Raw genomic sequence first — 108740 nt, 5'->3', positions numbered from 1 at the left:
TACAACTCTTTGCCGCAAATCCAAAGAATGAGTCGGCATTCCTTTCTCTCCTTCCTCTTGAATACCTGTACCCTATTTTAAATTAAAAGGCTGTAGCAGGTTGGAGCTTGAAAGCAGGACGAGCTTCCCAAACTTGTTCAGAATGATTGTTCAGAATGACTGTGTCTCCACATGGGTTGGAGTCAGTGTTGCCGAGAAAAGCCATATCCTTGCTAGATTGAAGTCATGGGATCCCTGACTCTACCCGGTAGAACTGAACTTTATGACCGTCCCTCTGATTCACAGCCGTGACGTTCTAGAGAGCCGTCTCAAGGAGATTCCTGCTGAACCCGGCGTATATTTAATGCGAGATGCCACGGATCAGATCCTCTATGTAGGCAAGTCCAAGAAATTGCGCTCTCGAGTGCGATCTTATTTCCGCTTCACCGGCGACCTGTCCCCTCGCATTCAGCGCATGGTAGCTCAGGTTTGCGAGATCGAGTTTATCGTAACCGACAATGAAAGTGAAGCCCTAGCCCTAGAAGACAATCTGATTAAGACCCATCAGCCCCCTTATAATGTTCTCCTTAAGGACGATAAAAAGTATCCCTATTTGTGTATTACCTGGTCGGAGCCTTATCCCCAGCTTTACATCACCCGCCATCGTCGCCTTGATCGGAATCAAGACAAATACTATGGCCCCTACACCGATGTTGGTCTATTGCGCCACACCCTTGGACTGGTCAAACGGATTTTTCCCTTGCGCCAACGGCCCAAACCTCTGTACAAAGATCGCACCTGTTTGAACTACGACATTGGGCGCTGCCCCGGAGTATGCCAAGGCTTGATCAGCCCAGAAGAGTATCGCAAGACGCTGGCTCAAGTGGCCATGATCTTCCAAGGCCAGACAGATGAGCTGATCCAAGAGCTGCAGGAGAAGATGATCCAGGCCGCCGAACAGGAAAATTATGAGGCAGCCGCACGATATCGGGATCAAATTCGCGGTTTGGAACAATTGGGAGAATCCCAGAAGGTCTCTTTGCCTAACTCTACCGTCAGCCGTGATGCTCTGGCCTTGGCCATGAATGATTCACGAGCCTGCATTCAATTGTTTCAGGTGCGGGCAGGCAAGTTGGTGGGGCGGCTGGGGTTTGTGGCCGAAAACCGCGGTGACGACCCAGGCCTTATCTTGCAGCGGGCTTTACAAGAGCATTATCAATACTGCGATCCGGTGGAAATTCCCTCTGAGATTTTGACCCAGTATGAATTGCCCGATCACGATTTTCTGGAGTCTTGGCTGAGCCAGAAAAAAGGCCGCAAGGTCAGCCTCATTGCTCCCCAACGGCAGAGCAAAGCTGAGTTGATCGAGTTGGTCGAGCGGAATGCCCAACTGGAGCTAACCCGCGCCCAGCGCCTGGCGGATCGGGATGCCGCGGCCTTGGAGCGCTTGGCAGAGGTCTTGGATTTGCCGGATGTGCCCCGTCGCCTAGAAGCCTACGATATTTCCCACATTCAGGGATCCGATGCTGTGGCCAGTCAGGTGGTGTTTATCGATGGCCTGCCTGCCAAACAGCACTACCGCCGCTACAAGATTCGCAACCCTGAGGTGCGCCCCGGTCACTCCGATGATTTTGCCAGCCATGCAGAAGTGGCCCGGCGTCGCTTCAGCAAAATGACCCCTGAGGATCAGCCGGATTTGGTGCTCATCGACGGGGGCAAGGGGCAGTTGTCGGCAGTCATGGCCGTCTTGGCAGATTTAGGGCTGGATCACCTGCCGGTGATTGCCTTGGCCAAACGAGAAGAAGAGATCTTTCTGCCGGGGGATCCCGTGCCCTTGCGGTTGCCGGCCCAAGATCCGGCTCGCTTGTTGTTGCAACGCCTGCGAGATGAAGCCCACCGATTTGCTCTCGCCTTTCATCGCCAGCAACGGAAAGCGCGTCAACATGCCTCTACGCTGGACGAGATCCCCGGCTTGGGCAAGTATCGGCAAAAGCTGCTGATGGAAGAATTTCGGTCGATTGCCCGCATTCAGGTGGCCTCAGAAGACCAGTTGGCTCAAGTGCCCGGCATTGGCCCGAAGATTGCCCGGCAGATTTACCGCTACTTTCACCCAGAAACTCAGGCGGAATCCCCGGAGACAGCGCAGGTGGAGTAGTTGAGAATCCGCGCAGGGATCCCTGCCCTACCGGCAGCCCACGGGGTAACATCCACAGAAACCTAAGCGCCCTTCCTCGCCCGTGATTTTACGGGGTTAGGGGGGAACTTGTAGTGCGGGAAACATCGCTTAAGGCAGAAATGATACATAATCCCAAGGACAGGTGTTCTCAGTGCCCTGGTACTGCTTGCCAATAGGGGATCCTGATGCTGGCCGGACTCGATGTGCTCCTGGAGAATGCTCCCATCGGGATCTTTCGTGCGGATCTGCAGGGACGGTACCGGTTTGCCAATGCCAAGCTTGCCGAGATATACGGCTATACTTCCTCTGCCCATTTGATGCGCCATCTGTCGGATTTTGGCCATCATCTCTATGCTGACGCTGCCGGTCGTCGCCAGTTTTTCCAGGATTTGCTTGCAGGCAAAGTCGGCGACGGGAGAGTGGCGCAAGAGTTTTTGATCCACAGTCGCAAGGGCTTGGACTTGTGGGTGCGAGAACAAATTCAAGTCGTCCGCAATCCGGCAGGGGATCCCCTCTGTTTTGAGGGGTATGTGGAAGACATCACGGCACAGAAGCGGGGTGAACAAGCGCTTGCAGAGAGCCAGCTCCGCTACGAAAGGCTGGTTTGCGCTATTCCACAAGCCTTGATGATTTTTAGCCGAGAAGGCAAATGCCTGGAGCTGATTTCTTCCCCGGAGAATGCTTGTGTTGCCTCACTCCCAGCAGAGCACCTTCAGGGAAAAGCAGTGCAAGAGCTGTTCGGCTCTGAGGTTAGCGACCAACTCCGGAGGCTGATTGACCGTTGCTTGAGCAGCGGATCCCGGCAAACCTTGGAATATCCCCTAACCAACTCAGCGGGAGAGCTCCGTTACCAGGAAGTTTGCATAGTTCCCTACGGAGCAAATTGCGTGCTTGGCTGCATTCAAGATATTACCGAGCGTAAGCGTCTAGAGCCGGCCTTGTTGGAGATTCAACAGCGATTCTGGGGTATTGTAGAGTCCTGCAATTTGGGCATTTCTCTGCTGCCTCTTGAGCCAGAAGCTAGTCCGCATGGCATGAACTCAGCCCTCAAGGATATAACAGGATATTCTGCAGAGGAACTGAAAGCTTTGCCTCTGGAGGCTTGTATCCCAGACTTGGCCGATGTTGAAACTCTAAAAAAACTTTGGCAGGAGTTGGTTGATGGCCGGCGCAGTCATTATGAATGGGAACATCCCTACACCCGTAAGAATGGCCAAATCATCTGGGTAAAGTCTCAGGTTTATGTTGTGAGAGATGAAGAACAAAAGCCTCTGTTTGCCGTTTACTTCCTGGATGATATTAGCGAGCGCCGATCCATCAAATCTGCTCTTGAGGAAATTCAAAACCAATTGCAGGGGATCTTCAACTTCTGTAGCCAAGGGATTGCTCTGATGAGCTTGGATCCTGATCCCCGGTATCTCAGCCTCAACCCGGCAATGGCAGAGATTACAGGGTACAGCGAGGAAGATTGGTCGGCTCTGAAAGCGGAAGATTACACCCCCTATCCCGAAGACCGAGAACGGGGCGAGATACTCTGGAATGAACTGCTTTCCGGGTACACCAACAACTATGAATATGAAAAGGTGATTTGCCGTAAAGATGGCAGAGAGATCTGGGTTCGCTTACAACTCTTCGCGGTGCGAAACGCTCAAAACGAGCCTCTGTTTGCCATCCAATTTCTAGAAGATATTTCCGAGCGAAAAAGGGCCGAAACTCACCTGCGAGAAAGTTTGGCCGATCTGGCCCGCAGCGAAGCACGTTACCGCGCTCTTTACGAAGCGATCCCAGATATGCTTTTGCAAGTGGATCGGCAAGGGCTAATCCTGTCCTATAAGCCCCCCAGAGGATTTGCATCGGCCTATCCCGATGACCGCTATCCTAACCAGTACATTCAGGATCTGTTTCCAGAGCATTGGAAAATCTACTTTGCTCCCTTGTTGGAGAAAGCCTTTCAAACGGGAGAAATTCAGGTTATTGAATATCCGCTTCCCAAAACTTCTCAAGACACTGCGGAAGCATTGCCGGAATATCGTGAGGCACGTCTGTTGCCCTTTGGGCCGGATGAGGCCATTGTTTTGGTGCGCGATATCACCCTGCGCAAGCGCCTGGAGCTGGCCCAGCAAACACGAGAAGCTGAATTAACAGCCCTGGTGCAACAGCGAACCCAGCAACTGGAACGCAGTCTACAGTTTGAATCGATTCTGCGCCGCCTTACCCATCAGATACGGGCAACTCTGGATGAAAGGCAGATCTTGCAGACAGTTGTGAACGAGCTGGGAAAATTTTTGGGCGTTCTTTTTTGCAATGTTGGCCTTTACGATAGCCGCCGAACCTACTCCCTGATCAGCTATGAATACACGACGCTTTCGACCTCTGGGATCGGCGCTCGGGTTCAGATGAAAGATTTTCCCCTCTTCTACGAACAGCTATGGCGAGGCTGGTGCTTTCAACTGTGCGCTCGGGATCGTCAACGGGATCCCGACACTTTGCCCCCTTATTTGACCAAGCTGGCCTGCCCCATTGCCGACGATCAGGGCATTCTTGGGGATCTGTGGCTGGCCCGGCCCCCTGAGGAGAGTTTTAGCGATTGGGAAATTGATTTGGCTCAGCAAATGGCGGCCCAGTGTGCGATTGCCCTGCGACAGGCCAGGCTCTACCTCAGCAGCCAGGCTCAGGTGACGGAATTGAAAAAACTCAGCCAAATTAGGGATAACTTCCTGGCCGCCGTCTCCCATGAGCTGCGCACTCCCCTTACCAGCATTAGCCTCTCGGTTCACCTGCTGAAACTGAGCCATCAAGTTTCTCCTCTCACCCCCAAGCAAATCCAGTATCTTGAGGTTCTGGAGCAGGCGTGCGAGCGAGAGATCTCCCTAATTAACGATCTTCTGGATCTACAAAATTTGTCGGGCAATACGCTCAAGCTGCCCTCTGAGCAGGTTAACCTGCCTCTCCTTTTGGCACCTCTTATCAATCGGTTCCAAGACCGGATGCGCAAGCGGCAGCAAACCCTAGAAGTTCACTGGGATCCCCACCTGCCCTATCTGCACACCCATCCCCGCCTGTTGGAACGCTTGGTCTGTGAGCTTTTGACCAATGCCCACAAATTCACGCCCGCCGGCGAACACATTGTCCTAGAGGCTGTTGCTTTAGGTTCCGACCGCTGGGAGCTGCGCTTGACCAACACGGGCACCACCATTCCCCTCGAAGAACAAGAACGCATTTTCGAGCAGTTTTATCGCATCCCCCACTCGGATCCCTGGCAGCAGGGGGGAACAGGCTTGGGATTGGCTCTGGCCCAAGCCATTGCCAACCACTTGGGCGGCTCTTTGCAGGTGGAAAGCACTGCCCACCAAACCACGTTTATTCTTCGCTTGCCCGCAGCAGAATCTTGTTGACGATTCGGTTTGGGCCACTTATGGTGAGATTTACCATATGGGGGGCAGGGTGAAGGTAGCGCTGTTGCAACTGAACTACATCGTCGGCGATCTAAGCGGAAATGCCGAGCGCATCCGTTCGGCAGTCGAGGCAGTGGCGGCGGCGGGAGCAGAGTTGGCCATCACCTCGGAGCTGGCGTTGCTGGGATATCCACCCCGCGATTTGTTGCTCTATCCGGCCCTGGTCGAGAGGGCAAGCCAGGTTTTGCAGCACTTGGCCAGCCGGTTACAGGCCAGCATTCCGGTAGTCGTGGGATCCGTGCAGCCCAATCCTCTGCCTGAGGGTCGGCCCCTTTACAATGCTGCTGCCTGGCTGGAGGGAGGCCAGATCCGCCACTGGTTTCAGAAGTCGCTCTTGCCCACCTACGATGTCTTCGACGAAGATCGCTATTTTGAGCCGGGATCCCAGCCCCAACCCATCGAGTACCGTGGCCGCCGCCTGGGCTTTACCATTTGTGAAGACATTTGGAACGACCGCGATTTTTGGCAGCACCGCCGCTACCACTGGGATCCGGTGGAACAGATGGCCCGCTGCGGTGCCGACCTGCTGATTAACCTCTCGGCTTCCCCCTTCAGCCTAGGCAAACAGAAGTTGCGGGTGGAGATGCTGGGATCCCTGGCCCGCAAGCACGCCCTGCCCATTCTCTACGTCAATCAGGTGGGGGGCAACGACGATCTCATCTTCGATGGGGCCAGTTGTGCCGTGGATCGCCGGGGTCGGGTTGTGGCCCAAGCGGCTGCCTTTCAGCCGGATCAGCTCATCCTGGATGTGGACGAGTTGACGCAGTCTCCCAACCCAGACCAGAGCCCACCGACCGCGGGATCCCGCTGGCCGACCGAGCCGGAAGCTGAGCTGTACGAGGCGTTGGTTTTGGGCACCCGCGATTACGTCAGCAAATGTGGCTTTCGCGAGGTGCTATTGGGCCTGTCGGGAGGGATCGATTCTGCCGTCACTGCTGTGATTGCTGCCGATGCTTTGGGGCCGGAGCGGGTGCTGGGGGTGCTCATGCCCTCTCCCTATTCCAGCCCTGGCAGCCTGACCGACGCCTACCAACTGGCGCAAAACCTGGGGATCCCGACCCTGAAGCTGCCGATTCAGCCCATCATGGAGAGCTACCACCACCTTTTGGCAGAGCCCTTTGCCGGCCTCCCCCCCGACATCACGGAAGAAAACCTGCAATCTCGCATTCGCGGCACCCTCCTCATGGCCCTTTCCAACAAGTTCGGGCGGCTGCTGCTGACCACAGGCAACAAATCAGAGCTAGCAGTGGGCTACTGCACCATTTACGGGGATATGTCCGGCGGCCTGGCGGTGATTTCCGATGTGCCCAAGACCTGGGTGTACCGCTTGGCTCGCTGGATCAACCGACAGCAGGAGCGGATCCCACTTGCTACGCTGACCAAGCCCCCCTCAGCGGAATTGCGACCCGGCCAACAAGATAGCGACAGCCTGCCCCCCTACGATTTGCTGGACAAGATCTTGCAGCGGCACATCGAGCAGCATCAATCCGGCCCGGAGTTGGTGGCTCAAGGGTTCGATCCCGACATCGTGCAGCAGGTGCTGCGGCTGGTTCAAAAAGCCGAGTTCAAGCGACACCAAGCTCCCCCTGGGCTACGCATTACCGATCGCGCCTTCGGCACCGGCTGGCGGATGCCAATCGCCAAGCGGCAGGAAGGGATCAGTTGAAACCCTCATCTCAATTCAAACCAGGACACCGCACCCACACCTGAAACATTAGAATGCACGGGGCCAGAAGGCTTTTCAAGGACTCCGTCCCGCTGGCGCGACCAGTAGCCCAAGCGTCTCACCCTAACCTGGAATAACTGTAGTTGCCATTTAGGAACTGCTGCAGCCAGCACAGGTATATTTCCTGCTCAGTCAAAGACAACAAAGGGCCTGCAGACCGGCAGACCCCAGGAAAAATCTAAAGAATAAAGAGTGGCAAGCTGATCCCTCTCAGATCAGGCCCAGCCAGGAAGCAACGCCTTGGCCCGTCACCGCTTCGATGACAATGGCCAACACAAAGCCAATCATGGCAGCCCGACCGTTGAGGCGCTCGGCATACTCGTTAAAGCCAAACTTGGGCTCAGACAAATTGGGGTTAGACATGAGAACCTCCAGGGTAAATGGGAACGACAGGGAGTGGGATCCGTAAAGAACGAAAACGAGAACGGCACTTGACCTTCAGTATAGTTTGCATTTCTTCATGATCGCAAGCAAGGTGGTCACCCGCTGCCGATGGCGGCGATGATCTGCCGCGCCAGGGGAATGGCCGCCTCATAGGCTTTGCCCTGATGCAGGTGCAGCACCAGCGTCCAGTTGGGATCCGGCAGGGGCCAAAAGGCCAGCAACCAGGCTTGAAAATCTTCTGCCCAGAGAATTGGTCGTCCTCGTCGTTGAGGATTGAGGATGGTGCCAGACTTGGCTGCCACCGGGATCCCTTCTGGGGCAATGCCGCGACAGGTGCCCGCTGTTGCCGCCAGGCTCATGCCGGCATGGAGAGCCTCCCAAATCCAAGCCGGTAAAGAGAAAGCGGGCAGAGAGACCTCGCCAGAAAGGGGTACACCTCGGCGGGCAATCACGCCCCCATAAACCAACAGCTCCCAGGGATCCACCGGCCCAGCCAGACCGGTCGCCAAGAGCGGAGCCGGAGCCGTATTCTGCGCACTCTCTAGGCCGAAGCGCCGCAGCCACTCCACCAGGGTATTGGCCCCTAGCTCCCAGCCCAACTGGTAGAAGTACACATTGCAGGACTGGGCCAGGGCTTGGCGCAAGTTCAAGGTTCCATGTCCGCGGGGATCCCAGCAGGGTAGGCGGCCCAACCCCAATTGCGGCGGCGGATCCCACCAACCCGGGCAGTGGATCAAGCGCTCGCCGGAGCTGATCCCGGTCTGCAGAGCAGCAGCGGCAACGGCACACTTGACGGTTGAGCCAGGGCTGGCCCTGATTCTGGAAGCCTGCTCCGGCTGCCAAACCCTTGTTAAACGACCGGTGTTCAGGTTGAGGACGGCGGCAAAATCGCGCGGATGGGGCAGCCCTGCAGATTTCCCCTGCAAGCCCCAGGTCAAAGCAGAACCCAACAGCCAGGCTCCACAGGTGCGACGGTTCATCTGCTGTTGGCCCCGAAAACCCAGCCAGACAAAAGCGGATCCCTGTTACAAAAATTCGGAAATCGCAGCCTTCTCACGGACTAGGGTAATCTGAGTTCAGGTCAATGGAGATAACCCTCATGGCAATTCAGCGTGGTGCCAAAGTCCGTGTGCTGCGGAAAGAATCCTACTGGTACCGGGATGTGGGAACGGTTGCGGCGGTGGATACCAGCGGCATTCTCTACCCGGTGATCGTCCGCTTTGACAAGATCAACTACTACAACATCAACACCAACAACTTCCGCGAAGATGAACTGGAAGTGTTGGAAGCTCCCAAAGCCAAGGCCAAAGCTGCGGCTAGCTAAGCCAAAGTTCTGATGCCGGGGACTGTGTTCTTGAGCAAGTCGTTCTGTGCCTGAACTGCCGGAAGTTGAAACAGTTCGGCAAGATTTGCAACGCCTCACCTTGGGGCCGCGGATACTTGCGGTGGAGGTGCTCCTGGCCCGCACCATTGCCTACCCTGCAGGGGAGATGTTTGGGCGGAGCTTGATTGGCACCCGTTTTACCCAGTGGCAGCGGCGAGGAAAGTATCTCCTGGGATCCCTGGATTCGAGAGCTGTTCTGGGCGTGCATCTGCGCATGACCGGGCAGTTGCTCTGGGTGCAGGGATCCACCCCTTTATCAGCTCACACTCGTGTTCGTTTGGCCTTCGAGGAAGGGTGGGACTTGCGCTTTGTGGATCAGCGCACCTTTGGCCAGATGTGGCTGGTGCCCGCCGGTGTTGAGCTGGAGGCGGTGATCCCCACCCTGCAGACTTTGGGGCCGGAGCCCTTTTCGCCAGCTTTTTCTGAGGCCTATTTCCAGGCTGCCCTGCAGAAGAGCCGCCGTCTTATTAAAACCGCGCTGCTGGATCAATCGCTGGTAGCCGGGGTGGGCAACATTTACGCCGACGAAGCCCTGTTTCTGAGCGGCATTCACCCTTTGACGCCAGCAGTTCAGCTTTCGGATGTGGCCAAGGCACGCCTGCGAGAAGCTTTGATCGAGGTGTTACGGGCCGGGCTGGAGCAGCGGGGCACCACCTTGCGGGATTACCGGGATCTGCGTGGGCTCAACGGCAACTATCAAGGGCAAGCGTGGGTGTACGGTCGGGAAGGGGATCCCTGTCGCCTCTGTGGCACCCCAATTCAGCGGATGAAGCTGGCAGGTCGGTCGGCTCACTTTTGCCCCCACTGCCAGCCACTCAAAACCCCCCTCTCCCTTGGGGAGAGGAGTTGGGGGTGAGGGGGAGCGCTTGGGCTCCGGAGCAGCTACCATCGCCAGTGCAGGGGATCCGGTGAAAAGAATGGCATGGCTCCGGTTCACAAAGCTCTGGGGTGGGGCGAGTTTGCTCGGCTGGGTGGTCTTCCCAGGGGCTGCGGCCTTTGCCCAACTGGAGTTGGATGCCCAACTGGGCCGATCCCAAATTGTTTCTCCCAGCAAAGATTGCCCCGCCTGCGACCTGACGGGGGCAGAACTGCCGGGAGCTGACCTCAGGGGGGCCAACCTGAAAGAAGCGATCCTCAGACAGGCCAATCTCCAAGCTGCCGACCTCTCCCAAGCGATCCTCAATCTGGCCGATTTGAGAGGGGCCAATCTGAGTGGCTCAGCTCAGGCAGGGGCTTTCTTGTGGGAAGCCGATCTGGCGCAGGCCAACCTGCAGCAGACAGATCTGACGGGTGCCAATCTGCAGGTGGCCAACTTAAGCGGGGCCGACTTGCGTCGAGCCATCCTCACCGGCGCCGACCTCACAGGGGCCAAGTTACACAATGCCGATCTGCGGGGGGCCGACCTGCGAGGCGCTTTTCTGGAGGGGGCGGATCTGACCGGCGCCCTGTACAATGCCCAAACCCGGCTGGATCCCACCTTTGACCCCCAGGCCCGCGGCATGGTCTTGGTGAAGCCATAACCCCCCTCTCCCCAAGGGAGAGGGGCTGGGGGTGAGGGCGCTTTATTTGGGATCCCCCCTTGGGCAGATTAAAACCAGCACCCCCTCGGCTGGGATCCCCTGCCATGACTTCCCCTGTCCGCGTTCTCATTGCCGACGATCATCCCCTCTTCCGGCTGGGGCTGAAGTTTGCCCTGCAAGCCCAAGGATTTGAGGTGGTGGCCGAAGCCGAGACGGGATCCCAGGCCGTCCACCATTGTCGCAGTTGCCCCATCGACGTAGCCATTTTGGATGTGCGCATGCCGGATGGGGATGGGATCGCCGCCTGCCAGCAAATCACCGAGCTGGGCCTGCCGGTGGTGGTGGTGATGATGACCACCTTTCAGGAGCCGGGTCTGATTGAGGCAGCCCGCCGCGCCGGGGCCAAAGGCTACCTTTCCAAAGAGACCGACCCGGCGGAATTGGCCCGCGTCATCCGTCAGATTTTGTCCAACCCCGAACGAGACTGGCTGCCTGCCCGACAGGAGCTGCCCAAGCTCACCCCCCGCGAGCTGTGTGTGCTGCAACTGATGAAAGAGGGCTTGGCCAACAAACAGATTGCCCGCCGTCTGGGCCTCAGCATCGAAACTGTCAAAGAATACGCCAGCACCGCCTACCGCAAGCTGGATGCTAGCGACCGTGTCACCGCCCTGCTCAAGGCGCAGCAACTGGGGATCTTGTGAATTGGAGAAAGGGCTTGGGGATTCCCCCCAGAGGTGGGGATTTGCGGCGGCCATGATCACCGCCATACTGTTGCTAGCTTGGCATCTTGACAAGGGATCCCTGGGGTGCCGCCTTCCCCTTCACGTTGTCCGAGATACGGTATGTCTGCTCCTTCCACGCTGCTGCTCAAGCTCACCCTGCGCTTGCTCGCCTCTTTGAAAGCACGGGTGGATCAGCGCAAGATTCGAGAGCGGGGCTTTGTCCTGCCGGTTGCCATTTTGATCGTGCTGGTCTTGAGCTTGGTGACGGTGGGGCTGCTGACCCGCTCCACTCAGCGCACCATCCAAACCCAGGTGGAACGGGCGGAGCTGACCATCAGCCGGCAACTGAATGCTGCCATCGACCGGGCCAGGGCCAAGATCGACAACCTGATTCGGGATCGCCGCCTGCCCGCAAGCAACCCCACCGATGCCCAATTTACCTCTGCCCTGACCAACGATGGCGCATTGGTGCCTGCAGAGCCCTCGGATCCCTATACCCTTCCCGATGAGCGGCGCTTTTTGCTGAACTACAACGCCCTTGTTCCGGATCCCCAGAATCCGAGCCGGAGAATTGAAGTGCAGCGGCAAGCCCCAGTCTGGTGGTTCTTGGTGGATACCGACAACAACGGGATCGACGACTCCGTTACCGCCTACACCATTCTGTACAACCGCCGAGCGCCGGTTACGGGGCAAAGGAACCTCCAGGACTTTGAGGAAAACATTTCCGATACTGAGCGGGCGCGGCGACTGGTGATCCGCGGTGGGCCACTGCAGGGTTCGGCCTTGGCGGGGTGTACCGATTCTCCGGCTGAACAGACGGTCAACCCCAACGTGGGGGACTGGTTCCAGGTGGGCTCATCTTTGCAAAAGCCCTTTCAGGTCTATGCAGTTACTCTTCCCATTGAGGGGGCCGACTCCACCACCCGCGCCGTTTCGGCTCTGCAGTTTCAGCAAGATCGGCGGCGGGATCTGCTGAACAAGTGGGGAATTTTCAACCGCGGCGACGTGGAGTTTTTCTTTACTCCTGGCTACAACTGGAACGGTGCTATCTACGCAGGCGGTAGCCTTTTCTTCCGGAACACTGCCAACAACTTGTTCCGGGCTTTCACCATCAGCTCGGAGCAGTCTTGCTTCTACACGCCGCCGGAAAACTCGGAAATTACAGCCTATGGAGAGCTGGTGGCAGGGGCCATTGGCTTCGCCGGACAGGAGGCGAGCGATACATTGATCTTTGATGCCCACCCTGGGGCGGCGAATGTACCGCCAAGTGTGCCGCTTCCCCGCCTGAATAACCTCAATTTCGATTCGGTTCAAAACGACGCAGCTCCTGAGATGGTAGCTCTGGATCCGCTGGAGCTACAGCTTTTTGGCCGCATTCGCACCCGCGGAGCCTACGCCCAAGATGCAGCAGGATGGGCAGCTTCTCCTCTCAGAAAGAGGGAGAACCCTGACGCCGGCCGGATTAAAGCTGGCGGCTTTCGGTCCGACCAGACCTGCCCCCCCTACGTGGACGATGTGTATCGGGCCGACAACCGCTTTGGCCCCAAGGCCAGCTATGACCGTCCACCGGTCGAACCTAACCAGGAAAGGGGCTGCGATGTGGACACCTTTGCTCAGAGGTTTGGTGTCAGTGCCGGTAGCCCGATTCCTGCTGATGCCAGGAACAACCAGAATGAGTCTTTGACCGAGGACAACCCACCCCCAGGCGCCCTTTCCGAGGTGGGCTTGGATGGCTATTGGGAGCGGCGGGCCCGTGTGGAGGGCTTGCGGGTAATTGTTGGGCAGCGGCTGGAGCTAACCCGCACCGATTCTTTGCCTTTGCCTTTGGTGCCGCCCGGGGATCCCGAGGACCCCACCAAGTTACAGGCCATTTTCATCAGCAACGAGGCGCGGCAACGCCTGACGCTGCGGGATAACCCGGCGGCGGTGCAGGCCACTGCCGTTTACCACTACAGCCACCGAGATGGGCGCTTCCCCATTGCTTGCCTGGCCACGGTAGCCCACCCCGGCTCTCCCTGGAGCTTGCAGCGGGCTTCTACTTTCCCCACCGGCGACCAGCGCACTCAACTGGGCATCAACTTCTTTACTGGAGAGGGCACCAACGTTTGGGAGTATGACCCCGAGCCGATGCGGGAGCAACTGCGGCCTGGCACTCCTTTGTGGACGGCCCTCACCAACCTGGCCAATTTTGCCGGCGATCCCGATGGGGCCTATCCGCCGCGTCAAGAGGCGGGCCGCATTCACCCGGATCCGTTTATTACGGCTTTTGGCAACTTCTCCGAGCTGCGGCGGGTTATTGATATCGTCAACCGAGGCACCTCTGTTGACCAATTGAGCCTGGCCGACCAAACCACCCTGCAAACGGCAGGCTGCATGTTGGGCATGCTGGCCGACAACATCCTGCGCATTGAGGCGGCTGCCACTGCCAGCAATCCCATAGCCGAAATCCTCCGGGATGACATCCAAGCCAGCCGAGCTGGGAACCGAGAGGCAGCCAACCGGTTTTATCTGCCGCTGCGCTACATTTTCCCTCTGCAGACCTTCCACCACAGCGTGCCCCCCAACCCCAACGATCCCCTTGAAGATGAGCGGAGGCAGGCCTACCCCTTCCTACAGGGGCCAGTAACCTATCAAGCCGTGGTGGATCTGGAATCCATGAGGCTGAGGCCCCGGGCCACCATTGACCAGTGGACTTTGCCCCGTGCCACTGCCAACTGCCCCAATAACACTGCTGGCCCCAACAGCAACCAGTTTGAGCTGATTCGGGTTGGTAATGGTAACCAGTGTCATCGCGTGCCCTTTAAAGATTCCGTCTTCTACGATGGCCGCGAGGCGATGGCGGTGCGGGCCCTCAACATCGACCTGGCCCTGCTGACCAACAACGTCAACGGACAGGCCAGGGGGTTGATTAACGGAGACACTTGGCTGCCTGCCGGCATTGGCGAGAACCGAGAAGGGGGGATTTTCTACGCCTTCCGGGAAGATGCCGTGCGGGAAGATGCCATTGCCCGCCCACCCTTGGGCACCTTTAGCACTTACCTGACCAACTGGCGCAACGGAAATGCCCGCGGTGACTTGGGCAGCGCCGGTATTATGAACGCCGGTCAGCCAGGTCGCGGCACGGCCAACGGCCAAACGGTCTGGGATCCCCCTGTTTCCAATCCGGGTGGACTCAGCCCCAAACCGGTGGACTACTATGCCGATCCGGATCGGCGGCCCTACGGCTTCCGGCTGCGCAACGGGGCGGTGCTGGCCCGCGGCGGGTTCAACCCTGATGACGCGATTTTTGGCCTCTCCTTCGTTTCCGACAACCCCGTCTATATCCAGGGGGACTTTAACCTGCACCGGACGAGGAACGGGCAGCGGCTGGAGGAGTTCACAACTCTCCTCAATTTCGGAGCAGACGGCCTCTACAGCAACTTCTACGGGCGGCTGCGGGCCAATGAAGATCGGCGCTTTGCCCGGGCGGCGCAGGATCTCTGGCGGCCTAGCGACGTGTTGGGCGACTCGGTGAACATCCTCTCTGCCGATTTCTGCGATGGCAGCATCGACGACGGCTTTGTGCAGGATGCTACGCTCAACGGCGGTGGCACTAGTTTTGTAGCCGATCGTAACTACCAGGGTAGCCCAGCGCGGGCCTCTGCTCCTCGCCGCAACGAACACTACGGCTGCAGCGGGCCAAACCTAGGAGCCAACACCTCCTTCCTCAACCAAGCGCTGGTGATCCGAGGCAACAACTGGCCGGCTCCGGATCCCAACAAACCTGGTGCTGGTGTCCTCCGCTTCGACAACACCAACGGGGCGCAGAATTTGGGCAACCACGTGCGGCGGCCAGGCTGGCCGGAGGTCTTCGCCCGCGACACCATCTTTGCCCGCCGCGACAGTGCCGACCCGAGCTCAAATAACGCTGACAGGACAGCAGGGCTTGGCGTGCCAGAAGTGCGGCTCTTGCGCGCACCCGATGCGGGCTATGCCAACTTTGGCACCCGCATTTCGGCTTTGGGCAACCCGGTGCTGGACACCTCCCGCTGGCTGCTGATAGCTTCCCTACAGCCTTGCCGACCGCCTGAAATGGAAGGAGGCGGTGGCCTGTTGGCCGAGTACTACAACGGCTGGATAACCAGCCCGCAGAACCAGTACAACCGCGACACAGGGTTTGGGGACACCGGCGTTGAAGTCTCTGAGCTTCTGAGGGCTCCAGATGCTAACCTGCCCTACCTGCGGGCGGTGCGCTGGCCGGATCCAACCTATCCTGTTCAGCATTGGAGGCTTGGCGTTCCAAATGAATCCTTCATGAGAGAAGAAGACCAGGGAGGACCAAAGTGCGATCCCTCAGGTGATTGGAACACTCCATACGACGAGCGAGCCTCACGGTGGTGGGCCTGCATTCGGGACGCTTTGGAAACAGATAAAGATGGCCAGGTTTCCGGCTGGCAGCCAGATAGTTTTGCCCGCTGGGTCAGCGGTACCAATCTGCCGGTTTGGGGTGGGTTCTACTACCTGTTTGCCAACCAGAATTATCCGAGCACCAACTCCCCCTTCCTCTGGCCCTTTGGCTGGGACGGCTGGCCTTTGTGGAATACTCAACCCACTCTTCCTCCGAATACTCAACACACTCTTCCTCTTCCCAAGGCTGACTTTTTGTGGATGCCAAGATGCAGTGAGCCGGATATGGATCCGCCTCAACTTCCCGCTGATGCTCCAGACATAGACAGGGGCAACATAGGCTTCTGGCGCTCCTGCTGGCGGCGCAGAGAGGGGTCATGGGGAAGTGGCAACAACTGGGGCAACGACTTTTTCGTGGTGCGCTGGGTAGGGGAGCTGTATCCCCGTTGGCCGGGTGTTGCCACCTACAACCTCAACACCGACGATGGGGGCCGACTCATCATCCGCAGAAACCCCAACTACACTCCTAACCCAGATGAGGAAGAGCCAGCTTTTAGAGGCTTCTATCTCAATGCGGGCACTCGTCTAGAAGAGCTGTCGGAGGATGAGGCTGTCGGTGTCGAAGCCTGGTGGGATGGCGGCAATAACCACGTGAGTTTCCGGCTGGAGCTGCAGTGCGTTACCGACTACACTCGGCCTTCTCCCTACCTGGTGGAGATCCAAACCTACGAGAACATGGGCAATGCCTCCGTCCGCTTTACAACCCAGGGAGACGGGCAGCCGCTGGAAAACTACGACCTTCGCTACCTGAAGCCGCTGAAGCCGGTCAACCAACCTTGCCAGCCGGATCAGACTAAACCTCTGGCACCCAACCAGCAGTACTGCGCAGAACCCCTCAATTGCGATCCCATCTGGACAGACTGGACTCCTGCATGTAAAACCAACATCTGTCAGCAAACCACTATTAAACAAACCAGAACTGCCACCTTGCCTGCCGGTTGCCCTGGCACTCCGCCGTCGGAAACTCGGACGATCACCTGCTACCCTCAGTACAACTACGGGAAATGGTCGGACTGGATGCCTCAGTGTACCCAGCAGCAGCAGTGCAACAAAACCACCATTACCCAAACCCGCAGCCGCACAGTAACGCCGCTCTGTACCAGCCAAAGCCCCTTTGTCGAAACTGAACGCCAAACCATCACCTGCCAGCCTCCAGGTGCTAGCTGCGGTGCTTGGTCTGAATGGACTCCTAAGTGTACGGTGGCCAACGGCGGAACCAAAGTCACCCAAACTCGCAGCCGCACCTGCACAGTGGCAGCTTGCGGAACCAGCTACACCGAGACGCAATCCCAAACGGTTACTTGCCCGCAGACCTGCAACTACAACTGGGGCCCTTGGTCACCGGCCAGTTGCGATGAGGTCATCAACCAGATCGCCTGCGGCACAACCAAAACCTTTACCCAAACCCAGACGGGCACCCTCATCGACAGCACCAGCAGCCCCACCTGCTCGCCCAATGCAACGAAGACCCAAAGTTTGACCTGTCGAGGGCGTCCCTGCGGGCCCAGCACCTTTGCCCCAGAAACGCCCTCCAAGAGCCCCTTGGGCGAGTGGATGGCGGCCAAGCCCAACACGGTGGAGCTGCGCCCCATTCAGGCAGTCGAGGCCGATCCGGAGCCGGAGACCATCAGCGTGAATACGGTGGCTGCGGCTCCTGCCGAGGGCGTAACCATTGCTCTGCAGCCGCAGCTTTCCCCGGTGCTGGAGGTGAAAGCCGGGGTGCCCAAGCCACCCAAGTGGCCCAACCCTGCCGAGGCTCTGCAGGCGGCCTTCAATTGGATGTTTGGCGAACCGGCCTATGCTGCCCGCGAGGGCTTGGTGAGAGGTGGCGTTCTCTCCGAGATCGTTTCTCAACCCAACCGCGAGCCCGGCATCCGCCCGGCTATCAAGGGAGAGGCTCTAGAAGACCCGTTTACAAAGGGAACCGAGGGAACCGACCTCTGGGCCCGAGCGCTGAGGCGCAAATTACTTAGGGAAGATCTGACGGTGGGCTGCCCCTCGGAGGAGGAAGGCCCAGATTCCAAAGGCGGCTTCTGGGTGCCCGGAGTGTTTCGCCCCAACTTCAACACCACCTTCAAGTACACCGCCTACACCGGTGACAGCCGCCCCAGCACGTTGCGCATCAAAGACTGGAACGGAGACGGCCAACTGAACTTCTGGGACAAAAACGACAACCGCGTTCGCGACTCCAACGAGCCTTGGGATGTTGTACTGGATCGGGATCCGCTGTTTGCGGAGAAGGATCCTGCCAATCCCAATAAACTGCTGGTTCAGCCCCAGATGGCGTTGAACCCCTATGCTTGGGTAAACGAAGGTGACACTCAGAACTACTCCCCAAGCTCCAACTATCTTGGCGGTTACTACATTGACACCAAGGGGAGCGAAGATATCCGCAATGGCTTGTGCTTCTACGTCAGGGTGGGCTCCGACTCGGGCACCAAGAGGGTTCAAATCCAGATTGATCGCAACGGTTCCACAATGACCGACAGCGATTTCCCCAGCGATACCGCCGCTTTTGCTTGGGTGGATGTGGAGCCGTTCACCCTGGACCTGAACAAGGCTCCCACTGGCTTTGCCGGCGAAAACCCGGTGCTGGGGGTGATCCTAGATGAGGTGACCCGTCGGCCCATTCCCATTCCCCGCTTCCAGGAGCTGGCCTCAACCGATGTGAACCAGCGCCGCCGCAACGACGATGGCAGCCAAAACCGGCAGCTGCAGCCGGCCAGGGAAACGCGGGTGAATGCCACTGCCATCAGCGGCACCCTGCCCTCGCGGCTAGACCAAACTGCCGGCGGCATGCACAACTTCCTGCGTCTCAACGAGCTGTGGAGAAATACCAACCTCTTCTTCAGCGGCTCGATGATCCAGCTCAACTACAGCACCTATGCCACCGGCCCCTTCCTGCAGCAGAGCTTTGAGCCGCCCAACTTGGTTACGGGCTCGGCCCTCACGCGCGGCTTCGACTACTACTTCCCGCCCAATCGCCGCTTCGGCTACGATGTGGGCCTGCAAATTGCCCGTCGTCCCAGCGCGGTGTCGGCTCGCTTCCAATTCCCCTCCAATGCCCGCACTGAGTTCTTGCGGGAGTTGGATCCTCAGGATCCGTATGTGCGGCGGCTGCGCTGCGGGCTGCAAGCTCAGCCAGATGTGCCCCTGCAGGCGGCTGCTCGGATTGGAGGCTGCAACGAATTCAACTGATATTGACTTCCCATGCCAGGGGTAGATTCAAGGTAGGCAGATCTGGGCGAGCGCTGGAGGGGATATGAAAAAGTGGCGGCTTTTGCGGCAGCAATTGGAAGCAGAAGGCTTCACGCTCATTGAGGTCTTGGCCTCGGTGGTCATTGTGGCTTTGGCTATGGCCGCTCTTGCTCCTGCTCTCACCCTGATCGCCTACCGGCGGGCCATGACGGAGCGGATAGAAGTGGCCAATCAACTGGCCCGGGCTGAGGTGGATCGCATTCGCACTCTGGTTGACCTGGAACTGGCCGCCAACCCAGCTGCTTTCCAGAACCCGGCTCAGTTGGCTCGTCTGCCCAGGATTGGAGCAAGCCCCTTGGCCAATACCCCGCCTCCTGCTGATATGGACAACCCCGGCCCCAACTACTCCATTCGCCTGGCCGAAGTGCGGTTGCCGGGGCGAAACCCCGAAACCTATGTCATCCAAACCTTTCGGGATAGGGGCGGGGAATGCATTGACCGACGCAACAACACCGTCATCTCAGGGGTTCCCTGCTCCTTCTTTTTGGGGGTGAGGGTGTACCACCGCTTTTCCTTCAACCCAACCACTCGGCAAGCTCTTCCTGGCCTGCGCACTGAGACGGTCTCCGCCAATCAGAACTTGGCCAATGCCGATGTGTGGCTCTTTCCCATGGCCAGCTCGATTGTGGAAGTCAACCTGGCCGCCAATTTGGGGGATGTTTGCCGGGCCATTTTGGCCGACGTTCAAGCTAGGGGTGGGATCCCGACCAACAACTGCAATGCCTTCCCGCTGCCCAGCCCAAGCCCTACCTCGCTTTGAAGCGACGGGTAAGCTCCTCCTGCAGGCTCACAAAAAGGTGGTGTTTTCCTATGTTCAAGGTTTTTCGCCACAGGGTTTACAAGAGTGCGGGGTTTACCCTCACCGAGCTTTTGGTCTCGCTGGTGGTAGCCTCGATCTTTCTGTTGGCCACGGGCATGATCGTCATTGAAACCATGCGGGTGGATCGGGAAGAGACAGGGCGCACCCAGGTGCAGGCAGAGCTGACCCAGGCCATGCAGTATATCCAGCAGGATCTGGCAGAGGCGCTTTACATCTACAACGATGCGGAACAGCCCAACGGAGACGGAACGCCAGATCTCATCCAAAGGCTTTACACCCCCGGCTGGATTCGCCGCCCCAATGGTGCCGTTCCGGTTGTCGCTTTTTGGAAGCTGAATCCGATCCCACGCGATTGCTATCAAGGCCCTCCGACCTTGCAACAAATTCGAGAAGGCCGAGTAACTTTGAAGGAGAGACCTACGGGTATTTCCGAAGCTGACTGGGATAACATCCGCAGCCGCCGCAACATCTATACCTTGGTTGTGTACTACTTGCAACGTAACTACAACAACGCCGGTAACCCAGACGGCAGCACCCCCTGGGAGGGCAATGCGCGCATTGCTAGGTTTGAGTTGCAACCTTTCAATGATACATGCATTGAGCGCAGCCCATTCTTCAGGGTTGATCCCGATCCATATCGGCAAGGCTTCCTTGACTGGCCCGCTGAGAAGGATCTTCAAGATCTCGAGCGGAGGGGGACACCCCAGGAACCCATTGCCGCGGCAGGCAATCGAGGCCCTCGTCTTGTAACTCTGGTCTCCAACATCTTCAGCAGCCGACAGGGAAGTCCGCAGGTTGCGCCGAATTGCCCACAGGGCTATGCCTTTGGAGGGGGTAGGCCCAATGGAGTCACTTTCTCAGGCCTAGAGGTCAATCAAAACGACGTGGGCTTCCATGTTTGCGTCCGGCGCAGCGCCGCCGCCAGCCTTCCCCAAGATGTGATTGTTACCATCACGGCAACTGCCATGGAGCGATCCAATCCCGGCCTGTTCCGGCGCTACATCCAAGATGCCACCAGCGTTGATGCGGAGCAGGTGTCGCGGTATCTGACGACAATGCAAACTCAGGTGTTGGCCCGTGGTGTGTTTAATCGTCAAGCCTAGTCAAGCCTATGTGACTTGCCCCGAAGGAGGATTCCTACCTATGTTGGCCTCGACGAGCAGATTCAGACGGATTGCACCTGCCCAGATGAAGGGCTTTACCCTGGTAGAACTCTTAGCGGTCACCGTCATCATCGGCATCTTGGCCGCGCTAGCCGTTCCCTCTGGGATCAATATCTGGGCGCGGATCCAGCTTGATGATGCGCAAAACAAGGTGGAGCGGGCTTTGCGCACCGCCCGCACCAATGCCAGGGCTTCTCTCTTGGGCCGAGCTTGGGTGGTGAGGGTGGACAATTCGGAGCCGAATGTACCGACTCTGGTTATTCAAGATGAGCAGGGCCTTTGCGATGAACCCACCCCCTGTCAGCGGGTGCGCCTGAATAATTTTGTAACCGTCAACAGTATCTTCCCTGATGAAGTGACATCCACTTTAATTGCCATACCAGAGCGGTCAACTTTAATTGCCATACCAGAGCGGTCAGTGGAGGTTATGCGGTCAGTGGAGGTTGAGGTTATAGAGAAAGCCCCCACCTTCGCCAACGGGAGGCCAGTTTTTGAATCCGATGGCCGCGCCCGTCAACTGGATCGCTTTGTGGTCAGCAGCCCTGATGAAGTGACATCCACTTTAATTGCCATACCAGAGCGGTCAACTTTAATTGCCATACCAGAGCGGTCAGTGGAGGTTATGCAGTCAGTGGAGGTTGAGGTTATAGAGAACGCCCCCACCTTCGCCAACGGGGGGGCAGTTTTTGAATCCGATGGCCGCGCCCGTCAACTGGGTCGCTTTGTAGTTAGCAGCACCTACTCCCAGGGCGAAAACCGCTGCGTGGTGGTGAGCACCTTGATAGGCACCATCCGCAAGGACAACGACCCGGCTTGTGCAAGTAGAACAGATGCAGAAGACTAGCCAGGCTTGCAACCTTCTTGAAAGAGGGTAGGATGGTCAGGCCGATGTTTTTGGGTGGAGCATGGCTTCTCCTTCCCTGATCCCTCAGGAAAAAACTTTCCCTTGGCAAACTCGTCAGCCTGCTTTGCTGGTGCTGGCGGATGGCACTTCCTTTGCCGGTTGGTCTTTTGGGGCGCCGGGCACGGCGGTGGGCGAGGTGGTGTTTAACACGGGCATGACCGGCTACCAGGAGGTGATCACCGATCCTAGCTACCGGGGGCAGATGGTTACCTTCACCTGTCCGGAGCTGGGAAACACCGGAGTCAATGAGCTGGACGAAGAATCGGCTCGGCCCCAAGTCGCGGGGGTGATTGCCCGCAATGTATCGCGCTTGGCCAGCTCCTGGCGGGCTACTTCCACCCTTCCCCACTATCTGCAACAGCATGGGATCCCGGCCATTGCTGGGGTAGATACGCGGGCTTTGGCACGGCGGCTGCGCTCCCAGGGGGTGATGAACGGGGCCCTTTCCACGGAGACTTTGGATCCCCAGGTTTTGTTGGAGCGGGTGCGCCAGGCCCCTTCCATGCAGGGGTTGAGCTTGGTGGCGGAAGTTACTACTCCTCAACCCTACGAGTGGCTGGAACCTACCCCCGCCGACTGGGACTATGGGCGCAGCCAAGGGATCCCAGTGCCGGAGCCGCCCCTGCGGGTGGTGGCCTTGGATTTCGGCGTTAAGCGCAACATTCTGCGCCGCCTTACCCGCTATGGCTGTCGCGTCATGGTGTTGCCGGCCAATGCCAGCCCGGAGCAGATTTTGAGTTACAACCCCGATGGGATCTTCCTCTCCAATGGGCCAGGGGATCCCGCCGCTGAGACGACTGCCATCCGCACCACGCAAGCGCTGCTGCAAACCGGGAAGCCCCTATTTGGGATTTGCCTGGGCCATCAGATTCTCAGTTTGGCCCTAGGGGGATCCACCTACAAGCTCAAGTTTGGCCACCGCGGCCTCAACCATCCCTGTGGGCTGGACAAGCAAGTGGAGATCACCAGCCAAAACCACGGGTTTGCGGTGGATGCCGACTCGATCCCTGCCGATGAGGTCACGATCAGCTACCTCAACTTGAATGACCACACCGTAGCCGGGATCCGCCACCGTCACCTGCCCCTGTTTTCTGTGCAGTATCACCCGGAAGCCAGCCCCGGCCCCCACGACGCCGATCACCTCTTCCGGGAGTTTGTGGAGCTAATGCTGCAGCACCGCCGTTTAGCGGGATAGGTGGGCTAGACGCAGAGCAAGGGCCTCGCGCGCTTCTTCCCGGTCGTCAAAGTGAATCTTCTCAGTGCCTAGGATCTGGTAGTCTTCGTGGCCTTTACCGGCAATGACCACCGTATCCCCTGGCTGGGCTGCGAGGATGGCCAGGCGAATGGCCTGCCGCCGATCCACCTCCACCGCCCTGGGAGATCCAGGGATCCCGGCCAAAATATCCCGTAGGATCTGCTGGGGATCTTCGGTGCGGGGGTTGTCGGAGGTAACGATCACCTGATCGGCCCAGGTGGCGGCAATGCGGCCCATCTGCGGTCGTTTGCCCCGATCCCGATCCCCGCCACAGCCAAAGACACAGATAAGCTGACCTTGCACCTGGGAGCGCAGGGCCTTGAGCAGGTTTTCCAGCCCGTCGGGGGTGTGGGCATAGTCCACAATCACCGCGATATCCTGCCCCGGCAGGGTCACCCGCTCCACCCGCCCCGGCACCCCTGGAAAATGGGGCAGAGCCGACTGGATGGTCTCGACAGGGATCCCCAAGTGCAGGGCTACCCCCACCGCCGCCAGCAGGTTGGCCAGGTTGAAGGATCCCACCAGGGGGGCCTCCACGGCAAAGGCGCCAGAGGGGGTGTGGAGCGTCGCCTGTAAGCCGCTGGGGTGCAATTGAACGTTGCTGGGCCAGAGGCCGGGGATCCCCTGCAGGGGCTGCAGAGAATAGGCCCAGGGATCCAAAGAGGGTTGGATGGCCTGCAAAAGCCGCCGTCCCCCGGCATCGTCGGCGTTGATCACCGCCCGCCCTTGGAGATATTCCTGTCGGAAGAGGGTGGCTTTGGCCTGCCAGTAGTTCTCCATGCTGCCGTGGAAATCCAGGTGATCCTGGGTAAGGTTGGTCCAGACGGCAGCGGCAAAGGAACATCCCCACACCCGATCTTGAGCGAGAGCATGGGAGCTCACCTCCATCACCGCCACCTCCGCCCCGGCTCTCTGGGCTTCCCTGAGGCTGCGCTGCAGTTCAGGCGGAAAAAGGGTGGTGTGGGGAGCAACTTCGCTGTGGCCCGGCCAGCGGTTGTACAGAGTGCCCAGCAAAGCGGTGGAGCGACCGGCAGCCTGCACCAAATGTTCAATGAGATGGGTGGTGGTGGTTTTGCCGTTGGTGCCCGTTACCCCCACCAAGGTCAGTTGACGGGCGGGAAAACCATAGAAAGCCGCCGCCACCTGGGCCACGGCCTTGGGGAGAGCCTCGCGCGGCATAAGCAGGATAGGCTGCTGCGACAGCAACTCCTGAGAAGACAAGCTCTCCCACGCCTCCTGGGAGATCAGGGCGGCCACTGCCCCTGCCGCCAGGGCCTGGGCCACGAAGCAACCCCCATCCACGCGGGATCCCGGCATCCCCAAGAAGAGATCCCCCGGCTGTACCTGGCGAGAGTCGGCACAGAGGCCCCAGACCTGCACCCCCTCCAGGGATCCCTGGGCCAATTGAGGCTGGATCCCAGCTTGGTGGAGCAATTTGGACAAAGTGATCCCAGCAGTTTCCATCGTTGCCACTCCCCACAGCTTTGCCGGTTAGGGTAGCGGCCAGGGATTGCCGCCGTCAAATTAGGCCAGGGCTTCCTCCAGCTTTTGCTTGGCCCACAGAGAAGCGTAGAGGCCCTTCTCGTCCGCCAGCAATTCGGCATGGGATCCCTTCTGCACAAGGCGGCCCTGGTCCATCACCCAAATCTGATCGGCCTCCACCGCAGCCGTAAGGCGATGGGTGATGAAGATCACCGTTTTCTGGGCCGTGACCCGACGCAGATGGCGAAGAATGGCCTGAGCCGTCTGATTGTCCACGCTGGAGAGAGAGTCATCCAGGATCAAGATGGGAGCATCCACCAGTAAAGCCCGAGCCAAGGCCACCCGCTGTCGCTGGCCACCGGAGAGGGTAATGCCCCGCTCTCCCACCAGAGTGTCGTAGCCCTTGGGAAAGTTGAGGATCTCGGCGTGGATGTGGGCGGCTTTGGCAGCCCATTCCACCTCCCAATCTTCGGCATCCGGCTTGCCGTAGCGAATGTTATCCCGGACCGTGGCGCTGAACAGGAAGCTCTCCTGGGGCACATAGGCAATGGCCCGGCGCAGGGATCCCAGTTGAATCTGGGTGATATCCTGCCCATCCAAAAACAGTTGCCCCGGCTGGATCTCCAGCAGCCGAAGAAGGGCATTGGCCAGAGTGGACTTGCCCGCCCCAATCGGCCCCACCACCGCCACCATCTGGCCCGGTTCTATGCAAAAGTGCAAATCCTCTAGAGCCGGAGCTGCCGCAGGGCCGGCGAAGGCAAACGCGAGACCTCTGGCCTCGAGGCGACCCTGCACCCTCTCCAGAGACAACGGCAAAGCGCCTGGGGCGTCTCGGATGGTGGGTTCTACCCCCAACAGAGCATCGATCCGCTCCAAGCTGACCTGCCCCCGCTGGTAGGCCGTGATGGTGAAGCCCAGCAGGGCGGTGGGAAATACCAACCGTTCCACGTAGAGGGTGAGGGCCGAAAAATCCCCGATGGTCAGCGTCCCTGCCGCAATCTGCGGCCCCCCCACCGCCAGCAGTAGCAACAAACTGAGGCTGACCAGCGCCACCAAAGAAGGGAAAAGCAAGTTGCGAGTGAGGGCCAAGCGCAAATTGGCCTGCAGCAGCCGCTGGTTCTGGCGGCGAAACTCCCGCTGCTCGTGCTGTTCCTGGCTGTACACCTTGATCAGGGCAATGCCGTTCAGGTCCTCTTGAATGAGATCGCTCAGATCCGCCAACTCCTGCTGCACCTGGAGCTGCTCCTGCTGCAGGCGGTTGCTGCTCAACTTCACCAGCACCAACATCACCGGAAACACCGACAGCGCCAAGGTGCTCAGACGGGGCTCGATGCCAAACATGGCGGGCAAGGTGGTGGCATAGGCAAAGATCGTGTTGGCCAAATTGAGTAGGGCGAACCCCAACAGGCGGCGGATGTTTTCCACATCGCTGGTGATGCAGGTGAGAATGTCCCCGATGGTCTGCTGGGCAAAGTAGGAAGGCTGCAGGGTGAGCAAATGCTCGAAGATGGCTTGCTTGAGGTGAAACTCCACCTGCCGTCCCACCCCAAACATCCACACCCGCGAGGCAATGCGAATGCCCATCATCAGGCTGGAGACGACCAGCACCGTTAGGGCGTAAAGGGCAATGCGCCGGGCCGACAAAGTGGCCAGGTTCTGGCTCAGGTCATCGATGACCAGCTTGACGTACCAGGGCAGGAACACCCCCAGGCCATTGACCAGGAGCAGGGATCCAATGCCCAACCCCACCTGTCGTCGATAGGGGCGCAGATAATGGGCCAACTGTCGGAGATGGGATCCCGATCCGGTCACTCACTTGCTCCCTGCATCCTCTTCCACTCTAGCGTTCAGCCGGATCCCCCCGGTAGGGATCAGGCCAGAACCTGAGCCGGGGCTTGCTGGGCCAGTTGCGCCGTTTCCCGCCGTGCCCAGGCATCTGCCTGCAAAATGTCCTCCAGGCTGGGATCGGCAATGACTTGATGCCGCTCACAAACCCGCTCCAAGAGACGGGGAATATCCAAAAAACGGATGCGCTCCTGCAAGAACAGGGCTACCGCCACTTCATTGGCTGCATTCAACACTGCCGGCAGCGTCCCCCCCCTCCGCCCGGCGGCATAGGCCAACTCCATGCAAGGATACTTGCGGTGATCCGGAGCCTTAAAGGTGAGGGATCCCAGCTTGACCAAATCGAGGGGATCCCAGGGGGTGGCCAGGCGTTCCGGCCAACTGAGGCCGTAGAGGATGGGCAGGTGCATGTCCGGCCAGCCCAACTGGGCCAGAACCGAGGTATCGGCCAGCTCGATCAGGGAGTGGACAATGCTCTGCGGGTGGATGAGGATGTCGATGTGGTCGTAGTCCAGGCCGAAGAGCCAGTGGGCCTCGATCACCTCCAGGCCCTTGTTCATTAGGGTAGCCGAGTCGATGGTGATTTTGCGCCCCATCACCCAATTGGGATGCTTGAGGGCATCGGCCAGGGTGACCTGATCCAATTTTTCGGCAGGCCAATCCCGAAAGGCGCCACCCGAGGCAGTCAACAGGATTCTTCGCAGGGATCCCGCCGGCACCCCCTGCAAACATTGGAAAATGGCCGAATGCTCAGAATCGACGGGGATCAGGTTCACCCCATACTCGCGCACCAGGGGCAGCACCACCGGCCCCCCTGCCACCAGGGTTTCTTTGTTGGCCAGGGCAATGTCTTTGCCGGCACGGATGGCCGCCAGGGTTGGCAATAAACCGGCGCAGCCGACGATCCCCGTCACCACCCGCTGGGCCGCCGGGTGAGCCGCCACCTGACACAGCCCCTCCGTTCCGGCCACCAACTCCGGCAGCGGTCGGATCCCCGTCAGCAGCGACCGCAGCTCCGGCAGCAGCTCCTCCCGGCCAATGGCAACCATCTGGGGCCGAAACCGCCGCACCTGCTCGGCCAAGAGGGCAACGTTGCTGTAGCTGGTCAGGCCAACAACCTGAAAACGCTCCGGATACTGGGCCACCAAGTCCAGAGTTTGGGTGCCAATCGAGCCGGTGGAGCCGAGCAAGGTGATGGCTTGCATAAAGGATCCCTTTACCCCTGAAAGAGCGTGAAGTCCTCCCAACGCAGACTTCCCCTCGCGCAACTTGCCCAAGGACTCCGTCCCGCTATTGCGAACGGCCCCACCTCGCGTTCGGGGATCCCTGCCTCACGCCCCTTCATCTTATTCTTATCTGGTTCTGATCTGGAATCTGTGGGCTCCCTCCGATCCCCGACAGCGGGATCCCTGAGCGGCTGTGGGGTCCGCGATGCCCCCCTTCCCCAGATTTTGGTTTCAAACCTTTCCCGACTGAGAACGCAGCCACTGGCTGAGCAGCGCCTCGATCAGCTCCGAAAGATCTTGATCCGATTCCAACAGGATGCGCTTCACGGCTCGGTGAGTCTCTTTGGGGATGTAGGCCGTCAATTTGACGTACTCAGAGCTGTTGGGCTTGGCGCCTGCTTCCGGTTGCTCGAGGGTCGGCTTGGGTTCTGGAATCTTGTAGGCTTGGGCGCTCAGCTTTTTCGGGGCGGGTCGGGCCGGGATCCCCTCTGGCTGCCGGTCGAGAAGGCGCTCAAACTTGCTCATGACGAGATTTCCTCCCCCACAGCAACGTAGTCTGACCAAGCTTGTTTGGCTCTCGGCTCTGGGATCTCGTGAACACAGACCCCCTCCAGAGCAGCCCGTTGAAAAGCCACCGTGCGGCGAATGGAATGGTGGCAGAGAGGAATCCCGACTTGCTTGAGAAAGTTGCGGGCCTCCGCTCCATCTCGGTTGGGCCAGGGGGGAACCAGCGTCAGCAAGACCTTGTAGTGCTTTGCCCCCAACCGGTCTAGGGCCTTGGCGGTCAGCATCAAGGCATCTAGAGCCAAGGCATCCGGGGAACAGGGCAAAAGCAGCAGATCACACCGCTGCGCCAGAGCGTGTAACTGTTCCGGGGTGGGACGGGCAGGGGTGTCAATCACCGTGTGCTGAAAGCCTGTGGGCGTGGGAGTGGTGGGATCCCCGGCCAATACCTTGATAGGAAAGGATGATCCCCGTTCTGCCCAGCGAGAGGCCGAGCGATTGGGATCGGCGTCGATCAACAGGGCCATCCCCGACCCACCCAAAGGGGCTGCCCCTTGTTTTTGCTGAAGGTAGAGGGCCAGGTGTACCGCCGTGGTGGTTTTGCCCACGCCCCCTTTGAACCCCAAGACCGCGATATTCATCTGCCACACACCCTCCCACCCTGGTTTTACTGCCCAGGTGCACGGGCGGCAAGAGGCAAAAGTGGGCATTGGGGTCTTGGGGCAACTCGGGAGAGCCGGCCGCGGGGAGAAGTTCTCCCGGTTGCGCAATCCTTAGGCTTCGCCGGTAGGATATCCTTGGCTGGCATAACCGGCTGGCTTTGGAGAATCTGACCATGCCTCATCTCTCGCGATCCCATTCCCCCCTTGGCTTGGCTCGCTCCTGGTCTGTTCTGCTGGGGTTGAGTCTGGCCTTGAGTGTGAGCGCCTGTGGCGGTGGCGGTTCCAGTCGCCTGCTTCCCCCAGTCTCGGCCCCTCCCACAGGACGAATTGAGGGATCCCATTTCGACGATCTCAACGGCAATGGGCTGCGGGATCCGGGGGAGCCGGGGCTGCCGGGCATTACCACGTTTTTGGACTTAAACGGCAATGGCCGCCTCGACTCGGGGGAGCCCAGCACCGTCAGCGATGCCAGCGGTAACTTTCGCTTCTCCAACTTGCCCCCTGGCACCTACCGCGTCACCGCCCTTTTGCCCCCAGGGCGAGTGTTCACCACGCCGCGCTCAGGCTTGGGGCTGGAGCGGATTGTGGGCGGCAGACCTGCTCCCGAAGGGGCCTTTCCCTGGATGGTGGCCTTGCTGAACGCGGCTGAGCCAGATCCTTTTCAAGCGCAGTTTTGCGGCGGATCCCTGATCGCGCCGGAGTGGGTAGTTACCGCTGCCCATTGTTTTTTCGACGAACAAGGCAAGCAGGTAGTGAGTGCCCAAAATCTGGATCTGCTGTTGGGTACCAACCGCCTACAAATCGGCGCCGGTCAACGCATTCGCGCCGCGCAAATTGTCCTCAACCCCGGCTACAACCCCCAGGTGGGGAAACTCGGGGGGAACGACATTGCCCTGGTGCGCCTTTCTCGGCCAGTAGCTTTGGCCACCCTGCCGCTGGTGCAGCCCAACCAAACCAACCTGACGGCCCCCGGCACTGCCGCCACCATCCTCGGCTGGGGAGCTACCTTCCCCCGCGCCCTGGATCAAGAACCCAGCGGCTTTCCCCGAGATTTGCAGCAGGCCACCGTTCCCATCGTCTCCAATGCGGTGTGCAACGCGCCCCAATCCTACAATGGCACCATTTTGGATACTATGCTCTGCGCCGGCTTTCCCCAGGGAGGAGTCGATACGTGTCAGGCTGATAGCGGTGGGCCTTTGATTGTGTCCAGTGGCACGGGTTTTGCCCTGGCCGGAATCACCAGTTTTGGCATCGGCTGCGCCCAGCCCAATTTCTATGGGGTGTATACGCGGGTGTCTAGCTTCGCCGGTTTTGTGCAATCGGTAATCGGCAGTGCCCCCAGCCCAACTCCAGCACCACCCTCCCCTCCACCCCCCACCGGGACAACTGCTTCATTCGTTGTCAATTTGAGGGAAGGTGAGGTGGTTGCGGGGCTCAACTTTGGCAGCCGGGCGCAGTGAACACGAACTGTGGCAGCAAGCAGTGGTGTGGCGATCGTTTAGCTAGGCCGCCGTTCGCGCTAGCGGGACGGAGTCCTTGAAGCCCCGCCCTCTGTCCGTAGGACGAGGGTCGGAATGAAAGGCGGACATCCCCTGTTCTATAATCAACCTGGCTGTGCAAAACGGCATTGCCGGAATCTGGTACAGCTACGCGGTGGGGCATCCCGTGTCTGCTCGTGGAGGGTTCTTGCACTAGCTCCCCAATGAAGCGAGAAGCCCGCTCCGTACCGCCAGCAGTCGGAGTCGGGAGTATGTCACGATAGGGATCCCTGTTGTAACCAAACCCATTTGATTGACGGAGGAGATGTCTTTCCTATGACCCAAGTGACGATTGGCGAAAACGAAGGGATCGAATCGGCGCTGCGCCGCTTCAAGCGCCAGGTTTCTAAGGCGGGCATTTTGCGGGATTTGCGCAACCATCGGCACTTTGAAACCAACCTAGAAAAGCGCAAGCGCAAAGCGGTGGCCGTCCGGCGCAACCGCCGCAAGTCCATGGCCTAGGCTACTGCCGACACTCGGAAATCTGAACCCCTCTGAACAGGGCTTGTGGCCTTGCCTGAGGTTCTGACGTTAGTTTCTCGGAATCTGGGTTGGGCCAGCCTGCAGGGATCCGCTCAGCACGTCGATTTCCAGCATCAGTTCTTCGCCAACATAGCTCTCGGGCAAAGGAGCAAAGGGGGCTGAGCGCTGGATGGCACTGAGCACGGCTGCATCCAACAGGGGATCTTCTGAGGGGGTTTGCAGGCGCAGTTCCCGCAGGGATCCCTGTCGATCCAGACGCACCTGCACCACTGTTACGTAGGATCCGGATGCCCGCCGTACCATCCAGTGTTGGCGAACCCTTTCTTGGAATTGAGCCAAGTAGTCTCCCCAATCCGGATCGGCGACGGCATTGAGGCTGGGTGGGCCTGCCCGCGAGGACTCTATCCCACTGGTGCGACCAAGGCTGGAGCTGTGGGATCCGGTAGGAAAAGTCGGGGGCAAGGTGGGAGAAGGCTCTTCCAACGGGGCTGCGATCGGCTCTGGAGAGGGCAAAGTTGGATGCGGATCCGCTGGAGCCGACAGGTAGGGTTGTGGCAAAACCTCAGGAGAACTTGCTGCTCTTTCGGGTTGAGGCTTGAGGGATTGAGCAGGAGAGATCTGAGCCGATTTGGTCTCCACTGCTGCTGCCGAGGAGGTAGCCAGTAGGCTTTGCAGATGCCGACGATAGTCCTGCAGTTGCTGGCGCTGTGGAGAGGACAGAGGCCAGTGATCCAGCCATTCTTCCGTCAGATGTAGCGCCTCCGCCCAATTGTGATCGGCAACTGCCTGCTCCAGAGCTGCTAAACCCGCTGATAGATTTTCTAACCTGGCCTCTGGCTGCTGCTGAGGAGAGGCAGAGTCGCGGTTGGGTTGGGGCATCTCAAGCTCCCTTGGGGATGGGGGGAGGATCCCAGGGACAGGACTCCCTGCGGCTGAGGCAACCAAAGGCTGTGCCGCCGCAGAAGTGGCCTCTTCACTTGGGCTGGGCACTTGCGACTGCCGCACCGATACATCGTCCCAGGGTTCAGAGACACCGGACTCACGGGCGGAGACGGGCGCAATCCACTGCGGCTCTGGGGGCGGCTCGTCTGCCACCTCCACCCACTGAAAGGGGAGGATCTCCTCCTCTTCCCGGATCCTAGGCTGCCAACCCACCCAGCTCATCGCGATGAAATGCAACCCTGCCGAGAGCACATTGGCCAGCCCCAGACGCCAAGGTAAGGAGCGGCGTTCCTGCTCTCGTTTTTGTTGAGAACGGCTGAGGCGAGGATCTGGATCCGTCAGTTGGTTTGGCCGGCTCTCAGCAGCCGGTTCTGGTTCGAGAGAGCTGAGCTCTGCGGCAGGTTGGGCCGGGATCCCTGTGTTACGGAGATCTCGGTTGGGGTTCAATTCGTTTTGCACCTTTCCACCTCTCCCCACAGCCACATGCCAACAGAAGCCCACTGACACTTTTCTACTTCCCTCAATCAATAGCCCATCTCTGGATAGAGGGGGAGTTGTCGATGTCCAAACGCGACCGCTGTGGCAGGGCAAAGCTGTGTTGGCTTATACGGACTTCTGCCATTTCAACGCCTATCTTTTTCACGGGGGGCGGTGCTTTGAGCCACCTAGGCTCACGAAAAGCCAGCTCATGATTCTCCGAACTAGAGCTTGTGGAGCGGGTTTATGCTTGTTACCCAGCAACCTGTCCTGAGGCGGTTTTGGTACCCCGTGATCCCGATGTCGGCCCTGGAAACCGGCCCACAAGCTTTCACGCTGCTGAAGACTCCTCTGGTGCTTTGGCTCAATGAGTCAGGGCAGCCTTGCGCCGTCTTGGATCGTTGCTGCCATCGCTCGGCCCAACTTTCCAAAGGGGTTGTTTGCAATGGCCACATCCGCTGCCCCTATCACGGCTGGGAGTTTGACGGCTCCGGCACCTGTGTGAAGGTGCCCCAACTTACAGACAACTTCATCCCCCCTACCTACAAGGTGGAGGGGTTTCGCTGCCAAGAGCGCTATGGCTATGTTTGGGTGGCATTGGCGGATCCCTTGACCGATATTCCCGAGATCCCAGAGGTGGCGGATTCCCGGTTTCGCCAAATTCATCAGTTCTATGAGGTCTGGAAATGCGCCGGCCTGCGCCTGATGGAAAACTCCTTTGACAATGCCCATCTCCACTTCGTCCATCACCAGAGCTTTGGGGTGATCTCCGAGCCTGTACCCCCAGATCTGGACAGCCTTGAAGAACTGGAATATGACCTTCGGGCCACCTCTGTTTTGCCGGTGTTCAACAGTGACTTGCAGAAGCAAAACTTGCGGATGTCAGAGGATCGCACAGTGCGTATCCTGGAGGGCACCTGGTTTATGCCTTTTGGTCGCAAGCTCAAAATCACCTACCCCAACGGCCTCATCCACATCATTTTCACAGCGGCTACCCCCATCGACGACCAAACCTCGCAGGTGGTGCAATTCTGTTTGCGCAACGATTCAGAAGCAGAGGTGAGTGGTAAACTACCCGACTCCGACCGCTAAAGCGGTACGGAGCGGGCTTTCAGTAGCCCTGAGCCTGCTCTGCTCTACCAGAGAACAAAACAGGCCCGAACCTCTAGGCTGGTTTACGACAGCCCCCAAGAGCGCAATCACATTCGCACCATTCAAATCCGCATCCCCTTCCCATCCACAGTGCCCACACTTGAACGACTTGCCACTGCGGTAGGACTTGCCCTGCTCAGGGTGGATGTGTAAGCACCGGTGACAGGTCTGCGACGTGTAAGCAGGCGGCACAGGAATCAGAGAAACCCCTGCAACCCTCGCCTTGTATTCCAGAAACTGGCGTAGTTGGTAGAACGCCCAACTGTTGGCCCTGCGCCGCTCGGCTTTGCTGCGCGGCTGTTGATTGACTCTTTTCCGGATCCCTGTCAGGTCTTCCAGGGCGATAGCGCTGTTGGTAGCTTTTGCCCTAGAGACAATAGCTTTGGAGATGCGATGATTGACCCACGCCTGAAAACGTCTCTCCTTGCCAGACAGCCGTTGCAGCAGTTCTCTGCATCTGCGCCGCGAACTGCGTGTGCCCTTACTGGCTTTGCGTTGGAGTGCCGCCCTCAATCGAGAGTAGTGGTCTCGGACTCTGTTCAACTGCTGTCCATTCCAGTTGTCCCCCTCTGACGTATGGGCAATATCCGTCCTCCCCAAGTCCACCCCCAGCACTCTGCCCGTGCGTTGCGGCGGGGATGGCTCCGCTTCCACACAGATTTGAATGGAGTAGGAGCCGTCTTTACGCTTGACCAGGGTGGCAGATTTGGGGTTGGAACCAGCCAGCCGTTCTCTCTGGTAGCGGCCAATCGCCAGCTCAAAGCGCTCCCGACCCTCCACCGTGGTCAGCGACACCGACCAGTCTTTCTCGCGGAACGAAAAGATACGAGCGTCGTAGGTAGCGAAGCCCCCTTTGAACGCTTTGACGGGGCGGTTTTTCTGTTGGGCAACTTTACGGGCGCCGGCCAGCCGCCTGCAGACCTGCTGAGCCAAGTTACTGGACAAGCCGAACCGGGCACGGATTTCGCGGTAGCACAGAGACTGGAGCTTAACGGCGTTGGCGACTTTCTCGGGTGTGTTTTGGTTGACCCAGTTCAAGGCTTGGCCAAAAGCCTCCAAAGTCGCGTCCAATTTGGCGGCTTGCGACGGGGACGCCTTGAGCTTGCAGGATACGGTCAGGACTTGGGTCATAGTTCTATTGTAACCTCGCATTCCTCTCGGCACTGACCCTACGGGTACAGTGCGGGGCTCCTGCGATTTCTAGCTGAGAGTATCATCGCCTTCGATCGGCAGGTGACCCTTGAGGATCAACGGGTTCTGGAAAGCACCGACTATGACGTTCCCCTCGATATCAAGGCGGAGCAGCACATGTTTACCGATAAACCCAGCATCGTCATGCGTCGCAAGCTGGCTGCCCTCTTGAAAGCTCACGGAGAGGTGGAAGCGCGGCGGAGCAGGGATCCTGAACTCACGCCAATGGTCGGGCAGACCCAAAAGAGGGGCCGAAGCAGCCCCCCTTCTTGGGTTTGAGTGTCTCGATTGGATTTCTCGTTAGACCAGAAAGAAGCGCTTTCCCCGTAACTTGAACTACTTGATCTTGACGGTAGCGCCGGCTTCTTCCAGCTTCTTCTTGATGTCGTTGGCTTCCTCTTTGGCAACCCCTTCTTTGACGGGTTTGGGAGCCGCCTCGACCAGATCTTTGGCATCCTTCAGACCCAAGCCGGTCAACTCGCGCACCACCTTGAGGATGGCGATCTTCTTGTCGGCTGGCACAGCCTCGAGGATGACATCAAAGGCAGTTTGCTCTTCCACCGGCTCAGGGGCTGCCGCCGGAGCTGCCGCCGCCGCTGCCACAGGAGCTGCCATGACCATACCGCCGGCTGGGGCTGCTGCACTGACGCCAAAGGTTTCCTCGATGGCTTTCACCAGCTCGGAAGCTTCCAGCAAGCTCAAGGCTTTCAACTCTTCCAAAATCTTTGCAACGCGCTCTGAAGACATGATGGTTTCTCCTTGGGGGTAACAGAATCGATACACAGGTTTGGGCTGATGAACTGAAGCCCTTTATGCGGCCTCCTTGTCGGCAATGGCCCGGATGGCCCGCCCCAGAGAGGCTGGGATCTCGTGGATACCGCGCGCCACTTGCGTGGGCACAGCATTGAGCCCGACCGCCAGGCCGGTGGCCACCGACTTGAGGCTGCCCGCCACTTGGGCCATGAGCACTTCCTTGGGCGGTAGCTCGGCGATGGCCTTGGCCTGCTCCAAGGTCAGGGATAGCCCTTCAATGCCAGCACCGCGGAACTCGGTTTTCTTGGTTTGCTTGGCAAAATCTTGATACGCCTTCAGGGCGGCTGAAATATCGCCCCGAATCAAGATAAAGGCCGTCGGCCCCGCCAAAAAGGGAATGATCCCTGCCCAAGCTTTTTGGTCGGCGATGGCTCGCCGCATCAGGGTATTCTTAACAACCATGCAAACCGAATCCGACTTGCGCAGCTCTGCCCGCAGTTGGTCCATCTCCGCAACGGTCAGCCCCTTGTAGTCGATCACCAGCACCATTTGGCTGGCCTGCAGCAGGGATCGGACTTCATTGACGATCTCTGCTTTCTTGGCTACAGGTTGCTTGCCCATGCGCTCACCTCCTTTGTTGTCAATGGTCACCCAGGGTTGAACGGGTGGTGAATCTGGGTTCTGCCAAACAGAATGCGTCCCAGCCGTAGCCGAGACGCATGGAGATAGGCGCACCATCAAAAGCGATCCAAGAAGGGATCCCTTTGAACTTCGCTCAAACCTCGGCAGGACATTAAGCCCGCGGGCACCTGCTGTCTTCGGCTTGCTATTCGACTGGGGAAAGATGTTCTGCCGGGATCCTCCTCCAAATTACACTCACTCAAACCCTTTTCAACCCATCGCAGCGCCGAAGCCAGGCTTAGGTCGCCAACTTCAGCTCCCGCAGGGCATTGATATCAACCTCAATCGAGGGCCCCATTGTAGCAGAAACGTGTAGGGTTCGCCAATACTTGCCCTTGGCTCCAGAGGGACGGTTGCGATCGATGGACTCCTGCACTGCCTTTAGGTTCTCCAGCAGAGCTTCGACGGGGAACTTGCACTTGCCGAAGATCAAATGCACAATGCCGGTGCGATCCGCCCGGTACTCCAGCTTGCCGGCTTTAAACTCTTTGATCGCCTGGGCCAGATCCATGGTCACCGTTCCCCCCTTGGGAGAAGGCATGAGGCCGCGCGGCCCCAACAGCCGCCCCAGCTTGGCCACTTGGGGCATCACATCGGGGGTGGCGATCAGAAGGTCAAAATCCATCATGCCCTTGCTGATTTCCTCGATCAGGTCTTCATATCCAACCCGATCCGCCCCTGCATTTTGGGCCTCCACCACTTTCTCGCCGCGGGCAATCACCGCCACCCGGATCTCTTGGCCGGTGCCCCTGGGCAAGACCACGGTGGTGCGCAGTTGTTGGTCGGCGTACTTGGGATCGATCCCCAGGCGGATGTGAACCTCTGCCGCCTCCTCAAATTTGGCGGTGGCCGTCTCCTTCATCAGGGCCAAAGCCGCTTCGGGAGCATAGGCAATGGGCTTCACCTTCTCCCGCAAAGCCTGCATACGTTTGGAAAGCTTTCGAGCCATCGTTTCTCCTCGGGGTACTGACGAGAACTTCTCTCCCCCACAGTGGTTTGCTAGAACAACTTTTTCAAGACCGTGAACACCTCAGACCGGGCAAGGGATCCCTCCATCAATCCACCACCGTCACCCCCATGCTGCGAGCAGTTCCGGCAATAATTTTCATGGCCGCCTCCACATCGTGGGCATTCAAGTCCGGCAGCTTCTGCTCGGCGATCTGGCGCAGTTGAGCTCGGGTCAGGGATCCCACCTTGGTTTTGTGGGGCTCGCTGGAGCCAGACTCAATGCCCAGAGCCTTCTTGATCAACACCGAAGCTGGCGGCGTCTTGAGGACGAAGGTAAAGCTGCGATCCTCGAAGATGGAGATTTCAACAGGCACCACCATCCCGGCCTGATCCGCCGTCTTGGCGTTGTACTCCTTACAAAAGGCCATGATGTTGACCCCGTGTTGACCCAAGGCTGGGCCAATGGGGGGAGCGGGGGTGGCCTTGCCCGCCTGAATGGCCAACTTGACCACGGCCACCAACTTCTTAGCCATGAAACGCAGTTACACCTCTTTTCGCACTTGACCAAACTCTAATTCTACCGGGGTATCGCGCCCGAAAATCGAGATCAACGCCTTGAGCTTGCCCCGTTCTGGGCTGACCTCCACCACCTCGCCGTAGAAACCCTGGAAGGGGCCGGATAGCACCTCGATGCGATCCCCAGGGGCCATGTCGATTTTGAGGGGCACTTCCTCCACCTCGACGCTGCTGAAGATGCGCTGGACTTCGCTTTGGCTGAGGGGACGCGGTGTAACATGCCCCCGACCGCGACCGTAGGCCCGTTTTTCTTCGGTGCCAACAAAGTTGATCACATTGGGGGTTGTTTTCACCACCATCCAAGTGTCGTCGTTCATGTCCATGCGCACCAGGACATAGCCGGGAAAAATCTTCTCCTCTTGCTCCTGGCGCTTGCCGGTTCGATCCAGCTTGAAGCCCGTTCGCTTCGGGATCACCACCTCGACAATTTGATCCGCCACATCCAAAGCAGCCGCCCGTTGCATCAGGGTGCTCTTCACTTTGTTCTCGCAGCCGGAAGCCACCTGCACGGCGTACCAGCGCAGGTTACGACGCTCTTGACCTTCCCCCTCGTCCGGTTCCGGGATCGCGTCTGCAGGCTCAAAGTGCTCCACACGGCCCCCACGAGGTTTTCGCTGCTGCTCTGGCCTCATCACCTCACATCCTCCCTGTAGCCATCCTTGAACATGACTCTCTTGCCCCTCAGGACAGAACATCACAAGAACAGCTGAGTGGCTACCCAAGCAAACACTTGATCGACCAGGTAGATGAAGGAAGCAAAAGCCAACACAATCAGTAAGACCCCTACCGACTCGCCGATCAATTGCTGGCGGCTCGGCCAAACAATCTTGCTTAATTCTGTGCGGGTCTCTTGAATAAAACCCGGGATCCCTTTGAGTTCGGTGGAACTGTCTTTGGAGTGACCCCGGCTGGCGGGATCCAAACGCTGTTCCGTATCGGCTTTGCTGGAGGGGGTGCTCTTAACCACGGCGGTGTTCTCCTAATGGATCCCGAAAACGGTGTACCGCATTTCAGCAGGCACGGGATCGGCTTTGCGATCCTAACAGATTTACCGGGAATGGGATCCAACCTTAGGGAGTGGGGGTGGGCTCAGGTGCCAAGGAACCGGGAGAAAGCGGGAGGGAGCGGCGGCGGGATTGGTTAAATTGCTCCACAGCAGCATCAACGCTGGCCTTGCCGTCCCAGCGGGAAGCAGCATTCTGGCGGGAGAGGAAGTCGGCAGCCCGGAAGAGATCGTTGACGTTGATGCTGGTGCCATCCAACAGAGGGGGATTGCTGTCGCGGCGAATGGCCTCGTTGACACTTCCGCTTTGGGCCAGGGCCACCCCAGAACCGCTCAGAACCGAGCTCAAGGCCATCCCCACCAGGAGCAGTGCTGGGGGCGAGGGGATCCCACGCCAGCAGACGGGCGATGGATTCAGGAGACGGTTGAGAAGCTTGCCGAGCATGATTTATTTCTCCGCTTCGTTTACACGAGGGTGCTGCTCCGCCAGCCCCTCTACCAACAACTGCTGCTCTTCAGCGGTCAAGGGGCGCTTGGCCAACAGGTCTGGCCGCCTTTGCCAGGTTCGAACCAACTGCTGCTGCAGACGCCAACGGGCAATGGCTTGATGGTCGCCTGAGAGGAGCACCGGCGGCACCTTGTGCCCCTGAAACTCTGCCGGGCGGGTGTATTGAGGATAGTCCAACAGCCCCGCCTGGAAGCTTTCGCTCTTTAACGAGTCTACCTTGCCTACGGTGCCCGGCAAGAGCCTCACCACGCCGTTGATCAGGGCCAGCGCCGGAATTTCCCCCCCCGTCAGGACAAAATCCCCCAGCGACACTTCACGGGTAGCCAAGTGTTCCCGGATGCGCTCGTCAAAGCCCTCGTACTGGCCACACAGCAGGATCAGTTGCGCTTTCTGGGCCAGCTCCTGCAGCAGCGCCTGGTTCAGCGGTTGCCCCTGGGGCGTCAGCAGAATGATCTCGCAGGGATCCAACCGGGGCAGGGAGGCAACGGCAGCAAAGAAGGGCTCCGGCTTAAGCACCATGCCCACCCCACCCCCGTAGGGCTCATCATCGACACGGCGGTGCTTATCGGTGGCGAAGTCGCGTGGATTGGTGCAGTGGACTTCGGCGATCCCCTGCTGTAGGGCTTTGCCCACCAGCCCAATGCGCAGCGGCGTTTCAAAAAATTCGGGGAAAAGGGTAAGGATATCGAACCGCACAGGACTCAGGACGAGGTGCGCAACCGCTCCAAATCCAGGCGCAAGGACTCAATCTGATAGATCAGCTCCATCAACTCAGCCATCTCTTCTCTGGAGATAGCCGGCTTGTTGGGGGAGGAAGCCGGTGTCGGGGGAGCATTCTCGACAGGCGCTTCAGAGTCAGGACTTGCCGAGGGGGCGTTGGCGGCTGGATCCCTGAGACTCTCAACGTAACGAACTGCCTCCTGCTCGATCAACTCTCCCTTTTGCTCCAGCTCCGCCGCCAGTTGTCCCAAGTCCATCGAAAGGCGGTTGAGGTTTTCGGTGCGCTTTTCCGGGTCTTGCAGGATCTCCACCAGAGCGGTGGCCGTGCCGTAAAAAATGTGGCGAGCCCGCGTGAACCAATCTGAAGAGTGAGAACTCATGGCAGCAGAAAGAGGTGGGTTGTGGATTATTCTAGGCGATCCACCCACCGGGATGAGCCCAAGGATACAAGCAGAATACCCGGCGTTCGAGGACAGACTGGAGTCTAGTTCTCCAAAGTCTTGAGGGCAATCTCAACCTGAAGACAGGGTTTAATCGACGGCGCGGATCTCGCCACTGTTTAGGCGCTCCACAATCGATTCCAGCAGTTCGTGCTCTTCTGGGGAAATTTCTTGATCGGCCATGACGGCACTGAGAATCTGCTGTTGCTCGGCGCGAGTCAAGACTTTGTCCGCCAAAGCCCGGTTGATTAGAGCTCTCAGCTCAGAGGGTTGAGAGGGTTCCACCGTTTTTCTCCTAGCGCTGGAGGGCAAGGGGTCCCATAATGGGGTTCTGGATCCAAGAAGCAATGGACAGCGGCCCACCACCCAGTATACCAGTATAACGGTACGGCTGTGGAAACCCAGGTATCCTCAAAAGACCAGAGATCCCAACCTGTGGGGGTGATTGGCGGCGGGCAGTTGGCGCAGATGTTGGCCTTGGCAGCTCGCCAGATGGGGATCCCGCTGGTGGTGCAGGCTGCTGCTCCCACCGATCCGGCGGTGGCAGTGGCCGATGGGGTGGTTTGGGGATCCACAGCCGACAGCCAGGCCACGGCCCAGTTGTTGGAGCGCTGCCCGGTGGTTACTTTTGAAAACGAGTTTATCCCTCTGCCGGAGCTGAAAAAACTGGATCCGGAGGGATCCCGCTTTCGTCCCAGCCTCAGCACGCTAGAGCCGCTGCTGGACAAGTTGCACCAACGGCAGTTCCTGGCGCGGTTGGGGTTGCCGGTGCCGACTTTTTTTCCGCTGGAGGCGGTGTTGGATTCGGCAGACCTGGCTGGACTGGGCTTTCCGGTGGTGCTCAAGCGACGGCGGCAGGGCTACGATGGGCAGGGCACCCGCATCTTGCACGAGCGAGCGGCTTTGCAGCAGGCCCTTAGCCAATCTGAGGGGATCCCGCTATTGCTGGAGGAATGGATCCCGTTCGAGCGGGAGCTGGCGGTGATGGTAGCGCGGGGGCTGAAGGGAGAGATCCGGGTTTATCCGGTGGTGGAAACTGTGCAGATTGAGCAAATCTGCCGCCATGTCCTGGTGCCTGCCCGCATCCCCCCAACCACCGAGGCCGAGATCCGGCGCTTAGCAGCCGATCTGATGGAAAAACTGGGTGCAGTTGGCGTGTTTGGCATCGAGCTGTTTTGGGTGCCGCCCCCCCATCCCAAGGCCGGGATCTGGATCAACGAAATCTCGCCGCGGGTCCACAATTCCGGCCACTACACCCTGGAAGCCTGCCACACCTCACAATTCGAGCAACACCTGCGGGCCATCCTCGGCCTGCCTTTGGGGGATCCCTCCCTCAAGTGTGGGGGGGCAGTGATGGTCAATCTCTTGGGCTATGAGCATGCCACCGGCGATTACCCAGAAAAGCGGCAGCGCCTGGCCCAGCTCCCCAATGCCACGGTGCATTGGTACCACAAAACCCCTGCCCGCCCAGGGCGGAAACTGGGCCATGTAACCGTCTGTCTGCCGACTGCTCCCTCTCCTTTCGAAGCAGCAGCCCTTGTCCGCACCCTCGAATCCCTCTGGTACCCCCAGCCATGAGCCAAGCGCAGGATCCCTCATTTTCTCCAGCCACACAAGCCCTGATCCAGGCCATGCAACGGCGGGATGTGCCCGCGGTAGCCCAGCAGGTCAACCGCCTCTCCCCCCAAGAGCGCCCCGCCGTGTTGACCCCTGCCCTTCGATACCTCGCCGGGGTGGATCCCGCCAGCGCCCAGTGGTTTGTTCGCCACCTCATGGCCCCTGCGGTCAAAGCGCAACTGCGAGAAGGGATCCTCAAAGCCGCCCAAGACTACCTACAGGAAGCCGGCTTCACCGAAGGGATCGACTACGAACTCAAGCCTGTTCGCGAAAGCGGTGCGGAGCACCATCCCCAATCGGGGGGCAACATCTTGAGCATCAGCCGCAGAGCCTTGCCCTACGCGGCTCCCGATGACGATCCCTTGGGGCAGTTGTTGTTGGCGGAATTCTGCGAATTGCGAGACTAGGCCACCATGAGCGGTACGAGTTATCGGCTGCAGCTGTTGGACATCACCGCCCTGCCCCAACTGCTGGAGCTGGATCGGCGGTGCTATGGGGGATACTGGGGAGAACAGGGATATCGAGCGGAGCTGGAACGACCCACAAGCACGGTGATTGGGGTAGTGGCGGAACCCGCTGCCGTTGGCGCTTCGTGTGGCTCGGGCCAAACGGAGTTCCCCCTTCCCTCTCCAGGCCCCACCTCGCCGACGCAGGTGACAAAAGAGCTGGTGGGCTTCGGCATTCTCTGGCGTATTGAAGAAGAAGCACATATCATCTCTCTGGCGGTGGATCCCGAGCACCGGCAACAGGGCTTGGGCCGGCGGATTCTGGAAGAACTGCTGAACCAAGCGAGAGCAGCAGGCTGCCGCTGGGCCACTCTGGAGGTAAAGGCTTCCAATCAAGCGGCAATCCGCCTGTACGAATCGGCAGGGTTTCAACGGCTGGGACGTCGCAAGGGGTATTACAACGGAGAAGATGCGCTGGTGTATTGGAAGAAACCGATTTAGAAGGCTATCAATTGTAAATTGAAGAACTGCAAACGTATTTCGGGATACACCTTAGGTCAGACAGTGAGCAAGCCAATAGGCTAAGCATATCAAGGCTACAGGGGATCCAACCCATTGACCGAGTGTCGATTGCCCGTTTGATTCTTTATGTAGGTCATCAAAATGCTCTCATTCTGTGGATGCAAACTGCCCGCTACAGTTCCTCCCAGCAACACTGACTCTAGCCAATGCAGCCGCATCCATCGCACAACAGAGATCCTGACTTAATCTACAAAGCTCCTGCTCGGTGGGGAAAAGCTATAATCTGCGGTATCAACAACTTGAATTCGATCCTTGCCGTTCGATGGCCCATCGGAGCTTTGACTGATGGCTGGAGCCCTTGGGTTAATAGAATGTGAAGTTTTATTTCGAGATCCGACATTTCTGCCTCAATATATATTTCTCATATCATATTCCCCCTTTGGCCAACTTGCCTGAAAAAACACTTCAGGTTAACCTACACTTGTTATCTGTCCATCCTGAGCATTTTCAAGCTGTGAGGATCATTATGGACACCTCTGGAAACACCATTGGAGATGAGGCCATCTCTTTTGTCGTCAGTCTTTGGTCTAGGCTTATCGATTTTATGCCCAATCTCCTTGCGGCGATTGTCATCTTAATTCTGGGTTGGATAGTGGCCATGGCAGTAGCCTTCGGCGTTAGAGGACTGCTCAAAAGGACGCAACTGGACAATCGCTTGGCTGCTTGGGTTTTGGGCCAAAAGCCCGGCGAGAAGCTGCCCCAAACGGAGCGCTGGGTGGCCGCTGCCGTCTACTGGGTGATTCTTGCTTTTGTGTTGGTGGCGGTACTGAATGCCCTGCAGCTTCAAGCTGTCTCCGATCCGCTCAACAGGTTTTTGGGGGAAATCTTCGTTTATCTGCCACGGGTGGGTGGGGCGCTGGTGCTGCTGGCTGTGGGCTGGGTGGTGGCCACTGTTGCTCGGCTGGCGGTCATCCAGGGGCTGCGGCGTTTCAACCTCGATGAGCAGTTGGCCCGGCCTCTGCAACAGGAAAGCACTGCCGGTGAGGCAGGTGCAGAAGGAACCCCAACCGGCCAAGAGGGAGGTACAGAGGTCACCCCTTTCCTGCTGAATGAAACTTTGGGCAATGCCCTTTACTGGCTGATTCTGCTGTTCTTTTTGCCGATCATCCTGGATACCCTGAACCTGCAGGGGCCGCTGCAGCCGGTGCAAAACCTGCTGGATCAGTTGCTGTCGATGGTGCCGCGGATTTTGGGGGCGCTGATCATCGGTGTGGTGGGCTGGTTTTTGGCCCGCATCGTGCGTGGGATCGTCTCCAATTTGTTGGTGGCAGCAGGGGCAAATCGGTTGGGGGCACGCTTTGGCGTTCCCCAGTTGGCCCAGATCGTCGGGACGGTGGTGTATGTCTTGGTGTTGATCCCGGCGGTGATTGCGGCGCTGAATGCCTTGGAAATTCGGGCCATCTCCGATCCGGCGGTGGCGATGCTGGAGCAGGTGTTGCGGGCCATTCCCATGATCGCGGGATCCGCTTTGATCCTGGCCGTCTTTTACTTGCTGGGGCAATTTTTGGCCAGCTTGGTAACCCAGTTGCTGCAGGCGGTGGGTTTTGACCGTCTGGTCGCGGGGCTGGGCTTGCCCCTGGCCGCTGCTCCTGAGCCTGAAGGGGATCCCGCTGCCAAACGTCGCACTCCCTCCGAGATCGCCGGCTTGGTGGTCTGGGTAGGCGTGGTCTTGTTTGGGGCGGTGCCGGCAGTGGAGTTGCTGCAGTTTGCCGCCCTAACCGACATTGTGCAGGGGCTGTTGCTGATTTCCGGTCGGGTGCTCATCGGCGCCCTGGTGTTTGGGATCGGTCTTTATTTGGCCAATTTGGCCCACTCTATGATCAAGAGCTTGGGTAGCCCTTCCTCAGGGGTACTGGCCCAGGCGGCGCGGGTGGCTATCTTGGTTTTTGTTGGCGCCATGGCCCTGCAGCAGATGGGCGTGGCCACCGACATTGTGGTGTTGGCTTTTGGTCTGGTTCTGGGGGCGATTGCCGTGGCGGTGGCGTTGGCTTTTGGGTTGGGAGGTCGCGATGTAGCTGCCGAGCAGATCCGGCAATGGCTCAAGAGAGAGTGAGAGCAGGTTTTGTAGATATCGCCAAGGGGGACTTTGGTAGAATCACTCGGCTGTGCTACCACCTAGACGATCTGCAATCTAGGCTGAGCAAAGCGCCGAGGCCCAAGCGTAGGCGAATGCGGCAAGCGGCGTTTCGTCTGCGGGAGAGAATCAGGAACTTGGTGGACGAGTGCCATCGCAAGGTAGCGGCGTTCCTAACGGATAACTACCGATTGATATTCCTCCCCACTTTCGAGTCAGCCAAGATGGTTGCCAAGGCGGGGAGGAAGTTTGGTAGCAAGACAGCAAGGGCGATACTCACCTGGGCGCACTATCGGTTCAAGCAGTTCCTGAAGTTTCAAGCCAAAAAGAAAAACGTGGTCGTCGTGGAAGTATCGGAAGCGTACACCAGCAAAACCTGTACCAAGTGCGGGCACATCCACACCAAGTTGGGTGGCGCAAAGGTGTTTAGATGCCCCAAGTGCAACCATAGGCTACCACGAGATTGGCAAGGCGCTCTGGGTGTTATGCTCAGGGCTTTGCGGGATACCGCCTTTCTGTTCGGAAATGGACAGAATGCTATCGCTTCACCGTTGAGCAGTAATGCTCAGCAGTGTTCAGCGTAAATGTATCAGCCTTTCTCTGTAGACGTTCGATTGCACCTAAAAAATTGCCCCGCCCATCACCGGGCGGGGTTATTGCTGCATCCTCAGGCCAGCTTAAACTGCCTCTGGAACTTTGGCCTCTTCCGCCGCCACTTCCTGCACCACGATCTTGCCCCGGAACACCACGTAGTTGTAGATGTTGTAGGACAAGATAACCGGGATCAGAAAGCCAATAAAGGTGAGCATAAACACCAGGGAGCTGGGGGAGGCTGCTGCTTCGTAGATGGTGACGCTGGGGGGAATAATGTTGGGGAAAACCATGAACCCCAAGCCGATAAAAGAAAGCGCAAAGATCAAAAAAGTGTAAACCAAAACGCTATTTTCTTCCCGCCGGCGCAGGCTGCGCAGCAACAACGCCACCAACAAAAGTCCCAGAACTGGGATGGCAGCAAAGATGTAGAAAAGAGGGGGCGAGAAAAGCTGAGCACGCGCCTGCTCGGACATGATAGGAGTGCTGATGGTGATAAACACTGCCCCCAGTAAAGTTGTCCAGGTGGCGATGGTTGCCGTCTTGTAGTAGGTTTCCTGAAGCTCGCCGGTGGTCTTAACGATTAGGTAGGCTGAGCCGATTAACACATAGCCCTGGATCAAAGTAAGAGCCACCAACAGCGTGCGCCAGGTCAGCCAATCCCAGGGGCTGCCGGCAAAGTGGCCGGCTTCGTCCACGCGGATCCCTTCGAAGACGCTGCCCAAGGCAAATCCCTGGCCCAAGGCTGCCAAAAAGCTGCCCACTCCAAAGGCCAGGTTCCACACCAACTTGTTGTCGGCGTTTTCCCGAAACTCGAAGGAAACGGCCCGCAAGATCAGGCCCACCACCATGATCACCAAGGGTATGTAGAGGGCATTGAGAATGGTGGCGTAGGCGAGAGGAAAAGATCCAAATAGGGATCCCCCCATCAACACCAGCCACGTCTCGTTGGCATCCCAAACATTGCCCAAGCTGGTCATGAGGATGCTGCGCCGGGTCTCGCTGGAGGCCGTCAGGGAGAGGATACCAACTCCCAGATCAAACCCGTCCAGCAGAACGTAGAGAAATAGGAATAGGCCCAGGATAAAAAACCAAACCTGGGGCAGAAACCGCTGTAAAGGCTCAAAAGATTCCATCGCTGTTCCCTCTGCTTTGAGTATTTCTGACCAGTGCGAGACAGTTCCCGATGGCGATCCCCAGTCCCTCTCCCTCTAGGGAAGGGAAGTTGGGAGTTGACGTAGCGAAGGGTTTCACTGCTGTGGGGAATGGGCCTGCTACGTTGCCCTGTTGCTACTTGGAGTCACCAGTTAGATGGCTACCAAACTGCTGCTACCGAGCTTCTGCAGGACGGCGATCTGGCTCGTGGCGGGCAGGCTCGACCACGATCACCGGCTGCGTTGCCGGGACAGGGGCGGGCAACTCCAGGTTTGGCCCTTCGCGGATGATGCGGCTGCCAAAGTAAAGGGCGGCCACGAAAAACACGGTGTACAAGATGGTCAAGCCGATCAAGGAGAACAACACTTCTCCTGCCGGCAGCGGTGAAACCGATTCCACCGTGCGCAGTTGTCCATACACAATCCAGGGCTGCCGACCCACACAGCGGACGATCCAACCGGTTTCAACGGCGATGTATCCCAGGGGTGCTGCGAAGATCCAAGCTCTCATCAGCCACTTTTGCTGAGAAAGGGCCTCCACTGAGAGCTTGCCCCTCAGCCATTGCACAAGGGTAACTCCGACAAGCCCGGCTAGGAGGAGGCCAATGGCCACCATTGTCCTAAAGGAGTAGTAGATGAGGCCAACCATGTGGGGACGATTTTGGGGATCCCAGCTTTTGAGCCCTTGAATGGGTCGATCCAGCCTGGGCTTAAACTCCAGCAGATAGCCCAGCGCGCCGGGGATCTTCACCTCCCACTCGTTGCGCTCTTCACGGTCGTTGGGCACAGCCAACAGGCTCCAGTCCGCCCGCTCACCGGCAGGGATCGTCTCCCACTGGGCCTCCATGGCCGCCAGCTTGGCCGGCTGATAGCGATAGACTTGCTCCGCGCTCAGATGGCCGACGAACACCTGCAAAGGGGCGACCACCAGGGTCATTGCCAAGACCACTTTGAGGGAGCGGGAGAAGAACTCGCTGTGCCGCCGCTTGAGAATGTACCAGGCACTGATGCCACCGATAACAAACAAAGAGGTTTCCAAGGTGGCAAAAAACATGTGCAGAAAGCTGTTGACCATGAAGGGGTTGACAATAGCTTGCAGGTAGTCCCGCACCACAAATTTCCCATCGACGAACACGCCACCTGCCGGCGTCTGCAGCCAAGAGTTGGCCGTCAGGATCCAAAAGGTGGATAAGTTGGCGCCAAAGGCCACCAGGATCGTCGAGATCCAGTGAATCACCGGCGGGACACGCTCCCAGCCGAACAGCATGATCCCCAGAAAGCTGGCCTCCAGCATAAAGGCCATCGTGCCCTCAAAGCCCAGGATGGTTCCAAAGAAGTCCCCCACTGCTTCGGAAAAAGGTGCCCAGTTCATGCCAAACTGAAAGGCCATCGGCAAGCCCGAGGCCACGCCAATACCAAAGTTCAACACATAGAGTTTTGACCAGAAACGGGCGTGGCGGTAGTAATCTAAGTTGCGGGTTTTCAGCCAAAGCCCCTCAATCACAACAAGATAAATGGCCATTCCTGTTGTTAAGACCGGCCACAACATGTGAAAAATGGCCGTGAGGGCAAACTGTAGACGAGAAAGGGCAACGGTATCTAGAAACATGATTTGTACCAAGCTTAGATGAATTGGCCAATACAGCTTTTTCCGACAACATCCTCTGCAGTTGATGCAGCTACACCTCTTGCATGAAAAACATCTTGCTCCCTAGCAGACATCAGATGAGGCCGGGAAAGCCGCGCTTTGTGGTTCCTTCTAACATCGAATCTTGGCTAAGACAATCGACAAGCCGTCCGACTCTAAAGGTTAATTTTAGGATTCTGTGAGATATAGACCTTTTTTTGTAATTTGGACTACAAAGCAAAAAGCCCTCTGTGAACCTAGCGGCCAAAAACTGGCAGGCCATTGACATAGGGTTCTGGTTTTCTTCGTCTTTAAACAACAAAACTGTTGTCCCAATAGATCGAGGAGCAATTCCCAGCAAGGGAGGACTTCCGGTTTACAGAGCCGGCAGACGGCTGCTGATCGTCCCCGGAGCCTGCCAGAATTGGGATCCCAGTTTGCAGGGTGGGGTGGAAGATGTCGTTTATTCCGCTGGTGCGCTTTCTGGCCCAATCTGGCTTGATGCAAGAGTTGGCCGCCCGGTTGAGATCACGGCGACAGGCAGATCTGCAGGGGGCAGGGCGGATCCCGAAGGGGTTGATCGCCTCGGCTTTGGCCCAGCAGGAGGGAAGATCCCTGCTGGTGGTCACTGCCACGCTGGAAGAAGCGGGCCGGTGGACAGCGCAATTGGAGGGCATGGGCTGGGAGAGTGTGCAGCTCTACCCTACTTCAGAGGCTTCCCCTTACGAACCTTTTGACCTGGAACCGGAGCTGGTGTGGGGTCAGTTTCAGGTGCTGGCCGATTGCCTCCAGGGGAAGAAGGGCATGGCCATTGTGGCGACAGAGCGGGCCCTCCAACCCCACCTCCCTCCCCCAGAGGTGTTGCGGGCCTTTTGTCTCCAGCTGGAACCCGGCTTGGAGATGTTTCCCCAGCAACTGGGGCAGCAGTTGACCCGTCTGGGCTACCAGCGGGTGAGTCTGGTGGAAAGCGAGGGGCAGTGGAGCCAAAGGGGCGACATTCTCGACGTTTTCCCGGTGGCCTGCGAATGGCCGGTGCGCCTAGAGTGGTTTGGCAACGAGCTGGAGCGGCTGCGGGAGTTTGACCCAGTCAGCCAGCGCTCCCAAGATGGGATCCCCCACGTCTGGCTGACCCCCACTGGCTACGGACCCATCCTCTGGCCGGCTCTGCAGGAAAAAGCCGATCAGCTCTCCCAGGGCCTACGGCAGCAGTTGGAGCAGTCGCCCACCCCCCCGGAGGGCTTGCGCCGTTTTCTTGGCCTACTCTACGATCCGCCAGCCAACCTGCTGAGCTATCTGGATCCCGAGGCTTTGATCCTGATCGACGAGCCGGAGCAGTGCCAAGCCCACAGCCAGCAGTGGCTCTACCACGCCCAAGAACAGTGGAAACAGGCCCAGGTTGCGGAGCCGGCTCTGCAGCCCTTTCACCGCCCCTTCGATCTCCATGCTCCCGACTGGGATCCCTTCCCCTGCCTGTTGGCCCGCACCTTTGCCCCTGCTGGCGAAGCCGAAGCTGCCCTTGACCTAAAAAGCCGGCCTGTGCCTACTGCTCCCCACCAGTTTGGATCCCTGGCCAAAACCCTGCGCGAGTACCGCAAGCAGCAGTTGCAGGTGTGGATCCTCTCTGCCCAGCCCTCCCGCACCGTGGCCCTGCTGCAGGAACACGACTGCCCGGCCCAGTACGTGCCCAATCCCAAAGACTTCCCGGCCATCGAGCGCCAGCTACAGTCCTACACCCCAGTGGCCCTCAAGTATTCCGGCCTGGCCGAGCTGGAGGGGGTTCTCCTGCCCACCTTGGGGTGGGTGGTGCTCACCGACCGCGAGTTTTTCGGCCAACACAGCCTGGCCACCCCGACCTATGTGCGCAAGCGCCGCCAAGCCAGCTCCCGCCAGGTGGATCCCAACCTGCTCAAGCCAGGGGATTTTGTTGTTCACAAGGCCCATGGCATTGGCCAGTTTCTGCGCTTAGAAAGTCTCACCATTGGGGGCGAAACCCGCGAGTACCTGGTTATTCAATACAGCGATGGCCTGTTGCGGGTGGCTGCCGACCAGGTCAACTCCCTTTCCCGCTACCGCGCCAGCGGGGATGGACCACCTGCCCTGCACAAGATGTCCGGCAGCACCTGGGAAAAGACCAAACAGAAGGTGAAAAAGAGCCTGCGAAAAGTGGCCTTTGACCTGCTGCAGCTCTATGCCAAACGCGCCGAACAGGAGGGCTATGCCTTCCCGCCCGATTCTCCTTGGCAACAGGAGCTGGAAGATTCTTTCCCCTATCCCCTGACGCCGGATCAACTCCGAGCTGTCCAGGAGATCAAGCGGGATATGGAATCTCCACGCCCTATGGATCGGCTGCTGTGTGGGGACGTGGGCTTTGGCAAAACAGAGGTGGCAATCCGTGCCATTTTCAAAGCCGTAACCGCCGGCAAGCAAGTAGCTCTTTTGGCGCCGACCACCATTCTTACCCAGCAGCACTACCACACCCTCAAAGAGCGCTTTGCTCCCTATCCTATTCAAGTGGGCTTGCTCAACCGCTTCCGCACCTCGGAGGAGAAAAAAGAAATCCTATCCCGTCTCAAGAGTGGCGAACTGGATGTTGTGGTGGGCACCCACCAGCTTTTGGGCAAGGATGTGCAATTTCGGGATTTAGGCCTTTTGGTTATTGACGAAGAGCAGCGCTTTGGCGTCAACCAAAAAGAGAAAATCAAACTTCTCAAAACCCAGGTGGATGTACTCACCCTCACCGCCACTCCTATTCCCCGCACTCTGTATATGGCCTTGTCGGGTTTGCGGGAAATGAGCTTGATCCAAACTCCGCCTCCTTCCCGCCGGCCTATCAAAACTCACCTTTCTCCCTACAACCCCGAAGTCATCCGCACGGCTATCCGCCAAGAGTTGGATCGCGGCGGTCAAGTCTTCTATGTCGTCAACCGCATTGAAGGCATCGAAGAAACCAGTGCCAAATTGCGGGAGTGGGTGCCCGGTGCTCGCATTGCCATTGCCCACGGGCAAATGCCGGAAGGAGAGCTGGAATCCACCATGCTGGCCTTTAACAATGGCGAGACCGATATTTTGGTCTGTACCACCATCATCGAATCGGGTTTGGATATTCCCCGCGTCAACACCATTTTGATTGAAAATGCTCAGGAGTTTGGATTGGCTCAGCTATACCAGCTGCGGGGGCGGGTGGGCCGGGCTGGGATCCAAGCCCATGCTTGGCTGTTTTACCGAGAAGACGGGATCCTCACCGAGGAGGCCCGCAAACGCCTACAGGCCATTCAGGAATTTACCCAACTGGGATCCGGCTATCAGTTGGCAATGCGGGATATGGAAATTCGTGGCATTGGCAACCTGCTGGGAACGGAACAATCCGGGCAAGTCAATGCGGTGGGCTTCGATCTTTACCTGGAAATGCTGCAAGAAGCCATTCGAGAAATTCGCGGCCAGGAGATCCCACAGGTGGAGGACACACAAATTGACCTCAATGTAACCGCCATGATCCCGCAAAGCTATATCCCCGACGAAGATCAAAAGATGCAGGCTTATCGACACCTGGCTGCTGCCGGCTCTCGGGTCGAGCTGTTGCAAATTGCCCAAGAATGGCAAGACCGCTTTGGTCCCCTGCCCAAGCCCACTCAGGAGCTGCTGCGGGTAATGGAGCTGAAGGTGCTGGCCCGAGCCCTGGGCTTTTCCCGCATCAAACCGGCCAAAGAGCATGTGCTTTTGGAAACCCCCATGGAGGAGCCCGCTTGGAATCGCCTGAAAGAGGCTCTGCCCACTCACCTGCAGCCTCGCTTTGTTTACCAACCGGGCAAGGTGACGGTGCGGGGTCTGGGGATGGTGCCGGCGGCGCAGCAACTGGAGAGCCTTTTGCAGTGGCTGGACAAGATGAGCCTGGCCCTGAGCCGGATGGAGGCTGGGATCCCAATGACCCCCTAGATCTTGCCGGATCCCTCTCGAGGCGGGCCCATGCTCTGGTGTGAGAGAGTGGAATGGCCGGCCCTCCTCTCTTCAGCGCTCCTTTTTGCATCGGCTTCGCGTTTGCATCGTGTTCGCGTCATGTAAAGTTCTAGAAGCCCACCACCTGCAGAAGACCTACCGGCAGGGGAGCAAGGAGGTGCGGGCGGTGGTGGATGTATCCCTGACGATGGCGGCAGGGGAGATCCTGGCTTTTTTGGGGCCCAACGGGGCCGGCAAGACCACCACCATCAAGCTCATTGCCGGGCTGATCCAACCGGACGCGGGCACAGTGCGCATTCTTGGACGGGATCCCCATACCGATCCGGGGGCCCTGGCCCAGGTGGGGGCAGTGCTGGAAGGCAATCGCAACCTCTACTGGCGGCTGACCCCCCTCCAGAACTTGGAGTACTTTGGCGTGCTGCGGGGGCTACCCCCCAGAACCGCCCGGCAACGGGGGCTAGAGCTCCTGGAGACCTTTGGCCTGTGGGAAAAGCGGGATGTTGCCGTGCAAACCCTTTCGCGGGGTATGCAGCAGAAGGTGGCCATTGCCGTTGCCCTCCTGCACCAGCCGGCCCTGTTGCTGCTGGATGAGCCCACCCTAGGGCTGGACGTGGAAGCCGCCCAAGCGGTGAAATCCCTCATCCGCCAAATTGCCGCTTCGGGTCGAGCCATCTTGCTCACCACCCATCAACTGGATATTGCGGAAGCGCTCTCGGATCAGGTAGCCGTTATTCGACAAGGGGTGATCATCGCCCAAGCCCCCACGGGAGAGTTGATCCGGCACTTTGCCGGCGCCGTCAGCACTTATCGGATCGAGCTGGAACAGGGGCTGGATCCCTGGAGGTTTGAACAACTGGCCCGCCAAGGGGTGGAGATTCTCGGATCCCATCGGGTGCGGTTCAGCGGCCCGCCAGAGATGCTCTATCAGGTGCTGGAGATCTTGAAGCCTTTGCCCTTGCTCAGCCTCAAACGAGAGGAAGCCGATCTCACCCATATTTTCCTCGAGTTGTTGAAAAGGGGAGAGGGGCAAGGATGATGCCGGTGATACACCTGTTTTGGGCTGAACTGAAGCGGGCCTGGATCCAGTACATTCGCTATCCGGCGGAGGCCCTGGGCGGGATCCTGATCACCACGTTCTTCTTCTATGCCCTCTTTGCCGGCGCCCAATATGTGGCAGGGCCTGCCTCCCAATTTGGCGAACGGTTGGATGCGGTGGTGATTGGCTATGTGCTCTGGACGCTGGTCATTTTTGTGGTGAACGACATCGCCCTCAACCTGCAGGTGGAAGCCCAGACAGGCACCTTGGAGCAGGTGTTGCTCTCGCCATTTTCGGCAGCCACTCTCTTCTTGGCACGGGCTTGTGCCAGCTTGGTGTTGCGCTTTTCCATTGTCGTCGTCATTCTGGGCGTCATCTTATTGCTGACGGGCAGCCGGTTGCGGTTTCCCCCTGCTCTGGTGTTGCCTTTGGTGAGCGTGGTGCTGGGGGCCTACGGCTTCTCGTTTTTGCTGGGATCCGCTGCTCTAATTTGGAAGCGAATTCAGCAGCTTTTGATCATCAGCCAATTCGGCCTGCTTTTCCTGTTGGCTGCTCCCACGGAAGAATGGCCGGGATCCCTGAGGTGGCTAGGGCAAAGTCTGCCCATGACGGCGGGGGCTGGGCTGCTGCGAGACGTGATGGTGCGGGAGGCGGGCTTGGATCCCGTGCGGCTGATCATGGCTCTGACCAGCGGCGTTTTCTACTTCGGCCTGGGCTTGCTGACCTTTCGCCGGGCGGTTCGGGCAGCCAAGCGCCGAGGGATCCTGGGATCCCAGTAGAGGTCTGCAGGAGGGCATCTAGAGCGAACGTTGGTTGGGGGAGCGGTGCAGCAGGTGAGGGAAGTGGTATTCTACCGCTCCAGTGACCGGGTTGTTTTCGGGGAAAGCCATGCTCCGCCGGCTCAGCTCTTGCAGCGCCTTTTCAATTTCGTCAAAGTCGGCAGGTAAGTCGATAGCTATCTCCGCAAGGGTGAGGATCCCTTGCCGCTGTTGGGCTAGCCGCAGGATCTCCCGCATCAGAGCTTGACCTTTGAGGGGCTGAGGAGGTGCTGAGGTGTTTTTTGAGGAAGCTGGGGATGGGGAGGGTCGGGATCCCTGCAGGACGGCCAGCTTGAAGTTGTAGTTCTCCACCATGCCTGGGATCAAAAACAGGTCAATTAACTGGCCAAAGCCCAGCAGGCCAAAGGTGAACAGCCAGAGGATGCCTGTTCCAGTCTTGCCCAGGTAGAAGCGATGGACGCCACAGATCCCGAAGATGCCCAACGCCCAGAGGATATAGGCAGTACCGACAGACTTGGGTTCAGCGGGGGGCAGCAGGTAGCGAGAACTCATGGGGATTTGACGAGATAACTCCGAGCGGGTACTTCCAGTTTGTCATCTTCTGGTCTGGACGGGCAGAAGAGAACCGGCGTGATCTCTGCAAGCAAGCTGGGATCCCTTCTACGCTCTTGTCTGAGGGAGGGCAGCCTCAACGGGAAAACAACCGGAATAATGAGATCCAAGTCCCCCAGGCTCAAAGAACTCCGTCTCCCGCTCACGCAAGCAGTGGACATGCCTATAGAAGGCAAGGGAAAGTCGATGTTTGAGCCAATTTTAATCGGGTTGAGCGCTGTGCTCTGGGGCCTCCTCTGGGGCTACGCTACACTGCTGGTTGTGCTGGTGAACTTTAAGGAGCAAGGATCGGTTTACGCCTACCCTATGCAGGCGGTGCTGGATCGCTTTGTCGAATCCTTGGGGCTGGGCTGGCTTAAGGATCTGCATGCCCTGCAACTGAGGCCGCTGCGCCGGATCAGCTATGCTCTGTTTGGTGCCGTCACCCTAGGGGTGGCTTTCATGCTCTGGGTGTTGGGGTGAGGCGATGACCAGATCGACAGGCGCATTCCCGCAGCAACTGCAAATGCGTTAACCCAACCCGAGTTCTCGACAGGCTCATAATGACCGCTGCCCAACTGGTTGCTATTCTCTCCACTGCCATTGCCACCGCTACACCGGTGGTCTTCGCCTGTGTGGGGGAAACCATTACCGAGCGGGCAGGGGTGATCAACCTCTCCGCAGAGGGGACGATCATGCTGGCGGCCATGGTTGGGTTCGCCGTGGCCAAGCTGACGGGAAGTCTGGCGTTGGGCTTTTTGGCTGCCGCCGCGGTGGGAGCGCTGTTTGCTGGGATCGTGGCCTTTGGCTCGCTGACCCTGAAGGGATCCCAAATTGCCATTGGTTTCGTCTTGACCCTATTGGGGGCGGATTTGTCTTCCTTTTTGGGCAATCCGTTCGTGCGGATCCCAGGGCCAACGGTGCCCAGTCTGCCCATCCCCTTCCTGAGAGAGGTGCCGCTGCTGGGGCCACTCCTGTTCCAAGGGGATCTGTTGCTGTACGCCAGCTACGCGCTCATCGGGGGAACTTGGTTCTTTTTGTATCGCACTCAGCCTGGCCTGATGTTGCGGGCTATGGGAGAACAGCCGGCGGCGGCTTTTGCCCGCGGCACCAATGTCATTTTCTGGCGCTATGTTTACACCCTTGTGGGGGGATCCCTATTGGGCTTGGCGGGGGCTGCCTTTTCTCTGGATTTCAAGGCCGGCTGGAGCCACCGACATACAGCAGGGTATGGCTGGATTGCCTTGGCCATCGTCATCTTCGGTGGCTGGAACCCCTTGCGGGTAGCTCTGGGGGCCTACCTGTTCGGCATTTTGCAGTCCTTCGCTGGGGTTGCCCAGACTACCATCCGCGCCGTGCCCACCCAAGTTTTTACGGTGGCTCCCTTCGTGTTGATGATTTTGGCGCTGATGCTCACCTCTGGGGAATGGCGGGAGTACGGCTTGCGCGGGATCCCACCTCGGCTGCGGCGCTGGATCCAGCAGGCGGTGAAGGCCACTCCGCCGGCAGCTCTGGGGCAGCCGTTTGAACCGGGCTAGAGGTTGCTTCCGGCACTGCGGCTTGGGGGTCGCTGATCAGCCGGATCGGAGAGGGGAATGTAAACTACCCGACTCCGACCGCTAAAGCGGTACGGAGCGGGCTTTCAGTAGCCCTGAGCCTGTTCTGCTCTACCAGAGAACAAAACAGGCCCGAACCTCTAGGCTGGTTTACGACAGCCCCCAAAAGCGCAATCACATTCGCACCATTCAAATCCGCATCCCCTTCCCATCCACAGTGTCCACACTTAAACTGCTTCCCAGTGCGATAGGATTGCGCAGGGTCGGGATGAATGTGCAAGCACCGGTGACAGGTCTGCGACGTGTAGGCAGGCGGAACAAGAATCAGAGAAACCCCTGCAACCCTCGCCTTGTATTCCAGAAATTGACGTAGTTGGTAGAACGCCCAACTGTTGGCCCTGCGCCGCTCGGCTTTGCTGCGGGGTTGTTGATTGACTCTTTCACGGATCCCTGTCAGGTCTTCCAGGGCGATAGCGCTGTTGGTAGCTTTTGCCCTAGAGACAATAGCTTTAGAGATGCGATGATTGACCCACGTTTTTGCTCCGCAACGCTGACGCGACTGAAAGCGTCTCTCCTTGCCAGACAGCCGTTGCAACAGTTCTCTGCATCTGCGCCGCGAACTGCGTGTGCCCTTACTGGCTTTGCGTTGGAGCGCCGCTCTCAGCTTGGAGTGGTGGTCTCGGATTCGGTTCAACTGCTGTCCATTCCAGTTATCACCCTCTGACGTATGGGCAATATCTGTCCTTCCCAAGTCCACCCCCAGCACTCTACCCGTGCGTTGCGGTGAGGATGGCTCCGTTTCCACACAGATTTGAATGGAGTAGGAGCCGTCTTTACGCTTGACCAGAGTGGCCGATTTGGGATTGGAGCCCGCCAGCCGTTCTCTCTGGTAGCGGCCAATCGCCAGCCCAAAGCGCTCCCGACCCTCCACCGTGGTCAGCGACACCGTCCAGTCTTTCTCGCGGAACGAAAAGATACGAGCGTCGTAGGTAGCGAAGCCACCCTTGAACGCTTTGACGGGGCGGTTTTTCTGTTGTGCCACCTTGCGAGCAGACGCTACCCGTCTGCATATCTGTTGAGCCAAGTTACTGGACAAGCCGAACCGGGCACGGATTTCGCGGTAGCACAGAGACTGGAGCTTAACGGCGTTGGCGACTTTCTCGGGTGTGTTTTGGTTGACCCAGTTCAAGGCTTGGCCAAAAGCCTCCAAAGTCGCGTCCAATTTGGCGGCCTGCGACTGGGACGCCTTGAGCTTGCAGGATACGGTCAGGACTTGGGTCATAGTTCTATTGTAACCTCGCATTCCTCTCGGCACTGACCCTACGGGTACAGTGCGGGGCTCCTGCGATTTCTAGCTGAAAGCGCTAGAAAATAGCCTGCAGTTTTTTAAGGCAAGCCTGGATCTGCGCCATCTCCGAGGGATCCAGCTTTTGGAAGCGCTCTTTCAAGTAGGCGACGTGGGCCGGGAAAATTTCCTCAAACAGTTTTTCCCCCGCTTCTGTCAGCACGACCTTAAAGCAGCGTCGGTTTTCCGGGGGCACTTCCCGGCGCACCAGCCCTTTTTGTTCCAGGCGATCCACAATGCCGGTCAGTGTCCCTTTGGTCACCAGCGTTTTTTGGGCCAAGACATTCATGGTCATCCCAGGGGTATTGCCAAGGGTAACCAACACATCGAATTGGGGGGCCGTCAGCCCCATTTGCCGAATGTGAACCCCGGCGTAATTTTCAAAAGCTTGGTAGGCCCGCGCCAGATCCCGCAACAGCCCCAAAAAAGGCTCACGGGCCGCCAATACCGTCCCCCTCAGCGGAACAGAGTCCTCAGGCTTGAGAACCTCGTCGCTTTGGAGAAGGGGGGATGGAGAGGAGTCAGCGGGAGTGGGCATGGTTGAAGATCGCAGTTCGCGTTGGTGGAACAAACTCAAACCCAAAGGACAGTCTCGGCTCCATGATAGCCCACTGTAGTACAGTTCTAACGCAAAATGAACTACGTCTATCTGCTTTGCTGAGCTAGCCCCTTCGCCGTTATGTGGTTCTCATAAAAAAAGGGGATCCACTGGATGGATCCCCCGTGACGGACAGAGCTTGTGGGGCAAACACCCGCCCAAGGCAGGTGACCACAGCAGACACTAGGGCTTCAGCTCGCTGGGGATGCGCTCCCCGAAGAGCATGCCTCTAACCCCCAAAACCCTGAACTTTGCTGAATTTACTGAGCTTTAGGCGGTTTGGCAAAAGTCATTGAGAGGGATATAGTAGACCAAGTTTCCCCCTGATCCTTGAGTCCACCGCAACGGTTGCCGGGAAGTGAAGGGGGAAAGCGCTCGGGGGGTATTCCTCAGGGCTTTGCGGGATACCGCCTTCCTGCTCAGAGATAGGCAGGATGCGATCGCTTCTTTCCTGAACCATGTTCAGGAGAGTTCAGCGTGAATGTATCAGCACGAAGTAGAGAATCCGATAAATGTCCGTGTTCAGGATCCCGGTGGTCGGCACCAACTCTTGGGCGTTCAAGCCCGCAGCGCGAGCAATGACTCCACTGCCGACGTCATCTCCGGTAGCCCAAGCCACGGCAAAGGGATAGCGCTTGCCATTCTTGTCAGGAGCAGAAATAAACGGCTTTGTGCCCGTGCCGTCAACTCCGTCAATGGGGGCACCACTGCCTTCGGGGTCAGTAGGGGGCAGCGGCTCCTCGGCGGATTCGATATCCACCAACTGCATCCCGCCGGCGTTGCTGTCGCTGGTGGGAATCATGAAGGTCTTGGGATTCTTCTCGATAAAGTTGAGAATCACCCCGATGGCATCGTCGGCCCGCTTCATAGCCTCCAGGCAGCCAGAGGCATTGAGGTTGTTGCACATGTTATCAGTGCCCTCTTCTTCGATGACGGCGAAGAAGCCCTTAGGATTGCGGGAGATCCGCGCCAGGGCAAATTCGGTCATCTCGGCAATGGTGGGGGCGCTGGCGATGTAGTTGGGCAAGTTTTCTTTCCGCAACTCTTCTTCAGGCTTGTCGTAGAAGGTGTCCTCGACGTTGAACACCCCCAAAACCTTGGAGACATCTGCCGGCAGCTTGAGCAGCTCGTCGCGGGTGTAGACAACGGCGTACCCCTTTTTCTTGGCCTCCTCAATCAGGTTGCGGCCATCCTTGCGCTTCCCTTGGCCAAAGCGCCCCTGGACGCCCTCCGGCAGCAGCCATTCCTCGCCAGCGCCGAGGATGATGTCTACCCCCGACTCCACCACCTGCAGGGCAATCTCCTCATAGTCGCTGCGCTTGGCAGCTTTGGCAACGAAGGCAGCCGTCCCCGGCTCAATGATGGATCCCGTTTGCACCAGAGCCGTACCCAAGCCTGCCGCCACAGCCTCTTCCATGATCGTGTTCAGGGTGCCGTTGGCAGAGGAGTACTCTTTGCCGTCCGGATCCAACCCAAAGCTCTTGGCGTGGGCACGAGTTCCTGTGGCATGGGTCACCGCTCCGGCGTTGGAAGTTCCCCCAAGCTGGTCGAAAAGGTGCCCGCGATAGGTGGTAATCACGGGAAGACGATCCCAGTTCAGAAAGCCATCGGGGCCGTAGTGGAGAATGCGTGTGATGTCCCAGTGAGAAGCCGAAGTGCCATCCGGGTGGAAGAAGATGGCCCCGTTTCCGGTCGGCTGAGGCGCTGCTTGAGCCAGGCTAGAGGAGAAGACGGAAGAAGACAAAACGCATACAGTCGCAGCCAACGCTGCCCTCAGAGAATAGCTACGCGTAGCTAGCACGCTCTTGCTCGTTCAAAGCTGAACGTTAAGAAAAGTAACACAGCTTCGGACGAGTTTGCAAGAGCAGAGCAACTTACCAGTGTGCGACGTGCCCAAAGTGAGTACGCCGCCTCCCATCCCGCTATTCTGGCAGGCCAGCTTACGGGGTCCATAACTGTTGTTAACTATCTCTTAACTATCTCTTAACTGTCAAGGTTTCTCGCAGGGCTTTTGGGGTACCTGCTCCAGGGCATAGCCGTCCTTCTGGTCAGGCGGCTCTTCTGGGGGTTTTGGCCAGTGGCTGCCATGCTCGTCTGAGCCGTTTGAATTGCTGTTGCCAGCGCTGCAATTCGCCCGCCTCCAACGGGATCCCACCGAAGCGCACCTCCAGGTAGCGCTCCAAGAACTGGATGGCCACCTGGGCTTGTGGTAAGTCGGAGTGGCGCAAGTGTTCCAGGCAGGCCTCAGGGCCTAGGTGGGCTGGGATCCCCACCGCCGTCGCCAGATCCCGCAGTTGCAGATAAAGCCTTGAGATAAGCTGGCGGCGCTGCTGCGACTTGGGTAGAGCCGCCGGGATCCAGCGCATCCCAGCAAAGGCCAGACTCGGTAGCAAGAGGCCAACCATCCAGGTGGGCCAGGGGGGCGGAGGCTGCCACAGGGATCCCAGCAAAACCCCATTGCCGGCAGTGGCCAACAGAATCCACCCCCCATCCTGCCAGCGCAAAGCCCGATAGCGGCGGCGGCGACCCCAATAGGCCATGGATCCGGTGATCAAAACCACCCCCAACACCGGCAGGCCATTCTGCTGCAACGTTTGCCCCAAGGCAACCAGGCTGCGACGGAAGCCAGCACCGACATCCTCTCGATCCGGAGAGGCGGCTACAGCGCTGGCCATCTCCTGAATCTGCCGCCAGATCTGCTGCTGGGTGGATAGGTCGTACTGGATGACGTACTTGAACCAGCGAAAGCGCAAGCTGTCGTAGAAATCTTGAAGGGGATCCCACCAGCTCTGCCGCTGGCTGACATTGGCCTCTGCCGGCGTAGCGTCAAAGATGACCCAGCCGTAGGGGCCAAAGGGGATCTCCGTCCAGGAATGGGCGTCGGCATTGCGTACTGCCAGATAATTTTCCTGCGCCACCCAGCGCCCGCCCAAAAAGCCATTCACCATCCGGGCCGGGATGCCAATGCTGCGGGCCAGTATCGTCAGGGCTGTGGCGAAATATTCGCAGTGGCCCCGCCGATGGGTGAACAGAAACGCTTCCAAAGGCGGTTCAGGGCCGGGATCCGGCAGATCGGTGGTATAGGCGTAGTTCTCCAGCAGGTAGTTCTGCAAAGCCGTCACCTTGCCAAAGACATCGGGGATCCCAGCGGTAACGTCTTCAGCCAAGGCGGGAATGCGCGGATCCAGGTCTGCTGGCAACTGCAGATAGGCTGCCTGTTGGACTGGGTCGAGAGCACTGAACAGCTCCGCGTGGCCTAGCCGGCGCAAGCGCGGGCTTAACTCCCTTGAGATCCGGCTCCGGGCGCGGTAAAGATGGGGCACCTGCCGAGGCAGAGAATGGCCAACATCTCCGGTCTCGCTCAGGATGAGGCGGCGATTTTGCCGTTGCCAAGCTTGTTGCACCGTCGCTGCTCCGCCCCGCTCCAGCCATTCCATCTCCACCAGCGGGGCCACCCCAAAAACGGTGTTGGTGGCCAGCGGCTCCAGATAGATGAGCTGCTCCAAGGGGAGAAGCAGCAGGTCGGGAGCAGTGGGGATCAAGCTGGAGGCAGAGAGATCAAATACCCCTGCTGCGTTGGGGAAAATGGGGATGAAGCGGTCTAGCGTTCGCGACCAGGCCCGTCCATCGTAGCGATCGAAGCTGATCCCGCGCCAGTAGAGGGACTCCACACGGGGCGGCACCCCTGCCGGAAACTCCACCCGCATGACAACGGTGTTGTCGGTTTTGAGGGTGCCGAATTCTCCCAGGCTGACTTCCTCGGCAAAGCCGGTGGTCATCACCGGCGAGCGGGCCTGGCGACCCAGAATTCCTAAACTGACCCGCGGGAACAAGAAAAACAAAGCCACGGACAGGATCACCGCCAGCAAAGCCAGGGATCCGAGAAAGCCCAAAAAGTTGAGGTTGATGCCACGGGTTTGGCTGGCTGCCTGCGGGTGCTGCTCTGCTTGCAGGCGCAGGTGGTAAAGGGTGAGGTTGATTAGCCCTACCCCCACGTACAGCAAAAACAGCAGCCCAAAGCTGATGTCTTCGTTGAACAGGGTGGCAATGGCCATCAGCAGCAGAGACAGCACCGCCAACTGGATGTGATCGGCTGCCCGTTCCCGCTGAAACAGCTTGGCCCCCGTTAGGTAAAGCACCAAGCCAATGGCCCCATCGGAAAAGGGAAGGATCCCAAAGATAACCAAAGCCAGCAGGCTAAGCAACACCGCCACCGTCAGGGGCATCCACAGGGGGGCATAGCGGGCAAAAGCAATCCTTGGCGGCTCCCAAAACCAACTGCAGGCCCCTGCGGCCAAGCAAACGGCAATGACCGGTGGCGACAGAGCCTGATCCCCCAGACAAAGGGCCGTGAAGGCGATCCCCACCAACAGGTAAACAAACACCTTTTGAACGGATGGCAGTGTCCAGGTCATGGCCCTTGGGGGTCGATCTTTTCCAGCATAGCCAAGTCTTTTTTGCTACCGATTTGTCGTCCCCTGGTCGGCTGGGATCCCCTTCTGGACAAAGCGAAGGGCATTAGAATCGTTAGCTAAGAATCGTTAAGATTTTGTTACTCGCCGGTCTCGACGGGATACCTGTGACACGCTGCGCGAAAAGGTGGTGAGATGTCCAGCCAAAACGAAATTCACGTGGTGGGGGCGCGGCAGCACAACCTCAAGAATGTCGAGCTGCGGATCCCGCGGGATCGCCTGGTGGTGTTCACCGGCGTCTCCGGATCGGGCAAGTCCTCCTTGGCTTTCGACACCATCTTTGCCGAGGGACAGCGGCGCTATGTGGAATCCCTCAGTGCCTATGCGCGACAGTTTTTGGGGCAACTGGACAAGCCGGATGTGGATCGCATCGAAGGGCTGAGTCCAGCCATCTCCATCGATCAAAAGTCCACCAGCCACAACCCCCGCTCGACGGTTGGCACCGTTACCGAAATCTACGACTACCTGCGGCTTCTGTATGGGCGAGCTGGGATCCCGCACTGCCCCCATTGCAACCGGGTGATCGCCCCCCAGACGGTGGATCAGATTGTGGATCAGATCATGGCCCTGCCGGATCGGACGCGGTTTCAGTTGCTCTCGCCGGTGGTGAAGGGGAAAAAGGGCACCCATGCCAACCTGTTGCAAAGCTTGCGCCAGCAAGGGTTTGTGCGCGTGCGCATCGACGGCCAGGTGCGGGATCTAAGCGAGGAGATCGAGTTAGCCAAAAACAAAACCCACACCCTTGAGGTTGTGGTGGATCGGCTGGTCAAGAGCCCCGACATAGCGGAGCGACTGGCCGATTCTCTGGCAACCTGCCTGCGCCAGTCGGGAGGAATTGCGGTGGTGGAGCTGCTGCCGCGGGAAGAGGAGCGAGAACATCTGCTGCAAAAGGTGGCCGAGTCGGCGGGGCAATACCTGAACGGCAAGCCAACGGAGCTGATTTTTTCTGAGCAATTTGCCTGCCCGGAGCACGGTTCGGTGATGGGCGAGCTGTCGCCGCGCCTGTTTTCCTTCAACTCGCCGATTGGGGCCTGTCCTGTCTGCCACGGGCTGGGTTTTGAGCCCATCTTCGACCCCGAGCGGGTGGTGCCCGATCCGAAGCTCCCCTTGTACGCGGCCATCGCCCCTTGGGCAGAGCGGGAGAACCCCTACTATCTGGCTTTGTTGGCAGGAGCCGCCAAGGCTTTTGGCTTCGACCTCAGCAGCCGCTGGTGTGATCTCACCCCCCAGCAACAGCAGATCATCCTCTACGGCGCCGACCAGGAGGTCTACATCGCCGAGGTAGAATCTCAGTACCGAGGCCGGGGGTACTATCGCCGCTATGAGGGGGTGATTCCCCAATTGCAGCGGCACTACCAGGAAACCACTTCCGAAATCTATCGGCAAAAGCTGGAAGCCTACCTCACCTACCGTCCCTGTTCCGCCTGTGGGGGATCCCGTCTCAAGCCGGAAGCTCTGGCCGTGCGCATCGGCGGCTACCGCATTACCGATCTCACCGAGATCTCCATCCGCGACTGCCTGCACCGCCTGGAGCAGCTAAACCTTACCCCCCGCCAAGCGCAGATCGGCGAGTTGGTGCTGCGGGAGATCAAAACCCGGCTGCAGTTTTTGGTGGATGTGGGCCTGGACTACCTAACGCTGGCCCGCCCGGCCATGACCCTCTCCGGGGGCGAGGCGCAGCGGATCCGGCTGGCCAGCCAGATGGGCTCCGGCTTGACGGGGGTGCTCTACGTGTTGGACGAACCCTCGATTGGCCTCCACCAGCGGGACAACGAGCGCCTGTTGCAAACCCTGTTTCGCCTGCGAGATCTGGGCAACACCCTGATCGTGGTGGAACACGACGAAGAAACCATCCGTGCCGCCGACCACATCGTCGATATCGGCCCTGGGGCCGGCATCCACGGGGGGGAAGTGGTGGCCCAGGGATCCCTGGCGGACATCATGGCCTGCGAGCGCTCCATCACCGGAGCTTATCTTTCGGGGCGGCTGCGGATCCCTACCCCTGCGCAGCGGCGGGCTGGGAAAGCGGTTGCCCTCAAGCTCACCAATGCCCACAAAAACAACCTCAAGCACATCGATGTGGAGATCCCTCTGGGCAAGTTGGTCTGTGTTACAGGCGTCTCCGGCTCCGGCAAATCCACCTTGGTCAACGAATTGCTCTACCCTGCCCTGCAGCACCATCTTGGACACAAGGTGCCCCAACCCACGGAGATGGGAGCACTTGAGGGCATCGAACACATTGACAAGGTGATCGTCATCGACCAATCTCCCATTGGCCGTACCCCCCGCTCCAACCCTGCCACCTACACGGGTTTGTTTGATCCCATCCGCCAAACCTTTGCCCAAACCTTGGATGCCAAGGCCAGAGGCTACCCATCCGGCCACTTTTCCTTCAATGTCAAGGGGGGGCGCTGTGAAGCCTGCAAAGGGCAGGGGGTGAACGTGATTGAAATGAACTTCCTGCCCGATGTGTACGTCACCTGCGAAGTCTGCGGGGGCAGCCGTTACAGCCGCGAAACCCTGCAGGTCAGGTACAAGGGCAAGAACATCGCCGAAGTCCTGGATATGACGGTGGGGGAGGCGCTGGAGTTTTTCGCTGCCCTGCCTCCTGCCGCCAAGATCCTGCAGACCTTGGCCGATGTGGGCCTCGATTACATCAAGCTGGGCCAGCCAGCTCCTACCCTCTCCGGTGGGGAAGCGCAACGGGTCAAGCTGGCCGCAGAACTGGCCCGCCGCTCCACCGGCAAAACCCTCTATCTGCTGGATGAGCCTTCCACCGGCTTGTCTTTTTACGATGTCCACAAGCTCTTGAACGTCCTGCAACGGCTGGTGGATACGGGCAACACCGTGCTGGTGATCGAGCATAACCTGGACATTCTCCGCTGTGCTGATTGGATTATTGACTTGGGGCCAGAGGGCGGCGACCGCGGCGGCCAGATCATCGCCGTTGGCACTCCAGAACAGGTGGCTGAGCACCCCGGATCCCATACAGGGCGATATTTGAAGCAGGTTTTGCAACAACATCCCCCAGGTCGCTGAGCAACTCAGCCTGCTCCAGGGAGAAAGTTGACCGAAAGCGGCTGTCGGGATCCCCTTTCGCTTTTTGCTCTGCTCACCTCAGCCATGGCGGTGGAGGACTGATGCGGCGAGGACTCTATCCCACCCAGCCGCTCCGCACCGTGAACGCAAGGGTAAACTACCCGACACCCGCGCTATGCGCAGGGTGCGGGCTTTATCCCAATCCCTAGCGGCCCAGAGGACAGCTAAGTTTCGGAATTTCAGGCGAGTTTACAGTCGCCCCAAGGAGAGAGATTACTTGAGCAGCGTTATGGTCAGCATCCCCTTCCCACCCGCAGTGTCCACACTTGAACGACTTGCCATTGCGGTAGGACTTACCCCGCTCAGGGTGGATGTGCAGGCATTTGTGGCAGGTCTGACTGGTATAGGCAGGCGGCACCAGCACCACAGACACCCCAGCAATGGCAGCCTTGTAGGCTACAAACATCCTGAGCTGGTAGAACGCCCAGTTGTTAGTCCTGCGCCGCTCAGCCTTACTTCGAGACTTCTGATTCAGGCAATCTCTGATGCCTGTCAAGTCCTCAAAAGCCAGTGCCGCACCAATAGCCTGGGCATCCCTGACCAAGGTTTTGCTGATGTTGTGGTTCAGCCATGTCTGGTAGCGCCGTTCTCTCCCAGAGAGCCTTCTCAACAGCCTCCTAGAGCTGCGAGTGCGTTTGGATTGAACCTTGGCGCATACACGGCTGAACCGGTCACGGACGGCCTGGATGTGCTCTCCACTCCAAGAGCGTCCGTTGCTAGCGGTGGCGATATCCCGCCTGCCCAAGTCAACTCCGATTACCTTTGGAGTTTTGCCGGTTGGGGGAGTATCCAGCTCAACAGCAATGTTGATGTAGTAGTCCCCTTGCTTGGTCTTGGACAGGGTTGCGCTTGTCGGCTCCTGCCCCCGCAGAAGCGCTATCTGGTAACCACCGATCTTGAGCTTGAGCCAAACCCGTCCGCTCATCAGGGTCACGCCCACGGCTTGGTCGGACTCTCGGTACTTAAAAGTACGAGCGTCCAAAGTCAGACTGGTGGGGCGGAACTTGTGGACTTGCTTCACCGCCTTGGCATTGCTAATCACCCGACGGAGCGCCTGACAGACGTGGTTGGCTTTCAGCCCCGTTGCTGCCCTTACCGGCCGATAGACCAAGTGGTGCAGCTTGGCGGTGTTCCAGCAGTTCTTTTGTTTGGCGGTGTCGAGAATCTGGTTGCAAGCATTCGCAAAGCCCTGCAAAGTGCGGTCAATCTCTTGACGCAACTCTTGTGGGACTATCAGCTTGCAACGTACAGAGATAGTCTGGCTCATGGGCTTATTGTAGTTTATCCAGACTTTTGGCCGGCAAACCTATATAGAGGAGGGCTTTCCTCCCGACACCAAGCCTGCGGCTATGGTGCGGGCCTCCAGCCCGAAAATTTGGTGAACGGTTAGCCTGAGTCTCACGTCGCTATGGCATGATGGGTCGGAAGGAAAAGGTTCGCACTCTCCCCATGGTAGGGCAGACCCTGGGTGGCCGCTATCAGATCTTGGAAGCACTGGGATCCAGCGGACAAACCTACTTGGCACAGGATAGCCATCATCCTGAGCGGCTTCGGGTGGTGCTCAAACGCTGGCAGGCCGGCCAAAATGCTCCGCACCGCGAACACAGTGAGGACTCCGCCTCGCTACGGCATCTCTTTCAGCAAGAAGTGGCGCTGCGGGAGCACCTGGGATCCCACGAGGGTATCCCCCGCCTGTTGGCCTGCTTTGAGCAAGAGGGGGAGTTTTATTGGGTGGAAGAATGGGTTGAAGGGCCCACCCTGGAACAGACTCTATTGCTGGGCGACACAACCGAGAAGGGCCAGCCAACGACTCCTTCCCACCAAAGTGCCATGCACCGCTATTGCGAACGCGACTGGACGGAGGCTGAGGTACGGGCCTTGTTGCAAGATGTGCTACAAACCTTGGCCTTCCTAAACCGGGAAGGGGTGAGCTGCTGCAACCTGCAGCCCTCTCGCTTGATCTACCGTCAGGCGGATGGCCGATGGGTGTTGTTGAAGTGGGGGGGTGAGGAACAGGGTCTGGCTTTTTCCGGCTCTGGCTTCGGGAACCCCTATGGCCCCAGGCATTGCAGCGACCTCTATGCTCTTGGGCTGATTGCCCTGCAGGCCCTCTGCGGGATCCCGCCCCAGAAGCTGTTTCGCGACCCGTTGACGGGGGAGTTGCGCTGGCACGATCTGGCCTCTACTAGCGCTCCTTTTGCTGCTTTTCTGGATCGTTTGGTGAGCTGCAACCCACAACAGTGCTTTCCTTCAGCAACAGCAGCTCTGGCCGCTTTGCAGGCTTTGCCCCCCGCCGAGAGCCCCCCTGCCGCCGAACTCCTGTCCCAGCCCAGCCCTGTCGCCGCCGAGCCCTTACAGGAGCCAACCACCCCACCGCGTTCTCCGGTATCGCTGCGGGCGCGTCCCCGGATCCCACCGGTTTGGGCAGGAGGCAGCTTGGCGGCTTTGCTGGCGTTGACGGTGGCAGGGGTATGGCAGATGAGGGCGAACCTTGGCCTGCGGGGGGAGCCCAAGGATTCTGTCCCCCTCACGAGAACGGGATCCTCTGGCCCGGCAAAGCGCAACGGCCTGGGACTCCGTCCTACTCGCGAGAACGGTTCTCATGCCTCCGTCCCCACCGCTGTCACGGTCGCGGAAGCGTCGCGTAGCGATAACGACCCGGCAGACTGGGCCAAGTCTTTGCAGCTCAAGGCTACGCTGGAAGGCCCTGTCGCCGTCACTGCTCTGGCCATCAGCCCGGATGGAAATCTCCTTGCTGCCGGGGGAGACGACGGCGTGATCCGGCTTTGGGATCCCCAGGCTGGCCAACTGCTCCAGAGCTGGGCAGGCCACGAGGGATCCGTTGAGGCACTGGCCATCAGCCCAGATGGTACCTTTTTGGTGAGTGGGGGGGCAGACAAGACGGTACGGGTCTGGGATCTGGCGACCCTGGGGGATCCGGCTCTCTCGCCTGGGGATGTGCTGGCGCGGCTGCAGTTGCAAGGGCACACCGGGTTGATCAACAGTGTCGCCATTAGCCCCGATGGTCGTTGGATTGCCAGTGGCAGCGCCGACCGCACCATCCGCCTTTGGCAGGCCGACAACGGCCAGTTGATCCGCACCCTGGCGCCTCCCACTGCTGCCGCCCAGGAGACCCCTCAGAGGGCTGGCATTACAGCAGTGGCCTTTGGCCCAAGACCCACCCGTATGGATACTTCCCGCCAGTCTGAAGGGATCCCCCCTTGGATCTTGGTGGCCGCCAATGGAGATCCCACCGTTCACCTTTGGGATCCTGGCAGCGGGGCCTTGCTGGAAACCCTAAAGGCCGACTACCCCATCGAGCAGGTGCTTCTGAGTCCAGATGGCCGCTATTTGCTCGCTGGCAGTACCGGTGGCATCTTGGTCTGGAACTTGGGCACGGGATCCTTGGAGCGCACCTTGCCCCAGACTTTGTCCGGCTTGGCCGCCCTTGCCCTCAGCCCTGATGGCCGCTTGCTCGCCAGCGGCACCGATTACCGCGCTCACCAGATTAAGCTCTGGGATCTGCGCAGCGGAGAACAGTTGCGCACCCTGGGCGGCCAGACTTGGATGGTGAGCGTCTTGCTGTTTGGCCCCGGTCGCGGAAGCGTCGCGCAGCGATATGGGCAGACCCTTCTCAGTGGTGGCGCCGATGGCTCAATTCGCATTTGGGGGCCAGCCGACCCAGCTCAGCCCTAGTGGGATCCAAGCAGATACTAGTGGGATCCAAGCAGATAAAATACTCGACGAAGAAGGGATCCCGGCAGAGCATGACTCTAGTCAATAATAAGCTCAACTATACTGAAAATAATGTATAATATGTTCAGTACGGATTACTACCAGTTGATCTTTCTGTTTACTTTCGAGTCTGCCAACATGGTAGCCAAAGCAAAGCAGAAAATTGGTAGTAAGACGACACGGAAACTGCGCTTTGGGTATTCTACTCAAAGCTTTGCGGGATACCGCCATTCTGGTTGGAAACAAACAGAATGCTATCGCTGCATAGTTGAACAGTGATGTTCAGCAGTGTTCAGCGTAAATGTATCAGCATGGGCAAAGTTGTCATCATTGGGGCGGGGCTGGCCGGCTTGGCTTGCGCCAAAGTGCTGAGCCAGGCGGGGTGGAGGGATGTCCTGGTTCTGGAAAAAAGCGACGGCCCTGGGGGGCGGGTGCGTACCGACAAGGTGGATGGCTTTCGCCTGGATCGCGGTTTTCAGGTGCTGTTCACCGCCTATCCCAAAGTGCGACAGCATTTGGATCTAGGCAAGCTCGATCCCCGTCCCTACCGGCCCGGCGCTATTTTGGCTCAACCCGGTCGCTGCTGGCTGTTGGGGGATCCCCTACGGGATCTGTCCAGCCTTCTCCCCTCTTTGCTCAACCCCTTGGCCAGCTTTGGGGACAAGCTCAAGGTGCTGCAATTGCGATCCGAGCTGGCGCGCCGCAGCCCGGAGCAGGTTTTTCAAGAAGGGCTAGGGGGATCCGATTGCTCGCTGCGGGAGTTTCTGGAGCAGTACGGCTTTTCCCAACAGATCTGCCAGCACTTTTTCTACCCCTTTTTCCGCGGGATCCTTCTAGATCCGGATCTGGGCAGTAGCGCCCGCCTCTTTGCCTTTTATTTCAAGATGATGGCCGAGGGATCCATTGTCACCCCGGCCTTGGGCATGGGAGAACTGGCCCGACAACTGGCCGGTCACCTGTCCCCCGAACAGATTCGCTACCAAACCCCGGTGGAGCGCATCCTGGCAGAAGACGGGAAAGTGCGCGGGATCCGCACCGCCAAGGGTGAAGAGATCCCTGCCGAGTGGGTAGTTTGTGCTACTGATGCCCCTCAGGCACGGGCCTGGCAGGCGGAGCTGTGCCCTCAAGCCCCCACCCCCATTCCCACCCAGGGGCGAGCGGTGACCTGTCTCTACTTCTGCGCCCCCTTTTCCCTCAGCCGCGGCGCCTACTTGTACCTCAACGCCACCGGCCAGGGCTGGATCAACCATTGGGTCCAACTTACCCGCATCAGCCCGGCGCTGGCTCCTCCTGGCCAACACCTGTACTCTGTGGTGGTGCTAGGGGATCCCCCCTTGAGGGACGAGGAACTGGCCCAAGCCTGCCAGGCCGAGCTGCAAACTTACTTCCCCGTCGCGGCAGCGTCGCGTAGCGATAAAGCCCCCTTGGAGCAACTGCGCCTGCTGCGGGTGTACCGGATCCCTTTTGCCCAGTTTGTACAACCCCCCGGCTTTCAGCAGCATTTGGTTCCCACCCATAGCGGCCTGCCAGGCCTTCTCTGGGCTGGAGAGTACACTCACCAGAGCAGCATCGAGGGATCCCTGCGCAGCGGCGAACAGGCAGCGGCGTGGATCCTCCAAAAATCCGCCTAGATCTGTACAAAGCAATACAGACTTTCTTAAGCCTGCTCCCAGAACCAAAGCCGGGATCCCGTGGTATGAAGGGGGTGAACTTGGTCGCCCACGAGGATCCCTCTGTTATGCAGAATGTTACCCTCAACCCCTTCTCCCTTTTGCAGCGCTCGCTGGAACTGGTAGGCCCTATCTATGGGCCGCTGCTGATCCTGGCTTCTCCTGGCTTTGTCATTCCCATCGTTGCGGAGCTGATCCCGCTTGCCGGGGGGATCCTCAACTTGGCCTATGGCCTGATTGGTGCGCCCATCCTGGCCGGGGCAGCCTTCTGGTTGGTGGATCAGCACTTGAAGCAGCGAACTCCCCCGCTGGGCAACAGCCTGGATCGGGCTGTCTCTAGGGCAGTGCCTCTGGTATTCGGCAGCATTCTGCTGGTGTTGATTGTCTCGCTGGGGATGCTGTTGTTTGTGCTTCCCGGAATCTACTGGGGGGTGAGGCTAGCTTTTACCCTCTACGCGATTGTCCTGGAAGACAAAGGTGCCACGGAAGGGTTGGGCTACAGTTGGAACCTCGTCAGGGGCCGTTGGTGGGGGGTGTTTTGGGCATTTCTGGCCGTGGGTTTGATCTTCGGCATCGCGATCCTGATTTCGTTTTCTGTTGGGGGGATCCTGGGAGATACCCTAGGTGCGGCTGTGGTTGGGAATGCTGCCGCCACGGCAGTTGCGCCTATCCTCAATATCTATACAGTGCTCCTGTTCCGATCCCTGCAGCAGCTGCAAGCGCAAGCAGCGTAGTTTGGCTTGCCCTCACCCCCAATCCTTCCCCCCTGGCGAGAGGGAAGTTGCAGTTGGCCTAGGGAGAAGGGCGCTCCAGGATCCCTCCCCCCAGCAGGAGATCCCCGTGGTACCAGACGGCGGCTTGGCCAGGAGTGACCCCAAACTGCGGCTCGGCAAACTGCAGCTTTACCCGCTCTGGCGATTCCGGGATCACCATGGCGGGCACTGGGGGGGTACGGTAGCGCACCTGAACCTCAACAGCCAAGGATCCCGTCGGCGCCGGGATAGAGACCCAGTTGACTTGGCTTACCCACGCTTCAGCCTGGGTAGCCTCCTCCCGTTCCCCCACGACAACGCGGTTCATGGCCGCATCGATGCGCACCACGTAAAGCGGACGGGAAGAGGCAATCCCCAACCCCTTGCGCTGGCCCACCGTGTAGTGGTGGATGCCCTCATGGGATCCCAGCACTCGCCCCTGGGTATCGACGATTTCCCCTGGCCTTTGCCCAAGGTACTGATCCAAAAAGCTCCGCATCGAGCCATAGGTTTCAATCAAGCAGAGATCCTGGCTTTCGGGCTTGTCGGCTGTAACCAGCCCGTAGCGGGCAGCCAACTGACGGGTTTGGGCCTTGGTGTACTCGCCCAAGGGGAAGAGGCTATGGGCTAGGTGCTCTTGGCTGAGGTCGTAGAGAAAATAGGACTGATCCTTCTGCCGATCTACCGCCCGCAGGAGTTGGTAACGTCCTAGCTCGGCGTTAAAGCGCACCCGTGCGTAGTGGCCGGTGGCCATCTGCGAGATGCCCAGCTTTTCGCGGGCATAGGCCAGCAACGGGCCGAATTTCACCAGCTTGTTGCATTGGGAGCAGGGCAGGGGAGTAATGCCCTCCGCGTAGCCGGCTACCAGGTAATCGACAATGTTGGCCTGGAACAGCTCGCGGCTATCCACCACATGGTGCGGGATCCCCAGCTGCTCACAAACAGCTGCCGCATCCACCAAGCCTTCGGTACAGCACTGCCCCTTCCCCCTCATGAGCCAGAGGGTGACCCCCTCCACGGCGTAGCCCTGTTCCTGCAAAAGGGCCGCCACCGTAGAGCTATCCACACCCCCAGAAAGGGCCGCCACAATGCGGGGCCGCGACGGGGATGCAACAGGTGAAACCGATGAGTGGGGGCTGATAACCATTGAGACAAGGGATCCTAGGAAAAGAAAGGCTCAGCCGGAAACAGAGGAGGCCTCTCTCTGGGGATTGGGGAACCCGGAACAAGCTGAGCCGGGATCTTTACTTTAGCCTTCCTCAGAATTGGCTGGCCCGGATCCCTTCTCAGGGGTGGTTTCTGAGATGCCCCTTTGCCGCAAGCGCCGCAGCGAATCCAGAGCCGCCGCCGCAACGCTATCGTGGGGATCCCTGGCCAGGTAGTTGAGAGCAGAAACGCTCTTGGGGGAAGGCAAATTGCCCAGCGCTTGGGCCAGCCGCTGCCGCACCAGCCAGTCTTCCGATTGGGCAAACCGCAGGATGTGATCCAGGGCCCGCGGATCCCCCAGTTCTCCCAAAGCTGCGATGGCCGCCTGTTGTAGCAGCTCTTCTGGCCCCTCCAACGCCCGCAGCAGCACGTCGTAAGCCCGCGGATCCTTCAAGTTCCCCAAGGCCACCGCGGCACTGAAGCGCACCAGCCATTCTACATCCTCGTAGAAAGCACGCACTAAAGCTTCAAAAGCCCGCGGATCTTCCAAGTAGCCCAGGGCACCTGCCGCGTCGGCGCGAATGCCATAATCCGGGTCTTGGGTGAGGATTTCCAGCAATTTGGGCAGACAGGCGTCCGTTTGCTTGATCCCCAGGGCAAAGACGGCAAAAGAGCGCACCTGCAGGTTCTCATCGTCGATGACCTGCAAAATCAGCGGCACCGCCTGCTCTGCCGGCACATCCCGCAACTGGGCCAAGGCCACCATCCGGTCTGCAGAACGCGGGCTGCGCAAGCGTTGAGCGATCTCCTGTAAACGGGCGGGGTTGGCGGGATCCAAAGCAGAGACAGTCATGGCGTTAACAAATATTTACAATCTTTCTTCAGTATGGCAAACGAGGCTGCGCTTGGACAGAGGCCGTCTTTGTCTGGCCCGGTCGGGATCTCTGGGGACATGGTGCCACTGTTTCGATCGACAAATCCTAGCACTGTTGTCGAGAAAAGCAGGTTGACTTGGCCCCATCACGAAGATTTTGGATATTTTGGTGGAGAGGATACGAGGCTGATACATTTACGCTGAACACTGCTGAACATCACTGTTCAACTATGCAGCGATAGCATTCTGTTTGTTTCCAAACAGAATGGCGGTATCCCGCAAAGCTTTGAGTAGAATACCCAAAGCGCAGTTTCCGTGTCGTCTTACTACCAATTTTCTGCTTTGCTTTGGCTACCATGTTGGCAGACTCGAAAGTAAACAGAAAGATCAACTGGTAGTAATCCGTACTGAACATATTATACATTATTTTCAGTATAGTTGAGCTTATTATTGACTAGAGTCATGCTCTCCCGGTGGTCTCTATGCTGAAATCGCTGCCTGCTTGCCCATTGTCCTGCTTTCTTGTAGCCGGCCTGCTGTTGGCAGGGGGCGTTGCGTTTTTGGCCCCCCGTTGGTTCCCGGCTCTGGCCAACGAACAGGCTGTTCCTGAGGCCGAACTGGCGCTTCGGCCCCTCTTGCCTCCGGGATCCCGGATCCTCAGCTCGCGGCGATTGAGCGACACAGAAGCGGAAATTTGGGTGGAGTCTCGGGGGGGAACCAGCCCTGTGATCATGCGGCTGAATGCTGCAGGGACTTGGGAACAGGATATGAGCGCCACCTTGGCCCGCGGAGCCAGCCAGATGCAAGCTCTCGCCCGGCAACAAACGGTGAACTTGCCTGCCGGCTTTGGCCAGACCGCCCCCGATCAACCCCCGCCGCCGGTGCCCTCCCTTCTGCAGGCTACCCAAGCTGCCTCTAGCCTGATCCCGCCAGTGGATCGAGAGCAGGAAACCCAGCGGGCCTTGAGTGGGGCTGGCCGTGTGGATCCCTTTGTGCCTCAAAACGTGCGTGCTCCTGAACCGCAGATTGTCCTGCCGCCCCTGCCTCCACCTCCGGTTTTGCCCCCTCCTGGCAGCGGCAATGGCGCCCCTGTAGCCGTGGCTACCCCGATCCCAACGCCTACCCCTGACCCAGCTGCCTTTGCCCGCAGTGTACAGGTTTCCGGGATGATACAGATTGGCGGCGAGTCCTTTGCTCTGGTTTCTGGCCCAGGTGTCATTCCCGCTGTGGTGCAGGCCGGGCAAAACTACCAAACCGCCAAGGTGGCCGGAGTATCGGTGCCAGAGCGACGGGTTGTGCTCTCGGAAGGGGGAGAAACGGTCGTGAAGCAAATGGAAGACACCAGCGTGATTGTGGGTGCGCCCTAGCTTCAGCAGCAGCAAGACACCGACGGTAGAACGGGCTTATTCCAAGTAGCAGCCAACTAGCAGTAAAACAGTTGGCTGGCTTGATTCCCAACTCCCCCTTCCAGAGGGGCCGGGGGCAAGGGTCAGAGGCTACTTGAACGGGCTCGGAACAACCCTAGTTGGAAGATAGGAGTTGCCAGATCTCCAGATCCCGAGATCTTGGCGGCAAGGCCGAGAAGACTTCAAAAGCGGGGTTCGCTGCTGAGGCGGGAGGGCTGCTGTTTTAGGTAGCGCAAAAACTCCCGCAGCTCGGCGTCGCTTAGTTGGTGGCGAGATTTCTTCTGAAAGCGACGTTCCAAAAACTCTTGTCCTTCCTTGCGGCCCCAGCCAATGCGCTGCATCTCCACATCCGTTTGGGCAATGATGTCCGATAGGTCATCCCCATAGGCCGCCGGCTCACTTAGACCGGGCAGCTCTGGGGAACTTGGCTTTGCAGGGATCCCTATCGACTCGGGGGCTGGAGAAGCAGGGGAAGACTGAGCGTGTCCGTTGGCCAACTCAGGAGTTGGCAGATAAGGCACCCTGGCGGCAGCAGAATCCATGCCCAAACTCAAAGAGGAAGTGGGGCGACCAAATCCTGCGTGGTGGAGGGCGCGCTTCAAGGCAGCATCTTCCGCCTCTTCGACGGTGTTCGAGCCAGCCATGCCACTGCCCAAAACCGTGTTGTTCACCACCACCTGGGCTCTGACGATGTAGATCCCTTCTTCCACCCGCAACAGATCGGTGAGCAAGCTGCCCATGGGGTACCGCTCTCGAAAGTCTTGGATCATGTTGGCGTCAGAACCTGTTGCTGCTGAAGCTCTGACTACAAGCTAGCCCGAAAGTTAACTTGGCATCCAGATCTCAATCCAATCCCACCCTCAATATCGACATTGAATTGATATAAAGCGAGAGATCTCAACAAGAGGGAGCTGTCCGAGCAGATAACATCCCGGCTGGTGAGGGTATGCTATGGCCAAGGAATCCAGTTATATTAAGCAAGCGTCAACCCACGTGGCTGGCTTGGAAAACCTGAATTATCAGCAGCTCAGCCTTGACTCTTAGCTCTATTGTCGGCGCCAAGACAGATGGGGGACTATGGCCAGCGATACCATCGGGGTCAGCTCAGCGAGTTTGGGACGGGCAGCCATTCGAGAGCGCAACTACGGCACTGCTTTGCAGTTGCTCCGGCGAGCTTATCGTGCGGATCCCAGCCCAGAGAATGCCCGTTGGCTGGCCACCGCCTACGAGGAGGCGGGTTACCTGCAATTGGCCGCTCTGTACCGAGAATTGGCCCAAGAGCGCAGGGAGACTCCCAAAGCGATTCAATTTCAGGCCCCCAAACCTCCCAGCACCCTTGAGGAGCTGAAGCAGCCATCTCCTGAACCGCCGGATCGCAAGACCATTCCCTTGCCGCAGCCGATCCCACGCCCAACCCCACCCGCATCTCCTCCGGATCAGCCAATTTGGGTTTACAAGCCCACCCCCATCGATCCCAAAAGCATCAGCCGCCAAGCGCCCCTTCGACCTCAAGCTGCAGAGCCTGCCCCTTCCCCTCAACCATCGGCGGAGAGGGACGACTATCTGCCGGTTCAGCACGCCCCGGATTTGAAAAACCCGCAGCAGGGATCCCCCTTTGTGCGGCGACTGAACCAACTGCATCGCCAGTTTAAGGATCAGCCCACAGCGGAACTGGCGCTACAACTGGCGGAAGCCTACGACGAGCAAAAGAACTTTAAAGAGGCCCAGCGCTACTACCGAGAGGTTTTGGATCTGGATGACTCTTGGCTGCTGCGACCGATGGTGCAAGAGCGCCTAGAAGAGCTGCGGCAACTGCAGGAGCCAACAGCCGAACAGAATCCTTGGGTAGATCTCTCAGCCCAAAACTTGCTCAAGCTAGGACAAAAGTTGGAACAGGAAGGGGAAGTGGCTCGTGCCGAGCAAGTTTACCGGCAGATCCTGAAAATGGATGCCACCCTGGATGTCCATGCTAAGGCTCGCAAGGGTCTAAACCGGCTCTATCCCGACGGAAAGCGGTGATTTGCAGGCCACTCCATTCCCCTCACTCGGCGCAATGGGGAAGCAGCTCACCCTTCCCGAGGATCGAGGGCGTCCCGCAAACCATCCCCCAGCAGGTTAAAGGATAGAGAGGTCAGCACCACCATCAAAGTGGGGGCCAGCACCAGCCAGGGCTGTAGGATGATCACCGAAGCGTTGGTGGCCAGCGAGAGCATGTTGCCCCAAGAGGCATCCGGCTGTTGGATCCCCAACCCGATGAGGCTCAGCACCGACTCTGCCGCAATGTAGCCGGGCACCGCCAAGGTTGCCGAGATCACCACATAAGTGGCTGTCTGGGGCAAAATATGCCGCACCAGCAGATACAGGGATCCAGCCCCGGCTACCCGCGCTGCCTGCACAAAGTCCCGCTCTCGCAAGGACAGCACCTGCCCACGAATCACCCTGGCTAGGCCCGCCCAACCGACAAAAGAGAGGATCACCACAATCACCAAGAAGCGCTCGGCATTGCTGAAAGGCACCCCGGTCAGCGGATTCACCTGCAACACCGCTGCCAGCGACACCAGCAGATACAGCGTCGGAATCGACATCAACACCTCTGCCAAGCGCATCAGGAGCGTATCCACCCAGCCCCCAAAGTAGCCGGATATGGCCCCCACCAGCAGGCCAATGGGGAAAGAGATGCCAATGCCCACCAAGCCGATAAACAGGCTGACGCGCCCGCCATAGACCAAGCGACTGAAATAGTCCCGACCTTGATCATCGGTGCCCAGCAGGTGTAGCCGTGCCACAGAGGGCTCTTCGCCGATTGGGGATCCCACTTGTCCTGCTTCTGCAACAGGCCGCAGCGGGACGGTGCCGAACAGATGCCGATTGGAGGGGATCAACCCCAACCAACGGTAGGGAGTACCGGCCACAAACAAGCGGATCCCGGCTGGACGGCTGGTATCCACCAAGAGCGGGCGTTCTCCCGTTTCCAGATCCACTGGCCCCTGGCGGGTTGGATAAACGTGGGGCCCAATCCAAGCGCCCGATTCATCCCAAAAGTGAATGGCGGTGGGCGGCAGAAGGGATCCCCCCGGTTGAGATTCCAGTGGGCTGTAGGGGGCAACGAACTCGGCAAAAATGGCGCAGGCGTAGAAAACAAGAAGAATGTAGGCTCCTGCTTGGGCCCATCGGTTTTGGCGAAGCCGTTTCCACCACTGCATGAGGCAAAGATTCCGGTCGAGTCCAGTTGAACCAACTGCCAACGCAAATTGGCTTTCAGTGTAGCTGATCGTGTCTTGTTCCAGTTGCAGAGAGGGCTGCAAGGTGTCACCGATTCATGCTGGCAGGACGAGTCCCTTCCCCAGTCCAAGACAAGCTCAGCCTGCCAAGGAATAGCTGGGGCTGTAGAGGGCCGTCATCTCCATCCGCACCGCAGCAATCGTCTGGGGCAGCACCCCCACCAGCCGTGCCAAAATGTCATCGGGCAATTGGCTAACCAAATCCGCAGAGAAAAATTCCTCTAAGCTAAAGAGCAAAACCCGCGCCCGCTGGGCCGGCAAAGGATTGTCGGTGATTTGCTGCAGCCAACGCATCCAGTGCAGCCGCTTGGCATAGGCACTTTGCCGCTCTTGGTAGTCTTGCGGATGCAGCAAAACCACATCCCCAATGGGGACAACGCCGCCGGACTCCACATCCAAGGGCCCCCCAACAGCAGCACCCGGCCCGGCAAACTCAGCATGAAACGTCTTGCAGATGATCAGGGCGTTGTGCCGCTGGGGATCCACCATCAGCAATTGCCCACTGCTGAGGGTTCGAATCAGCTGGCCAGGCTCAACTCGCTGAACCAGACTACGGCTGGGGGGAAGCTCGCTCATAGATCTCAGGATATCCTAACCTTCCCTTGCCTTACATGGTATCTTTAACTTTCTCAGAGCTGCTTGACGCAATCTTCATACTGAGCCCTCTATCGAGACTTTGCATGAGACTTTGCATGGTGAGTATTGCCAGAGGGTCTTCTTCAGGCTGCCGCTGGGCTGAGGCTGATCTTGCCGGTAACATGGATTCTGGTGTCTCCAGCTTGGCATCGGCCGATGCGACGGGCGTAGGGGTAGCCGGCACTGTGCAGCTCTTGCAAGAGGTCTGAGGTGTAGCCGGGATCCACCGCCACCAGCAAGCCCCCGCTGGTTTGGGGATCTGCCAGCAGCAGTTGCTGCCACTCGGGCAGGGATTCTGCCTGTACCCCCTCATAGCCCTGCCAATTGCGACGAGCCGCCCCTGGAAAGATCCCCGCCTCTGCCAGCGAGAGCGCTTCTGCCAAAAACGGAATGGAAGCCAGATCCAAACTGGCCCCCACCCCCGAGCCGCGACAGACTTCCAGCAAGTGTCCCACCAGGCCAAACCCTGTTACATCCGTCATGGCGTGAACTTGCGGTCGCTGGGCCAGTTGCGAGCCGATGCGATTCAGCTGGGTCATCACCTGCAAAACTTCCGCGTAGCCTGCCGCACTGAGCTGACCCTTTTTCAGAGCGGTGGTCATCACCCCGATCCCCAGCGGTTTGGTCAGGATCAGATCGTCCCCGGCTTGGGCCGTGGCATTGCGGCGAATGTGGTGTGGATGGGCCAAACCTGCTGCCACCAAGCCGAAGATGGGCTCCGGCGAATCGATGGAGTGCCCCCCTGCCAAAGGGATCCCGGCTTCTTGGCAAACCTGGATCCCTCCGGCCATGATCCCTTGGATGGCCTGCATCGGCAGGGTATTGACCGGCATGCCCAAAACCGCCAAAGCCAGAATGGGAGTGCCCCCCATCGCGTAGACATCGGAAAGGGCATTGGTCGCCGCGATCCGACCAAAATCCACCGGCTCATCCACAATCGGCATGAAGAAGTCCGTGGTCAAAATTAGGGCTTGGTGGTCGTTTAGTTGATAGACAGCCGCATCATCGCTGGTTTCAGCTCCCACCAACAAAGCCGGATTTGGGGATAGCAGGGGCACATCCCTGAGAATTTGTTGCAGCAGGGCCGGGGCAATTTTACAGCCGCAGCCACCGCCGTGGGAGTACTGGGTGAGGCGAATGGGAGCATCCATAGATTCAAGAAAAGGGAAAAAACATCAGCTGACTTTACTGTAGCGGCATCTGCAGGCAGTCGAGAAATGGACACGCTGAGTTAAGGTTAAAGGGATCCCACTATCCATAGCGTTGCCATGTCTTTTGTTCCTTTGCATCTCCACAGCGAATACAGCCTCTTGGATGGTGCCAGCCAATTGCCGCGTTTGGTCGAGCAGGTGGTCGCTATGGGTTTGCCGGGGCTGGCCCTGACGGATCACGGTGTCATGTATGGGGCGTTAGAGCTGGTGAAACTGTGTAAAAGCAAAGGGATTACTCCAATCATCGGCAATGAAATGTATGTAATCAACGGCGATATCCGCGACAAAAGCCGCAAGTACCCCAAGTATCACCAAGTGGTTCTGGCCAAAAATACCCAGGGCTACAAAAACTTAGTGAAGCTAACCACCATTTCCCATCTACATGGCATTCAAGGGAAAGGGATTTTCTCTCGCCCCTGCATCAACAAAGAGTATTTGGTGCAATACAAAGAAGGGCTGATCGTCACCAGCGGCTGCTTGGCAGGAGAAGTGCCTCAAGCTATTTTGCAGCGGCGGCCAGAAATTGCCCGTGAAGTTGCCGCTTGGTACCAAGAGCAGTTTGGGGATGATTATTACATCGAGATTCAGGATCACGGTTATCAAGAAGATCGCTTTGTCAATGTGCAGTTGGTGCGCATCGCCCGCGAATTGGGGATCCCGATCATCCTCACAAACGATAGCCATTTTATTTCCTGCTGGGATGTAGAGGCCCACGATGCTCTGCTCTGCATTCAAACAGGCAAATCCCTTACTGAAAAAAATCGCCTTCGCTACACCGGAACCGAATACCTGAAAAGCCCAGAAGAGATGCGCCGTCTCTGCCGTGACCATTTGGAACAGGAGGTGATTGACGAGGCCATCGCCAACACCCTGAAGGTGCTGGAAAAGATCGAGGGCTATGACCTATTTGGGGAAATGCACATGCCCGACTACCCGGTTCCACCGGGCCATTCTGCCGATAGCTATCTCACAGAATTGGCCTGGCAGGGGCTGGCGAAGCGCTGCGGTGTTGCTCAGCCGGATCAGATCCCCCAAAACTACCAGGAGCGCCTGCGCTTTGAGCTGAACATCATCCAACAAAAGGGCTTCTCCAGCTATTTCCTGGTGGTCTGGGACTACGTTCGCTATGCCCGCGAGCAGGGGATCCCGGTGGGGCCGGGGCGAGGCTCGGCAGCAGGATCCCTGGTGGCCTATGCCCTACAAATTACCAACATTGACCCGGTTAAATACGGCCTACTGTTTGAGCGATTTCTCAATCCAGAACGTCAATCGATGCCGGATATCGATACGGATTTTTGCATCGAGCGGCGGGGAGAGCTGATCGACTATGTGACCCGCAAATACGGCCAAGAGCGAGTCGCCCAGATCATCACCTTTAACCGCATGACCTCTAAAGCCATTCTCAAAGATGTCGGTCGAGTCTTAGACATTCCCTACTCAGAAGCCGACAAAATGGCGAAATTGATCCCGGTATCCCGAGGCAAGCCCGCAAAATTGGAAGAGATGATTGGCGAGGATACTCCCGCTCCAGAGTTCAAAGAAAAATACGAGAAAGACCCAACCACCCACCGCTGGATCGAGCTGGCACGTTTGTTGGAGGGCACCAACAAAACCTTCGGGGTTCACGCTGCCGGTGTGGTGATTGCTAAGGATCCCTTAGATGAGATCGTGCCTCTGCAGTACAACAATGAAGGCCAAATTATCACCCAGTACTCGATGGAAGATATCGAGTCTTTGGGCTTGCTGAAGATGGACTTTTTGGGTCTGCGCAACCTGACGATGATTCAGCGGGCAGTGGAACTGATCCGAGAACACAATGGCGTCAATATAGATCTGGATAACCTACCCCTAGACGACAAGAAAACCTACCAGCTTTTGGAAAAGGGAGAGCTGGAAGGGATCTTCCAACTGGAATCTTCTGGCATGAAGCAGGTGGTGCGGGAGCTCAAACCTTCCAACCTGGAAGATATTTCTTCAGTATTGGCCTTGTACCGGCCAGGCCCATTGGATACGGGAATGATCCCCGACTTTATCGATCGCAAGCACGGTCGCAAACCGGTAACCTATGCCCACGAACTCCTCAAGCCCATTCTTCAGGATACCTACGGAGCCATCCTCTACCAGGAACAGATCATGCGCATTGCCCAAGACATGGCCGGATACACCTTAGGCCAAGCCGATCTGCTGCGGCGAGCGATGGGGAAAAAGAAAGTCTCCGAGATGGAGAAACACCGCGAGCAATTTGTGCAGGGGGCAGCCAAGCGAGGTGTAAGCCAAGAAGTTGCCACAGAATTGTTTGATCAAATGGTTGCTTTTGCCGAGTATTGCTTCAATAAATCGCATTCTACTGCCTATGGGTTGATTACTTTTCAAACAGCTTACCTCAAGGCCAATTACCCAACGGAATATATGGCAGCCTTGCTCTCTTCTGTGGGGGGAGATCAGGACAAGGTACAGCGCTACATTACCTATTGCTTGTCAATTGGGATCCAAATTCAGCCGCCGGATATCAACCGTTCTGGAATGGACTTTACTCCCCAGGGATCCAGCATTTTGTTTGGTCTGGGGGCAGTGAAGAATGTAGGGGAGGGGGCCATTCAAAACATTTTGGCTGCCCGTCAAGCTGATGGCCCCTTCACCTCTCTGGCGGATTTTTGCCAGCGGGTGGATCTGCGCATTGTTAACCGTCGTGCCCTGGAGGCCCTGATTTGTGCGGGCGCTTTTGATTGTATTTCTGGAAATCGTAAACAACTAATTGCCGATTTGGATCCCATCCTCAGTTGGGCAGCGCAGCGAGCCAAGTCCAAAGCCATCGGCCAAGCCAGCTTGTTCGATCTACTGGGGAGCAATAGCAGCGCCGGCAATGGATTTGTGGAGGCTCCGCGTGGGCCGGCTACTGAAGATTTTCCACCTCAGGAAAAGTTGAGGCTAGAACGGGAGCTGCTGGGGTTTTATGTCTCGGATCATCCGCTGCGGCGCATTCAGGAGCAAGCGCGGCTGCTGGCCCCTGTAAACCTAGCTGACTTGGGCGGCTGCGCAGCCGATGCCTCTGTGGGCGTTCTCGCCCTGGTGACTGCCATTAAAAATGTCACAACCAAGAAAGGGGATCGCATGGCCATTTTGCAACTGGAAGATCTCACCGGCAGTTGTGAAGCAGTGATCTTCCCCAAAACCTATGAACGTTTGCGCGGTTGCCTGGAGGTGGATCAACGGCTGTGGGTCTGGGCCAAAGTGGATCAGCGGGATGAACAGGTGCAACTGATTGTGGAAGATTTACAACCGATTGAATCTGTTAGTTGGGTAACGGTGGAGATCCCTCTCGACTCTGCTGGGACACTGGAGGATCGATATCGTTTACAAACCTTGATCGCCCGCCAACGCTCGGAAACCAAAGAAGAAAATCGCATTCCCGTGGTGGCTGCCATCACCGCCCATCCCCATACCCTTTGGGTGAGAATGGGATCCCAATTTTGGGTTAACAATGCCCAAGCCGCCGTTGAAGCCCTGCGTCAAGCCGGCTACACCGCCCGCAGCGAATCGCTGCTCTCTCCATAGGCATGGCAGAGAAAGCTCCGGCAGCAGCAGGAGAAATTCAACGGAGCTGTTTCTCAAGCCAAGCCCGCAACTGGCTCACCGTCAGCCGAGGGGAAGGACGTGGCAAAGGTCGCTCGGGATCCCCTGCCAGGGTGAGCACGGGAACTTCCAGTTGGTATTGCTCCCACCAACTCGGGTTGGAGGTGATGTCGCGGACTTCCAGATCACGGATTTCGGGGATCTGCCGCAACTTCTCCACCAAGCTCTCGCAGAGGTGGCAGCCGGGTTTGCTGTAGAGAATCAGGGGGGGCCAAGGCACAGCGGATCCCTAGCGGGTGACGGTGCAGGCCAGCCGACGGTGTTGTAGGGAAGGCATCTGCCGCCTGACCAACTGGAAACGCTCTGGGTTAATTTCAGCAATGGCCACCCCCGGTTTTTCGCCACCCGCATCCGCCAAGATAGTCCCCCAGGGGTCCACGATCATGGCATGGCCGTGACACTGTCGCCGCTCGTAGTGGGTGCCCACCTGGGCGGGGGCTATCACGTAACAGGTGTTCTCAATGGCCCGGCATTGCAGCAAAACCTGCCAGTGATCCCGACCCGTGTAGGCCGTGAAGGCGGCAGGGATGAGCAAAATCTGGGCTCCGCGATCCACCAGGGATCGGTACAGCTCTGGAAAGCGTACGTCGTAGCAGACCGACAAACCGAGGTTCCCCAGTTGCTCTTGCTCGCAGGTGACCACCTCATCTCCGCTGACCACCGTGTTCGACTCGCGGTAGGTATTGCCGTCGGGCAGATTGACATCGAACAGGTGGATTTTGCGATAGCGGGCCAGCTCTTTGCCGTCAGGGCTGTAGAGGGCAGCGGTATTGTAAACTTTGCCCTGCCCGTCCGGCACAGGATACCCTCCTCCCAAAATAAATACTTGGTAACGCTGGGCCATCTTGGCCAAAAACTCCTCCGCCCGCTCCGCAATCTCAGGAGCAAGGCGGGCTTTCTCGGCTTCCGGCCCCATGAAGGCAAAGTTTTCTGGTAGCGTCACCAGCTCGCATCCCTGGCGCACTGCAAAGTCGATCCACTCTTCCGCCTGCTGCAAGTTGCTGGCCAGATCGGGAATGCTGGTCATTTGAATGGCGGCTGCCAGATAAGAGCGCATAGACGGAAACTCCAAAGGATGCTAAAGGGGATCCGGCCGGCTAGCCGACCAGATGCCACCAGCCCAAGGCAGGCCCCACAAATCGGATCACAACCCAAACAATCGCCAGCAGAATAATGCCTGCCCAAGCACCACGGGTTGTCCAATTGTAGATGGCGCGAGCTTGCCCTTTGGTGAGGGGAATGTCTTTGAGGTTGGGAAACACCAGCTCTTGGTCGGGATCTTGGCTGATGCGGGTTTTACGGCGCTTCGCTTCGCCCATGGGGTGGCCTCCAAGTTCTTCGCTGGGGTGGCGACTTTTATCTTAAGGTTTTCTGTCTGGGTCACAAGACTGGGTGGATATCAATCTGCATAATAATCGCCTATTTACGCCATCAGGCCACGCCAATCCATGGGCCTGCCGATGCTTTCCCTAGCCGGAAATCCACAAGGGGGATCCCTGGTGCTCTTGGGGACGATTGCCATCCTCTTCGGTAATGGCCACAGCCCGCACCCATTCTGTAGATTCAAACACCGGCGGTAGGCGCAGCTCCTGTTGGCGATTTCCTGTTTCATCCACCGGAAAAGCTGCCACGAGAACGGCCCCCGCCCTATCGGTGGTAAAGGGCGCCTCCGGTTCCAGCACCACCCACAGGGCATAGACCCGGCCTTCCGGCAAAGGCGGCAACCCTTGGGCCACCAATCGCCCTTGCAGGCGCTGGGGATCCACCTCAAGCTTGACCGAGCCGGCCAGGTTCTCCGCAGTCGGCTGCAATTCATAGGTCAACACCTCGCCAGGGATCCCTTGAGTCTGGGCTAGCTGCAGCCTGCGCCACAGGTAGAGGTTCCCCAGCCCCAAAGCGACGATCAAGCCTGCGGCCACCGCCCCCAAGCCCCGTTGCCAGAGACGGGATCCCTTGGCAATCCAGGCGGGGGTGCGCATCGGTTGGGCTGCCTGCTCCGCATGTGCCTGCAACAGAGAAGCCCGCAGGGCGGGGGGAGGTTGCTTTTCCTCCACGCCGTAGGCTGTCTCCAACGCCCGTTGCAACGCTTGCAGTTCTCGGTGCAGCTCCGGGCGCAGCTTGAGCAAGGCTTCCAGCCGCTCGGCCTCTTCCGGGGAGAGATCCCCCAGCACATAGCCTGCCAGCCACAGTTGCAGTTCTTCGGGAGACACAGATTCGGCTTTCATGAGGGGCCTCCCAACAACTCGCGCAGCCGCAGCAGAGCCCGCCGAGCTCTGGCTTTGACCGTTCCCAAAGGCAGATCCAGTTGCTTGGCAATTTCCGTTTGGCTCATGCCTTCGTAATAGGCCATCTTTAAGACTTGCCGTTGACTTTCGGACAACTCGGCCAAAGCCGTTTGCACCTCGGCCACCCGTTCCGCTTGGGCCAACTGCTCCAAGGTGGGATCCGCAGCAGGACTACCCTGCAATTCCACTCTGCCCTGTTCCAGGGAGCGCTGTCGATTCCGCCAAGAGCGCAGCCGATCCAAACAGCGAGAGCGAGCCAAGATGCTCAGGTAGGTGCGCAGGGATCCCCGCCTGGGATCAAAGGAGGAACGAGCCAAGTTCAAAAAAATATCCTGGGTGAGATCTTCGGCTTCGGCAGTGTTGCCCAGCATTTTGCAGGCAATTCCGTACACCAAGCCGGCATGTCGGTCGTAGAGAATGGCCAGAGCTTGTGACCGGCCTGCTTTTAGGGCTGCAAACACCTCTGCATCGGTTTTTTCCTGCAGGGATCCCTCAGCTTTGTCACCCTCGATCTTCATGAGCGGGAAGAGGAAACGGGATGGAAAAGAGAAAGAAACTGCAGAGGCACAAGCATCGCCCAGAGTAATCCAAGCAGGGCAGCGGCTCTCATAATTTATCGTCTGCATAGGCGGAGGTCAACCCTGACTTGTGGGGAAATAGAAGGCCCAATCCTGAGCTGGGATCGGGCCACGCAAGGGATCAACTGCGGCAATGATTTCAAAAAGTTGATCCAAACCCATGAATTCAAAATGTTGATTAACGCTGATGAATCTTGATTTAGATAGGCAAATAGGAATCGGCCTTCCTAGAGGGCAGCCAAGCCAAAGAACGGCCCACCCGGCAGGGTGCCCAGGGATGTGGCCCGACCGGTGTTGAGGTCAATTCGATACAAGGTGGAGCCGCCGATGGCAAAGCCGGTATCCACTCCATCAGCAGTACGGATGTCAAACCCACCCATAGGGCCGAAGTTCACCCCCAGAGGGCCAATGGGCACCTGAACCCCATCGTTGGGGGGATTCTGCAACACCAGCAGGTTCCGTTGCCCGTCGATGTTCAGCAGCCGCGTGGATTGGGCACCCGCCACATTGTTGGTGTAGGCGGCGGCGGTGATGGCCGGCTGGGATCCCTGTAGTTCCATTGGGCCAAAGGCCAAAGGTCTATCTTGGATCACTTCGCCCGTATCCACATTGATGCGGAAGTTCTGGCCATTGGCTCCCACCAAGCGCAGCCGATCCGGAACAGGGTTGAAATCCATGCCAGAAAGCGTGCCCGCGGTGAAGGGAACCGACAGAGTGCTGGCCACGGTAGCGACACCGGTCTGCAAGTTGATGGTGTAAAGGATGCTGGTGTCGGTCAGCCCGTAAAGCAGCCGGTTGGCAGGGCGCACATCGATACCAATGAGGTTGCCGTTCACTCCTGTTACCGTCAGGGATCCCTGCACAAAGGCATCGGCAGAGCGGATAAAGGTGAGGCGATTGCCGCTGCTCAAAGCCACCAAATCCGCTTGGGAAGGCATCATCGAAGACGAAGTGCTGCTGCCGCAGCCCAAGAGAGCAAAACTGCCGGCTATCACAGAGGCTGCTACAAAGCTTGTGTGTTTGTGCATTGAACAGGCTCCTCAAAAGATCGACAAACCATCAAAACCACTGACAGACAAGCCCCCCTAAACCACAGAGCCTGTGGCTGCAAAGCGCTGCAGTGAAAACTTTTTTGCCCTCAACCCAGAGAACTCTGCGATTCCCTCTGCCTTGTACTGAAGGCAGTTGTTCTCTGCGATGGCAGCGCGTGGGGCGCGTCTGTAGAAATTACTCAACTCCTGGAAACTCGGATGCCTGGGATCCAAGCTTTTTGGCCCAGACTTTAACTGGAAGCGCTGGTGTAGAAGCGCAGGGCAAAGCGCCAGAAGAGATGGGATCCCCACAACAGCCCTGCCGCCAGCAGAGCGGATCCCAGCAGCCACGGCCATTGGGCTCGCCCCAGCAGGGTCTCCGCCGGGATGGTGGTCAAGAAAGCCACCGGCACGATGAAGGTAAAAAACACGCGGTAGGCCACCGGATAAGCCACTATCGGAAATCGTCCTGCCTCTACTAGGCCCCGCAGCACCTCGGTGACGTTGTAGATTTTGACAAACCAAATGCTGGTGGCTCCCAACATAAACCAGAGGCTGTAGAGGATGATCAGCCCCAGCAGCAGAGGCAGCAGCCCCAGAGCATAGGCCCAAGCAGGCAAATGGAGCTGGATCCCGGCGTAGAGAATCAGCAACAGGCCAAAGCCGATATCCACCAGGCCCCAGGGGGAAAACACCCTGGCCGACAGCCAAAACTGGCTGCTTATTGGCTTTAGCAAAACAAAATCCAAGGTGCCTTCCTGCACCTGCTGCACAATGCGATTGAGGTTGACGTTAAAGAGACTGGCCGACACCCCCTGCAGAATGGTGAACACCCCCAACACGATGAGGGCTTCCGGCCAACTCCAACCGCCCAGCCGGTGCCCCTGCTGGTAAAACAACGACAGCCCAAACAGAGCGGATCCCAAGCCACCCAGACTGCTGAGGCTGGCAAAGAAAAAATTGGCACGGTACTCCATTTCTGCCGCGATTGAGGTGCTCCAAAACAGCCACAATATCCGCAAATAGCGCAGCACCTTGGTTTTCTCCAATCTCAGCTTTTATCCCACTTGCGGTAACAGCGGGCGGTAATGAAATAGGGGTGAAACACCTCCAAAAAACAGCTTTGCAGCACCTGAAAGAATTGCTCTACCTTTTGCGGGTCGTCCAGGTGAAAAGGAAACTCGCCGTTAAACCCCTTGAAAAAGTACCAGTTGATCAAAAGCTTACCTGACGGCTTGAGCCAGTCGTAAAACTGCCGCAACTGCGCTGCCGGATCCGCCAGATGTTCCACCACATCGAAGCAGATGACGGTGTCAAAAAAGATCTCTTCTGGGAAGTTTTCTGGACAGTGGATGCGCTCGGTTAAGCCCAGCTTTTCCGCCCGCCATTGCACAAACTGCCGATGGATGGGGTTGATATCCCAGAAGATCACCTGATCCACCGCTGCGCAGAGGGCCGCCCCGATAGCATGGGTGCCGATGCCGCCGCCAAAATCCAACACCAACCCGCGGGCATGATCCGCCACCAGGCGTAAGGTATCGCCGATGTAGTCGGTGCTGCTCAGGTGCCAAGCCGCCAAATCCAGCAGATAGGCGGATCTCACCTGATCCCGATAAAACGCATCTGCCCGATCCCAGCCAAAGTCTCGCCGGCCCAACTCCGCCAATTGCTGCTGCCCTGCCCGCAGTTTCTCCCGCAGATCGGCAGCCCCAAGGCCCAGGAAGGATCCCAGATGGGCTTCTAGGTCAAAGGCATTTTGCCAGTAGCCGCTCAGAGCAGGTGGGATGGGGGGCACAGGAGGATTCAGAAGACTGGTTGGGTTGGCTTAGGCAACAGTGAAATCCTCTTCCTCTGGCTGAGCCAGGTTTTCCGGGTTCGGCTCCGTGTCTTTATTAAAATCAAAGGTGGATGGGGATGTAGAGCTAGCAGCATCCAGAGGCTGCAATAACTTGGCTAGGGTTTCCGGGCTGAGTCGATCCGTTGTCTCCACAATTGCTGTTACGTTCGGCCCAAACCTTATCTTATCTAGGAGCTGAAGGCGATGGGACAAAACCCGTTTTCCGTTGACGAATAGGCCATTGGTGCTGGGCCTGGATCCCGGACTGCCATCGAATACCATGTAGCTGTACTGCAGGGATCCCTGTGCAGTTGGCCCTGAACCTGGAATGCGGATGAGGGAAGCGTGTTTCCGAGAGACGCAGGGATCGTAAAGGCGAATATGATTGTCTTTAGACCGTCCCACTGAGTAATAGATACTATCCAGAACAACCCCCCTCTGCCCCAATCGATCCCTGAAGATCAAGACCCAGTGAACAGGGACAGGCTGAGTACTGCAGCGAGCAGAAGAGGCCATGATGAATCAAGCTGCACCTAGAGTCGCTGGTGTCAACAAAAGGGAAACTCAATGAAGGTGGGTAGTCACTTAGCTCTTAAAGGCCAAAGCAGCAGCTGCTTTCCCCATTATAAGTAGCCATCCCCCTGAGTCCAAAAGCCCAAGCTCAGCTAGGAGTAGGGGTGTTGCCGAAACAGAAACCGGCCCAGAAAACCCATTCTTATTGGTCTAAGATGCATCCAGAGTTACCCCGTTTTGGGGAAGAACCCTGAGAGCTCAACTCTCGGCAGGCTGGCGAGCAGTCTAGCATGCCCAAAGTCTTTTAGACTAGAGCGCAGGGAGGTAGGTTGCAGGTTTGGCTTGGACAGGAGATCATAGAGTTTCGTCGAAACCCAAAGCTCCCATTGACAGCGTGACGGTGGAACACAAGCACATTCAGTTAGACAGTCGGCCCGTTGGCCTGAACACAGCCACCGGTACCATCAAAGCCCAGTTGGACTTGCTACTGCTGGGGCTGGAGTCCCTGAGCGGAGAAAGTTCCGAAGCGGTTCTGGCCGCAGCCAAAGCCCTCAACTTGGAAGAGCAGATTGGCGATCGGGTGACCCTCTGGCGACTGCGCAATGCTAACCCCTTGCGCCGCAGCAGCGGTGGGCGCAAAAAGGTGGATATCGAAGAGGCCCGCGCCCTGGTGATGGTGATTGCCTATCTGGCTGCTCAGCAACAAGCCCGTATCCGCAGCACCTTGGAGCAACTGGAAGCCGCTGTCGATCAAGAGCTCAGCCCCTTCCGTCAGCCGCTGGTGGGAGATTACTTGGATGAATTCCTCTCTCACTACCGCAGCCGCATGGTGGATGGGGACGTGCGCGATGAGAATAGCCTCACCGAGCTGGCCCTGCGCATCTTGATTGAGCTGATGTTCTACAGTAGCCCGAAAGGCGCTCAGCGCCTGTGGAAAGCCTTGCTCAGCCGTCCTGAGATGGATTTGCCTGCCGGCAGCGATCTGGAAGAAGAGGGGGTAGCCCACAGCTCCGGCCCCGATGCCTCACCCTCTTCTTGAGGCAGTTTTGTCAATTATCGCCTCTGTAGCCCTCTACCCGTGTTGTTCGCCCGCAGTTGCCATGCCCAACCTTACCCTGGTTAGCCACACCTATCAACAGCCCACTTCTACGCTGACTGTACGGGGAGAAGCCCCTGCCGATTCCAATTCTTCAGACTCCTCTGCAACGCCGCCGCTGCAAGCCATCCAGCGCAGCTTCGAGTGTCAGTTGGAGATCCGCCAGGGGGAAACGGTCAAAACTTTACACGGCGATAACGTTTGGCTCAACGATTTGATCACCGTAATCGACCGCTACGTGGGATCCCACTTGAGTGGGGAACCCAAGGGAACCTTCAGCGGTACCGTGGCCATCCGTCCGCTTGATTTTATTTTTCATCGTCTCACGGTGCGCCAAGGGGAAGATCGCATCGCGCAGGTGGATTTGTCGATGACGCAGTTGTACGACCTGCTGGAGAACCTCTCCCGGGTGGCCGACGATATTCCCCAACTGGCCAATCTGGGAACTCCGGTGACGCGGGCTTGGTATCGACAGCCCACTGGGATCGCGGCCCTGCTGGTGGGAGGGATCGCAGTTGTGGCCGGTGTTGGGATCTGGGCCAGTCGCCCCCCTAGGGATCCCACAGCTTCCCCTTCCCCGCAAGAGCAGCTCACCATCCCTGCCTTGACGGGTCAATCGCAGCCTTTGGCCACATCCCTCCAAGAATCTGACCCCACAGCGGGAAGAGAGGCAGCAGGTGCGGATCCCCTTTCCCGTCTGCGAGACATTTTGGCAGAGCAGTGGCAGTCTCCCCCCGATTGGCCAGAGAGCTTGGTCTACCGGGTAACGGTGGATAGGACGGGATCCCCCCTGGCCGCCGAGCCGGAGAATGAGCTTGCCCGAGAGCGCCGAGCCGAAACCCCCTTTGCCAACCTGCCCGATCTGACACCGGATCCCTTGCCAACAGGCGCCCAACAGTTCCGCGTCAGCCTAGAGCCGGGCAACCAGGTGGAAGTGACTCAGGACAGGTAGGCATCTTGACAGGCCAAGCTGGGGTGGGTCAGCACTATAGTCTACCTAGGGATGTTATCGATAGTCACTTCAGGTTAGGGTGAGACCCGTGGGCCACTGAGAACAGCTCTCTGGCCCCCTGCGTTCAACGTTTTAGGTGTTGGGTGCATTGTCCCAGTTTGAATCGAAATAACCCTACTTTCAGGGCCGGGGGATTAGAGGAAGCGATCTGACCCTGGAGGATTAAGCCGGAAAGAGAGAGACCATCCAGTTCAGACAGCCAAGGCTGCCGCCAATGCCGAGGCGCAAAGGCTCTACTGATCGCATCTGAAGGGTTTAATCGGCTTCAGACAGCTAGGGCAATGAGGACAAGAGGATAAAGTGGAAGAGTTCCCTCTATATCGGATCGCTGCCATTCCATGACTGCAACCATCGAAGTGCCCCAGCGCGGCTTACCTGTCACCATCATCACAGGCTTTTTGGGCAGTGGGAAAACCACCCTTCTCAACCACATCCTCAACAACCGGAAAGGGATGCGCACAGCGGTGCTGGTCAACGAGTTCGGCGAGATCAGCATCGATGCGGAGCTGATCGTCTCCAGCGAAGAAGACTTGGTGGAGCTGAACAACGGCTGCATTTGCTGCACCATCCGGGACGACATCGCCGAGAGTGTTTTGCGGCTGATGGAACGCTCTGACCACATCGACTACTTGGTGGTGGAGACTACGGGATTGGCGGATCCCTTGCCGGTGGCCCTCACCTTTTTGGGGCCAGAATTGCGAGATCTGACGCGGCTGGACTCAATCATCACCCTGGTAGATGCCACCAACTTTGCCCCCGATCTGTTCAACAGCAACGTGGCCTACAGCCAAATTGCCTATGGGGATGTGATTCTCCTCAACAAAATCGATTTGGTCGAGGAAGCCGAGATCGAGCGTCTGGAAAAACGCATCCGCGAGATCAAAGAAGATGCCCGCATTTTGCGCACCGTCAACAGCGCAGTTCCCCTGGAGCTAATCTTGGATACCGATTTGTTTCAGGCCAGTTCCTTGCCCCAAGAAGAAGCCCATGATCACGACAGTCACGACCACCATGACCATGAGCACGATCATGACCACCACCACTCCCATCACAGCCACATCGAGGCTGACGGCTTTAACTCCCTAGCCTTTGAGAGCGATCAGCCCTTCTCTTTGGATGCTTTCCAAAATTTTCTCAACGAGTTGCCCGATGCAGTCTTTCGTGCCAAAGGGGTGTTGTGGTTCGAGGAAAGCCCAGAGCGACATATCTTTCACCTCAGCGGTCGGCGCTATACCCTCAGCAGCGATGAGTGGCCTCGCCAGCCCAAAAACCAGTTGGTGCTCATCGGTCAGCGCCTCGATACAGCCCAGCTGCGGAAAAAACTCCAAGCCTGTCTTGCCCGCCCGGCCACGTGGGGTCAAGGGTTTGGTCGCTGAATCAGGACTTGGCGGCAGTCCAGGCTAAAGAAAGTCGGGCTACATTCCAGCACCCTCGATCATAAACCCCTGAGGTGATGGCGCACCCTCCATGTCCGACATCTTCGTGATGATCCGCAACCAGGCCAACAACGCGCTCACCTCCATCGATGGGATCCCTTTTCTCAGTTTCCTGGAGCGAGAGGGGCAGTTGATTGCAGAAGAAACCATTGAGTTGATCTATGCGGACGCTGGATTTGATGACCTGCCAATTGGAGAATACACTGTGGGGGTACGGCATGAACGGGTGGAACCCCCGAAAGCCACCTGCCCGGTCAGTATTACCTCTGAGGACGAGGTTGTTTTGGTAACATTTGTTTACCTTGAGCCCGAGCGGGTTCTGCTGACTATTCACGTCTCTGTGGAGAAGAGGTTGTAGCCATGACTGTCAAGGTCATCCCATCGCGCTCGATCAAAGCCTTTCGCTATCGGGTGTTTTGTTTGGGACAGGATCTCTGGAATGCCCGGGATCCGATTAGCCGTGCCAACCTTGCTCTGCAACTGGCGGATGCCGCTACGACTTTGGCCCGAATGGAAGTCCAAGCCGCTCAGCCCTTCAGCTCAAGCCCTTCCTATTCCCTGCCGGAAGCTGGCCATAGGTAGCCATCGATCCAGCCGGGAATCGAGGCCAGACGCAAGGGATCCCGCCTACTCCCACTCGATGGTGCCAGGGGGCTTGGAGGTGATGTCGTAAACCACGCGGTTGATGCCGGGCACCTCATTGACAATGCGGTTGGAAATGGTGGCCAAGAGATCGTAGGGAACTCGCGCCCAATCGGCGGTCATACCGTCTTCGCTGGTAACCAGCCGCACCACCACCGGGCAGGCATAGGTGCGCTTATCCCCCATCACCCCCACCGACCGCACCTCTGGCAGCAGCACGGCAAAGGCTTGCCAAAGTTTGGGATAGTAGCCGGAGCGGTTGATCTCCTGCCGCACGATCATGTCCGCTTCTCGCAGGGTTTCCAGCCGTTCTTTGGTAACCTCGCCTACAATGCGGATGGCCAGCCCCGGCCCCGGAAAAGGATGGCGGCCAACAATTTCTTCCGGCAGACCCAAAGAGCGGGCCAGTTGCCGCACCTCGTCTTTGAAGAGCTTGCGCAAAGGCTCTACCAGCTTAAAGCGCAGATTTTCGGGCAGGCCGCCGACATTGTGATGGCTTTTGATCTTGACGGCAATGCGTTCTCCGGTAACCGGATCCACATGGGTATTGGCAGACTCGATCACGTCTGGGTAGAGAGTGCCTTGGGCTAAGTACTCAAAAGGACCCAGCCGCTGGGATTCTTCCTCAAACACGCGAATAAACTCTGCCCCAATTCGTTTGCGTTTTTCTTCGGGATCGGTAACCCCCTGCAACTGCCGGAGAAACCGCTCCTGGCCATCCACGTAGTGGACGGGAATGTGAAATTGCTCTTGGAAAAGGCGCAGCAGCCGCTGGGGCTCGTCCTTGCGCATAAACCCTTGGTCGATGAACACGCAGGTGAGCTGGTCGCCGATGGCCTTGTGCAGCAGAAAAGCCAAAGTAGAGCTGTCTACCCCCCCCGAGAGGGCCAACAGCACCTTCTTATTGCCCACACGGGCACGTACCTCTCGAATGGCTTCCTCTAGAAAAGCTGCCGTTGTCCAGGTGGGCTCGCAACCGCAGATGTGATAAACAAAGTTGCGGATGAGAAAGGCGCCAGCCTCTGAGTGGGCCACCTCCGGATGAAATTGCACCCCGTAGAGACGACGCCTTGGATCGGCAATGGCGGCACAGGGGGTGTTGTCGGTAGAGGCCAAGGTGTGAAAGCCCGGCGGCAGTTCGGTAACCGAATCCCCGTGGCTCATCCACATGATGCTGTTTTCCGGCAGGTTGGTGAGCAGGTCGGTGGGATCCAAAATGTGCAGAGCGGCACGGCCATATTCCCCCTTCTGGGCTGCCTCCACCTTGCCCCCCAACTGCTGCACCATGAGTTGCATGCCATAGCACACCCCCAGAACCGGGATCCCTAGGTTCCAAATCTCGGGGTCACACACCGGAGCGCCTGGCTCATACACCGAGTTGGGGCCCCCGGAGAGGATAATGCCCTGCGGTTGCAGTTGCCGCAGTTGCTCAGCAGTGGTGCGATAGGAAAGGATTTCCGAATAGACGTGGGTTTCGCGAATGCGGCGGGCAATCAGCTCAGAGTACTGGGATCCAAAATCGAGAATGACGATCATCTGGCGCTGCACTTCGAGGGGGGAAAGGCCGGAACTGGGAGGAGATGCAGAAGGGATCACAAAACCTGGCACAGTGCACAATAAAAAAGCCGGTCCAAGAGACTAGCTTGGCTATGGATACGATGGATACGAAAGAAACATTAAGGGCTCTTCCATGGTAACAGGGGTGGAGAGCTTGCACGCGGCTGCCTGCTCTAAAAAGCCTCTGTCAGGCTTGCCGAGAAAACAGCGCTTCTCGGAGGAGTCTCGCCGAAAAACCGCCTGATGAGCCCCTGAAAAAGCTGGCCACCGGCTGGGCATGACTCCCGCCAACAACGCAATACAGAAGCCAGATGACCTAGCAAAGTTAAGACTTATGATCGTGAAGGAGCGCTCCAGGCCGGTGGGGGTATTGGTAGGGATCCGCAGTGCCATTTTTTTATGTCGATTGTTGCCGAGTCCTTTCAAACCTATCTGCGCCGCCGCCGTCGTCTTCTAGCCCGCCGTCTCAAGCGACAGCAGGGCTGGGTCGTGGTTTTGGCTCTGCTGGCTTTGTACTTGCTCAGTTGGGATGCGCTGGGCGAAGATGGGTCACTATCGCACCTGTGGAGGGGACAACCCCTGTGGCTGGTGTTGATCCCGCTGTTGGGGGGAGGGCTGTACAGCTTGGGCGCGGGGCTCCTCTGGATGCTGGGGCAGCGCCGACTTCCCCAGGGATCTGCAGGTTCTGCGCAGCTTTTGGCCCAGATGATCAGCTTGCCCCACTTGGCTTTGGCTGCCCTACTCTGGCTGGGGTTAGCCGTTTGGGGAGAGCATCTTCTGCCTTTCCTGGCACGGCAAAAGCCCCAATTGTTGGCGGGCCTGTTCGTCAGTTGGCTGCTGGCTCAGGGGTGGAGTTTTCTGCAAACGGGGTGGGTGGTGGAGGCTGGGCAACTGTGGGCCGACTACCTGCAGGAGCTGCGCGGTTCTGTATTACAGCCTTGCTACCAGCGCCTGGAAGCCTGTCGTCGCTCGCTTCATCTTTACCACGCCATTTGGCAAGACCTGCAACTGGAAGAACTGGAGGCCCAGCACCTGATTCAACTGTTGTCTGAGTCGTTGCTGCCGCTGACCCTGCCGCTCAAGGTCTATGCTCAGCGGGTTCACCATTGCTGTCAGCAGTTGGCAGCCCTGCTGGCGCAAATGCAGGAGCGGGTAGAGCGGTTGGAGCAGGTGCTTTTGAATGTAGAGCTGGAGTTGGCCTCTCATCAGTTGCTTCAGGCTCAGCCTCAGCCGATCAACTTGCTGGCGGAAGATTGGGCCAGCTGTCAGGAGCTGGATTTGCAGGAGTTGGTTTGCTTAAACCAAGAGCTGCTGGGCACCGACCGTTCTTTGCAGGGCTTGACCCAAGAGCTGAAAGGCTGGGCCGACAGAGCCATCCCCGCTGGATTGAAACTGGGATCCCTGGGATGAAGAAGGCTGACGCTTCTTCCTCTGAGCCTCCAGAGCTCAAGGCCCTGTGGGAAAGCTGGCTGGCGGATCTGGGTTGGCAGCCTTCTGAACAGCAGCAGCAACAACTGCAACAGCTCTATCCGCTGGTGATGGCCGGAAACCGAACCCAGAACCTGACCCGCATCACCGATCCCATCGACTTTTGGGAGAAACACCTGTGGGATTCGCTGCGGGGCCTACGCCTGCTGGGATCCTGGGAGGCAATCCAAGCTCAACCCTGGCGGGGGATCGACATCGGCACCGGGGCAGGGTTTCCAGGGATCCCGGCCCAAATTGCCCTGCCCCAAACCCGCTTTACCCTGCTGGACAGCACCCAACGCAAGATTGCCTTTGTACAGGACACCTTGCAAAGGCTCTCCCTCACCCAAGCGCGGGCAGTGGCTCAGCGGGCCGAAATTTGGGGGCAAGACCCGCAGGAACGGGGCAGCTATGATATTGCTCTGGCCAGGGCCCTGGCCTCGGCGGAGATCTGCGCCGAGTATTGTCTGCCACTGCTCAAGGTGGGGGGACGCGCCATCCTCTATCGCGGCCATTGGACCGAGGCAGAAGCCCAAACTTTGGAGCAGGCCCTTGAGCTCCTGGGCGGAAAACTGATCCATGTAGAAGCCTTCACCACACCCCGCAGCCGTGGGGTGCGCCACTGCCTACTGCTGGAGAAAGTAGCCCCCACGCCGCCTCCTTATCCCCGCTCTCCCGGCACTCCCAAACGCCAACCGTTGGGCCAAAGCAATCGCCCATGAAGGTTAGGATCCTGAGTTTCCATCTTGCTACAAAAGCTTCTCCCAATTCTCGGACAAAAAGCTGGAAGGATGGCTTTGCAAATGCCATTGGGAAGACTAAGATGTGGTTGGCATGAGGTTCGGATTGAGCGAATGGTTTAACCAGGTGAGCCTCCGAACTGAACGCTAAAGGGTAAGGTTCGGAGTTTGCTACACCATGACCATTTTTGTAGGTAATTTGTCCTTCAAGGCCAGCGAAGAAGACCTGCGGCTTGTGTTCGCCGAATACGGCACCGTTAAGCAAATTAAGCTGCCGGTGGATCGGGAGACTGGCCGTAAGCGAGGTTTTGCCTTTGTGGAACTGGAAAACGAAGCCGATGAGCAAAAGGCCATCGACGAGCTGGACGGTGCTACTTGGATGGGCCGGGATCTGAGGGTCAACAAGGCGTTGCCTCGGCAGACCAGCGCAGGCGGTCGGGATGGCCGCTCTTCCCGCTTTTGAGTTAACATGCATCTACCCTTCCTCAGATGAGGTTTGAGCCAGGGATCCCAACCCGCGATCCCTGGTTTCTAGCGCGTTCCTGAGAACACTCTGCCCAGAAAGGCCAGGCTAAACCAGGCGGAGGCCACCAGGACGATGGCTGGGCCGGAGGCGACGTTGAGGTAGTAGCTGGCGTACATCCCCAGCAGGCTGGCGCTCACCCCAAATAGGGATCCCAACAGCATCACCTGGTGCAATCGAGGCACCACCAGATAGGCGGTTGCCGCTGGCGTGATCAGCATGGCCAACACTAAGAGCACGCCCACTGCCTTCATGCTGGCCACCAACGTCAGGGAAGTGAGCACCATCAGCCCCCACCCCAGCCGCTCGGTGGGCAGGCCGGCTGCTTTGGCCCCCAAGGGATCGAAGCTGTAAAAGGTCAATTCCTTGAAGAAGAGGGCCACTAACCCCAACACCAAAAGGGTGATGCCCACCACTGTCAGCACATCGACAGCATTCACCCCCAGGAGGTTGCCGAAGAGGAAGTGGTTGAGATCGATGCGAGCCCGCCGTTGGATCAAAGTGATCAACAGGATCCCCAAGGCAAAAAAGGCCGAAAAGACGATCCCCATGGCTGCATCCGGCTTGAGGGGGCTGGCGGAGCGGATCCATTGAATTAAGAGGGCGCTGAGGAGACCGGCCACGAAGGCTCCCACAAACAGGTTAAGGCCCAGCATGTAGGCAATGGCCAGGCCCGGCAGCAGCGAATGGCTGATGGCATCCCCCAGGAGGGCCAAGCTTTGCACCAGCAGATAGCTGCCCACCACGGCACAGAGAATGCCGACGGCCACCGCCACCAGCAGAGCCCGTTGCATGAAGGCAAAACTCAAGGGATCCGCCAGGCTGTGCCAGAGCCATTCCATAACGTTGTTGACCTCAAACTCTCCCTAGGCAGCTGAGTCCAGCAGCAGGGCTCGGCCATAGGCCCGCTGCAACACCGCTGGCTGCAACACCTCCCGCGGGGATCCCTGGGCAATTAAGACACGGTTGAGGAGGAGCACTTCGTCGAAGTAGGCCCGGGCCTGCCCCAAATCGTGGTGCACCACCATCACGATGTGGCCGGCATCTGCCAGCTCCCGCAACACCTGGAACAAAATAGCTTCGCTGGGCTGGTCGATCCCGGCAAAGGGTTCGTCAAGGGCGTAGATCTCCGCTTCTTGCGCCAAGGCCCGCGCCAGGAACACCCGCTGCTGTTGTCCCCCCGACAGCTTTCCAATGGGGCGATCCCGGTAGGCCCCCATCCCCACCCGCTCCAGGGCTTGAGCAGCCCGCTGCTGCCCCTTTTTCCCGATGCGGCGAAACCAGCCAGCAGCTCTCACCTGCCCCATCAACACCACATCCCACACCGTGGCGGGAAACGACCAGTCGATGGCCGAGCGCTGGGGTACATAGGCCACTTGCTCTCCCCACAGCGCTTGCCCACCGTAGCGCACTTCCCCCCGTTCCAGCGGCACCAACCCCAACAGCCCCTTGAGAAAGGTGCTTTTGCCGGCCCCGTTGGGCCCGAGGATGCCCGTGACGCGGCCCGGCGCGATTTCAGCTTGGATCCCTTGCAGCACCTGCAGGCTGCCGTAACGCACCGTCAGATCCCGCACCACCAGGGATCCCCTGGCCGGACCAAGAGGGAGAGGAGGAAGTTGCTTTTTCATTTTGTTTTCATTTTCGGTAAGTCCAGTGTACCCTAAAGGGACATCTAAACCATGAAACGATGATCAAAAGTCTTGTCTTCCTTTGGGGGCGGCGCCGTTGGGTAGCGGCCTTCGGCTTGGCAATAGGACTCTGTCTCGCTGACGGGAACGGCAGTTTTCTGGCCTTGGCCGGTTCGGGATGGGCGCGTCCCCGCGTTGTGGCTACCACTACGTTGATCGCCGATTGGGTAGAGCAGGTGGGCCAAGATCGCATCCAGCTCACCAGCCTGCTGCAGCCGGGAATGGATCCCCATGTCTACGAGCCAACGCCGGCGGATGGGGTGGCCCTAGAGCAGGCAGACTTGGTGTTCTGGAATGGCTACAACCTGGAGCCGGGGTTGATGCGTCTCATCGAAGCCACGGCCCAAGGAGCGCGGCGGGTTGCCTTGGCCGAGATCCTTGAACCTATTGTTGCCAACGAGGACGGGATCCCCACTCCCGACCCCCACGTGTGGGGCAATGTGGAAAACGTCATCCGCATGGTGGAGCGCATCGCCCAAGAGCTGGCGGAACAGGTGCCTGGCGAGGCGACCTTCTTCCAAACCAATGCTGCTGCCTATCGAGCAGAGCTGGAGGAGCTTCATGCCTGGATTGGGGAGCAAATTCAGACCATCCCCCCTCCCAACCGGGTTTTGGTGACCACTCACGATGCCTTTGCCTACTACACCCAAGCCTACGGCCTGAAAATGGGGGGATCCCTGCTGGGGATCAGCACCGAAGAACAGCCCAGCGCCCAGACAGTGGCCCGCTTAGTGGAGGAGATCCGCGCTCTGCGGGTGCCGGCTATCTTTGCTGAGACCACCCTCAACCCGGCCCTGATCCAAACGGTGGCCGCTGAAGCGGGAGTCAAGGTAGCGGAACAGGAGCTGTACTCCGATTCTTTGGGGGAAGCAGGCAGCGGTGCTGAAACCTACATCGCCATGATGCGCCACAACACCTGCACGATTGTGGTAGCCCTGGGCGGATCCCCTGACTGCTCTTGAGAAGCTGAGTCGAGGCAGGAGGTCTGAGTTTTGTATGATAGGGGCTCAGACCCTTGTTCTCTCACCTCTTCCATGCCTGCTGCCATCCATCGCCCGGCCCGCACCCTCTACTGTGGCGAAGTCCGCCCGGCCCACATTGGCCAGACCGTCACCCTCTACGGCTGGATCGACCGCCGCCGCGACCACGGGGGGGTGATCTTTCTGGATTTGCGGGATCGCTCTGGCATTGTGCAACTGGTGGCGGATCCGCAGAAAACTCCGCAGTCATATCCACTGGCGGGGGAAGTGCGCAACGAATATGTGGTGCGGGTAACGGGAACTGTCCAGCAACGGCCCCCCGACTCCTTCAACCCTCGCCTGGCCACCGGCGAGGTCGAGATCTACGCCGAACAGTTGGAAGTGCTCAGTCCAGTCGGCAAGCAGCTCCCCTTCAGCGTCTCGGGAGAAGAAGCAGAGGAAGTGCGAGAAGAGATCCGCCTGCGCTATCGCTACCTGGATTTGCGGCGGGAGCGCATGTCCCGTAACCTGCAACTGCGCCACCGGGTCATCCAGGCCATCCGCCGTTTCCTAGAAGACGAGGAGGGCTTTGTCGAGGTGGAGACTCCCATTCTCACCCGCTCCACCCCAGAAGGGGCCAGAGACTACCTGGTGCCCAGCCGCGTCAACCCCGGCGAGTGGTTTGCCCTGCCGCAGTCGCCCCAGCTCTTTAAGCAGCTGCTGATGGTGGCTGGCGTGGATCGCTACTACCAGATCGCCCGCTGCTTTCGGGATGAGGATCTGCGGGCGGATCGGCAGCCGGAGTTCACCCAGTTGGACATGGAGATGAGCTTCATGGATCAAGAAGGGATCCTGGAGCTCAACGAGCGACTGATCTGCCATATCTTCAAAACTGTCAAAGGGATCCACCTGCCCCGTCCCTTCCCGCGCCTGACCTATGCCGAGGCCATGGCCCGCTACGGCTCCGACAAGCCTGACACCCGCTTTGGGATGGAGTTGGTGGATGTTTCGGAGGTGTTTCAGGGATCCCGATTCAAAGTCTTCGCCAAAGTGCTGGCTGAGGGCGGTTTGATCAAAATCCTGCCAGTGCCCGGCGGCGATGAAAAGATCTCCAACACCCGCATCAAACCAGGCGGGGATCTGTTCAAGCTGGTCACCCAGTATGGGGCGGGCGGCTTGGCCTTTATCCGGGTGCGGCCCGACAGCCTCGATACCATCGGCGCCCTGAAAGAGAGCTTGAGCCCCGAGCAGGAGAAGCGGTTGCTGGATCTCACCCAGGCCAAGCCAGGGGATCTGTTGCTGTTTGGGGCAGGGCCGGCGGCAGTGGTGAACGAGTCTTTGGGCCGGCTGCGGCTGCACCTGGGCCAGGAGCTGGGTTTGATCCCAGAGAACGCCTTGAATCTCCTCTGGATCACCGACTTTCCCATGTTTGAGTTCAACGCCGAAGAAAATCGCCTGGAAGCCCTGCACCACCCCTTTACCGCCCCCCACCCCGACGACTTGGCCGACCTGAAAACGGCGCGGGCCCAGGCTTATGACCTGGTGTGGAACGGCGTGGAAGTAGGAGGGGGATCCCTGCGGATTTACCAGCGGGAAATTCAGGAGCAGGTTTTTCAAGCGATTGGCCTCACCCCCGAACAGGCGCGGGACAAGTTTGGCTTTTTGTTGGAAGCCTTTGAGTATGGCACCCCGCCCCACGGCGGCATTGCCTACGGCCTGGATCGGCTGGTGATGTTGCTGGCCGGGGAAGATTCCATCCGGGATGTCATCGCCTTTCCCAAAACCCAGCAGGCGCGATGTTTGCTCACCGGCGCTCCTTCCAGCGTTGAGGCGAAGCAGCTCAAGGAACTGCACGTTGCTTCCACCTATCAGCCCGGTTGAGGGAGGTATCTTCCAACGACCACGGGTGCTCGATGATTTCGGCACGGGTAACAGGGCTGCGGAGATCCAGCAGACAATATTCCTTTTCAACCAATAAGGACTTTCATTGTGGAAGCCGGGCCTTTTTAACGGGAGTTCAGGAGTGCCTGGGATCCCTTCTCCCAGCCCCAGCTCCCACCTGTGGGAGGATAGAAAGGAATACACCCCTACTTTTTTTGCCATGCTACAGCTGACGGGAAAGAAAGCCTTGGTAACCGGCATTGCCAACGAGCGCTCCATTGCCTGGGGCATTGCTCAGCAACTGCACAAAGCGGGGGCCAGCCTAGGGGTTACCTATCTGCCGGACGAGCGGGATCGCTTCAAAACCAAAGTTCGGCAACTCACGGATCCCTTGCAGCCAGATTTTCTCCTCCCCTGCGACGTGCAAAGCGATCAGCAGATCAGCGATCTGTTTCAGGGGGTAACCGAAAAATGGGGTCAGGTCGATATTCTGGTTCACTGCCTGGCCTATGTCAAAAAAGAGGAGCTGAGCGGCAACTTCAGCGATATCTCGCGGGAGGGGTTTGCCCTGGCCATGGATGTGAGCACCTACTCCCTGATTGCCCTCTGCCGGGCTGCCAAGCCCCTACTGAGATCCGGCAGCAGTGTCCTCACCTTGACCTACTTGGGAGGAGTGCGAGTGGTGCCCAACTACAACATGGCTGCCGTCACCAAAGCGGGCCTGGAAACCTGTGTCCGCTACCTGGCTGCCGAGCTGGGCCCTGCCGGGATCCGGGTGAACGCCATTTCTGCCGGCCCAATCCGCACCTTGGCCTCATCGGCCATTTCCGATTTTCATGCCATGCTGCATGCTGTGGAGGAGAAAGCTCCCCTACGGCGCAATGTCACTCAAATAGAGGTGGGCAATGTGGCGGCTTTTCTGGCCAGCGACCTGGCCAGCGGCATTACCGGCCAGGTGATCTACGTGGATAGTGGGTATAGCATCCTGGGTTTTTAAGCGCTTTGGGATCCCTTGGGGATGGCTCCGGCATGAATCGCTTCTCACCCTTGCAGCGGTTGCTGCTCACCTGGATCTTGATCGTCATCAGCGGCTGGCTGGCCATACAGGTGGGTCGGCTGTTTGGGCATTTGCTCACCACCATCCTGACAGCGGCGGTGCTGGCCTTTTTGCTCAACTACCCGGTGCAGGTGCTGCGGCGCTATCGGGTCAGTCGAGGTTTGGCGGTCACCCTGGTCTTTGCTCTCTCGGTGGTGCTGCTGGTCTTGGTGGGGATCGCCGTGGTGCCGGTCTTGGCCAAGCAAGTGGTGCAGCTGGGGGCGCGGATCCCAGAGTGGGTGGACACCTTACAAAATTGGCTCGACCAGATTAGCCTTTGGGCCGCCGAGCGCAACATCAACCTTGGCCAGACGGAGCTGGTCAATACCCTTCTCAACCGCCTGCAGGCCAGCGCCGAGAAAATTGCCGGCCAATCCCTAGATCTCCTTCTGGGTACGTTCAACCAGGTGATCGACTTGGTGCTGGTGCTGGTGTTGGCCCTCTACATGCTGCTCTACGGGGGCCAGTTCTGGCAGGGGTTGCTCAGCCTCTTCCCCAAACCTTGGGGGCCGCGCATTGGCGAAGCCCTAGCCCTCAGCTTTCAGAACTTCCTCATCAGCCAGTTGGTGTTGGGGTTCATCATGGCCCTGATGCTGGTGCCGGTTTTTGGGTTTTTGCGGGTACCTTTCGGGCTCCTGTTTGGCCTGCTGATCGGCCTGCTGGAGGTCATCCCCCTGGTGGGGGGGGTGATTGGCATTGGGGCGGCGGCGGTGTTGCTGGCCTTTCAGGACATTTGGCTCAGCCTTAAAGTGGTGCTGGTTTCCCTGATCGTGCAGCAGGTGAAGGATCGGGTCATCGCCCCCCGCCTGATGGGAGAGCTGATCGGGCTAAATCCAGTGTGGATCTTGATTGCCCTGTTGGTGGGGGCGCAACTGGGGGGCATCCTGGGCGTGATCGTCGCCATTCCCCTCAGCAGTGTGGTGAAAAGCCTTTACGAGATCGCCCGCTCTGCCGACCTGGCCGCCGAAGATGAGTTGGGTTCCGGTGTAAAAGGATCCCCGCAAGGGCTCCGTCCGAGTAGCGCCAACGGCGAACCCCGCCGGGATCCTACCCTGCCCAAGCCGGAGACCCAGCAGATCTAGCTGCTCCAAAAGGGAAGAGGCTCTGCCCATGCGATTCAGGCGATCGCGTTAACCGGCAGGCAAACAGAGGCTCAATCCTGGTAAGCCCAGTTGCTGGGCTATCGATGGCCACCCTTGTCCTCAGGGAGAGGGGCTGGGGGTGAGGGCCTCATCCTAGCGAATCTTGCCCTCGATAAAAGGCACCTCCAGCACTTTTTCGTGGTGGATAGGGCCGTGGCCGAAGTAGCCTCCCTCCCCAAACAGTTCGCCGTGATCGGCTGTAACCGTGATGTAGGTGTTTTTGGGAACCAGGTCGAACAGCTGTTCAAAGATCCCATCCAGGTAGCGCACCGCCTGGATCTGTCGCTGCCGTAGCTCTTCCAACTGGGCCGAATCGAAAAAGGGGATCCCGTCCTCTTCTCCTTCATCCAGCCGCTTCAACACCCCATTCACCCCCGAGATGCGGGGCCACAAGCTGGGATCCTCATCGGGCAGCGCGTAGGGATAGTGAGTTTCGCCCACGTTTAACAGGTAAAAGCTGGGGCGATCCGGCTCGAAGCGCAACTGTTCCACCATGGCCGCCATATCGTTGTGCTGGGGCATGAGGCGGTAGGAATCGAAATCCCGATTCAGCAGCGTGCTGGGGTTGAGCACCGGCATGGAGACCATGGCGTGGGTGGTGTAGCCCAGTTGATGCTTCAGCAGCGTCGGCAAATAGAGATGAGGCAGCAGATGCTTGAACTCAATGGGTTGCCGGGTGCCGAGCCGCTCGTTGTAGCGCAGATAATCTTGCTTGTAGTGCTCGGACGCAAAAACGTGGATGGGGCTGGTGTGGGGCAGCAGGCCCATGAGCAGGTTGTAATGGGCAGGGGCCGTCCAGGAAGCGTAGCTCCAGCGCTTTTCCAGAGGGCCCAACTTCAGCAAGTGCTTGGGGTTGGCCGCCAGCAGGCTGTCGAAGCGGCAACTGTCTAGGACGATGAGCAGATAGTTGTTCTGTCCCCGCGGTTCAGGGCGGGGGTCGGGCTCAGACGCAGGAGCGGCAGACGATTTCCACCAGTTTAGGAATCCCATCCTTCCTCCTCCTCGTCGGCGTAGGGCCGCTGGACAATCCGCCAGTTGGGAGCTGCTGCCGCATCGTCGTCCTCAGGAGCGGGATCGCGAATGCGTTCCGGCGGGATATTGGAATAGGAATAGCGGCCTGCTTGGGGATCCGGCTCGTACTCCGGCAGATCTTGGGGCAAATAGTGGTCGGGGGGAATCAGCTGGGCTTCCAAAAAGCGAACTCGGTCGCTCAACTGAGTTAACTTACGGATGGCCTGTCGCTGGAACACCCGGTCGTGCAATCGCCAGGAGCCTACATACAAAAATCCCAGCCCCATCCCTGCCCCATAAGAGGCCAATAGCACCAACGATAGAGGAAGCGGGGATCCCGATTGCCCACCCACCACAACCCTTGCCGGGGATCCCCAGTTTTGGATGAGGAGAACGAGCAGGCTCAAGATCCACAAGCCCAGGAGTATGAAGCGAAGGTTTCTGATCGCGTTAGCGGGACGAAATTCTTGCATGGCCTCAACCCTACCCTTTATTAGGCTACCATTCTTCCCTTTCTCCACTGGCCTGGCAGCAAAGACGCTGGAAGCTCAAGCGGAGTTGTTCTCAACAGCCATTAGCCCTCTCCCTAAGGCGCGCTTCAGGGAGACCCCGGGGCGGAAAAAGTCGTTTCTAGCCGCCTGTATCTCTCCTCCAGGAGAAGGACTTGGACTGTTGAAGCTCGCTGCAGGAGCAGGTTTGCGGGTATGGGCGGTACAAGATTCGAACTTGTGACCCCTTCCGTGTGAAGGAAGTGCGCTACCACTGTGCTAACCGCCCGCAGATACCACTCTAGCAGCTATCGACTAGAGCAGGATCTCTATATTACCACGTCAGCGATTGAGCCAGAGGATTCGGATCGGCATGGGAGATGGCTAGAGATAGCCGGGATCCGGCCTGAGGGCTACAGTAAGGGTCAGGGAGCTGTGGGGTGCTATGGCCTACTCACCGACCGAAGAGGCAATTGCTCTGCTCATTGATTTGGCAGAACGAGGCGAGATCGATCCCTGGGATGTGCAGGTCATCGAGGTTATCGATCGCTTTCTGGCCCGTATGGCTCCCACCAGCAGCAGCCATGACCTGTCTGAGTCGGGACAAGCCCTGCTCCACGCTGCCATGTTGGTCTATCTTAAGGCGATGGCTTTGGCAGAACCAGAAGCAGAAGAAAGTGAGCCCAGCCCGGTGGAGGTAGAAGTGGATCCCTGGCCAAGCTGGTCTTTGGCGCACTTGGATCGCGTGTTGCAACCCAGGGCAGCACCCCGTCTTCAACGTACCCGGCCCATCACCCTCAAAGAACTCATCGCCCACCTGCAAGAGCTGGAAACCCTGCTGGAACACCAGCCCGAAGCTGCCCCAAAGCCGCTGGCCCAACGGATTTCTCGCCAGCAAGCGCTGTCGGCCATCACTCAGCTAGCCCACCCGGAAAACCTTTTGGAAACCACCGCCGAGCTAGAATCTCTGCTGGCTCAGCTTTGGCAGCAGGGTCTGACCCAGATCAGCTTTGCCGATCTCCAGCAACACTTTTGCCAAAAAAGCTATCAAAACGGCAGCAGCGGGACCATTCACCCCATTCAAGTCTTCTGGTCATTGCTGCTAATGGCTGCCCGCTCTCAGGTGGAGCTGTGCCAAGAGGAGTTCTACGGCCCACTGACCATCCGACCCTGCACAACTGAGGGCCTGGCAAAGTAGATCCCGCCCTTGGGATCCCCTTCATCTGCCAAGGTGAACTCTAGAGAACTTTTCTGGCCGTGGCCGGGCCATCCACCTCTAGGCTTCTGAGCTGGCGTCTGAACCTGAGGATGTCAAGCGCTCTTCTGCGCCGCTCTGGCAAACGGAGAACTCAATCCGTGCCTTCAGCATCGTGCCGGGCACGATCCGCCCGTTTGAGATCTTCCCCACTGGAGCGCACCGGCAGCTCGGCAGGAGCCTCCCGATCCAGGTAGTAATCCTCCACGAGGCGCTCGCTGCTGGGATGATCTTCTCCTTCGGTAGGCAACAGTGGCGGATGCAGCAATTCAGCCGGAGGGCAGTCTTCTGAGGTGAGCAAATCTGACGTGCTGA

At 58.4% G+C, this 108740-nt stretch carries 92 protein-coding genes, 1 tRNA gene, 3 pseudogenes and 1 other annotated feature (1 of these 97 only partly in view); of the genes and pseudogenes, 47 read left to right on the top strand and 49 right to left on the bottom strand.

What is annotated here, in order from left to right:
* Positions 1 to 262: 262 nt before the first annotated feature.
* The 3 genes from uvrC (at position 263) to ACVWZJ_RS01630 (ending at position 7276) form a co-directional block, all read left to right on the top strand.
* Entirely contained in the window at positions 263 to 2134 is a 1872-nt protein-coding gene (gene uvrC / locus ACVWZJ_RS01640; protein WP_457394206.1) for an excinuclease ABC subunit UvrC, read from the top strand.
* A gap of 206 nt (positions 2135 to 2340) precedes the next feature.
* Entirely contained in the window at positions 2341 to 5550 is a 3210-nt protein-coding gene (locus ACVWZJ_RS01635) for a PAS domain S-box protein (RefSeq protein WP_457394203.1), read from the top strand.
* A 49-nt stretch (positions 5551 to 5599) separates the two neighbouring features.
* On the top strand, positions 5600 to 7276 hold the full coding sequence (locus tag ACVWZJ_RS01630; RefSeq protein WP_457394200.1) for an NAD+ synthase: 1677 nt from the start codon (positions 5600 to 5602) through the stop codon (positions 7274 to 7276).
* Positions 7277 to 7546: 270 nt separating this feature from the next.
* Here the strand turns inward: ACVWZJ_RS01630 and ACVWZJ_RS01625 are convergent, their stop codons facing one another.
* Together ACVWZJ_RS01625 and ACVWZJ_RS01620 are read right to left on the bottom strand one after the other, a co-directional pair.
* Positions 7547 to 7699: a chlorophyll a/b-binding protein gene (locus ACVWZJ_RS01625; RefSeq protein WP_011429120.1), complete on the bottom strand. Its 153-nt coding sequence runs from the start codon at positions 7697 to 7699 to the stop codon at positions 7547 to 7549.
* A 116-nt stretch (positions 7700 to 7815) separates the two neighbouring features.
* Positions 7816 to 8700 carry a penicillin-binding transpeptidase domain-containing protein gene (locus tag ACVWZJ_RS01620; protein WP_457394197.1) on the bottom strand — a complete coding sequence of 295 codons (885 nt, stop codon included), beginning with the start codon at positions 8698 to 8700 and terminating at the stop codon, positions 7816 to 7818.
* Between the two features lie 119 nt (positions 8701 to 8819).
* Here ACVWZJ_RS01620 and ACVWZJ_RS01615 point away from each other — a divergent pair, with 119 nt between their 5' ends.
* The 9 genes from ACVWZJ_RS01615 (at position 8820) to carA (ending at position 23132) form a co-directional block, all read left to right on the top strand.
* Positions 8820 to 9044: a photosystem I reaction center subunit IV gene (locus ACVWZJ_RS01615; RefSeq protein ID WP_011432873.1), complete on the top strand. Its 225-nt coding sequence runs from the start codon at positions 8820 to 8822 to the stop codon at positions 9042 to 9044.
* A 46-nt stretch (positions 9045 to 9090) separates the two neighbouring features.
* Complete coding sequence (locus ACVWZJ_RS01610) at positions 9091 to 9960, top strand: DNA-formamidopyrimidine glycosylase (RefSeq protein WP_457394195.1); 870 nt, start codon at positions 9091 to 9093, stop codon at positions 9958 to 9960.
* A gap of 61 nt (positions 9961 to 10021) precedes the next feature.
* A complete protein-coding gene (locus ACVWZJ_RS01605; protein WP_457394192.1) occupies positions 10022 to 10624 on the top strand; it encodes a pentapeptide repeat-containing protein in 603 nt (200 codons plus the stop codon).
* Positions 10625 to 10728: 104 nt separating this feature from the next.
* Positions 10729 to 11325, top strand: coding sequence for a response regulator (locus ACVWZJ_RS01600; protein WP_457394189.1), 597 nt, complete (start codon positions 10729 to 10731; stop codon positions 11323 to 11325).
* Between the two features lie 141 nt (positions 11326 to 11466).
* Entirely contained in the window at positions 11467 to 18990 is a 7524-nt protein-coding gene (gene hpsA / locus ACVWZJ_RS01595; RefSeq protein ID WP_457394186.1) for a hormogonium polysaccharide biosynthesis protein HpsA, read from the top strand.
* Between the two features lie 64 nt (positions 18991 to 19054).
* Positions 19055 to 19810 (top strand): prepilin-type N-terminal cleavage/methylation domain-containing protein, encoded by a 756-nt coding sequence (locus ACVWZJ_RS01590; RefSeq protein WP_457394183.1) that lies wholly within the window; start codon positions 19055 to 19057, stop codon positions 19808 to 19810.
* Positions 19811 to 19860: 50 nt separating this feature from the next.
* A complete protein-coding gene (locus tag ACVWZJ_RS01585; protein ID WP_457394180.1) occupies positions 19861 to 20973 on the top strand; it encodes a PulJ/GspJ family protein in 1113 nt (370 codons plus the stop codon).
* A 40-nt stretch (positions 20974 to 21013) separates the two neighbouring features.
* Positions 21014 to 21877, top strand: coding sequence for a pilus assembly FimT family protein (locus ACVWZJ_RS01580; RefSeq protein WP_011432865.1), 864 nt, complete (start codon positions 21014 to 21016; stop codon positions 21875 to 21877).
* A 61-nt stretch (positions 21878 to 21938) separates the two neighbouring features.
* Positions 21939 to 23132 (top strand): glutamine-hydrolyzing carbamoyl-phosphate synthase small subunit, encoded by a 1194-nt coding sequence (carA, locus tag ACVWZJ_RS01575; protein WP_457394177.1) that lies wholly within the window; start codon positions 21939 to 21941, stop codon positions 23130 to 23132.
* On the opposite strand, the gene ACVWZJ_RS01570 is transcribed toward carA, so the two are convergent.
* The 5 genes from ACVWZJ_RS01570 to ACVWZJ_RS01550 all read right to left on the bottom strand — a co-directional run bounded on the left by ACVWZJ_RS01570 (position 23121) and on the right by ACVWZJ_RS01550 (position 28890).
* Entirely contained in the window at positions 23121 to 24656 is a 1536-nt protein-coding gene (locus ACVWZJ_RS01570; protein ID WP_457394174.1) for a UDP-N-acetylmuramoyl-L-alanyl-D-glutamate--2,6-diaminopimelate ligase, read from the bottom strand. The two genes, carA and ACVWZJ_RS01570, sit on opposite strands and share 12 nt — an antisense overlap.
* 60 nt (positions 24657 to 24716) lie before the next feature.
* Positions 24717 to 26486, bottom strand: coding sequence for an ABC transporter ATP-binding protein (locus ACVWZJ_RS01565; protein ID WP_457394171.1), 1770 nt, complete (start codon positions 26484 to 26486; stop codon positions 24717 to 24719).
* Between the two features lie 59 nt (positions 26487 to 26545).
* Positions 26546 to 27724 (bottom strand): 1-deoxy-D-xylulose-5-phosphate reductoisomerase, encoded by a 1179-nt coding sequence (locus ACVWZJ_RS01560; RefSeq protein ID WP_457394168.1) that lies wholly within the window; start codon positions 27722 to 27724, stop codon positions 26546 to 26548.
* A 252-nt stretch (positions 27725 to 27976) separates the two neighbouring features.
* On the bottom strand, positions 27977 to 28270 hold the full coding sequence (locus ACVWZJ_RS01555) for a hypothetical protein (protein WP_011432860.1): 294 nt from the start codon (positions 28268 to 28270) through the stop codon (positions 27977 to 27979).
* The gene (locus tag ACVWZJ_RS01550) at positions 28267 to 28890 is read right to left on the bottom strand and encodes a ParA family protein (protein WP_414355822.1); all 624 of its coding nucleotides are present in this window, start codon (positions 28888 to 28890) and stop codon (positions 28267 to 28269) included. The genes ACVWZJ_RS01555 and ACVWZJ_RS01550 overlap by 4 nt, the downstream gene beginning before the upstream one ends.
* 194 nt (positions 28891 to 29084) lie before the next feature.
* On the opposite strand from ACVWZJ_RS01550, the gene ACVWZJ_RS01545 reads away from it, so the two are divergent.
* Complete coding sequence (locus tag ACVWZJ_RS01545) at positions 29085 to 30371, top strand: trypsin-like serine protease (protein WP_457394164.1); 1287 nt, start codon at positions 29085 to 29087, stop codon at positions 30369 to 30371.
* Positions 30372 to 30725: 354 nt separating this feature from the next.
* A complete protein-coding gene (gene rpsU / locus ACVWZJ_RS01540; RefSeq protein ID WP_011432857.1) occupies positions 30726 to 30911 on the top strand; it encodes a 30S ribosomal protein S21 in 186 nt (61 codons plus the stop codon).
* A 69-nt stretch (positions 30912 to 30980) separates the two neighbouring features.
* Here the strand turns inward: rpsU and ACVWZJ_RS01535 are convergent, their stop codons facing one another.
* Positions 30981 to 32333, bottom strand: coding sequence for a TonB family protein (locus tag ACVWZJ_RS01535; protein ID WP_457394161.1), 1353 nt, complete (start codon positions 32331 to 32333; stop codon positions 30981 to 30983).
* A 264-nt stretch (positions 32334 to 32597) separates the two neighbouring features.
* On the opposite strand from ACVWZJ_RS01535, the gene ACVWZJ_RS01530 reads away from it, so the two are divergent.
* Positions 32598 to 33443: a Rieske 2Fe-2S domain-containing protein gene (locus tag ACVWZJ_RS01530; protein ID WP_457394158.1), complete on the top strand. Its 846-nt coding sequence runs from the start codon at positions 32598 to 32600 to the stop codon at positions 33441 to 33443.
* Here ACVWZJ_RS01530 and ACVWZJ_RS01525 read toward each other — a convergent pair.
* Complete coding sequence (locus ACVWZJ_RS01525; RefSeq protein WP_457394155.1) at positions 33423 to 34634, bottom strand: RNA-guided endonuclease InsQ/TnpB family protein; 1212 nt, start codon at positions 34632 to 34634, stop codon at positions 33423 to 33425. The genes ACVWZJ_RS01530 and ACVWZJ_RS01525 overlap by 21 nt on opposite strands.
* 72 nt (positions 34635 to 34706) lie before the next feature.
* Here ACVWZJ_RS01525 and ACVWZJ_RS01520 point away from each other — a divergent pair.
* A pseudogene (locus ACVWZJ_RS01520) lies at positions 34707 to 34973 on the top strand (hypothetical protein); the annotation flags it as partial.
* A gap of 57 nt (positions 34974 to 35030) precedes the next feature.
* Here the strand turns inward: ACVWZJ_RS01520 and rplL are convergent.
* The 10 genes from rplL to ACVWZJ_RS01470 all read right to left on the bottom strand — a co-directional run bounded on the left by rplL (position 35031) and on the right by ACVWZJ_RS01470 (position 40608).
* The gene (rplL, locus tag ACVWZJ_RS01515) at positions 35031 to 35441 is read right to left on the bottom strand and encodes a 50S ribosomal protein L7/L12 (protein WP_414329114.1); all 411 of its coding nucleotides are present in this window, start codon (positions 35439 to 35441) and stop codon (positions 35031 to 35033) included.
* Positions 35442 to 35504: 63 nt separating this feature from the next.
* Entirely contained in the window at positions 35505 to 36068 is a 564-nt protein-coding gene (rplJ, locus tag ACVWZJ_RS01510) for a 50S ribosomal protein L10 (protein WP_457394152.1), read from the bottom strand.
* Positions 36069 to 36127: 59 nt separating this feature from the next.
* Positions 36128 to 36287, bottom strand: a sequence feature (ribosomal protein L10 leader region).
* Positions 36288 to 36366: 79 nt separating this feature from the next.
* Positions 36367 to 37077: a 50S ribosomal protein L1 gene (gene rplA, locus ACVWZJ_RS01505; protein ID WP_011432850.1), complete on the bottom strand. Its 711-nt coding sequence runs from the start codon at positions 37075 to 37077 to the stop codon at positions 36367 to 36369.
* A gap of 106 nt (positions 37078 to 37183) precedes the next feature.
* Positions 37184 to 37609, bottom strand: coding sequence for a 50S ribosomal protein L11 (gene rplK / locus ACVWZJ_RS01500; protein ID WP_011432849.1), 426 nt, complete (start codon positions 37607 to 37609; stop codon positions 37184 to 37186).
* A 9-nt stretch (positions 37610 to 37618) separates the two neighbouring features.
* On the bottom strand, positions 37619 to 38284 hold the full coding sequence (gene nusG, locus ACVWZJ_RS01495) for a transcription termination/antitermination protein NusG (RefSeq protein WP_457394218.1): 666 nt from the start codon (positions 38282 to 38284) through the stop codon (positions 37619 to 37621).
* 62 nt (positions 38285 to 38346) lie between these two features.
* Positions 38347 to 38619 carry a preprotein translocase subunit SecE gene (secE, locus tag ACVWZJ_RS01490; RefSeq protein WP_457394149.1) on the bottom strand — a complete coding sequence of 91 codons (273 nt, stop codon included), beginning with the start codon at positions 38617 to 38619 and terminating at the stop codon, positions 38347 to 38349.
* A 103-nt stretch (positions 38620 to 38722) separates the two neighbouring features.
* Entirely contained in the window at positions 38723 to 39100 is a 378-nt protein-coding gene (locus ACVWZJ_RS01485) for a hypothetical protein (protein WP_414407343.1), read from the bottom strand.
* Between the two features lie 3 nt (positions 39101 to 39103).
* Positions 39104 to 39859: a tRNA (guanosine(37)-N1)-methyltransferase TrmD gene (gene trmD / locus ACVWZJ_RS01480; protein ID WP_414351007.1), complete on the bottom strand. Its 756-nt coding sequence runs from the start codon at positions 39857 to 39859 to the stop codon at positions 39104 to 39106.
* 5 nt (positions 39860 to 39864) lie between these two features.
* Positions 39865 to 40263 (bottom strand): hypothetical protein, encoded by a 399-nt coding sequence (locus tag ACVWZJ_RS01475; RefSeq protein WP_457394145.1) that lies wholly within the window; start codon positions 40261 to 40263, stop codon positions 39865 to 39867.
* 150 nt (positions 40264 to 40413) lie between these two features.
* On the bottom strand, positions 40414 to 40608 hold the full coding sequence (locus ACVWZJ_RS01470; protein WP_414329471.1) for a hypothetical protein: 195 nt from the start codon (positions 40606 to 40608) through the stop codon (positions 40414 to 40416).
* A 108-nt stretch (positions 40609 to 40716) separates the two neighbouring features.
* Between ACVWZJ_RS01470 and ACVWZJ_RS01465 the strand changes: the two genes are divergently transcribed.
* The 5 genes and pseudogenes from ACVWZJ_RS01465 to ACVWZJ_RS01445 all read left to right on the top strand — a co-directional run.
* Positions 40717 to 41901, top strand: coding sequence for a 5-(carboxyamino)imidazole ribonucleotide synthase (locus ACVWZJ_RS01465; protein WP_457394142.1), 1185 nt, complete (start codon positions 40717 to 40719; stop codon positions 41899 to 41901).
* Complete coding sequence (locus ACVWZJ_RS01460) at positions 41898 to 42347, top strand: hypothetical protein (RefSeq protein WP_457394139.1); 450 nt, start codon at positions 41898 to 41900, stop codon at positions 42345 to 42347. Before ACVWZJ_RS01465 ends, ACVWZJ_RS01460 begins: the two co-directional genes overlap by 4 nt.
* Before the next feature lie 6 nt (positions 42348 to 42353).
* Positions 42354 to 42887, top strand: coding sequence for a ribosomal protein S18-alanine N-acetyltransferase (gene rimI / locus ACVWZJ_RS01455; RefSeq protein ID WP_457394136.1), 534 nt, complete (start codon positions 42354 to 42356; stop codon positions 42885 to 42887).
* 547 nt (positions 42888 to 43434) lie between these two features.
* On the top strand, positions 43435 to 45021 hold the full coding sequence (locus ACVWZJ_RS01450; RefSeq protein WP_414417004.1) for a mechanosensitive ion channel: 1587 nt from the start codon (positions 43435 to 43437) through the stop codon (positions 45019 to 45021).
* A gap of 2 nt (positions 45022 to 45023) precedes the next feature.
* Positions 45024 to 45626 (top strand): annotated as a pseudogene (locus ACVWZJ_RS01445) (zinc ribbon domain-containing protein); the annotation flags it as partial.
* 93 nt (positions 45627 to 45719) lie between these two features.
* Here the strand turns inward: ACVWZJ_RS01445 and cydB are convergent.
* Together cydB and ACVWZJ_RS01435 are read right to left on the bottom strand one after the other, a co-directional pair.
* Positions 45720 to 46769: a cytochrome d ubiquinol oxidase subunit II gene (gene cydB, locus ACVWZJ_RS01440; RefSeq protein ID WP_011432837.1), complete on the bottom strand. Its 1050-nt coding sequence runs from the start codon at positions 46767 to 46769 to the stop codon at positions 45720 to 45722.
* 193 nt (positions 46770 to 46962) lie between these two features.
* Positions 46963 to 48396, bottom strand: coding sequence for a cytochrome ubiquinol oxidase subunit I (locus tag ACVWZJ_RS01435; protein WP_457394132.1), 1434 nt, complete (start codon positions 48394 to 48396; stop codon positions 46963 to 46965).
* 474 nt (positions 48397 to 48870) lie between these two features.
* On the opposite strand from ACVWZJ_RS01435, the gene mfd reads away from it, so the two are divergent.
* The 3 genes from mfd to ACVWZJ_RS01420 all read left to right on the top strand — a co-directional run bounded on the left by mfd (position 48871) and on the right by ACVWZJ_RS01420 (position 54183).
* The gene (mfd, locus tag ACVWZJ_RS01430) at positions 48871 to 52347 is read left to right on the top strand and encodes a transcription-repair coupling factor (protein WP_457394129.1); all 3477 of its coding nucleotides are present in this window, start codon (positions 48871 to 48873) and stop codon (positions 52345 to 52347) included.
* Positions 52348 to 52456: 109 nt separating this feature from the next.
* The gene (locus tag ACVWZJ_RS01425) at positions 52457 to 53404 is read left to right on the top strand and encodes an ABC transporter ATP-binding protein (RefSeq protein ID WP_457394126.1); all 948 of its coding nucleotides are present in this window, start codon (positions 52457 to 52459) and stop codon (positions 53402 to 53404) included.
* A complete protein-coding gene (locus ACVWZJ_RS01420) occupies positions 53401 to 54183 on the top strand; it encodes an ABC transporter permease (RefSeq protein WP_414408249.1) in 783 nt (260 codons plus the stop codon). The genes ACVWZJ_RS01425 and ACVWZJ_RS01420 overlap by 4 nt, the downstream gene beginning before the upstream one ends.
* Positions 54184 to 54201: 18 nt before the next feature.
* Here ACVWZJ_RS01420 and ACVWZJ_RS01415 read toward each other — a convergent pair whose 3' ends face one another.
* Complete coding sequence (locus tag ACVWZJ_RS01415; protein WP_011432832.1) at positions 54202 to 54735, bottom strand: TM2 domain-containing protein; 534 nt, start codon at positions 54733 to 54735, stop codon at positions 54202 to 54204.
* A 246-nt stretch (positions 54736 to 54981) separates the two neighbouring features.
* Here ACVWZJ_RS01415 and ACVWZJ_RS01410 point away from each other — a divergent pair, with 246 nt between their 5' ends.
* Both ACVWZJ_RS01410 and ACVWZJ_RS01405 read left to right on the top strand, forming a co-directional pair.
* The gene (locus tag ACVWZJ_RS01410) at positions 54982 to 55257 is read left to right on the top strand and encodes a hypothetical protein (RefSeq protein ID WP_041436392.1); all 276 of its coding nucleotides are present in this window, start codon (positions 54982 to 54984) and stop codon (positions 55255 to 55257) included.
* 80 nt (positions 55258 to 55337) lie between these two features.
* On the top strand, positions 55338 to 56312 hold the full coding sequence (locus ACVWZJ_RS01405; RefSeq protein WP_457394121.1) for an ABC transporter permease: 975 nt from the start codon (positions 55338 to 55340) through the stop codon (positions 56310 to 56312).
* Positions 56313 to 56376: 64 nt separating this feature from the next.
* On the opposite strand, the gene ACVWZJ_RS01400 is transcribed toward ACVWZJ_RS01405, so the two are convergent.
* The 4 genes from ACVWZJ_RS01400 to ACVWZJ_RS01385 form a co-directional block, all read right to left on the bottom strand.
* Positions 56377 to 57612 (bottom strand): RNA-guided endonuclease InsQ/TnpB family protein, encoded by a 1236-nt coding sequence (locus ACVWZJ_RS01400; RefSeq protein WP_457394118.1) that lies wholly within the window; start codon positions 57610 to 57612, stop codon positions 56377 to 56379.
* A gap of 82 nt (positions 57613 to 57694) precedes the next feature.
* Positions 57695 to 58120 (bottom strand): MarR family winged helix-turn-helix transcriptional regulator, encoded by a 426-nt coding sequence (locus tag ACVWZJ_RS01395; RefSeq protein ID WP_011432828.1) that lies wholly within the window; start codon positions 58118 to 58120, stop codon positions 57695 to 57697.
* Positions 58121 to 58745: 625 nt separating this feature from the next.
* Positions 58746 to 60074 carry an alkaline phosphatase gene (locus ACVWZJ_RS01390; protein WP_457394116.1) on the bottom strand — a complete coding sequence of 443 codons (1329 nt, stop codon included), beginning with the start codon at positions 60072 to 60074 and terminating at the stop codon, positions 58746 to 58748.
* 247 nt (positions 60075 to 60321) lie between these two features.
* The gene (locus tag ACVWZJ_RS01385; RefSeq protein ID WP_457394113.1) at positions 60322 to 62688 is read right to left on the bottom strand and encodes a transglutaminase TgpA family protein; all 2367 of its coding nucleotides are present in this window, start codon (positions 62686 to 62688) and stop codon (positions 60322 to 60324) included.
* Positions 62689 to 62880: 192 nt separating this feature from the next.
* Between ACVWZJ_RS01385 and uvrA the strand changes: the two genes are divergently transcribed.
* Positions 62881 to 65784 carry an excinuclease ABC subunit UvrA gene (uvrA, locus tag ACVWZJ_RS01380; protein WP_457394110.1) on the top strand — a complete coding sequence of 968 codons (2904 nt, stop codon included), beginning with the start codon at positions 62881 to 62883 and terminating at the stop codon, positions 65782 to 65784.
* Positions 65785 to 65989: 205 nt separating this feature from the next.
* On the opposite strand, the gene ACVWZJ_RS01375 is transcribed toward uvrA, so the two are convergent.
* Positions 65990 to 67111: an RNA-guided endonuclease InsQ/TnpB family protein gene (locus ACVWZJ_RS01375; RefSeq protein ID WP_457394107.1), complete on the bottom strand. Its 1122-nt coding sequence runs from the start codon at positions 67109 to 67111 to the stop codon at positions 65990 to 65992.
* A gap of 182 nt (positions 67112 to 67293) precedes the next feature.
* On the opposite strand from ACVWZJ_RS01375, the gene ACVWZJ_RS01370 reads away from it, so the two are divergent.
* The 4 genes and pseudogenes from ACVWZJ_RS01370 to ACVWZJ_RS01355 all read left to right on the top strand — a co-directional run bounded on the left by ACVWZJ_RS01370 (position 67294) and on the right by ACVWZJ_RS01355 (position 71983).
* Complete coding sequence (locus ACVWZJ_RS01370) at positions 67294 to 69540, top strand: WD40 repeat domain-containing serine/threonine-protein kinase (protein WP_457394104.1); 2247 nt, start codon at positions 67294 to 67296, stop codon at positions 69538 to 69540.
* A gap of 123 nt (positions 69541 to 69663) precedes the next feature.
* A pseudogene (locus ACVWZJ_RS01365) lies at positions 69664 to 69847 on the top strand (hypothetical protein); the annotation flags it as partial.
* Between the two features lie 10 nt (positions 69848 to 69857).
* Positions 69858 to 71210 carry an FAD-dependent oxidoreductase gene (locus tag ACVWZJ_RS01360; protein ID WP_457394101.1) on the top strand — a complete coding sequence of 451 codons (1353 nt, stop codon included), beginning with the start codon at positions 69858 to 69860 and terminating at the stop codon, positions 71208 to 71210.
* Between the two features lie 65 nt (positions 71211 to 71275).
* Complete coding sequence (locus tag ACVWZJ_RS01355) at positions 71276 to 71983, top strand: glycerophosphoryl diester phosphodiesterase membrane domain-containing protein (protein WP_148202709.1); 708 nt, start codon at positions 71276 to 71278, stop codon at positions 71981 to 71983.
* A 58-nt stretch (positions 71984 to 72041) separates the two neighbouring features.
* On the opposite strand, the gene mnmA is transcribed toward ACVWZJ_RS01355, so the two are convergent.
* Entirely contained in the window at positions 72042 to 73148 is a 1107-nt protein-coding gene (gene mnmA, locus ACVWZJ_RS01350) for a tRNA 2-thiouridine(34) synthase MnmA (RefSeq protein ID WP_011432819.1), read from the bottom strand.
* A gap of 102 nt (positions 73149 to 73250) precedes the next feature.
* Positions 73251 to 74000 carry a HEAT repeat domain-containing protein gene (locus ACVWZJ_RS01345; RefSeq protein WP_049749566.1) on the bottom strand — a complete coding sequence of 250 codons (750 nt, stop codon included), beginning with the start codon at positions 73998 to 74000 and terminating at the stop codon, positions 73251 to 73253.
* 503 nt (positions 74001 to 74503) lie between these two features.
* On the opposite strand from ACVWZJ_RS01345, the gene ACVWZJ_RS01340 reads away from it, so the two are divergent.
* A complete protein-coding gene (locus ACVWZJ_RS01340; RefSeq protein ID WP_457394097.1) occupies positions 74504 to 75388 on the top strand; it encodes a hypothetical protein in 885 nt (294 codons plus the stop codon).
* 221 nt (positions 75389 to 75609) lie between these two features.
* On the opposite strand, the gene ACVWZJ_RS01335 is transcribed toward ACVWZJ_RS01340, so the two are convergent.
* Positions 75610 to 76197: a hypothetical protein gene (locus ACVWZJ_RS01335; RefSeq protein WP_414329849.1), complete on the bottom strand. Its 588-nt coding sequence runs from the start codon at positions 76195 to 76197 to the stop codon at positions 75610 to 75612.
* Positions 76198 to 76504: 307 nt separating this feature from the next.
* Here ACVWZJ_RS01335 and ACVWZJ_RS01330 point away from each other — a divergent pair, with 307 nt between their 5' ends.
* A complete protein-coding gene (locus ACVWZJ_RS01330) occupies positions 76505 to 77446 on the top strand; it encodes a hypothetical protein (RefSeq protein WP_457394093.1) in 942 nt (313 codons plus the stop codon).
* Between the two features lie 47 nt (positions 77447 to 77493).
* On the opposite strand, the gene ACVWZJ_RS01325 is transcribed toward ACVWZJ_RS01330, so the two are convergent.
* The 3 genes from ACVWZJ_RS01325 to selD form a co-directional block, all read right to left on the bottom strand.
* On the bottom strand, positions 77494 to 78630 hold the full coding sequence (locus tag ACVWZJ_RS01325; RefSeq protein ID WP_457394090.1) for an ABC transporter permease: 1137 nt from the start codon (positions 78628 to 78630) through the stop codon (positions 77494 to 77496).
* A gap of 156 nt (positions 78631 to 78786) precedes the next feature.
* Positions 78787 to 79284, bottom strand: coding sequence for a hypothetical protein (locus ACVWZJ_RS01320; RefSeq protein ID WP_457392207.1), 498 nt, complete (start codon positions 79282 to 79284; stop codon positions 78787 to 78789).
* Positions 79285 to 79427: 143 nt separating this feature from the next.
* On the bottom strand, positions 79428 to 80495 hold the full coding sequence (selD, locus tag ACVWZJ_RS01315; RefSeq protein WP_457394087.1) for a selenide, water dikinase SelD: 1068 nt from the start codon (positions 80493 to 80495) through the stop codon (positions 79428 to 79430).
* A gap of 117 nt (positions 80496 to 80612) precedes the next feature.
* Here selD and ACVWZJ_RS01310 point away from each other — a divergent pair, with 117 nt between their 5' ends.
* Positions 80613 to 84110 carry a DNA polymerase III subunit alpha gene (locus tag ACVWZJ_RS01310; RefSeq protein ID WP_457394084.1) on the top strand — a complete coding sequence of 1166 codons (3498 nt, stop codon included), beginning with the start codon at positions 80613 to 80615 and terminating at the stop codon, positions 84108 to 84110.
* 37 nt (positions 84111 to 84147) lie between these two features.
* On the opposite strand, the gene ACVWZJ_RS01305 is transcribed toward ACVWZJ_RS01310, so the two are convergent.
* The 9 genes from ACVWZJ_RS01305 to ACVWZJ_RS01265 form a co-directional block, all read right to left on the bottom strand.
* Entirely contained in the window at positions 84148 to 84408 is a 261-nt protein-coding gene (locus ACVWZJ_RS01305; protein WP_011432810.1) for a glutaredoxin family protein, read from the bottom strand.
* 9 nt (positions 84409 to 84417) lie between these two features.
* Complete coding sequence (locus tag ACVWZJ_RS01300) at positions 84418 to 85245, bottom strand: carbon-nitrogen hydrolase family protein (protein WP_011432809.1); 828 nt, start codon at positions 85243 to 85245, stop codon at positions 84418 to 84420.
* A 40-nt stretch (positions 85246 to 85285) separates the two neighbouring features.
* Complete coding sequence (locus ACVWZJ_RS01295; protein WP_011432808.1) at positions 85286 to 85507, bottom strand: DUF2839 domain-containing protein; 222 nt, start codon at positions 85505 to 85507, stop codon at positions 85286 to 85288.
* 150 nt (positions 85508 to 85657) lie between these two features.
* Positions 85658 to 86413, bottom strand: a complete 756-nt coding sequence (locus tag ACVWZJ_RS01290) for an anti-sigma factor domain-containing protein (protein ID WP_414421818.1) — start codon at positions 86411 to 86413, stop codon at positions 85658 to 85660.
* Positions 86410 to 86991, bottom strand: coding sequence for a sigma-70 family RNA polymerase sigma factor (locus tag ACVWZJ_RS01285; protein ID WP_414418040.1), 582 nt, complete (start codon positions 86989 to 86991; stop codon positions 86410 to 86412). Before ACVWZJ_RS01285 ends, ACVWZJ_RS01290 begins: the two co-directional genes overlap by 4 nt.
* Positions 86992 to 87278: 287 nt before the next feature.
* The gene (locus tag ACVWZJ_RS01280) at positions 87279 to 87992 is read right to left on the bottom strand and encodes a DUF4394 domain-containing protein (RefSeq protein WP_457394078.1); all 714 of its coding nucleotides are present in this window, start codon (positions 87990 to 87992) and stop codon (positions 87279 to 87281) included.
* Between the two features lie 341 nt (positions 87993 to 88333).
* Complete coding sequence (locus tag ACVWZJ_RS01275; RefSeq protein ID WP_457384371.1) at positions 88334 to 89116, bottom strand: ABC transporter permease; 783 nt, start codon at positions 89114 to 89116, stop codon at positions 88334 to 88336.
* Positions 89117 to 89133: 17 nt separating this feature from the next.
* A complete protein-coding gene (locus tag ACVWZJ_RS01270; protein ID WP_011432803.1) occupies positions 89134 to 89877 on the bottom strand; it encodes a class I SAM-dependent methyltransferase in 744 nt (247 codons plus the stop codon).
* Positions 89878 to 89907: 30 nt separating this feature from the next.
* A complete protein-coding gene (locus tag ACVWZJ_RS01265; protein ID WP_238376925.1) occupies positions 89908 to 90324 on the bottom strand; it encodes an FHA domain-containing protein in 417 nt (138 codons plus the stop codon).
* 502 nt (positions 90325 to 90826) lie between these two features.
* Here ACVWZJ_RS01265 and ACVWZJ_RS01260 point away from each other — a divergent pair.
* The 5 genes from ACVWZJ_RS01260 (at position 90827) to ACVWZJ_RS01240 (ending at position 94558) form a co-directional block, all read left to right on the top strand.
* A complete protein-coding gene (locus ACVWZJ_RS01260; protein WP_011432801.1) occupies positions 90827 to 91471 on the top strand; it encodes a DUF3038 domain-containing protein in 645 nt (214 codons plus the stop codon).
* Positions 91472 to 91532: 61 nt separating this feature from the next.
* On the top strand, positions 91533 to 92480 hold the full coding sequence (locus ACVWZJ_RS01255; RefSeq protein ID WP_457394075.1) for a DUF4335 domain-containing protein: 948 nt from the start codon (positions 91533 to 91535) through the stop codon (positions 92478 to 92480).
* A gap of 398 nt (positions 92481 to 92878) precedes the next feature.
* Complete coding sequence (locus ACVWZJ_RS01250; RefSeq protein ID WP_457394070.1) at positions 92879 to 93916, top strand: CobW family GTP-binding protein; 1038 nt, start codon at positions 92879 to 92881, stop codon at positions 93914 to 93916.
* Between the two features lie 91 nt (positions 93917 to 94007).
* The gene (locus ACVWZJ_RS01245) at positions 94008 to 94334 is read left to right on the top strand and encodes a hypothetical protein (protein WP_414329244.1); all 327 of its coding nucleotides are present in this window, start codon (positions 94008 to 94010) and stop codon (positions 94332 to 94334) included.
* 2 nt (positions 94335 to 94336) lie between these two features.
* Positions 94337 to 94558: a hypothetical protein gene (locus ACVWZJ_RS01240; protein ID WP_011432797.1), complete on the top strand. Its 222-nt coding sequence runs from the start codon at positions 94337 to 94339 to the stop codon at positions 94556 to 94558.
* A 45-nt stretch (positions 94559 to 94603) separates the two neighbouring features.
* On the opposite strand, the gene guaA is transcribed toward ACVWZJ_RS01240, so the two are convergent.
* Positions 94604 to 96154 carry a glutamine-hydrolyzing GMP synthase gene (guaA, locus tag ACVWZJ_RS01235; protein WP_457394215.1) on the bottom strand — a complete coding sequence of 517 codons (1551 nt, stop codon included), beginning with the start codon at positions 96152 to 96154 and terminating at the stop codon, positions 94604 to 94606.
* Between the two features lie 420 nt (positions 96155 to 96574).
* Between guaA and ACVWZJ_RS01230 the strand changes: the two genes are divergently transcribed.
* The 3 genes from ACVWZJ_RS01230 to ACVWZJ_RS01220 all read left to right on the top strand — a co-directional run bounded on the left by ACVWZJ_RS01230 (position 96575) and on the right by ACVWZJ_RS01220 (position 98845).
* Positions 96575 to 97585, top strand: coding sequence for a hypothetical protein (locus ACVWZJ_RS01230; protein ID WP_457394066.1), 1011 nt, complete (start codon positions 96575 to 96577; stop codon positions 97583 to 97585).
* Positions 97582 to 98364 (top strand): 16S rRNA (guanine(527)-N(7))-methyltransferase RsmG, encoded by a 783-nt coding sequence (gene rsmG, locus ACVWZJ_RS01225; protein WP_457394063.1) that lies wholly within the window; start codon positions 97582 to 97584, stop codon positions 98362 to 98364. Before ACVWZJ_RS01230 ends, rsmG begins: the two co-directional genes overlap by 4 nt.
* A 196-nt stretch (positions 98365 to 98560) precedes the next feature.
* On the top strand, positions 98561 to 98845 hold the full coding sequence (locus ACVWZJ_RS01220; protein ID WP_011432793.1) for an RNA recognition motif domain-containing protein: 285 nt from the start codon (positions 98561 to 98563) through the stop codon (positions 98843 to 98845).
* Positions 98846 to 98913: 68 nt separating this feature from the next.
* On the opposite strand, the gene ACVWZJ_RS01215 is transcribed toward ACVWZJ_RS01220, so the two are convergent.
* Both ACVWZJ_RS01215 and ACVWZJ_RS01210 read right to left on the bottom strand, forming a co-directional pair.
* A complete protein-coding gene (locus ACVWZJ_RS01215; RefSeq protein ID WP_011432792.1) occupies positions 98914 to 99747 on the bottom strand; it encodes a metal ABC transporter permease in 834 nt (277 codons plus the stop codon).
* Between the two features lie 24 nt (positions 99748 to 99771).
* Entirely contained in the window at positions 99772 to 100533 is a 762-nt protein-coding gene (locus ACVWZJ_RS01210; protein ID WP_011432791.1) for a metal ABC transporter ATP-binding protein, read from the bottom strand.
* Positions 100534 to 100592: 59 nt separating this feature from the next.
* Here ACVWZJ_RS01210 and ACVWZJ_RS01205 point away from each other — a divergent pair, with 59 nt between their 5' ends.
* From ACVWZJ_RS01205 to ACVWZJ_RS01190, 4 genes are all read left to right on the top strand, one after another.
* Positions 100593 to 101555 (top strand): metal ABC transporter solute-binding protein, Zn/Mn family, encoded by a 963-nt coding sequence (locus tag ACVWZJ_RS01205; protein ID WP_083757637.1) that lies wholly within the window; start codon positions 100593 to 100595, stop codon positions 101553 to 101555.
* Between the two features lie 72 nt (positions 101556 to 101627).
* Positions 101628 to 103433, top strand: coding sequence for an aspartate--tRNA ligase (aspS, locus tag ACVWZJ_RS01200; protein ID WP_011432789.1), 1806 nt, complete (start codon positions 101628 to 101630; stop codon positions 103431 to 103433).
* A gap of 220 nt (positions 103434 to 103653) precedes the next feature.
* Positions 103654 to 104430: an enoyl-ACP reductase FabI gene (gene fabI / locus ACVWZJ_RS01195; RefSeq protein ID WP_457394212.1), complete on the top strand. Its 777-nt coding sequence runs from the start codon at positions 103654 to 103656 to the stop codon at positions 104428 to 104430.
* Positions 104431 to 104462: 32 nt separating this feature from the next.
* A complete protein-coding gene (locus ACVWZJ_RS01190; protein ID WP_011432787.1) occupies positions 104463 to 105611 on the top strand; it encodes an AI-2E family transporter in 1149 nt (382 codons plus the stop codon).
* Between the two features lie 153 nt (positions 105612 to 105764).
* On the opposite strand, the gene ACVWZJ_RS01185 is transcribed toward ACVWZJ_RS01190, so the two are convergent.
* From ACVWZJ_RS01185 to ACVWZJ_RS01175, 3 genes are all read right to left on the bottom strand, one after another.
* Entirely contained in the window at positions 105765 to 106661 is an 897-nt protein-coding gene (locus ACVWZJ_RS01185) for a sulfatase-like hydrolase/transferase (protein ID WP_011432786.1), read from the bottom strand.
* Complete coding sequence (locus ACVWZJ_RS01180) at positions 106649 to 107089, bottom strand: hypothetical protein (protein WP_238376922.1); 441 nt, start codon at positions 107087 to 107089, stop codon at positions 106649 to 106651. The genes ACVWZJ_RS01185 and ACVWZJ_RS01180 overlap by 13 nt, the downstream gene beginning before the upstream one ends.
* A gap of 298 nt (positions 107090 to 107387) precedes the next feature.
* Positions 107388 to 107459, bottom strand: a tRNA-Val gene (locus ACVWZJ_RS01175).
* A gap of 156 nt (positions 107460 to 107615) precedes the next feature.
* Between ACVWZJ_RS01175 and ACVWZJ_RS01170 the strand changes: the two genes are divergently transcribed.
* Positions 107616 to 108368, top strand: a complete 753-nt coding sequence (locus ACVWZJ_RS01170) for a segregation/condensation protein A (protein ID WP_011432783.1) — start codon at positions 107616 to 107618, stop codon at positions 108366 to 108368.
* A gap of 151 nt (positions 108369 to 108519) precedes the next feature.
* On the opposite strand, the gene ACVWZJ_RS01165 is transcribed toward ACVWZJ_RS01170, so the two are convergent.
* On the bottom strand, positions 108520 to 108740 hold the final stretch of the coding sequence (locus tag ACVWZJ_RS01165) for a DUF6679 family protein (RefSeq protein WP_011432782.1). It continues 235 nt past the right edge of the window; 221 of the gene's 456 nt are visible here — the last part of the coding sequence; the start codon falls outside the window, past its right edge; it ends in the stop codon at positions 108520 to 108522.

This window comes from Thermostichus sp. OS-CIW-29 (assembly GCF_054058195.1).
Note: the sequence above shows the minus strand (reverse complement) of the source record. Positions and strands in the feature narration are given on the sequence as shown.

Excerpts from the sequence above, each read along its gene's own strand:
- mnmA (WP_011432819.1), bottom strand. The coding sequence starts at position 73,148 with ATGGTTATCAGCCCCCACTCATCGGTTTCACCTGTTGCATCCCCGTCG.
- ACVWZJ_RS01205 (WP_083757637.1), top strand. The coding sequence starts at position 100,593 with ATGATCAAAAGTCTTGTCTTCCTTTGGGGGCGGCGCCGTTGGGTAGCG.
- ACVWZJ_RS01525 (WP_457394155.1), bottom strand. The coding sequence starts at position 34,634 with ATGACCCAAGTCCTGACCGTATCCTGCAAGCTCAAGGCGTCCCCGTCG.
- ACVWZJ_RS01340 (WP_457394097.1), top strand. The coding sequence starts at position 74,504 with ATGCTGAAATCGCTGCCTGCTTGCCCATTGTCCTGCTTTCTTGTAGCC.
- aspS (WP_011432789.1), top strand. The coding sequence starts at position 101,628 with ATGCCTGCTGCCATCCATCGCCCGGCCCGCACCCTCTACTGTGGCGAA.
- ACVWZJ_RS01605 (WP_457394192.1), top strand. The coding sequence starts at position 10,022 with ATGGCATGGCTCCGGTTCACAAAGCTCTGGGGTGGGGCGAGTTTGCTC.
- selD (WP_457394087.1), bottom strand. The coding sequence starts at position 80,495 with ATGGATGCTCCCATTCGCCTCACCCAGTACTCCCACGGCGGTGGCTGC.
- ACVWZJ_RS01290 (WP_414421818.1), bottom strand. The coding sequence starts at position 86,413 with ATGAAAGCCGAATCTGTGTCTCCCGAAGAACTGCAACTGTGGCTGGCA.
- ACVWZJ_RS01295 (WP_011432808.1), bottom strand. The coding sequence starts at position 85,507 with ATGGGCGAAGCGAAGCGCCGTAAAACCCGCATCAGCCAAGATCCCGAC.
- ACVWZJ_RS01245 (WP_414329244.1), top strand. The coding sequence starts at position 94,008 with ATGTCCGACATCTTCGTGATGATCCGCAACCAGGCCAACAACGCGCTC.
- ACVWZJ_RS01370 (WP_457394104.1), top strand. The coding sequence starts at position 67,294 with ATGGTAGGGCAGACCCTGGGTGGCCGCTATCAGATCTTGGAAGCACTG.
- ACVWZJ_RS01580 (WP_011432865.1), top strand. The coding sequence starts at position 21,014 with ATGTTGGCCTCGACGAGCAGATTCAGACGGATTGCACCTGCCCAGATG.
- cydB (WP_011432837.1), bottom strand. The coding sequence starts at position 46,769 with ATGGAATCTTTTGAGCCTTTACAGCGGTTTCTGCCCCAGGTTTGGTTT.
- ACVWZJ_RS01185 (WP_011432786.1), bottom strand. The coding sequence starts at position 106,661 with ATGGGATTCCTAAACTGGTGGAAATCGTCTGCCGCTCCTGCGTCTGAG.
- ACVWZJ_RS01210 (WP_011432791.1), bottom strand. The coding sequence starts at position 100,533 with ATGAAAAAGCAACTTCCTCCTCTCCCTCTTGGTCCGGCCAGGGGATCC.
- ACVWZJ_RS01620 (WP_457394197.1), bottom strand. The coding sequence starts at position 8,700 with ATGAACCGTCGCACCTGTGGAGCCTGGCTGTTGGGTTCTGCTTTGACC.
- rpsU (WP_011432857.1), top strand. The coding sequence starts at position 30,726 with ATGACCCAAGTGACGATTGGCGAAAACGAAGGGATCGAATCGGCGCTG.
- ACVWZJ_RS01560 (WP_457394168.1), bottom strand. The coding sequence starts at position 27,724 with ATGCAAGCCATCACCTTGCTCGGCTCCACCGGCTCGATTGGCACCCAA.
- ACVWZJ_RS01285 (WP_414418040.1), bottom strand. The coding sequence starts at position 86,991 with ATGAAGATCGAGGGTGACAAAGCTGAGGGATCCCTGCAGGAAAAAACC.
- ACVWZJ_RS01550 (WP_414355822.1), bottom strand. The coding sequence starts at position 28,890 with ATGAATATCGCGGTCTTGGGGTTCAAAGGGGGCGTGGGCAAAACCACC.
- ACVWZJ_RS01300 (WP_011432809.1), bottom strand. The coding sequence starts at position 85,245 with ATGCGCTCTTATCTGGCAGCCGCCATTCAAATGACCAGCATTCCCGAT.
- rplA (WP_011432850.1), bottom strand. The coding sequence starts at position 37,077 with ATGGCTCGAAAGCTTTCCAAACGTATGCAGGCTTTGCGGGAGAAGGTG.
- ACVWZJ_RS01400 (WP_457394118.1), bottom strand. The coding sequence starts at position 57,612 with ATGACCCAAGTCCTGACCGTATCCTGCAAGCTCAAGGCGTCCCAGTCG.
- rimI (WP_457394136.1), top strand. The coding sequence starts at position 42,354 with ATGAGCGGTACGAGTTATCGGCTGCAGCTGTTGGACATCACCGCCCTG.
- ACVWZJ_RS01220 (WP_011432793.1), top strand. The coding sequence starts at position 98,561 with ATGACCATTTTTGTAGGTAATTTGTCCTTCAAGGCCAGCGAAGAAGAC.
- ACVWZJ_RS01615 (WP_011432873.1), top strand. The coding sequence starts at position 8,820 with ATGGCAATTCAGCGTGGTGCCAAAGTCCGTGTGCTGCGGAAAGAATCC.
- ACVWZJ_RS01590 (WP_457394183.1), top strand. The coding sequence starts at position 19,055 with ATGAAAAAGTGGCGGCTTTTGCGGCAGCAATTGGAAGCAGAAGGCTTC.
- ACVWZJ_RS01360 (WP_457394101.1), top strand. The coding sequence starts at position 69,858 with ATGTTCAGCAGTGTTCAGCGTAAATGTATCAGCATGGGCAAAGTTGTC.
- ACVWZJ_RS01335 (WP_414329849.1), bottom strand. The coding sequence starts at position 76,197 with ATGATCCAAGACTTTCGAGAGCGGTACCCCATGGGCAGCTTGCTCACC.
- rsmG (WP_457394063.1), top strand. The coding sequence starts at position 97,582 with ATGAAGAAGGCTGACGCTTCTTCCTCTGAGCCTCCAGAGCTCAAGGCC.
- rplJ (WP_457394152.1), bottom strand. The coding sequence starts at position 36,068 with ATGGGCAAGCAACCTGTAGCCAAGAAAGCAGAGATCGTCAATGAAGTC.
- ACVWZJ_RS01405 (WP_457394121.1), top strand. The coding sequence starts at position 55,338 with ATGACCGCTGCCCAACTGGTTGCTATTCTCTCCACTGCCATTGCCACC.
- ACVWZJ_RS01625 (WP_011429120.1), bottom strand. The coding sequence starts at position 7,699 with ATGTCTAACCCCAATTTGTCTGAGCCCAAGTTTGGCTTTAACGAGTAT.
- ACVWZJ_RS01410 (WP_041436392.1), top strand. The coding sequence starts at position 54,982 with ATGTTTGAGCCAATTTTAATCGGGTTGAGCGCTGTGCTCTGGGGCCTC.
- ACVWZJ_RS01355 (WP_148202709.1), top strand. The coding sequence starts at position 71,276 with ATGAAGGGGGTGAACTTGGTCGCCCACGAGGATCCCTCTGTTATGCAG.
- uvrA (WP_457394110.1), top strand. The coding sequence starts at position 62,881 with ATGTCCAGCCAAAACGAAATTCACGTGGTGGGGGCGCGGCAGCACAAC.
- carA (WP_457394177.1), top strand. The coding sequence starts at position 21,939 with ATGGCTTCTCCTTCCCTGATCCCTCAGGAAAAAACTTTCCCTTGGCAA.
- uvrC (WP_457394206.1), top strand. The coding sequence starts at position 263 with ATGACCGTCCCTCTGATTCACAGCCGTGACGTTCTAGAGAGCCGTCTC.
- rplK (WP_011432849.1), bottom strand. The coding sequence starts at position 37,609 with ATGGCTAAGAAGTTGGTGGCCGTGGTCAAGTTGGCCATTCAGGCGGGC.
- ACVWZJ_RS01320 (WP_457392207.1), bottom strand. The coding sequence starts at position 79,284 with ATGAGCGAGCTTCCCCCCAGCCGTAGTCTGGTTCAGCGAGTTGAGCCT.
- ACVWZJ_RS01250 (WP_457394070.1), top strand. The coding sequence starts at position 92,879 with ATGACTGCAACCATCGAAGTGCCCCAGCGCGGCTTACCTGTCACCATC.
- ACVWZJ_RS01420 (WP_414408249.1), top strand. The coding sequence starts at position 53,401 with ATGATGCCGGTGATACACCTGTTTTGGGCTGAACTGAAGCGGGCCTGG.
- ACVWZJ_RS01190 (WP_011432787.1), top strand. The coding sequence starts at position 104,463 with ATGAATCGCTTCTCACCCTTGCAGCGGTTGCTGCTCACCTGGATCTTG.
- ACVWZJ_RS01635 (WP_457394203.1), top strand. The coding sequence starts at position 2,341 with ATGCTGGCCGGACTCGATGTGCTCCTGGAGAATGCTCCCATCGGGATC.
- ACVWZJ_RS01600 (WP_457394189.1), top strand. The coding sequence starts at position 10,729 with ATGACTTCCCCTGTCCGCGTTCTCATTGCCGACGATCATCCCCTCTTC.
- ACVWZJ_RS01215 (WP_011432792.1), bottom strand. The coding sequence starts at position 99,747 with ATGGAATGGCTCTGGCACAGCCTGGCGGATCCCTTGAGTTTTGCCTTC.
- ACVWZJ_RS01325 (WP_457394090.1), bottom strand. The coding sequence starts at position 78,630 with ATGCAGTGGTGGAAACGGCTTCGCCAAAACCGATGGGCCCAAGCAGGA.
- ACVWZJ_RS01280 (WP_457394078.1), bottom strand. The coding sequence starts at position 87,992 with ATGATGCCTTCCCAAGCGGATTTGGTGGCTTTGAGCAGCGGCAATCGC.
- ACVWZJ_RS01475 (WP_457394145.1), bottom strand. The coding sequence starts at position 40,263 with ATGAGTTCTCACTCTTCAGATTGGTTCACGCGGGCTCGCCACATTTTT.
- ACVWZJ_RS01240 (WP_011432797.1), top strand. The coding sequence starts at position 94,337 with ATGACTGTCAAGGTCATCCCATCGCGCTCGATCAAAGCCTTTCGCTAT.
- ACVWZJ_RS01230 (WP_457394066.1), top strand. The coding sequence starts at position 96,575 with ATGTCGATTGTTGCCGAGTCCTTTCAAACCTATCTGCGCCGCCGCCGT.
- ACVWZJ_RS01460 (WP_457394139.1), top strand. The coding sequence starts at position 41,898 with ATGAGCCAAGCGCAGGATCCCTCATTTTCTCCAGCCACACAAGCCCTG.
- ACVWZJ_RS01330 (WP_457394093.1), top strand. The coding sequence starts at position 76,505 with ATGGCCAGCGATACCATCGGGGTCAGCTCAGCGAGTTTGGGACGGGCA.
- ACVWZJ_RS01485 (WP_414407343.1), bottom strand. The coding sequence starts at position 39,100 with ATGCTCGGCAAGCTTCTCAACCGTCTCCTGAATCCATCGCCCGTCTGC.
- mfd (WP_457394129.1), top strand. The coding sequence starts at position 48,871 with ATGTCGTTTATTCCGCTGGTGCGCTTTCTGGCCCAATCTGGCTTGATG.
- rplL (WP_414329114.1), bottom strand. The coding sequence starts at position 35,441 with ATGTCTTCAGAGCGCGTTGCAAAGATTTTGGAAGAGTTGAAAGCCTTG.
- guaA (WP_457394215.1), bottom strand. The coding sequence starts at position 96,154 with ATGATCGTCATTCTCGATTTTGGATCCCAGTACTCTGAGCTGATTGCC.
- fabI (WP_457394212.1), top strand. The coding sequence starts at position 103,654 with ATGCTACAGCTGACGGGAAAGAAAGCCTTGGTAACCGGCATTGCCAAC.
- ACVWZJ_RS01530 (WP_457394158.1), top strand. The coding sequence starts at position 32,598 with ATGCTTGTTACCCAGCAACCTGTCCTGAGGCGGTTTTGGTACCCCGTG.
- nusG (WP_457394218.1), bottom strand. The coding sequence starts at position 38,284 with ATGAGGCCAGAGCAGCAGCGAAAACCTCGTGGGGGCCGTGTGGAGCAC.
- ACVWZJ_RS01375 (WP_457394107.1), bottom strand. The coding sequence starts at position 67,111 with ATGAGCCAGACTATCTCTGTACGTTGCAAGCTGATAGTCCCACAAGAG.
- ACVWZJ_RS01450 (WP_414417004.1), top strand. The coding sequence starts at position 43,435 with ATGGACACCTCTGGAAACACCATTGGAGATGAGGCCATCTCTTTTGTC.
- ACVWZJ_RS01385 (WP_457394113.1), bottom strand. The coding sequence starts at position 62,688 with ATGACCTGGACACTGCCATCCGTTCAAAAGGTGTTTGTTTACCTGTTG.
- ACVWZJ_RS01310 (WP_457394084.1), top strand. The coding sequence starts at position 80,613 with ATGTCTTTTGTTCCTTTGCATCTCCACAGCGAATACAGCCTCTTGGAT.
- ACVWZJ_RS01435 (WP_457394132.1), bottom strand. The coding sequence starts at position 48,396 with ATGTTTCTAGATACCGTTGCCCTTTCTCGTCTACAGTTTGCCCTCACG.
- ACVWZJ_RS01170 (WP_011432783.1), top strand. The coding sequence starts at position 107,616 with ATGGCCTACTCACCGACCGAAGAGGCAATTGCTCTGCTCATTGATTTG.
- ACVWZJ_RS01415 (WP_011432832.1), bottom strand. The coding sequence starts at position 54,735 with ATGAGTTCTCGCTACCTGCTGCCCCCCGCTGAACCCAAGTCTGTCGGT.
- ACVWZJ_RS01585 (WP_457394180.1), top strand. The coding sequence starts at position 19,861 with ATGTTCAAGGTTTTTCGCCACAGGGTTTACAAGAGTGCGGGGTTTACC.
- hpsA (WP_457394186.1), top strand. The coding sequence starts at position 11,467 with ATGTCTGCTCCTTCCACGCTGCTGCTCAAGCTCACCCTGCGCTTGCTC.
- ACVWZJ_RS01345 (WP_049749566.1), bottom strand. The coding sequence starts at position 74,000 with ATGACTGTCTCTGCTTTGGATCCCGCCAACCCCGCCCGTTTACAGGAG.
- ACVWZJ_RS01255 (WP_457394075.1), top strand. The coding sequence starts at position 91,533 with ATGCCCAACCTTACCCTGGTTAGCCACACCTATCAACAGCCCACTTCT.
- ACVWZJ_RS01570 (WP_457394174.1), bottom strand. The coding sequence starts at position 24,656 with ATGGAAACTGCTGGGATCACTTTGTCCAAATTGCTCCACCAAGCTGGG.
- ACVWZJ_RS01545 (WP_457394164.1), top strand. The coding sequence starts at position 29,085 with ATGCCTCATCTCTCGCGATCCCATTCCCCCCTTGGCTTGGCTCGCTCC.
- ACVWZJ_RS01555 (WP_011432860.1), bottom strand. The coding sequence starts at position 28,270 with ATGAGCAAGTTTGAGCGCCTTCTCGACCGGCAGCCAGAGGGGATCCCG.